Here is a 99,802-nt window from a genome sequence, read left to right as displayed (position 1 = left end):
TACATTCCGAACCCGGAAGCTAAGCCTCACAGCGCCGATGGTACTGCAGGGGGGACCCTGTGGGAGAGTAGGACGCCGCCGAACAAATTTTAGAGCTCCGGCTCTCGGGATTTTCCCGAGAGCCGGAGCTTTTTTGTTTTTTCCTGCGGATCCTCCGGAGAGCAATCTCCGTTGCTGCCTCCCCCTCTGCGCTGTGATGCCGAGGCTGCGGGTAAGGTCAGGGGGCATCGTTGGCTCGTTCCCCACAGGAGGCCCCCGGGTGGAGGTCCAGGAGACCCGCGTTCAGACGGACCGGGTCCTCACCATCCCGAACATCCTCAGCATGGCGCGCCTCGCCGGCGTACCCCTCTTCCTGTGGTTGATCCTCAGGCCGGAGTTCGGCGGTCCCAACAGCGACGGCTGGGCGTTGCTCGTCCTCATGCTGAGCGGTATCAGCGACTATCTGGACGGCAAGCTCGCCCGGCGCTGGAACCAGATCAGCAACCTCGGCCGACTGCTGGATCCCGCGGCCGACAGGCTCTACATTCTGTCGACACTCGTCGGACTCACCTGGCGCGAGATTCTTCCGATCTGGCTCACGGCGGCCCTTCTCGCGCGCGACCTGGTTCTGCTGGTGATGGTGTGGATCCTCCGGCGCCACGGCTATCCGCCCCCGCAGGTGAACTTCCTCGGGAAGGCGGCCACCTTCAACCTGATGTACGCCTTCCCGTTGCTGCTGCTCAGTGACGCGAGCGGTTGGATCGCGACACTCGGCGCTATTTTCGGATGGGCGTTCGCCGGGTGGGGTACAACCCTCTACTGGTGGGCAGGAGTCCTCTACGTGGTGCAGGTCCGCCGGTTGATCCGGGCGGACACCATGACCGATTGAGCTCGGCCCGATTGGGTGGCAGTGGTGCCCCGATGGCCCCCGCTCTAAATCTGCGGGACAATCAGGACGGGTGAAGTCGGCTGTACCGTCGTCTCTTCAAGGAGGACGCTTCCGACATGAAGGCCGTCGTGATGGCCGGAGGCGAAGGCACGCGCCTTCGCCCGATGACCTCGAGCATGCCCAAGCCGCTCCTGCCCGTGGCGAACCGCCCGATCATGGAGCACGTGCTCAGGCTGCTGAAAAGGCATGGGCTCAACGAAACCGTCGTCACTGTCCAATTCCTGGCCTCGCTGGTCAAGAACTACTTCGGTGACGGCGAAGAGCTCGGCATGGAGCTCACCTATGCCAATGAGGAGAAGCCACTCGGTACTGCCGGCAGCGTCAAGAACGCCGAGGAGGCGTTGAAGGACGACGCTTTCCTCGTCATCTCCGGTGATGCCCTTACCGACTTCGACCTCACCGAACTCATCAACTTCCACAAGGAAAAGGGTGCCCTCGTCACCGTTTGTCTGACGCGTGTTCCCAATCCTCTGGAATTCGGCATCACCATCGTCGACGAGGAAGGCAAGGTCGAACGCTTCCTGGAGAAGCCGACCTGGGGGCAGGTCTTCTCGGACACGGTGAACACGGGCATCTATGTCATGGAGCCCGAGGTCTTCGACTACGTCGAGGCAGATGTATCCGTCGACTGGTCCGGCGATGTCTTCCCCCAGCTGATGAAGGAAGGCAAGCCCGTCTACGGCTACATCGCCGAGGGCTACTGGGAGGACGTCGGTACCCACGAGAGCTATGTGAAGGCCCAGGCCGACGTCCTGGAGGGCAAGGTCGACGTCGAACTCGACGGGTTCGAGATCTCCCCGGGCGTATGGGTGGCCGAGGGCGCGGAGGTGCACCCCGACGCGGTGCTGCGCGGTCCGCTCTACATCGGTGACTACGCCAAGGTCGAGGCGAACGCCGAGATCAGAGAGCACACCGTCGTCGGCTCCAACGTCGTCGTCAAGAGCGGTGCCTTCCTGCACCGGGCCGTCGTGCACGACAACGTGTACATCGGGCAGCACAGCAATCTGCGCGGCTGTGTGGTCGGAAAGAACACCGACATCATGCGGGCCTCCCGCATCGAGGACGGCGCCGTGATCGGCGACGAGTGTCTCGTCGGTGAAGAATCGATCATTCAGGGCAACGTCCGCGTCTACCCGTTCAAGACCATCGAGGCCGGCGCCTTCGTCAACACCTCGGTGATCTGGGAGTCGCGCGGCCAGGCCCACCTGTTCGGCGCTCGTGGCGTCTCCGGGATCCTGAACGTCGAGATCACCCCGGAGCTTGCCGTGCGTCTGGCGGGTGCCTACGCGACGACCCTCAAGAAGGGCTCCACCGTCACCACGGCCCGCGACCACTCCCGAGGCGCTCGCGCGCTGAAGCGGGCGGTGATCTCGGCGTTGCAGGCCAGCGCCATCGACGTACGCGACCTGGAGAACGTACCGCTGCCCGTGGCCCGGCAGCAGACGGCCCGGGGCAGTGCCGGCGGGATCATGATCCGCACGACACCCGGGGTGCCCGACTCCGTCGACATCATGTTCTTCGACGGGCAGGGTGCCGACCTGTCGCAGGGCGGCCAGCGGAAGCTCGACCGGGTGTTCGCGCGGCAGGAGTACCGGCGCGCCTTCCCCGGTGAGATCGGGGACCTGCACTTCCCCGCCAGTGTCTTCGACTCGTACACGGGATCGCTGCTGCGCAACGTCGACACCACCGGGATCGCGGACTCCGGGCTGAAGGTGGTCGTCGACGCCTCCAACGGCAGTGCCGGACTGGTGCTGCCCAGTCTGCTGGGCAAGCTCGGTGTGGACTCCCTGACCATCAATCCCGGCCTCGACGAGTCCAGGCCCACCGAGACGGCGGAGACCCGGCGGGCCGGTCTGGTGCGGCTGGGCGAGATCGTCGCCTCCGCGCGGGCCGCGTTCGGCGTGCGCTTCGACCCGGTGGGCGAGCGGCTCTCGCTCGTCGACGAGAAGGGGCGGATCGTCGAGGACGACCGGGCCCTGCTCGTGATGCTCGACCTGGTGGCCGCGGAGCGGCGCAGCGGGCGGGTGGCGCTGCCGGTGACGACCACACGGATCGCCGAACAGGTGGCGGCGTACCACGGCACGCAGGTGGAGTGGACGGCCACGTCGCCGGACGACCTGACCAGGGTCGGCCGTGAGGAGTCGACGATCTTCGGCGGCGACGCGCGCGGCGGCTTCATCATTCCCGAGTTCAGCGGTGTCTTCGACGGCGCGGCAGCCTTCGTACGGCTCATCGGTCTGGTGGCGCGGACACAGCTCACGCTCAGCCAGATCGACGCCCGGATTCCGCGGGCACACGTGCTCAAGCGGGATCTCGCGACTCCGTGGGCGGTGAAGGGGCTGGTGATGCGCCGGGTCGTGGAGGAGGCGGGAGACCGCTTCGTGGACACGACGGACGGCGTCCGGGTCGTGGAGGCGGACGGGCGCTGGGTGATGGTGCTGCCGGATCCCGCCGAGGCCGTCACCCATCTGTGGGCGGAAGGGCCGGACGACGCCTCCGCCGAGGCACTGCTCGACGAGTGGGCGGCCGTCGTGGACAGCGCCGGCCGCTGAAACACTCTTCACCCGTACGTGTCGGACAAGTGCCCCCAAGGGGGCCTGTCCGGCACGTTGGTGGGGCCATTCGGTGGTAGTACCCGCGACGTGCGACGATGTGCGGCATGCCGCAGCAGCCCCCCGTTCGGAGCAGCGCTCCGCGCCCCTCGCGCCCGGACGCCTCCATGTCGCTGCTCAACAACGTCATGGACCACAGCCTTGATGAGGGGTACGCCGAAGCGGCGGCCCGCAGGCAGGCCGAGGGTGCCGGTGGTCTGCCGAAGACGCTCCGGTCCAAGCTGGGTCTCGCCGCGGGTCTGGTGCTCGCCGCGCTCGTGGTCACGGTGGGGGCGGCGAACGCCCGGATCGCGGCGCCCGTCGTGGCCAAGGAGCGCCAGGAGCTCATCGACCGCATCGAGCGCGAGACGAGGGCTGCGGACAAGCTGGAGAGCGGCGTCGACACCCTGCGCGCCGACGTGAGCGCACGCCAGCGCGCGGCGCTGAAGAAGGACGGCGACGAGCAGGCCGACCTCGTGAGCGTCCTGTCCGGTGCCACCGACGTGCACGGACCGGGTGTGAAGCTGGTCGTCGACGACGCCAAGGACGCGAGCGCGGGCGGCGACGGCACCAATCCGCGGGAGACCTCGGGATTCTCCGACACCGGACGGGTGCGGGACCGTGACATGCAGCGCGTGGTCAACGGCCTGTGGGAGTCGGGGGCCGAGGCCATCTCCATCAATGGACAGCGGCTGACCGCCCTGTCGGCCATCAGGGCCGCGGGTGACGCGATACTGGTCGACAACAAACCGCTGGTGCCGCCGTACACGGTGCTCGCGGTGGGGGACGGCCAAAGGCTCAGCACCAGGTTCCAGAACAGCGCCGACGGGCTGTATCTGCATGCCCTGCAGGAGAACTACGGCATCAGGACCGCCGTCTCCGTCGAGGAGGACGTCCGGTTGTCCGCCGCACCGAGTGTGATCGTACGTACAGCAGAGCCGAGCACAGAGAAGGGCACACCGTGATCGCCGTACTGGGCCTCGTCGTGGGAGTCGTGGCTGGACTGTTGGTCCGGCCCGAGGTTCCGGCGGTCGTCGAGCCTTACCTTCCGATCGCCGTCGTGGCGGCACTCGACGCCGTGTTCGGCGGTCTGCGCGCGATGCTCGACGGCATCTTCGACGACAAGGTCTTCGTGGTCTCGTTCCTGTCGAACGTGGTCGTCGCCGCGCTGATCGTTTTCCTGGGTGACAAGTTGGGCGTGGGCGCCCAGCTGTCCACGGGTGTCGTGGTCGTCCTCGGCATCCGGATCTTCTCCAACGCCGCGGCCATCCGTCGGCACGTGTTCCGGGCGTGAGGCCGATGAGCAACGAGAACGACGCCGAGGCCCCCGAGAGCCCGCTGCGCAGAGAGCTGCCGGAAGAGGTCCCCACGGCCGTGGAGGAGCCCGAGCCGCAGGTGGCCGAGGAGAGTGGCGTGCCGCCGCTGTCCGGCCGTCAGAGACTGGTCGACGGGCTGTGGCCGCCGCGGGTGTCGCGTGCCCAACTCATCGTCGCCCTGCTGCTGTTCGGCCTCGGGTTCGGCCTGGCCGTCCAGGTCGCGTCCAACAGCGACGGCGACAGCGCGCTGCGCGGGGCGCGTCAGGAAGATCTCGTGCGCATTCTCGATGAACTCGACAGCCGCACTCAGCGTCTTGAGGACGAGAAGCAGGGTCTCGAGGACCAGCGCACCGAGCTCGAGAACAGCTCGGACCAGGCCGAGGAGGCCCGCAAGCAGACGGTCGAGAGGGAGAGGCAACTCGGCATTCTGGCGGGCACCGTGGCCGCTCAGGGGCCCGGCATCACGTTGACGATCGACGACACGAAGGGGACGGTCAAGGCGGACATGCTGCTCGACGCCGTCCAGGAGCTGCGCGCCGCCGGTGCCGAGGCGATCCAGGTGAACGGCGTGCGCGTGGTCGCCAGTACGTATCTGTCCGACTCCGGAAGCGGAGTGAAGGTCGACGGGAACAAGATCACCCAGCCTTATCGTTTCAAGGTCATCGGCAAGCCGCAGGACCTGGAGCCGGCGCTGAACATTCCGGGAGGCGTGGTGCAGACACTGGAGAAGGAGCAGGCCACCGTCACGGTGGACCGTTCGACGAAGATCGTCGTAGATGCCTTGCGACCGGCGGAGCGGCCTGACTACGCTCGGTCGTCCTCCCGGTGAACGGCGGTCGGACGGCGGCCGTCGGGGGAGGACAGCAGGTTGCGGGGGGTCGGCGCACCGAATGGGTGGTGCGTGGTGGAAACTGTCTGGTGGATACGGACGTTGTGAGGATGTCCGGGTCGACCGGTGTGTTCAATCAGGGTTCGTCCTGCCCCACGGGCGGGTCTGTTTCGGTCAAGGGGAATCGCCCGTGAAGTTGTTTGCGAAGTTGTTCGGCAAGAGCACGCGAGAGGACAGCGGCGACAGCGCGGCTGCCCGTCATCGTGCACCGCGTCAAGGGGACGCGGAGGCCCAGGGCGGCGACCGCCCGCTGTTCCGGGACCAGGTCGCAGGTCCCGGTGGTCAGGGCGCGTCGTCTGTTGACCCTGGCCAGCCCGGCCGCATAGGTTTCGGAGAACCGTCAGCCTCAAGCGCGGGTGGAGGGTTCGCCTCCGATCCGTATGCGTCCCATGCCCCTGGTGGGCAGCCGCGGCAGGAGGATCCGTCCATGTCGGCCCAGGTGTGTACGAGGTGCGGGAACCGCAACGCGGAGAACAGCCGGTTCTGTTCCAACTGCGGTGCGCCGCTGCGGGGTGTACCGGAGCGTCCGTCGGAGACGACGTCCACGATCTCCATCTCCGGCATCGAGGCCTACGACGCCGAGGTGACGGGTCAGACGCCGTCGCCGATGCTCTCCCCGGAGGCGCAGGCGGCCGTCGACGCGCTGCCGGTCGGTTCCGCGCTCCTGGTGGTGCGCCGGGGCCCCAATTCGGGCAGCCGCTTCCTGCTGGACGGTGAGCTGACCACGGCCGGGCGTCACCCGCAGAGCGACATCTTCCTCGACGACGTGACGGTGTCGCGCCGGCACGTGGAGTTCCGTCGCGTCGAGGACGGTACGTTCACGGTCGCCGACGTCGGCAGCCTGAACGGCACGTACGTCAACCGGGAACGGATCGACCAGGTCCCTCTGTCGAACGGTGACGAGGTGCAGATCGGTAAGTACCGGCTGGTGTTCTACGCGAGCCAGCGGGGCATCTGACCCTCCCCCAACTCCGTCCGGGGGGACACCGAGGGATTGTCCATGCTTCAAACACCGAGCGGCGGTGCCGGCAGTGGTACCGCCGCCGCGGACAGTGGGCTGATGAGCATCGGCGCGGTGCTGAGTCTGCTGCGCGACGAGTTCCCCGAAGTCACCATCTCCAAGATCAGGTTTCTGGAGTCGGAGGGACTCGTCGAGCCCCGGCGGACCCCGTCGGGGTATCGCAAGTTCAGCGCGGACGATGTCGAGCGCCTCGGCCACGTCCTGAGGATGCAGCGGGACCACTACCTCCCGCTGAAGGTGATCCGTGAGCATCTGGACGCCATGGCGCGCGGTGAACAGGTGCGTCTGCCCTCCATGGCCCGCCAGCGCGACACGGGCGGGCAGGAACCCCTCGGAGAGCTCTACGGCGAGCCCGAGGGGCCCACGGTGGCCCGGGTGGGCCGCGAGGAGCTGCTGGCCGCCGCCGAGATCGGTGAGCAACAGCTCCAGGAGTGGGAGTCGTACGGACTGATCGGGCCCTTGCCCGACGGTGTCTACGACGCGGAGGCGGTGACCGTTGCCGCGCTCGTCGTCGAGCTGGGCCGCTTCGGGATCGAACCGCGCCATCTGCGGGCGATGAAGGCGGCGGCGGAGCGCGACGCGGGACTGGTGGACCAGGTGGTCGCCCCTCTGCGGCGTCACCGCAATCCACAGACACGGGCGCACGCCGAAGCCCGTACGAAGGAGCTCGCGGGCCTCACGGTGAAGCTGCACGCGGCGCTCGTGCAGACCGCGCTGGGTGTGCGTCTGCGCTGATCGGCGCCACCGGCGCAGGTCGTGGATCGGCCACCCGTTCTGTGCCCGACTACCCAAACGTCCCGGGCACGGCCTAGGGTTGCTGTGTGAACGAGCTCGATGTCGTAGGTGTCCGGGTCGAAATGCCCTCCAACCAACCGATCGTGCTTCTGCGTGAAGTGGGAGGCGACCGTTACCTCCCCATCTGGATCGGACCGGGGGAGGCGACGGCGATCGCCTTCGCCCAGCAGGGCATGGCTCCCGCCCGACCGCTGACCCACGACCTGTTCAAGGACGTGCTGGAGGCTGTCGGCCAGGAGCTCACCGAAGTGCGCATCACCGACCTGCGCGAGGGCGTCTTCTACGCCGAGCTCGTCTTCGCCAGCGGGGTCGAGGTCAGTGCCAGGCCGTCCGACGCCATAGCGCTCGCGCTGCGCACCGGAACGCCCATCTACGGCAGCGACGGGGTGCTCGACGACGCCGGGATCGCGATCCCGGACGAGCAGGAGGACGAGGTGGAGAAGTTCCGCGAGTTCCTCGACCAGATCTCGCCCGAGGACTTCGGCACCAACAGTCAGTGAGCCGGCCGGGTGGGCCTCTCCGGGGGCATTTGCCCGCGGCGAGTGTGGTGTGCCGCGGCCCGCGCCGAGAGCATTCGGCTAGCCTTTCCCCGCGGTAGGGCACGGGAAACCACTCTTAGGGTGATTATCACTCGGCGTGCCGAGTGTGGCGATCGTTGACGCGCCCCTGGTGACTGCCTACCGTCGAGAAGGCAGGTCAAGGACGGAGGTCGGCGTGAGAAGCAGCGGCGACGGTACGGCTGGGGGTGCTCCCGGACACGGTCCGGGAGGGAGCGGCCCGTACCCTCCCCCAAGCTCTCGGCTCGGCTCGAGCAGGGGGCGTCCCCATCACGGCAGCGCGGCCGATCACGTTCCGCTGCGGTCGGCAGCAGTGCCCGACGGGGGAGAGACGGCTCCCGAGGAGGTCGGTTACCGGGGGCCCACGGCGTGTGCCGCCGCGGGCATCACCTACCGGCAGCTCGACTACTGGGCGCGGACCGGACTGGTCGAGCCCAGCGTGCGTCCCGCCTACGGTTCGGGGACGCAGCGCCTCTACAGCTTCCGGGACGTAGTGGTCCTGAAGATCGTCAAGCGGTTCCTCGACACCGGGGTGTCGCTGCAGAACATCCGCACCACGGTCCAGCACCTCAGGGAGCGCGGTTTCCAGGACCTGGAGCGCATGACGCTCATGAGCGACGGCGCGACCGTCTACGAGTGCACCTCGCCGGACGAGGTCCACGCGCTGCTGCAGGGCGGCCAGGGCGTCTTCGGCATCGCCGTGGGCGTGGTGTGGCGGGACGTCGAGGGCGCCTTGTCCCAGCTGCACGGAGAGCGCGTGGACACCGGCGAAACGCTCCTCGCGCACAATCCCGCCGACGAACTGGCGCGCAGGCGCAACCGTGCGGTGTGAGCGGCGTGCGATGACGCGGTGCCCCGACGCGCCGGGGCACTGTCAGTGGCGTAGGGCAGCATCGGAGATGTGAGAACCGCGCCCACGATCCTGCATCTCGACATGGACGCCTTCTTCGCCTCGGCGGAGCAGGCGTCCAAGCCGAGTCTGCGCGGGAAGGCCGTCGTCGTGGGCGGCCTGGGGCCCCGTGGAGTCGTCGCCACCGCCTCGTACGAGGCGCGCGTCTTCGGGGTGAACTCCGCGATGCCCATGGCCCAGGCCCGCAGGCGCGCGCCGAACGCCGCCTATCTCGTGCCGCGCTTCGGGCTGTACCGAGCGGTCAGCGAGCAGGTGATGGGGCTGCTGCGGGCTCTGTCGCCGCTGGTGGAGCCGCTGAGCCTGGACGAGGCGTTCGTGGACCTGGAGGCGGGCGGGGCGGCGTGGGACGAGACGTCGGCGCGGCTGGCCGGTACCAGACTGCGCGCGGACATCCGGGCCCTCACGGGGCTCACGGGATCGGTGGGGCTGGCCGCCTCCAAGATGCTGGCGAAGATCGCCTCGGAGCAGGCCAAGCCCGACGGTCTCGTCCTGATCGACCCGGGCACCGAGCGCGCGCTGCTGGGGCCGATGCCGGTGCGGACCCTGCCGGGCGTGGGGCCGGCCACCGGTGACCATCTGCGCAGGGCCGGCATCACCACCGTGGAGGAGCTCGCCGAGGCGGGCGAGGACGAGCTCGTACGGCTGCTGGGGAAGGCGCACGGGCACGCGCTGTTCGCGATGGCGCTGGCCCACGACGAGCGGCCCGTGGTGGCCGAGCGGGAGACCAAGTCGGTGTCGGTCGAGGACACGTACGACGTGGACATCCACGACCGGGTCCGGGTGGGTCTTGAGGTGCAGCGGCTGGCGGACCGGTGTGTGCGGCGGCTGCGCGGGGCCGGGCTGTCGGGGCGGACCATAGTGCTGAAGGTCCGCCGGTACGACTTCTCGACGCTGACCCGGTCCGAGACGCTGCGGGGACCCACGGACGACCCCGGCGTCGTCCGGGAGGCCGCCGCCCGGTTGCTGGAGGGCGTGGACACGACCGGTGGCGTCCGGCTGTTGGGGGTCGGCGTCTCCGGGCTCGCCGACTACACGCAGGAGGACCTGTTCGCGCAGGCACAGGCCGCTGCCGCGGGGGAGGCGGTGGCCGAGGAGCACGTCGAGGACGAGCCGTCGGAGGTGGCCGCCGTCGCCGAGGGGGAGACGCGGGCGGAGCGGCGGTGGCCCTCCGGGCACGACGTGCGCCATGCCGAGTTCGGGCACGGCTGGGTGCAGGGGAGCGGGCTGGGGCGGGTCACGGTGCGGTTCGAGACGCCCTACTCCGGGCCGGGCCGGGTGCGGACCTTCCGGACGGACGATCCGCGGCTCGAACCGGCCGACCCGCTGCCTCTGGTGGAGCGAGGACCCGAGGACGGCGGCGGGCCGCCGGCCGGTCCCGGGGCATCGGGGGCGGGGGCGCAGGAACCCGGATTGTCCGCTCCGAACCCCGGGCCGCCCGTCCCGGAACCCGGGACACCCGTTCTGGAGCCAGGGGCGTCCGTCCCGGCCCTCTGGCGGCCTGCGCCGGAGCCCGGGACGCCCGCCCCGGAATCAGGCGCGCGGAGTCCGGCGGTGTCGGCTCGGGAAGCGGGGACGCGTGGTCCGCGGCCGCCCGGCCCGGCGGACGGGACCCGGAGCCCCCGGCAGCCGGTTCCGGAGGCCGGGACGCGGGGTTCCGGGCCCTCCGTCTCGGGTGCGGGGGCGCTGGGCCCTGGTTCGTAGGGCGGGGCGGGACGGTTCTGCGGGTCAGGGATCCTCCGAGCCCGCGAGGCGGCCGAAGTCACGGTCCGGCGGGGGAGGGGACGCGACGTCGAGGCCGTAGTGGTGGTAGAGCTGGAGTTCCTGTTCGGGGGAGAGGTGGCGCCCGACACCGAAGTCCGGGGCATCCTTGATCAGGGCCCGGTCGAAGGGGATGCGCAGGGTCCCCTCGACGATCTCGCTGGGCTCCAGGGGCACGAAGGCGTCCCTGCTGAACAGGCCCGTGCGTATGGCCGCCCACTCGGGGACCCCGGTCGCGTCGTCGAGGTAGACCTCGTCGATCGTGCCGATCTTGGTGCCGTTGCTGTCGAACGCCTTGCGGCCGATCAGGTTGCGCGGATCGATGTCGGTCTGCACGGTCCCTCCAGTGGTCGCAAACTCATCCGTAAGTACTACAAAAGAGCACATCTGTGAAGGCGGCCACTCGAGCTCACCTCCAGTCGCCGCTGGTACGCTGGCAAACGGCTGCTGATCCCGTGCGGGAGAGTCCTCCGGATTTCACCGGGGGCGCCGAAGGAGCAAATCCTCCCCGGAATCTCTCAGGCTCACGTACCGCACGGACGAGGTCACTCTGGAAAGCAGGGCGGGTGTCGATGGCCTCCGCTCTCACCGACGGTGAAAACCGGATCGTCCGATCGACCATCCGGTGAAGCTCTCAGGTTGAGATGACAGAGGGGGAGGCCGTCGGGGTACCCGTGCCGGGGTGCCCCTCGAAGGTCGCGTCAGACCAGGAGGCCTCCGCCATGACCGCCCCTCGCATTCCGCTCTCCGAGCTCGAACAGGGAATCCCCTTCGAGCAGCGCCACATCGGACCCGACTCCGAAGCACGGGCCAAGATGCTCGCGCAGGTCGGATACGCCTCGCTCGACGAGCTGACGGCCGCCGCGGTGCCGGACGTGATCAAGAACGTCGAGGCCCTGAAGCTGCCGGCCGCGCGCACCGAGGCCGAGGTACTGGCCGAGCTCCGCTCCCTCGCGGACCGCAACCAGGTGCTCGGCTCGATGATCGGCCTCGGCTACTACGGGACCTTCACGCCGCCGGTGATCCTGCGCAACGTCATGGAGAACCCGTCCTGGTACACCGCGTACACGCCGTACCAGCCGGAGATCTCGCAGGGTCGTCTCGAGGCGCTGCTGAACTTCCAGACCGTCGTCGCCGAGCTGTCCGGGCTGCCGACCTCCGGAGCCTCCCTCCTCGACGAGGGCACCGCCGCCGCCGAGGCCATGGCGCTGTCCCGCCGCATGGGCAAGAACAAGAAGGGCCTCTTCCTGGTCGACGCGGACGCGCTGCCGCAGACCATCGCCGTCATAGAGACGCGTGCCGAGCCGACCGGCGTCGAGATCGTCGTCGCCGACCTCTCCGAGGGCATCCCGGCCGACCTCGCCGGGCGCGAGATCAACGGCGTGCTGATCCAGTACCCGGGCGCCTCCGGTGCCGTACGCGACATCAAGCCGATCGTCGAGCAGGCGCACGAGCTGGGCGCGGTCGTCACCGTCGCCGCCGACCTGCTCGCCCTGACCCTGCTGACCTCGCCCGGCGAGCTCGGCGCGGACATCGCGGTCGGTACGACGCAGCGCTTCGGCGTGCCGATGGGCTTCGGCGGTCCGCACGCCGGTTACATGGCGGTCCGCGAGAAGTTCGCGCGCAGCCTCCCCGGCCGACTGGTCGGCGTGTCCGTGGACGCCGACGGGCACAAGGCGTACCGCCTCGCCCTGCAGACGCGTGAGCAGCACATCCGCCGGGAGAAGGCGACCAGCAACATCTGCACCGCCCAGGTGCTGCTCGCCGTCATGGCCGGCATGTACGCCGTCTACCACGGTCCCGACGGCCTGCGGATCATCGCCCGGCGTACCCACCGCTACGCCACGGTCCTGGCCGGCGGACTCACCGCCGGCGGCGTCGAGGTCGTGCACGGCGCGTACTTCGACACGCTCACCGTGCGGGTGCCCGGCCGTGCCGCCGAGATCGTGGCCGCCGCCCGCGACCACGGTGTCAACCTCCACCCCGTCGACGCCGACCACGTGTCGATCTCCTGCGACGAGACGACCACGCGCGAGCAGCTCGCCGCCGTGTGGACCGCGTTCGGTGTCGAGGGTGACGTCGAGGCGCTGGACGCGAGTGCCGAGGACACCCTGCCGGCCGCGCTGCTGCGCACCGACGCGTACCTCACGCACCCCGTGTTCCACGAGCACCGCTCCGAGACCGCGATGCTGCGCTACCTGCGCAAGCTCTCCGACCGCGACTACGCGCTCGACCGCGGCATGATCCCGCTGGGCTCCTGCACCATGAAGCTCAACGCGACCACGGAGATGGAGCCGGTCACCTGGCCCGAGTTCGGCCAGATGCACCCCTTCGCGCCCGCCGACCAGGCGCGGGGCTATCTGAAGCTCATCCACGAGCTGGAGGACCAGCTCGCCGAGGTCACCGGCTACGACAAGGTGTCGCTCCAGCCCAACGCCGGTTCGCAGGGCGAGCTGGCCGGTCTGCTGGCGGTCCGCGGCTACCACCGCGCCAACGGCGACGACCAGCGCACCGTCTGCCTCATCCCGTCCTCCGCGCACGGCACCAACGCCGCCAGCGCCGTGATGGCCGGCATGAAGGTCGTCGTCGTGAAGACGGCGGACGACGGCGAGATCGACGTCGTGGACCTGCGCGCCAAGATCGAGCAGTACCGCGACGAGCTGTCGGTGCTGATGATCACGTACCCCTCGACGCACGGTGTGTTCGAGGAGCACGTCGCCGACATCTGCGCCCAGGTGCACGAGGCCGGCGGCCAGGTCTACGTCGACGGCGCCAACCTCAACGCGCTGGTGGGCCTCGCCAAGCCGGGTCACTTCGGCGGCGACGTCTCGCACCTGAACCTGCACAAGACCTTCTGCATCCCGCACGGCGGCGGCGGCCCCGGCGTCGGCCCGGTCGCCGTGCGCGCGCACCTGGCGCCGTACCTGCCGAACCACCCGCTCCAGCCCGAGGCCGGTCCCGCGACCGGTGTCGGCCCGATCTCGGCCGCTCCCTGGGGCTCCGCGGGCATCCTGCCCATCTCCTGGTCGTACGTCCGGCTGATGGGCGGCGAGGGCCTCAAGCGCGCCACGCAGGTGGCCGTGCTCTCCGCCAACTACATCGCCAAGCGCCTTGAGCCGCACTACCCGGTGCTGTACACCGGCCCCGCCGGCCTGGTCGCGCACGAGTGCATCATCGACCTGCGCCCGCTCACCAAGGCGACCGGCGTGAGCGTCGACGACATCGCCAAGCGTCTGATCGACTACGGCTTCCACGCGCCGACGATGTCGTTCCCGGTGGCCGGCACGCTGATGATCGAGCCCACCGAGTCCGAGGACCTGGGCGAGCTCGACCGGTTCTGCGACGCGATGATCGCGATCCGGGCGGAGATCGAGAAGGTCGCCGACGGCGAGTGGCCGGTGGACGACAACCCGCTGCGCGGGGCGCCGCACACGGCCGCCGCGCTCGGCGGTGCCTGGGAGCACCCGTACAGCCGCGATGTGGCCGTCTTCCCGGCCGGTGTCTCGGCCGCCGACAAGTACTGGCCGCCGGTGCGCCGCATCGACCAGGCGTACGGCGACCGGAACCTCGTGTGCTCCTGCCCGCCGCTGGACGCCTACGAGGACTGATCGGCGCTCGGCACGCGGACGCGCACGAGGAGTGATCGTCCTCGGACATGCGTCGGGGCCGGTTCGGAGAGCACGTCTCCGGGCCGGCCCCTCGTGTGTCTGGGCGGCCTGTCGGGGCCGCCCGGGGTCGTGCGCGGCTCAGGCGGCCGTCATCACCTGCGTGCCGCCCAGCGGGCGGTGCGGGGCGATGATCTGGCCGTCCGGCAGGAGCTCACCGGTGTCCTCGAAGAGCAGAACGCCGTTGCACAGCAGGCTCCACCCCTGCTCCGGGTGATGCGCCACGAGGCGGGCGGACTCCCGGTCGGCTGATTCGGCTGAGGGACACAGTGGCTGGTGCTGGCACATGGATGGGATCTTTCGCTGGGTCGAGAGGTGAGTGGTCGCTGTGCTGTCTGTCTTGCGGCTCGAAGTACTCATTGCCGCCCCCCGTTGGTGTGTGGTCCGGAACCCAGTGTTGCCCCACGGGCGCCGATCCGCAGGGATTTGAGGGCACCGCTTCTCACAGGTTGATGACGCATCACCCGTGCGGAGGGTTCACCCCAACTGCGCTGTCCTTTCGGGTGGTTCGGGGTGGTCGGATCGGGCTAGTCAGATCGGTCGCGGAGCATGTTCTTCCTCGTACGAGCGGTCATCGGCCCTAACGAGCGAGACCCTCTCGGGGTTCGTGGCAGCGGTGTGCCCCGCGGCAGGTCTACCCGTGCGGGGCACGGCCGCGGGGCACGGACGCTCGGGGCGGGCCCCGTTCGGGGCCGGGGCTCAGGCGGGTGAGATGAGGAGCGGCGCGGGGGTGACCCGGTGGGTGAGGACCGGCAGGAGTTCGGTGACGAGGTAGGGCCGGTGCGCGGCGATGCCGGGCGGGGCGGGTGCGAGCGGGACCAGCAGGTCGGTGGCGGCCGGATGCCCGGTGGCGCCGTCGGCGGCGCAGTCGCCGTGCAGCCAGAGCGTCAGCATGTACAGCTCCGGAACGGACAACAGCCTTGCCTGGTAAGGCTGTTGCAGGGCCTCGGCCTGCCGCAGGGCGCGCTCGGTGGCGGTGACGTAGGGGCCTTCGAAGAAGTGCGAGAAGGCCCAGCCGTCCGGGGTCAGCATGGTGTCGGCGGCGGCCACCGCGCGGTCGCCGCTGCGGATGAGGAAGCGCCACCCGGCGAGCCGGGTGGCGGAGGCACCCGCGGGGGTGATGCGATCCAGGACGTGGACGGGCAGCGGGAGTTCGGGGGTGACGGGTCCCTGGGCCAGGCGCAGGGACGGGGTGCGGGCTTCGCGGACAGCGGTGGGGGAACCGAGTGCCGTGAGGACGGTGCGCAGGGCGGGCGCGGGAGCCAGGGGTACGTGCAGCGGCATGGTGGGTCGCCTCTCATTCGACAGGCACAGTGGCGCGAGGGCGGGGGCGGACGGCGCTGTCAGCTCTCGGGTCAGAGGTGGCGAGGGGTCTGGATCCGCCGACAGGATGTCGCCTGCCGCCGTGACGGCAGGACCTAGGACCGCGAGCGCCGACTCTCTGCCTCGGTAGTGGAGTTTATACGACACGTGTTCAGACGGTGTTTCGTCTAGTCGTGCCGAATTAGAGGAACAAGTCGATATCCGGTCGGCGAAATGCGGGATTCATCCCGGTTCTGCGCGATCGAATCGCGGTGACCTCGGAATACTTCGCCCGAGCGGTCGGCCGATTCTCGTCGGCGTTTTTCACGAGATCATCCCGGCCGACAAACTTGCTGAATGCTCCATGCCCCGTGAATGTGCCCGGGGCCGATGTCCACACTAGCGGTCGAAGAGCGCGCGCGGGGCGTTATGGATCGTGTTGCCTGGGCATCATCCCCCGTGACCCGGGACGCCAGGGCCGGAACGTCGGCCTGCCCATCCGAGGAGGGACGCTTCGATGGGGGAGAAGGTCGTGGCAGGGCCGTTCGGCCTGTCTGATCGGCAGCGGCACCGCGACAAGCTCCGACAGTGCCTGACGGGGCTGGAGCGACTGCTGGAGGAGAAGCGGTTCGACCGCCCGAAGAACCTGATGGGCCTGGAGATCGAATTGAATCTCGCGGGGCCCGACGGCATGCCCAGAATGATGAACGGGCAAGTACTCGAAAGGATTGCGAGCCGTGACTTCCAGACGGAACTGGCCATGTTCAACCTGGAAGTCAACATCGCCCCGCACCGATTGGGCGGCCGGGTATTCGACCGGCTGGCCGAGGAGATCCGTACCTCGCTCGCCTATGCCCACCGGAAAGCCAGCGAGGTCGACGCCGGAATCATCATGATCGGTATTCTGCCGACGCTCGGCCAGGACGATCTGGTGTCCTCCAACCTGTCGGAGGTCGACCGCTACACGCTGCTCAACGATCAGATCGTGGCCGCGCGCGGAGAGGACTTCGAACTCGACATCGACGGGGTGGAGCGCCTGGTCTGCAGGACGGCGTCCATCGTGCCCGAAGCCGCCTGCACCTCCGTGCAGTTGCACCTCCAGGTCACCCCGGGCATGTTCGCGGACGTGTGGAACGCGGCACAGGCCGTCGTGGCCCCGCAGATCGCGATCGGCGCCAACTCGCCCTTCCTGTTCGGGCGCGAGCTGTGGCGGGAGTCGAGGCCCCCGCTCTTCCTGCAGTCCACCGACACCCGGCCGCCGGAGCTGCAGGCCCAGGGGGTCCGGCCGCGCACCTGGTTCGGCGAACGGTGGGTCACCTCGGCGTACGACCTCTTCGAGGAGAACCTGAGGTTCTTCCCGCCGCTGCTGCCCATCTGCGACGAGGAGGACCCGCTCGCCGTCCTCGACGCCGGTGGCGTGCCCAGACTCGCCGAACTGGTGCTGCACAACGGCACGGTGTACCGCTGGAACCGGCCCGTGTACGGCATCGCCGACGGCGTCCCGCACCTGCGCGTCGAGAACCGGGTGCTGCCGGCGGGACCGACCGTCACCGACGTCATCGCCAACGCGGCCTTCTACTACGGCCTGGTCCGCGCGCTCGCCGAGGAGCAGCGTCCGGTGTGGACCCGGATGTCCTTCGAGGCGGCCGCCGCCAACTTCGACGCGGCCTGCCGGTACGGCATCGACGCGCGTCTCGAGTGGCCGCGGCGCGGCCGCTACGGCGGGACCGCCCAGGTGGACGCCGTGAACCTGGTGCGCGACGAGTTGCTGCCGCTGGCCGCCGCGGGCCTGGACGCCTGGGGCGTCGAGCCCGCCGACCGGGACCTCTACCTGGGCGTGATCGAGGACCGGTGCCGACTGCGCGTCAACGGCGCGACCTGGCAGGCGGCCACCTTCCACAGGGCCCTGGAGAAAGGACTCGGCCGCGAGGCCGCGCTGGCCGCGACGACACGGCGCTACGGCGAGCTGATGCACATCGGCGACCCCGTGCACACCTGGCCGGTCGGACTGCCGGAACCGGTCCCGCTGGGGTGACGCGGAGCGCGTACGGGCGGTCCGGGCGTACCGGAGGCGGGCGCGCGGTCGTCCGGGCCGCCCCCGCGCGGTCGTGGTCAGCCGGGGCTGCCCGCTCCGGCCGCCGTGATCGCCTTGAGCATCGCCGCGTGGATCTGTGAGGGCTCGTTGACCCGCTGGCCGGAACCGCCGGTCGCCCTGGCGATCTGGTCGACCTCCCGCCGGTCGCTGTCGGGGCCCACGGCGATGGCGATCAGCGGTACCGGGCGCTCCGGGTCGGCCAGCTTCTGCAGCTCGGCGACGAGAGCGGACCGGGAGATGCTGCCGGGGTCACGGTTGACCCCGTCCGTGAGGACGACCAGCGCGTTGAACCGGCCCTTCGCGTAGGAGGCGACCGCCTCCTTGTACGCGGCGAGCGTGGTGTCGTACAGACCGGTCTCTCCGTGCGGCTCCGGCTTCAGGGCCTTGAAGGCGGCGGTCAGCTTCGCGCGCTGGCCGCCCTTCTTCCTCCCGTCCCCGAGCCGCCCGGTCGGCACGAGGACGCGGTAGTCCTTGTCGCCGTCGAGCTTCGTGGAGAACTTCCACAGCCCGATCTCGTCCTCGGCGGTGAAGGTGGCGAGCGCCTGCAGCAGGGACTCCTTGGTGACGTCCATACGGGACCGGCCGTCGTCCGGCAGCGTCACGCCCATGGAGGAGGAGGCGTCGACGACCGTGGTGATCCGGGCGCTCTCCACGGTGATCGTCCACATGCCGAGGGCCTCCTGGACCGTGCCCTTCGACACGGAGTCGGTCAGGACGCTCGTGTACGGCTGCGGGGACCGTCCGCCGGCCTCTGCCACGAGCGTGGCCGACGGGCTCTCCGCGTCCGTGCGGAACCCGAAGATCCGAAGGAACTGCTGGGGTGCCGGCTCTCCGAGCAGGGTCATGAACCGCAGGGCCGCACGGCCCTCGTCGGTGCTCAGCCGCGGCTCGTCGACCAGCGTGTACGGGTAGTCGAGCAGCGGCGAGCCGTCCTCGGGATAGAAGAGGTCGAGGTCCTGACCGCTGTCCTGGGCCCTGTTGTGCGCGAACGCCGCCTGCTCGGAGAGGATCAGCGCCTGGTTGCGGCCGGCGTCGGTCCGCCCGGTGCCCGAGCCCTCGCGGGGCAGGGTGCCGAAGAGCTCGGTGCCGCTGTCGGACGTGCGGTGGGAGAGGGTCTCGGCCATGGCCGCCGCCCGGACGTCACCGTCCTTCACGGCGGAGGCGGCCGCGCCGATCCTGGCCAGCGCCAGCAGTCCCGTCGAGCTGCGGGCCGGATCGACCGCGCCCAGCCCGAGCTTCTTGGCCCGCATCGTGTCCCCGGCCAGCTCGGTCCAGGTGTACGTCTTCGAGGGCCAGCCCAGTTTCCTGGCGGCCGACGGGACGACGGCGACACCGACGGGGGAAGAGGCGACGTTGCCGAGGCTGGTGACCTGTGTGGCGGCACTGGTGTCGGCGACCCGCTCCACCCAGGCGTCGGAGTCCGGAACCCACACCTGCGCCCCCGGTTTCCTGCCCGCCTTGAGTGCGGCGGCCACCTCGTACGACTCGCGCGCGATCACGCCGACGTCGAGACAGCGGCCGTCGGAGGCGACGTTCTTCTCGCGGGCGTCACGGGCGACGGCCCGGAGCGCGGGCGCGATGTCCGGCGAGGCGGCCACCTCGATGTGCACGACGTCGTCGCAGGAGCTCTCGAAGGAGAACAGGCCCCCGCGGACCGCGGCGACCGTGCCTCCGACGAGGGTGAGGACGAGTGCCGTCGCGAGGGCGGTGTTGCGGCGGCGTGCGCGGATCCGGGGGTCGGCGGAGCCCGCCCGTCGCGTGTCGGGCAAGCTGTGACGTCCCATGACGGTGAGGTCCTCCAGGGTGAGCCTGATCGGTGGGACAGCCGTAGAACAGGAGAAGGGGGACGTTCGCCCCGTACGGTGCCCGCCCCCGACGGCCTGTCGCGCACGATCTTCGTAACTTCTTTCGAGACCCTAGCGGGGCGGGGACGGGGACGCGGCGGGAATACCCAACTGGAGGCGGGAGTGCAGGTGGAGGCGGGATCGGTGGCCGGTTCTTTTCCGGGGGAGAGGCCGACCCCACGGATTCTCCGGGACGAGACACTGCTCGTCCTGGCGCTGTCGCTCGGCGCGAGCGGGGTGTCCGCGCTGATCAGTTTCGTCGGGTCGGTCACGAAACCCGGCGGGCTCAAGGACCAGGCGGCCACCCTCAACGCCTCGGCGGCGCCGGGCCGTCCCTGGCTCGACCTGGCCTGGCAGCTCTTCGGCATCGCGTCCGCCCTGGTGCCGGTCGCGCTCGTCGCGCACCTGCTGATGCGTGAGGGCCAGGGGATGCGCGTGATCGGTTTCGACCGTACGCGTCCCTGGCCTGACCTCGGGCGCGGTGCCCTGGTCGCGGCGGTGATCGGCAGCACGGGGATCGCGTTCTACCTGGCGGCACGCGCCTTCGGCGCCAACCTCACGGTGGTGCCCGAGGCGTTGCCCGACGTCTGGTGGAAGTTCCCGGTGCTGATCCTCTCGGCCGTGCAGAACGCCGTGCTGGAGGAGGTCATCGTCGTCGGGTATCTGCTGCGCAGACTCGGGCAGTTGGGCTGGACACCGGGGACGGCGCTGATGGCGAGCGCGGTGCTGCGCGGCTCCTACCACCTCTACCAGGGCATCGGCGGATTCATCGGCAACATGGTGATGGGCGTGGTCTTCGTCTACCTGTACCGGCGTTGGGGCCGGGTCGGGCCGCTCGTGGCCGCGCACTCGCTGCTCGACATCGGCGCCTTCGTGGGGTACGCGCTGTTCGCCGAGAAGCTGGGCTTCCCGATGGCATGAGGGGTGGTCGCGGAGGCTGAGCGACGGCAGGCGAAAGGGGCGTACGAGATGGTCGTACGCCCCTTTCCCGTGCCGCCGCGCGCGTGCGGGGCGCGCCGCGCCGGACCCGGTGGGTGCGCTACACGAGCAGGTCGCCCTCGATGACCGTCACCGCGTGGCCCGAGAGCAGGGTGCGGTCGCCGCGCACCTCTGTGCGGACCAGGCCGGAGCGCGGGGAAGCCTGCAGGCCAGTGAGGGCGGGACGGCCCAGGCGCTTCGACCAGAAGGGGGCCAGGGCCGTGTGGGCGCTGCCGGTGACCGGGTCCTCGTCGATGCCGACGTTCGGGAAGAAGCAGCGCGAGACGAAGTCGTAGCCCCGCGAGGGGTCTTCGGCGCGGGCGGTCGCGATGATGCCGCGCTCGGAGTGGCGGGCGAGAGCCCTGTGATCCGGGGTGAGGGCGCGGACCGTCTTCTCGTCGGCGACTTCGACCAGCAGGTCACCGGTGTTCGGGCCGGTGTCGAGGGCGCTGAGCGGCTCGGCGCCCAGTGCCGCGGCGACACCGTCGGGGATCTCCACCGGGGTGAGGGGCGCGGTCGGGAAGTCGAGGGTGATGGAGCCGTCGGCCTCGGGGGTGGCGGTGAGGACACCGCTGCGCGTGGCGAAGCGCACCGGGCCCTGATGGGCGCCGGTGGTGGCGAGGACGTGCGCCGTCGCGAGGGTCGCGTGTCCGCACAGGGCGACCTCGGTGGCGGGGGTGAACCAGCGCAGCGCCCAGTCGGCCTCGCCCCCCTCCGGAAGACGGTGGGCGAACGCCGTCTCCGCGTGGTTGACCTCCGTGGCCACGTTCTGGAGCCAGGCGTCGCCGGGGAAGGAGTCGAGGAGCAGGACCCCTGCCGGGTTGCCGGCGAAAGGGCGGTCGGTGAAGGCGTCGACGATACGAATGCGCATGCCGCCGACGTTAACGGCCCCGGCCGGCCGCAGGCCAAGGCCAATCCGATGGGTCTGGCCCCTTGCCGGTGCGGGCCACCCCTTCGGCCGAGGGTTGTCACGCGAACTGTTCCGATATATCGTTGACGCATCGCGACCGATCAACGATGGAATGGAGTGATGGTGATGCGTTCCCGTGGAGAAGACTTCGGACACGAGCACGGACACGGACGTGGACACCGCGGCGGACCCGGACCTCGGGGTCGGGGCGGCTTCGAGGGGCTGCGGGGGGCTTTCGGGCCCTTCGGGCCGGGTGGTCCCGGCTTCGGCGGACCCGGCGGACCCGGCTTCGGCGGTCCGGGCTTCGGTCCGGGCCCCTGGGGCGGGCGCGGCGGCCGGGGCGGGTCCCGGGGAAGGGCGCGGCGCGGCGACGTGCGCGCGTCGATCCTCGCCCTGCTCAGGGACCGGCCCATGCACGGTTACGAGATGATCCAGGAGATCGCCGAGCGTAGCGGCGGGGCGTGGAAGCCCAGCCCGGGTTCGGTGTACCCGACCCTTCAGATGCTGGAGGACGAGGGCCTGATCGCCAGTGAGGCCGAGGGCGGCAAGAAGCTGTTCTCGCTCACCGAGTCCGGCCGCACCGCGGCCGAGGAGGGTCCCGACGCGCCGTGGGAAGAGGCCGGGCGAGGGGTCGACTGGGAGACGCTGCACGAGATCCGGCAGGCCGGCTTCGGCCTCATGGAGGCCTTCGGCCAGGTTTGGAAGACCGGCAGCAAGGGCCAGCGCGACAAGGCGCTGGCGGTCGTCAACGAAGCCCGCAAGAAGCTGTACCTGATCCTCGCCGAAGAGGACTGACGGCGTGCTGTGGTACCTGCCGGCGCCCCGGGGAAGTGTTTCCGCGGGGCGCCTGTCCGTCTACGGAGCGCCGGGCGCCGCTTCGCGCGTCGAGCGGACGCGCGGGACTCAGGCCACCAGTCCGGCCAGTTTGCGCAGTGACTCGTCGAGGGCGGCGGTCGCCGAGTCCTTGAGCTTGCCGGCCATCAGCGAGACGGCCGCGCCCGTGAACTCCCCCTCGATCCGCACCGAGGTGGCGTCGCCGTCGGGGGTGAGCGTGTAGCGCGTGGAGACCATCACCGACATCGGGCCCTTGCCGCGGATGGCCAGGGTACGGCCGGGGTCCAGTTCCTCGATGGTCCAGGTGACCTCGGCCGGGAAGCCCATGAGCTTCATGTTCTCCGCGAAGGTGCCGCCCACTTCGAGCCTTTCCGGGCCGCCCTGCGGGAAGTTGGTGTGCGTCGCGTTCCACTCGCCGTAGGCGGACCAGTCCGTCAGCCGGTCCCAGAGCTTCTCGGCGGGCGCCTCGATCCGTGCTTCCGCGCTGACTTCGGCCATGCGACCACCCCTTCGTGTCGGGCGCTGCGCCCGGCGCAGCTACGGTGTCGCGGAACGTAGCTCCAGGCCCTGGAACATTCAATACTGATGAACCGTCAGGAATTGTGGAGGGGGCGACCGGTCCCGCACCGCGGCGGACGCGCGGGGAGCGCGGAACGGGTGGGGCAAGGCGGCGCGCGCTTCGGAGGGAGAACGGCGCGAAGTCATCCGTGAGGAGGAGGATCCGCCCCCGCGCGCCCACCCTGTGTCGGACCCGAAGATGGTGCCTGCCGCGGATGCCCCGGAGCCGCGTGGCTGATGGAGTGGAGGCTGTGCCGCCCCGTATTCCCCAGCAGTCCGCCGCCGCGAGCGGACCGAAGCGCGCCGGCGCCGAGGCCGGACTCGGCGCGGAACTGGCCCCGGTGGTCTCCGGCGCGCGCAGGAGAGCGCTGCGGGACGGGGACCGGCAGGTCGACACGGCTCATCTGCTGCACTCCCTGCTGGAGTCCGATCCCGAGGTGCGCGCCGCCTTCGGGGACGGGCCGCAGCTCGCCCGGCTGCTCGGCTACCTCGTGCAGCGCAGCATCGGATACGGGCTCCGCTGGCAGGGCTCCGTCGAGGACCGGGGCGCCGGACCGGTGGCGGCCGGGCGGAGCTGGTCCCCGCCGGCGGCGGACGCCATGGGGGAGGCGTACGAGCGTGCGGTGCTGCGCGGCGACGAGCGCGCCCGGGGCCTCGATCTGCTCGCGGCGCTCGTCGCCGACCCCCGGTCGCGGGCCGTCGAGGTCCTCGTGCGGGCCGGTGTCGACCTCCCGCGGCTGCGGGAGCGCGTCGGGAGCGGCCCCGGGGAGCGCGTCGGCCGGGGGGACACGGGCTGACCGGGGTCCGCGAGCACCGTGCGGGAGCCCGGTCCGGAGTCCAGTCACCGAGACAGGTGTCTTCGGGGGTGACGGTCATGTCGTCGCCTGTCATCATGTGCCGGTGCACACGTCTCGGAGCAGTCAGGACAACCACGGGAGAGGCCTCGGTCTGGGCCTGGCGCTCGTGTCGGCCGTCGCCTTCGGCGGATCGGGTGTCGCGGCCAAGCCGCTGATCGAGGCAGGACTCGACCCCCTCCACGTGGTGTGGCTGCGGGTCGCCGGTGCCGCCCTCGTCATGCTGCCGCTCGCCGTGCGCCACCGGGCGCTGGTCAGGCGGCGCCCCGCACTGCTCGCCGGATTCGGGCTCCTCGGCGTGGCCGGTGTCCAGGCCTGCTACTTCGCCGCGATATCCCGTGTCCCCGTCGGCGTCGCCCTCCTCGTGGAGTACCTGGCCCCCGCGCTGGTCCTCGGCTGGGTGCGCTTCGTGCAGCGCCGGCCCGTCACCCGGGCCGCCGCCCTCGGGGTCGTCCTCGCGGTCGGCGGACTCGCCTGCGTGGTGGAAGTGTGGTCGGGGCTCGGCTTCGACGCCGTCGGACTGCTCCTCGCGCTGGGCGCCGCCTGCTGCCAGGTCGGCTACTTCGTCCTGTCCGACCAGGGCAGCGACGCGGGCGACGAGGCACCCGACCCGCTGGGCGTGATCGCGTACGGGCTCCTCGTCGGCACCCTCGTGCTGACCGCGGTCGCGCGCCCCTGGACCATGCGCTGGTCCGTTCTCGGGCACGGCGCGGACATGAACGGGACGTCCGTACCCGCCGTGCTGCTCCTCGGCTGGATCGTCCTCGTCGCCACCGTCGCCGCCTACGCCACCGGGGTCCTCTCCGTGCGCAGGCTCTCCCCGCAGGTCGCGGGCGTGGTGGCGTGTCTCGAAGCGGTGATCGCGACGGTCCTGGCGTGGGTGCTGCTGGGCGAACACCTCTCGGCGCCCCAGATCGCCGGCGGCGCGGTGGTCCTGCTGGGCGCCTTCATCGCGCAGTCGTCCGCCCCGGCGAAACCCCCGCGGGAGCCGGTCGCGAGCGGGACGAACGACGCCGGAAGAGAGTTGTCGGCCCACGGAACGGCGGTCTAAGGTGCGGATCATGCCTGCGACGCTCGTTCTTCCGCCTCCGGCCGCCTGAGGCGGGCGTACCGGAACACCGCCCGGCTCCGTGCCGGGCGGAACGGCGCTGCCCGCAGAAGAAGTCCGAGGACCTTCCGCACGCCCCCGCCCCCGTGGCACGGGCTGCGACGCGGTCCCTTCCCGAACTTCTGCGGATCTGCGGAGAGAACACGTGTCGAACAACGCTGTCGGCCTGCCCGTCGGGCGAGGCCTGCTCTATCTGATCGTCGCCGGTGTCGCCTGGGGCACCGCGGGCGCCGCCGCGTCCCTGGTCTACCGGGCCAGTGACATGGGGCCGGTCGCCCTCTCCTTCTGGCGCTGCGCGGGCGGCCTCGCCCTGCTGCTCGCCGCGCGCCCGCGCCGTGGCCCGCGCCCCGGCCGGCGCTTCGGCTCCGGCCGGGGCGGGGACGGCGGCCGCAGGGACGACGGGGGCGGGGAGCGCCCCGTGGTGCGGGAGCCCCTCGGCCGCACGGCGCTGCGGATCGGTCTGATCGGCCTCGGGCTGGCCCTCTTCCAGACCGCCTACTTCGCCGCCGTCGAGGCGACCGGTCTCGCGGTCGCGACCGTCGTCACCCTGGGGGCGGGGCCCGTCCTCATCGCGGTCGGCGCCCGGCTGAGCATGGGCGAGCGGCTCGGCCTGGGCGGGGGTGCCGCCGTCGTCGGGGCGCTGACCGGACTCGGCGTGCTGGTTCTGGGCGGCGGGGACGCCACCGTGCGGCCCTGGGGCGTCCTGCTCGCGGTGCTCTCCGCGGCCGGCTACTCCGCGATGACGCTGCTCACCCGGTGGTGGGGGCGCGACGGCCGCGTCGACGGGGCGAGCACGACGGTGTGGGCGTTCGCCGTCACCACCGTGTGCCTGCTGCCGCTCGGGCTCGCCGAGGGGCTGGTCCCGCACACCGGCCGGCCCGTCCATCTGCTGACGCTGCTGGTGTTCATCGCGGCCGTCCCCACGGCACTCGCCTACGCGCTCTTCTTCGCCGGTGCCGCGGTCGTCCGCTCCGCCACCGTGTCCGTGGTCATGCTCCTGGAGCCGGTCTGCGCCGCCGTGCTGGCCGTCGGCCTGCTCGGCGAGCGGCTCACCGCGGCGACACTCGTCGGCACCCTGCTGATGCTCGGCTCGGTCGCCGGACTCGCGGTGGCGGAGGCGCGCGCGGCGGGAGCCGAACGGGTCGCGGCACCCGAGGAGCCCCTCCTCGTGTGACGCTCCACGGGCTCAGGGCTCAGGGCTCAGGGCTCAGGGGTGAGGCCGGGGCCGGTACCGGTTCCAGTGGGGCCGGTACCGGCCCCGGCCCGGTCCGAGAGGGTGGGCCGGGGGCCGGCTCAGTCCCCGTGGTGACCGGCCCCGGCGCTCACAGGGCCTTCAGGTAGCCGGGCAGTTCGACGCCCGGCGCCAGGTCGTCGGCCGGGACCGGGGTGCCGTGTCCCCGGGTCAGCGGGACCACGCCGGTCCAGTGGGGGAGGGAGAGGTCCTCGGGCTCGTCGTTCGGGCCGCCGGTGCGCAGCTTGGCGGAGACCTCGTCGAGGTCCAGGCTGATCACGGCCGTGGCGGCGAGTTCCTTGGCGTTGGCGGGGCGGGAGTCGGCGGAGCGGCCGGGAACGACCTGGTCGACCAGCGCGTCCAGCGCGATGCGCCGCTCCTCGGGGTCCGTCACCTGGTGGGCGGTGCCGTGCACGACCACGGAGCGGTAGTTGATCGAGTGGTGGAACGCCGAGCGGGCCAGCACCAGTCCGTCGACATGGGTCACGGTCAGGCAGACGGCCAGCCCGGGATCGGCCTGGCCGGCCATCCGCAGCGGCCGCGAACCCGTCGACCCGTGTACGTAGAGCCGCTCGCCGACCCGCGCGTACAGCGTGGGCAGGACGACCGGAGCGCCGTCGCGGACGAACCCGAGATGGCAGAGATACCCCTCGTCGAGTATCGCGTGCACCTGTTCCCGGTCGTACGCGGCGCGCTCCTTGGAACGGGTGGGGACAGTGCGGTCGGTCGGGGTGTAGGCGGCGGGCGCCGTCGCCCTCGGCCGGGTGCTCGTCTCCGACATTGCCATCTCCATTGCACTAGTGCATAATTTCTTTTGTGCTAGGAGAGTATCGGATCGAAGGGCGTCGCGCAGCCGAGATCGCCGCCGACGTCGAACGGGCCGTCGGGACGGGAGAGCTGGAACCGGGTCAGCTCCTGCCGTCCATGCGGGAGCTGGCGGAGGAACTCGGGGTCAACCCGAACACGGTCGCGGCGGCCTATCGCACGCTGCGCGAGCGCGGGGTCATCGAGACCGCCGGCCGTCGCGGCAGCCGGGTGCGGCCGAAGCCGGCCACCACGGGGCGGGAGCAGCTGCGCGTCGACGTGCCCGAGGGCGTACGGGACCTGAGCGAGGGCAATCCCGATCCGGTCCTGCTGCCGAAGCTCGCCGAGGCCTTCGCGGCGGCGGCCCGGCAGTCGGACCGGCATCCCGTGCAGTACGGGCAGGACGCCGTCGAGCCGGAGCTGGAGCGGCTGGCCCGCGCCGCTCTCGACGCGGACGGAGTGCCCGAGGGGCCCGTCGTCGTCACGTCCGGATCGCTCGACGCGATCGAGCGCGTCCTGACGGCCCACCTCAGGCCCGGTGACACCGTGGCCGTCGAGGACCCCGGCTGGGGCAGTCTGCTCGACCTCCTTCCGGCGCTGGGGCTGCGTACGGCAGGGGTCGGTGTCGACGACGAGGGCCCGCTTCCCGCCGACGTACGGGGGGCGCTGGAGGCCGGGGCACGGGCCCTGATCGTCACCGACCGGGCGCAGAACCCCACCGGTGCCGCGGTCACCGCCGCCCGTGCGCGTGTTCTGCGCTCCGTGCTGCGCGAGCACCCGCGGACCCTGCTCGTCGAGGACGACCACGGCCACCGGATCGTCGACCTGCCCCTGCATCCCCTCGCCGGAGTCACGCACCACTGGGCTTTCGTGCGTTCCGTCGCCAAGGCGTACGGGCCCGATCTCCGGCTCGCCGTGCTCACCGGAGACCCTGCCACCGCCGACCGTGTGCACGGGCGGCAGCGGCTCGGCCCCGGCTGGGTGAGCCGTCTGCTGCAGAAGGCGGTGGTCCACCTGTGGACCTACGGCGCGGTCGACGCGGCTGCCGTGGCGGCGGAGTACGGGGCGCGCCGCGACATGCTGATCGACGCCCTGCGGGAACGCGGGGTCGAAGCGCGCGGGCGCAGTGGGATGAACGTCTGGATCCCCGTCCCGGACGAGACCGGCGCGGTCTCCCGGCTGCTGCACAGCGGCTGGGCCGTCGCGCCCGGCGCCCGCTTCAGGATGACCTCGCCGCAGGGGATCCGGATCACCGTCTCGACGCTTCGGCCCGAGGACGCGGGCCCGCTCGCGGACGCCGTCGCGTCCGCCGTGGGACCGGCCCCCGCGCGCCGTTACGTCTGATGCCCGCCCACGTCTGGTGCCCGCCCGCCCGCGCCGTCACGTCCGATCCGGGCCGCGAGCCCGTGGGTGCGGGCGTCAGCGGCGGGGCTTCGCCTGGGTGAGGGCCGCGCCCGCGAGGACGATCACCGCGCCGACCGGCGTCGACCAGGCCAGCGACTCGCCGAGGATCGCGACGCCGGCGGCGGTGGCGATGACCGGGATGAAGTACGTGACCATCTGGGCCGTCGTCGGGCCGACCTCGGCGACGATCCCGTACTGCAGGAGCATGGCCAGGCCGGTGCCGAGTGCGCCCAGGGCCGCGATCGCGAGCAGCGGCACCCACGCGACACGGCTCGGGAACGTGGTGAACAGCGGGGTGACGAGAGCCAGCTGGGCGGTGGCCAGGAGCAGCTGGGCGCCGGTCATCGACAGGTGGGAGTGCCCTGTGCCCGCGAGGGTCCGGCGCACGTATATCCAGCCGACCGGATAGCTCAGCGACGCCAGCAGGGCCATCGCCGTGCCCCTGGCGTCCAGGCCGTGGAAGCCCTGCCAGACACCGAGGACCGTCAGGACGCCGAGGAAGCCGATGCCGAGACCGGCCACCCTGCGCCGGGTCGGCCGGTCCTCCGAGAGGGCGACCAGGGACAGGGCCATGCCCCACAGGGGCGACGTCGCGTTGCAGATGCCGGCGAGCGTGGACGGGATCGTCAGCTCGGAGTAGGCGAAGAGGGAGAACGGCAGCGCGTTCAGCAGGAAGGCCGCGACCGCGAGGTGCCCCCACGTCCGCGCTCCGTGCGGCAGCCGCTCCCGCTTCACCGCCATCGCCGCCACGAGCACCACGCTTCCGAACAGCAGCCGGCCGAAGGTGACCTGGAACGGCGCGTAGCCGTCCGTGCCGACCTTGATGAACAGGAAGCTGAAACCCCAGATCAGTGCCAGGACGCCGAAGCGGATCCGCCAATCCAGGGCGGCGCGGCGGCGGGGTGCGACGCCGTTCGGCGTGACGGGACGGGAGGAGGCGACGGTGCTCATGGGGTCCAGGATGGGGCAGGGCGATCTCGTAGCACAAGCGAGAATATTCGAGCGGTATCTCGTAGCATTGCTTACATGTTGAATCTGGAGCGGCTGCGCACCCTCGACGCCCTCGCCCGGCACGGCTCGGTGAGCGCTGCGGCCGAGGGACTGCACGTGACCACCTCGGCGGTCTCCCAGCAGATGTCGAAGCTGGAGCGCGAGGTGGGACAGCAACTGCTCGCCAAGAACGGCCGGGGGGTGCGGCTGACCGACGCCGGGCGGCTCCTCGCCGAGCACGCGGCGCGCATCCTGTCGCAGGTCGAGCTCGCGGAGTCCGACCTGGAGGCCCAGCGCGGTCAGGTGGCCGGTGAGCTGCGGCTCTCCGCGTTCCCGACGGCCGCGCGCGGGCTGTTCCCGGCGGCGCTCGCGGAGCTGCGTGCCGAGCATCTCGGGCTGCGGGTGCGCTCCAGCGAGCTGGAGCCGGAGGCCGGGGTCGCGGGCGTGGTGCGCGGGGACCTGGACCTCGCGGTCGTGCTTGACTGGTACAACAAGCCGATGCCGCTGCCCGACGGACTGGTGAAGGCGTCGATCCTCGACGACCCCGCCGATGTGGCGATGCCGGCCGGCCACCGGCTCGCGGGCCGGGTCGAGGTGGACCTCGGGGACTTCGCCGACGACGAGTGGATCACCTGGGGCGAGGGCGAGTTCTGTCACGAATGGCTGATGTTCACGCTGCGCTCCCAGGGCGTCGAGCCGCGCGTCGGGCACCGTGCCGGGGAGACGCACACCCAGCTCGGGCTCGTCGCCGCGGGGCTCGGCGTGTGCGTGGCCCCGCTCCTCGGGCGTCACCCCATGCCCGGGGGAGTCGTCACGGTGCCGGTCCGGCAGCGTGTGCGCCGCCACGTCTACGTCGTGTGGCGGGCCGACGCCGACCGCCGGCCCTCGATCAGGGCGGCGGTGGACGCCTTGCGCAGGGCCGGTGCGGCCGTCGAGTAGCGGGAGACGAGGGGCGGTCCGGGGCCGGAGGCGCCGGCGGAACGGTCCGGCGCCCGCCGGGCCGGCCGAGTGCCCCCGCGCCGCCTGCCGCCTCCGCGGTTCCGCCTGCCGTGTCCGCGCCGGCGCCGCTCGCGCAGGCGGAGCGGTTCGGTGCCGGTCGGACGGGCGGTGCGGGGCGGGTCACATCGGGGGGAGCTTGCGGAAGTCCCACGAGGCGATCGCCGTCGGCGTCAGCCGCATCCAGGCGTGCCGGCCGTCGTGCGGCATCTCCTCCAGGCCGAAGTTCTTGCGGGCGAACAGGATCTCCGGGACGTCGAGTTCGGCGCACAGTTCCCCGGTGCGCGGGAACTCGCCGACGAACTCCACCGTGCCGGACAGCTCGACGCCCCGCAGCTCCCCGTACTCCTCGCCGGAGTCGATCACCACCGCGACCCGCGGATCGTTCCGCAGCTGCACCCAGCGCTTGCTGCGCACCACCGAGTACAGCCACAGCGAGGTGCCGTCCCAGGCGAACCAGAGGGCACTCACGTGGGGGACTCCGCCCTTCGACACGGAGGCGACGCGGCAGGTGCGCTGGGTGGTCAGGAACTCGTCCAGTTCGCCGGGGGTCATCATGATCTTCCGGCCTCTGCGCTGAGTGGCGGTCATACTGTTTCCTCGTGTTCTGTGTGTGGGCCGGTCCGTGTGCCGGCCAGGTCCTGCCGGTCCCGCTCCGTGTGCCGGCTCTGCCCGCCGAAGCTTCCGGTAAAGCTTTCTGACGTTCCGTCAGGAAATCATGAGCCGTCTTCCGTCCTCGCGCAATGGCCGTTACGCTCCGCCGTCCCGACCCGCGACGACAAGGAGAGCCATGCCGTCGTCCGAGCACCTCAGCGAACTCCTCGACCCCGCCGGCACGGTACTGCTCACCGTGGAGTGCCAGCAGGGCGTCGTGGGCCCGGACAGCGCGCTGCCCGAACTAGCCCGGGAAGCGCGCTCGTCCGGAGCCCTCGACCGGATCGCCCGGTTGGTGGGCGCCGCGCACGAGAGCGGGGTGCAGGTGATCCACGCGGTCGCCGAACGCCGCCCGGACGGCCGCGGCGCCAATCGCAACGCCCGGCTGTTCCGGGCGGCCGAGCGACTGCCCGTCCAGCAGCTGGCCGGAACGGCGGCGGTGCGGATCGCGCCGCCCATCGAGGTCGCGGAGGAGGACTTCGTCGTACGGCGGCTGCACGGTCTGTCGCCCGTCTCGGGCACCGACGTCGACCCGCTGCTGCGCAACCTCGGCTGCCGCACCCTCGTGGTGACGGGGGTCTCGGCCAACATCGCCGTCCCCAACGCCGTGTTCGACGCCGTGAACCGCGGCTACACCGTCGTCGTCCCCGCGGACGCCGTCGCGGGAGTGCCCTCCGAGTACACCCCTGCCATGGTCCGGAACACGCTCGCGCTGGTCGCCACCGTCACGACCACCGACGACGTGCTCACCTGCTTCAAGAGACAACGGAGCTGACACCGCCGCCGCCGCGGCGGGCCGGAGTCCGGATCCGGCGGTCAGGCGAGCTTGATGGAGTCGCCCTCGACGGCGATGTTCGCGGCGGCCAGCCCGGTCGTCGCGGGCCCCTTCTTCACGCTGCCGTCGGTGGCGGAGAACTCGCTGTTGTGACAGGGGCAGGTGATGACGCCGTTCGCGATGCCCTTGACCGCGCAGCCCTGGTGGGTGCACTTCGAGGAGAAGGCCTTGAAGGTGCCCGCCGTCGGCTGGGTCACCACGACCCCCTTGTCGGCGAAGACCTTGCCGCCGCCCTCGGGGATGTCGCCGGTCTTGGCGAGTTCCGTGCCGGCCGCGTTCCCGGCCGCGCCGTTGCCGGAGCCCACGGTGTCGGAGGCGTCGTCCTCCGCGCCGCACGCGGTCAGCGCGGCGGCGATCCCCGCCGCGCCGACCGCCGCCACGACGGTGCGCCGGGACGGTGTCTGTGCGGAGTGGAGCGATTCGCTGGTCATGCTGGCCTTCCCTTCAGCGGACATGATCTGGATCTGTCCAGGGGTACGGTCCGCCCGTGCGCCCTGTTCAGGCGATGGCGACTTCTTGACCTGATCCACAGCGCACCGACAGCCGGGCGCGCGGGGCGGCGGTCCGCCCGGCACCCGGACACCGGCACCGCTCCCGTCCCCGCCACCGGGTCGCGTCCCCCGCGCGGGACCGCCCCAGTAACCTGGGGCGATGCTCAAGGAAGTGAACGCCTCCCGCTACATCACGCCGTTGCGCGAGGGCGGCTCGCTGCCGGGACTCGTCGAGGCCGACGACCTCGGCACGTACGTCATGAAGTTCACCGGCGCCGGACAGGGACGCAAGACGCTCGTCGCGGAGGTCGTCTGCGGTGAACTCGCCCGCCGGCTCGGCCTGCGGGTGCCCGGCCTGGTGACGATCGGCCTCGACCCGGTCCTCGGGCTCGGTGAACCGGACCAGGAGGTCCAGGACCTGCTGAAGTCGAGCGGCGGCCCCAACCTCGGGATGGACTTCCTCCCCCGCGCCGTCGGATTCGACCCCCTCGCCTTCGAGGTGAGCGCGGAGGAGGCGGGCCGGATCGTCTGGTTCGACGCCCTCGTCAACAACGTGGACCGCTCCTGGCGCAACCCCAACCTGCTGATGTGGCACGGCGAACTGTGGCTCATCGACCACGGCGCCACGATGATCTGGCACCACAACTGGCCCGGCGCCGAGACCTCCGCCGCCAAGCCGTACGACGTCTCCGACCACGCGCTCGCCCCCTTCCACCCCGACATCGCCTCGGCCGCCGCGGAACTGGCCCCGCTGGTCACCGAGGACCTGCTCGCCGAGGTCACGGCCGAGATCCCCGAGGCCTGGCTGGCCGGCGAGCCGGGCTTCGACACGGTGGACGAGCTGCGGCGCGCCTACGCACGGCCGCTGCTGGCGCGCGCCGCCGTCATCCACGAGCGGATCAAGGGCCTCGACGGCACCGAGGGGGGCAAGTGAACGAGCGGGACGTCTTCGAGTACGCGCTGCTGCGTGTCGTGCCGCGGGTCGAACGCGGCGAGTGCTTCAACGCGGGCGTGCTGGTGTACTGCCGCGCCCACTCCTTCGTCGCGGCCCGTACCCATCTGGACGAGAGCAAGCTGCTCGCGCTCGACCCCGACGCGGACGTGCAGGGCGTACGGGCCGCGCTGCGCGCCGTCGAAGGCGTCTGCGCCGGAGGGGAAGCCGCCGGTCAGGCGGCACACGACGACGCCGGACGGCGTTTTCGCTGGCTGATCGCGCCGCGCTCGACGGTGGTCCAGCCGGGCCCCGTGCACACCGGCCTGACCGCCGATCCCGGGGCCGAGACCGAGCGGTTGCTCCAGCTCCTGGTCAGGTAATGGATCACATGCGCGCGGTGCGCCGTTGACACCGCGTGCCAGGGCTTCTAGCGTCACGTCTGCTGAAGGTACTAAGCGGTCGCTCACCTGACGGGCGTACCGTGTGAGCCGCGGGTCCCCCGGACCCCGAGGACTCCGCAAGGTTGTCGAGACAGCTTGGCCGGGCTTGGGCCGGCTTTTCCAAGGGCGAGGAGAACCAGCAATGTCCACCACTGAGCAGCGCGTCGCCGTAGTCACCGGTGCCGCGCGCGGCATCGGCGCCGCGACCGCCGTACGACTGGCCGCGGAGGGCCGCGCCGTCGCGGTGATCGACCTCGACGAGGCCGCGTGCAAGGACACCGTCGAGAAGATCACCGCCGCGGGCGGCAAGGCCCTCGCGGTCGGCTGCGACGTCTCCGACGAGGCCCAGGTGGAGGCCGCCGTCGCGCGGATCGCCGAGGAGCTCGGCGCGCCGACCGTCCTGGTGAACAACGCGGGTGTCCTGCGTGACAACCTGCTGTTCAAGATGAGCGCGTCCGACTGGGACACCGTCATGAACGTGCACCTGCGCGGCGCCTTCCTGATGGCGAAGGCCGTCCAGAAGTACATGGTCGAGGCCAAGTTCGGCCGCATCGTCAACCTGTCGTCGTCGTCGGCGCTGGGCAACCGCGGCCAGGCCAACTACTCCACCGCCAAGGCCGGTCTCCAGGGCTTCACCAAGACCCTGGCCATCGAGCTCGGCAAGTTCGGCGTGACCGCGAACGCCGTGGCGCCCGGCTTCATCGTCACCGACATGACCGCCGCGACCGCCGCCCGCGTCGGGATGGACTTCGACGACTTCCAGGCCGCCGCCGCCACCCAGATCCCCGTGCAGCGCGTCGGCAACCCCGACGACATCGCCAACGCCATCGCCTTCTTCACCGGCGAGGCCGCCGGATTCGTCTCGGGCCAGGTGCTGTACGTGGCCGGCGGACCGCTCAACTAGACGCAGGGGAAACGCACATGACCACGCTCCCCGAACTCTCGGGCAACGTCGCGCTCATCACGGGCGCCAGCCGCGGCATCGGCTACGGCGTCGCGGAGGCCCTGATCGCCCGCGGCGACCGGGTCTGCATCACGGGCCGCAACGAGGACGCACTCAAGGAGGCCGTCGAGACGCTCGGCTCCGACCGCGTCATCGCCGTGGCCGGCAAGGCGCACGACGAGGCCCACCAGGCCGTCGCCGTCGAGCGCACCATGGAGGCGTTCGGCCGCGTCGACTTCCTGGTCAACAACGCCGGCACGAACCCCGTGTTCGGGCCGATCGCCGAACTGGACCTCAACGTGGCGCGGAAGGTCTTCGAGACCAACGTCGTCTCCGCGCTCGGCTTCGCCCAGCAGACCTGGAAGGCCTGGCAGGGCGAGAACGGCGGCGCGATCGTCAACATCGCCTCGGTGGCCGGCCTCGCGCCCTCGCCGTTCATCGGCGCGTACGGCATCAGCAAGGCCGCGATGATCAACCTGACCGTGCAGCTCGCGCACGAGTTCGCGCCCAAGGTCCGGGTCAACGCCATCGCGCCCGCCGTGGTGAAGACGAAGTTTGCGGCCGCACTGTACGAGGGCCGCGAGGCGGAGGCCGCCGCGGCCTATCCCCTCGGCCGACTCGGCGTGCCCTCCGACATCGGCGGGGCGGCCGCCTTCCTCACCTCGCAGCAGTCGGACTGGGTCACCGGCCAGACGCTCGTGGTCGACGGCGGGATGTTCCTCAACGCCGGGGTCGAGTGACACGAGGGCCGGTCGGACGTTCCCCGCGCGGGCGCCGTCCGACCGGCCCTTCGCCGGAAGCCGGCGATCCCTCTGCCCGCCCCGGGCGGTACGGAGTTCGGCGTCCGGAACGCCCCCGCCTCCACAGCATGCTGACAACGTAGTCACATACGCGCTGATCAAGTGCCCTGCCGGAAAACACCCTTTTCCGGCAGGGCGCTGCGGTATGGTCTGCCGACCCTTGGTACGGCAGATCGAGGAGCGTGCGCGTGTTCAACCGGAACCGGTACCTGCGACAGCTGGCGGCGGTCGCGTCCATAACCCTGGTGGCCGGGTGCGGTGCTCTCACGCCGGGCTCGCCGGCCGACGAGGGGCCGATCGTCGTGGGGACCACCAGTGCCCCCAGCACCCTGGACCCGGCGGCCTCCTGGGACGGATCGTGGGAGCTGTTCCGCAACGTTTTCCAGACGCTGCTGAGCTATCCGACCGGCTCGGCCGTCCCGCGGCCCGACGCCGCCGAGAAGTGCGGGTTCACGAACGGAACCAACACCGCCTACCGCTGCGAACTGCGCCCGGGCATGAAGTTCTCCGACGGCGACCCCCTCGACGCGTCGGCCGTCAAGCACTCCATCGACCGCATCAGGAAGATCGGTGTACAAGGCGGCCCCGCAGGTCTGCTCGGCAGTCTCGAACGCGTCCAGGTGCAGGGCGCGCGTGACGTCGTCTTCCACCTCAACAAGCCGGACGCCACCTTTCCCCTGGTGCTGGCCACGCCGGCGATGTCGATCGTCGACCCCGACGACTACCCCGCCGGCGCCCTGCGCGAGGACGGCAAGGTCTCCGGCTCCGGGCCCTACAGACTGCGCTCCTACACGGAGGGCGAGCAGGCCGAACTCGTCAGGAACGACCACTACGAGGGCTTCGCCAAGCGCAGGAACAGCGCGGTGACCATCCGTTACTTCCAGGGCTCGGCCCAGCTGTCCAGGGCCCTGAAGGACAAGAAGATCGACGTCACCTACCGCGGCCTCGCCGCCTCGGATGTCGTCGCCCTCCGGAGCCGGGGGGACCAGAAGGACATCCAGCTCATCGACGGCACGGGCACCGAGATCAGCTACCTGGTCTTCAACCCCGAGGACCCGTGGGCCGGGAAGCTCGCCGTCCGCCGCGCGGTCGCCCAGATCGTCGACAGACCCGCCATCGCCCACACGGTCTACAAGGGCACCGTCGACCCGCTCTACTCGATGGTCCCCGCGGGACTGGCCGGGCACACCACCGGCTACTTCGACGAGTACGGCGGCCCCGACCCGTCCAGGGCCCGCAAGATCCTGCGCGACGCGGACATCGACGAACGCGTCCCGCTCACCCTCTGGTACACGACCGACCGCTACGGCTCCGGGACCGCCCCGGAGTTCCGCGAGCTCAAGCGCCAGCTCGACCGCTCCGGCCTGTTCACCGTCACGCTCAGGAGCCGTCCCTGGAAGACGTACGAAGAGGGCTACCGCAACGGCGAGTACCCGGTGTTCGGCCGTGGCTGGTTCCCCGACTTCCCCGACGCCGACAACTTCATCGCCCCCTTCGTGGGGGAGGAGAACGCCCTGGGGACGCCCTATCCGGTCCCGCGGATCACCGACGTCCTGCTGCCCGAGTCGCGTGGCGTGCGCGATCGCGGGGCGGTGACCAAGCAGTTCGAGGAGGCCCAGCGGATCCTCGTCGACGACGCCCGGCTGCTGCCCCTGTGGCAGGGCAGGCAGTACGTGGCCGCGAACGAGGAGATCTCGGGCGGGGAACGGGCCCTGGACCCCTCGACCATCATGATGATGTGGGAGCTGGGCCGAAAAACCAGCTGGTAGCAGGCCCTATGGGCCGGACCCGGGACCGATTGTCAGTGGGCGACGGTAGGTTCTGTGTCCGGAAGCCATCGCACATCGAAGGAAGTTGACGTGACCGATATCGCCATGTTGCCCGAGTCCTGGCGCGGAGTCCTGGGCGAGGAGCTTCAGCAGCCCTACTTCAAGGAACTCACCGAGTTCGTCGAGGCGGAGCGTGCGAAGGGTCCCGTCTACCCGCCCCGGGAGGAGGTCTTCGCCGCCCTCGACGCGACCCCGTACGAGCGGGTGAAGGTGCTGATCCTCGGCCAGGACCCGTACCACGGCGAGGGTCAGGGGCACGGCCTGTGCTTCTCGGTCCGTCCCGGGGTCAAGACCCCGCCGTCGCTGCGGAACATCTACAAGGAGATGAAGGAGGAGCTGGACACCCCGGTCCCGGACAACGGCTATCTGATGCCGTGGGCCGAGCAGGGCGTCCTGCTGCTCAACGCGGTGCTGACCGTCCGCTCCGGCGAGGCGAACTCGCACAAGGGGAAGGGCTGGGAGAAGTTCACCGACGCGGTCATCCGCGCGGTCGCCGACCGCCCCGACCCGGCCGTCTTCGTCCTGTGGGGGAACTACGCGCAGAAGAAGCTCCCGCTGATCGACGAGGAGCGGCACGTGGTGGTGAAGGGGGCGCACCCGTCACCGCTGTCGGCGAAGAAGTTCTTCGGCTCGCGTCCCTTCACCCAGATCAACGAGGCCGTGGCCGCCCAGGGCCATGAGCCGATCGACTGGCGCATCCCCGACATCGGCTGACCGTCGGTCGCTGGGCGGGTCCGTCACCGGCCTGGCCCAGCGGCGTACGGGGGCGCCTGAGCGCGATTGTCACCACCTCCGGTTAGCTTCGTGGGGACAGTGACGATCCTGGAGGGCGCGGTGGCGGAGCAACAGGGGCAGGCGGCGCCGGACGCCATGATGACCCGGATCGGACAGGCCGTCATGCTGCACCACGCCGGGGACCGCGAGGAGGCCCGGGGCCGCTTCCTGGACCTGTGGGGGGAGATCGGGGACGGCGGCGACGCACTGCACCGCTGCACGCTGGCGCACTACATGGCCGACACCCAGGACGACCCCGCCGACGAGCTCGCCTGGGACCTGCGCGCTCTGGCGGCGGCAGAGGAACTGGGCGACGGCCGTGTCACCGAGCCCCGCCAGTCGCTCGCCGTGCGCGCGTTCTACCCCTCGCTGCATCTGAACCTCGCCGCCGACTACGCGAAACTCGGCCGCTCGGAGGCCGCCCGCACTCATCTGCGCCGTGCCCGCGGTGCCGCGGGCGCCCTCGCGGACGACCGGTACGGGGACGGCGTCCGCGCGGCGATCGGGCGCCTGGAGCTGAGGCTCCAGGACACCGGCGCCCCGGCGGAGGCCGGCGGGCCGGACCGCTTCGACGGACCCGGGGGCGAAACCCTGGGACCGCCGAGACAGCGTCCCTGAACAGCGCCTCCCGCCGGGCACCGCCGAGGCGGGCCCTGCCCCGGGGCGCCGTCAGTTCCCGTACGTCTTCGCGCAGAGGACCGATTCCGGGCTGTTCGCGTTCCAGTTCCCGTACTTCCTGCCGAGCGCGCACAAATCCGGATGCTTCGGTACGGCGGGGATCCCGGGCGGGACGGCCGTACGGCGTCCGGGGCGCTGTGGCTCGGGACGCGGGGCCGGCCGGGCGTGCCGCGGAGGGGCCGGGGGCGCCGCGACCCGCGGTGGGGGAGTCACCCGGTGCCGGGCCTCCGCCTCCGTCTCCGCCTCGGGCGAGGGCTTGCGGGAAGGGCTGACGCGTTCCAGCGCCTCATGCGCCGGTACCTGCGCGGTCCGGGGTTCCCCCTTGCCGTCCGGATGCGGCGCGCTACGGCCGGCCGGTGCGGCGGGAGAGCCGGTGGCGGGCGGTCGCTGGACGGTCACACAGCCGGAGAGGGCGGTGACCGCCATGGCGACCAGGAGTGTCGCGGTCGTCGTCGTTCGATGCACCCGCGCAACTCTGCTGGTTCCGGACCGCTTCCAGGGAGCGGAGAGGCGCAGGATGCCCCGCACGGGTGATCCTTCCGCTCCTCCGGCGGGTACGGGCGTAGGAGAGCTGACACGCGAACGGGGCACTCCGCCCGGAAACCGGCCCGGCCGGACTCGCCGTATGCTTCCGACGGAACCGCGTCGGCGACTGAAGGAGACTCCTGTGAAGGTCGGCTGCATCGGACTGGGCGACATCGCGCAGAAGGCGTACCTGCCGGTGCTCGGCGTGCAGCCCGGGATCGAACTGCATCTGCAGACGCGGACGCCCGCCACGCTCGACCGCGTCGCCGACAGCCTCCACCTGCCGCGGGACCGGCGCCACGGCGACCTGGAGGCCCTGCTCGCCCAGGACCTCGACGCGGCCTTCGTGCACGCGCCCACGGTCGCCCACCCCGAGATCGTCACCCGGCTGCTGGAGGCGGGCGTACCGACGTACGTCGACAAGCCGCTGGCGTACGAGCTGGGCGACTCGGAGCGGCTGGTGCGGCTCGCGGAGGAGCGGAACGTCAGCCTCGCGGTCGGGTTCAACCGGCGTCACGCACCCGCGTACGCGCAGTGCGCCGAACACCCCCGCGAGCTGATCCTGATGCAGAAGAACCGCACGGGGCTGCCCGAGGAGCCGCGCACCATGGTCCTCGACGACTTCATCCACGTCGTCGACACCCTGCGCTTCCTGGTGCCGGGGCCGGTCGACGACGTGACGGTGCGGGCCCGTACCGAGGACGGGCTGCTGCACCACGTCGTGCTCCAGCTCGCCGGGGACGGATTCACGGCGCTCGGTGTGATGAACCGGCTGAGCGGTTCGAGCGAGGAGGTCCTCGAGGTCTCGGGCCAGGACACCAAGCGGCAGGTGGTCAATCTCGCCGAGGTGATCGACCACAAGGGCCAGCCGACCGTGCGCCGGCGCGGTGACTGGGTGCCGGTGGCCCGGCAGCGCGGCATCGAGCAGGTGGTCCTCGCCTTCCTCGACGCCGTGCGCACGGGAAAGGTGCTCAGCGCCCGGGACGCGCTGGCGACCCACGAGTTGTGCGAGCGGGTGGTCCAAGCGGTTCGGGAGCGGGCCGCCGCGGTCTGAAGGCGCGCGCGCCTTCCGTCACGCACAGCGCCGCCATCACCAGCAGCGCGCCGTGCACCGGCCAGTCGCCGAAGCGGACGTACGGGGTCACCCCCCGGGCCAGCGGCACGTCGTAGAGCATCGTGCCGCTCGTGTCCGTGCCGAGCCGGGAGCCGACGCGCCCGCCGTCCGGGCCGTAGACGGCGGAGACGCCGGTGAGCGTCGCGTGCACCATGGTCCGGCCGGTCTCGGCGGCGCGCAGCGCGGCGAGCGAGGCGTGCTGCTCCGGGGCCCAGCTCCGCTGGAACGAGGACGTCGAGGACTGGGCCACCAGCACCTCGGCGCCGTCCTGGGCGAGATGGCGGCCCATGTCGGGGAACGCCGTCTCGAAGCAGACCATGGGGCCGACGCGCAGCCCGTGCCCGACGTTCATCACCACCTGTTCGGTACCCCGCATGCGGTCCTCGCCCGCGGCCTTGCCGACGGAGGTGGCCCAGCCGAGCAGGGAGCGCGCGGGCACGTACTCGCCGAACGGGACCAGCCGCATCTTGTCGTAGCGGTCGCCGGTGGGACCGTGCGGTCCCACCAGGACCGAGCTCTTGTAGATGCCCGGCCGGTCGGAGCGGCGCGCGTCGACGTTCACCAGGATGTCGGCGCCGACCTCGCGGGACAGCGTCGCGACGCGGACCGCCATGTCGGGCCGGTCGGCCAGGTCGAAGCCGAGACTGCTCTCGCCCCAGACGACCAGGTCGGCGCCCCGGCCCACGAGTTCACGGGTCAGCGCCTCCTCGCGTGCGAAGCGTCTGTCGCCGCTCGTGCTCCCGTCCACGACTCCGGGCTGCACGACGGCGATCCGCACCCGGCCGTCGGCGTCCGGGCGCGGCGACCACATCCAGGCCGCCGAGGTCGCGGCGGCGGTCGCGACCAGTCCGGCCACCGCGGGCACACGGGACTCACGCACGGAGACCAGCACGGCGACCGCGACGTTGACCGCCACCACCAGGAAGCTGAGCAGCCACACCCCGCCGACCGAGGCCAGCCGCAGTGCGGGTTCCACCTGCCACTGACTCGATCCGAGCAGACCCCAGGGGCCGCCCAGGCCCTGCCAGGAGCGGACGAGCTCGACCATGAGCCATCCCGACGGCAGGACGAGGAGAGCGGCGCCGACCCGGCCGGGTGAGGGCAGCCCGGCCAGGAACCGCCGGACGAGCAGGCCCCACGGCACCCACAGCGCGCCGAGCAGCGCGGCTATGACCACGGTGAAGACGTGCAGGCTCGGCAGCAGCCAGTGGTGCACGGCCAGCATGAAGCCGAAGCCGCCGAACCAGCCGTCGTACGCGGCTCGCCCGCCCGTGGGGGCCGAGCGCGCCAGGAGGATCCAGGGAACCAGTGCCACGTACGCGAACCACCACCACGACGGGGCGGGGAACGCGAACACCGGCAGCGCGCCGGCGAGCACGGCGAGGATCCCGCGCCGCCAGGGAGAGGCCAGCCATGGGTCGAACGCACGGTCGGGCCTGTTCATTCTTCGCCTCCCTGCCCCGAGGTCTCTCCAGTGTGCGCGTCGGCGACGATCTACGACAGGGGGCGTGGTGATCGGGAGGGGGCGCGCCGAAGGACAGGCGCTCCGGGCGCACGGCGCCGACGGATCCCCGGATCGCGGAGGCCGGGCGGATCCCCGGGGCGGGGTCCCGGGCGCGCTCCCGGGATCGCGGAGGCAGGGCAGGCCGGCCCCGGGGCCGGGGCGGTGGTGACGGAAGGCGTGGGCGGGGACCGGCGTCGGGGGATCAGGTCGCGGCGGGTGCGTGCCGGGGCCGCGGCGCGCGGCGCCATTTCTCCTGGACGACCACCTGGCGCAGCCGCCAGCCGTCGCCGGTGCGCAGCAGCCCGAAGGCGTACCGGCCGCCGCACACGAGGTCGGGCGCGGTGGAGTCGCCGTCCTGCCCGGTGAAGCGCATCGGATTGACGTAGTCGGCCCGCACCTCGGCCGTGTCGCCGGTGTCCTGCTCCAGGATGCCGAACCGCACCCGCCGGTTGACGATCAGGTGCTGGCGCATCGCGAACAGGTCGAGGCTCTGCGCGAGCCACGCGGCGACCTCGACGGCGTCGCCCTCGATGCCTCCGGCCGAGCGGTAGTCGGCGCGGCCCTTCGGCGCGAACAGCCCTCGGTATCCCTCCCAGTCGCCGTCGTCCACGGCCACCGCGTACGCGGTGACGATCTCGTCCACGGAGAACCGGTCCAGCACGGTCGCGAGCTCCACACGCTGCGTCATCGGCTCAGTGTTGGCCACTCGGCCTGTCACGCCAAGGGGCTGGGCACGGATATTCGGTGTCCGGGACCGAGGGAGGTGCTACGCGGCCTCGATGATCTCGCCGCGTATCGCCTCGGCCCACTTCACGATCAACAGCTCGTACTCCGCCCGCTCCTGCGCGGACAGGGAGCCGCCCGTCCGCGTCCACAGGGCGCGGATCTGTTCGTTCAACGCGGCGGCAGAGCGCACGGAACCAGGCGGAGTGACTTCGGGGGACATGCGGACCAGCCTAGGCGCAAGGACTGACACTGCGCTACCGGGCGGCTACTCAAGTCGTATGCGGTGCGTCACGACGGGTCCGGTGGGCGCCCCGTCGATCGTCGAATTCCCTTTCCCGCAGCGTGAGTTGTGCTGCGGGAAAGGTGGTGCGGCGGATCCGTGGCGCGGGCCGTGCCGGGGGAACGGGTCACGGGTCCAGTCCTTCGAGCCGCCCCCCGCCGACCGCTTCCGTCCGTTCGGCCCAGACCCGCGCCGCGAGCGCCTCGGCCTCGTCCTGAGGGATTCCGGCCCTCACCAGGATGACCCCGCGGCTGCCATCCGGGAACTTCACACTGCGCGCTTCCGTGCCCAACCTGCCCAGCGCGGGATCTTTTGGCATGTTCCACCTCCAGTCGGAGAGACCACGCTAAAACGCCGCAACCCGAACCGCAGAAGCGGTAGGCCAGACGGCCTACCGCTTCGGGTCGGAACTTGCCGGGTGCTCGGCTCAGCCGGCGGACTCGGCCGCGTGGGGGCTCAGGACGTCGGTGCCGACCAGGGCGATGATGACGATCCCGAGGGCGATCCGGTACCAGACGAACGGCATGAAGCTCTTGTGGGAGATGAACTTCATGAACCACGCGATGACGGCGTATCCGACCGCGAAGGCGATGATCGTCGCGAAGACGGTGGGTCCCCAGGAGACGTGGCCCTCCTCGGCCGCGTCCTTGAGTTCGAAGGTGCCGGAGGCGAGGACGGCGGGCATGGCGAGGAGGAAGGAGTAGCGCGCCGCCGCCGCGCGGCTGTAGCCCATGAACAGGCCGCCGCTGATGGTCGCGCCGGAGCGGGAGACGCCGGGGATCAGGGCCATCGCCTGGCATATGCCGAACAGGAGCCCGTCCCTGGTGTTCAGGTCCTCGAGCACCTTGCGCTGCTTGGCCACCCGGTGCCTGCCGCCCGCTTCGTCGCGAGCCGCGAGCCGGTCGGCGACACCCAGGACGATGCCCATCACGATCAGCATCGTGGCGGTGACCCGCAGGTCGCGGAACGGCCCCTCGATCTGGTCCTTGAGCGTGACGCCGAGCACCCCGATCGGGATCGATCCGACGATCACCAGCCACCCCATCCGGGCGTCGTGGTTGCTGCGCATCGCCTTGTTGGTGAGCGAGCGGAACCACGCCGACAGGATGTTGCCCACGTCCTTGCGGAAGTAGATCAGCACCGCGGCCTCCGTGCCGAGCTGCGTGATCGCGGTGAACGCGGCGCCGGGATCGTCCCAGCCCGCGAAGGCGGCGGTCAGCCGCAGATGCGCGCTGGAGGAGACGGGAAGGAATTCGGTCAGCCCCTGGACGAGCCCGAGGACGAGAGATTGAAACCAAGACATGAAGTTATGTGGTCCAAGTGCTGATCGCGGAACGGGAGATGGGCACGCCTGATCGCGGTGTGCGGCGATCGTGGACGCTGAGGGAAGCGTAACTGTCGCACAGGACGGCCCGGTCACGGGGGTTTCGGGGAGGTATTCGTTGCCTCGAAGGCCCTCTGACCAGGGGATTAAGGGACGGGTTGTCCAGGTTTAGTGCCTTGTAATGACGTCACCCGGGTCGTCGGTGCGGACGCCCCGTGTCCGTGCGCGCGACGCGGCGGTCGTCCGGCGGCCGGTCCCGTCACCGTCCGGCCCGGTGCCTGGAGGTGCCGGTCGCCCCAGGGCATCGGCATCAGCAGGGCGGGTCCCGGTTCGAGGCCCGCCCGCGCGGGCCGGTACTCGCAGCGCCCGGGGCGCCGCGCTCATGTGGTCCCGTGCGGGTCTCGACGGCCGCTCAGCTGGTGGCGCTTGCACCAGGCCACCACCGTTCCTGCCAGGGCGGGGACCGTGATCAGGGCCATCGCGATCAGGAACGCGGGGGAGGTCGGCGAGGACGCGCGGGCACCGGCGACGGCGTACGCGGCGGTGTTCGGGATCGACCCGAGCGCCGTCGCGGCCAGGAAGGGCAGCCAGCCCATGCGGGACACGGCCGCGCAGTAGTTCGCCGCCCAGAACGGCACACCGGGGAACAGCCGGGCCACCATCATCGAGCGGAAGCCGTGCCGGCTGAGCTGGCCGTCCGCCGCCCTCAGCCAGCGGGCCCGCAGCAGCGGCCGCAGCGCGTCCTGCCCGAGGGCCCGGCCGAGCCCGAACGCGGCACCCGCGCCGAGCACCGTGCCCGCCAGCGCGGCCGCCAGGCCCAGCTGGGAGCCGAACACGGCGCCGGCCGCCAGGTTGAGCAGCGGGCGGGGCACGAAGGCCACCGTGGACAGCCCGTACGCCACGGCGAACACGACGGCCGCCGCGCCGCCGCCGAGCTGGGGCGGCCAGCCGCCGGCGAGGAGCCGCTGCGGATCGAGGACGAGCACGCTCGACGCCGCGGCCGCGAGCAGCGCGACCAGCAGGGCGAGCCGCGACCACGGCGAGAGCAGCGCTCTCAGGAGGCGCGCGGCCGGATCGGTGCGTACGGCGGTCGGGACCGCGGGTGCGGCGACGGCGGTCTCCGGGCCGACGACCAGGTCGGTGGCGACGGTGAGCTCCGTGGCGGCGGCCTGGGGAGTGGCCGTGGCGGTGCCCCCAGAGCGGGTGGTGGCATCGAGCATCCGGTGACACTAACCGACGGACGTGTGTGATCGCCGTATGGTTCGTCTCATGGGCGTCACAGCTTCCGGAACGTCGGGCGCGCGGTTCGAGGTGCCGGGCAGCACGCTCGCGGACACCCTCCTGGAGCGGCTGACCACCGTTTATCCGGCGGGGGCCGACCCCGGCCGGGCCGCGTCGATGCGCGCGTACATGAAGGACGTGGCCCTCTTCCTCGGGCTGACGACCCCCGAGCGCCGCGCCCTGTCCCGCACCGTGCTCCTGGACACCGCCCGGCCCGACGAGAAGGACTGCACGGCGCTCGCCCTGCGCTGCTGGCGGCTTCCGGAACGCGAGTACCAGTACTTCGCCGTCGACTACCTGCGCCGCCATGTGACGCGTCTGTCGTCCGGCTTCCTGCCGGTGGCCCGGCACCTCGTCTCCACGGTCCCCTGGTGGGACACCGTCGACCTGCTCGCCGCGCACGTGGTGGGGGGCCTGGTGGCCGCCGACCCGCGCCTGCGCGCCGACATGGACGCCTGGATCGAGGACGAGGACCTGTGGGTCGCCCGTACGGCGCTGCTCCACCAGCTCCGGTACAAGGAGGCCACCGACACCGGGCGCCTCTTCGCGTACTGCCTCCGGCAGTCGGGCCACCCCGACTTCTTCGTCCGCAAGGCCATCGGATGGTGTCTGCGCGAATACGCCAAGACCGACCCCGGCGCCGTACGGGACTTCGTCGCCGCAGAGCGGGCGGGGCTCTCGCCGCTGTCCGTGCGTGAGGCGCTCAAGAACATCGGTCCCTGAGACCGCGGACATCCCCCGTGCCACACCGGCCCCAGGGGCACCGAAAATCGTTCGACGCGGGCGGACCCGTCGGAGATGATCTCCTCATGTTCCGGTACGCCTTCCTCCTCGCGGCATCCGCAGTCGCGGATGCGCCGAAGGCTGCCGTCCGGATCATCACGGCAGCCGTAGACGGCGCCCGAAGCTGACCCTTCCCGGATCGTCCGGCGGACCCCGCAGGGGGAGGGTCGGTAACTCCTGGGGGTCCCCGTCCCGGCCGGTACGCGCCGGGACCATCACTCAGCTCCGCTGACACCGAAGAGGCTTCGAGGAACTGTCATGCCCAAGACGGCTTACGTGCGCACCAAACCGCACCTGAACATCGGCACCATGGGTCACGTCGACCACGGCAAGACCACCCTGACCGCCGCCATCACGAAGGTCCTCGCCGAACGCGGCTCCGGCACCTTCGTCCCGTTCGACCGCATCGACCGCGCGCCCGAGGAGGCCGCGCGCGGCATCACCATCAACATCGCGCACGTCGAGTACGAGACCGACACCCGGCACTACGCGCACGTGGACATGCCGGGCCACGCCGACTACGTCAAGAACATGGTCACCGGCGCGGCCCAGCTCGACGGGGCGATCCTCGTCGTGTCCGCGCTCGACGGGATCATGCCGCAGACCGCCGAGCACGTGCTGCTCGCCCGGCAGGTGGGCGTCGACCACATCGTCGTCGCCCTCAACAAGGCCGACGCGGGCGACGAGGAGCTCGCGGACCTGGTCGAGCTGGAGGTCCGCGAACTGCTCTCCGCCCAGGGGTACGGGGGCGACTCCGTACCCGTCGTACGGGTGTCCGGCCTCAAGGCTCTTGAGGGGGACCCCCGGTGGACGGCCGCGATCGACGCGCTGCTCGACGCCGTGGACACCTACGTGCCGATGCCCGAGCGCTACCTCGACGCGCCGTTCCTGATGCCGGTCGAGAACGTCCTCACCATCACCGGACGCGGAACGGTCGTCACCGGTGCCGTGGAGCGCGGCACGGTCCGCGTCGGCGACCGGGTCGAGGTGCTCGGCGCGGGGGTCGACACGGTGGTCACCGGCCTGGAGACCTTCGGCAAGCCCATGGAGGAGGCACAGGCCGGCGACAACGTGGCGCTGCTGCTGCGCGGGGTGCCCCGCGACGCGGTCCGCCGCGGGCACGTCGTCGCCGCGCCCGGCAGCGTCGTACCCAGCAGTCGTTTCACGGCGCGGGTGTACGTCCTGTCGACGCGCGAGGGCGGACGCACGACGGCGGTCTCGACCGGGTACCGGCCGCAGTTCTACATCCGCACCGCGGACGTGGTCGGCGACGTCGACCTCGGCGAGACGGGCGTCGCCCGGCCCGGCGACACCGTCGTCATGACCGTGGAGCTCGGCCGCGAGGTGCCGCTGGAGCCCGGCCTCGGCTTCGCGATCCGCGAGGGCGGCCGCACGGTCGGCGCCGGAACCGTGACGTCGGTGGGCTGACGTCCGGCGCGAGCACGTCGACGTCGGCCGGCCGGCGTCCGGTCGTGACGAAGGAGCGGGGCCCGCAGTGGTGCGGCGGGCCCCGCTCCGGGTGCCGCCGTTCGCCGTGGCCGGCCCCGTTCGGGCCATCGGGGGTACCGCACAATGGACCCGTGGACGAGCCGATACCCGTGACGCGGGCCGTGGATCACGGGACCGCCAAGCTGATGCCCGACGTCGACCGCGAGCGGGCCTGGCTGCTGACCGTGGACGGCGCACCCCAGTCGTACGTCGACCTGGACGAGCCGACGCACCTGGAGTTCGAGTACACCCGGCGCCTCGGGCACGTGCTGGACACGGTGGCGCAGCCGGGGCGCGCCCTGGACGTGCTGCACCTCGGCGGCGGGGCGCTCACCCTGCCCCGCTACGTCGCCGCCACCCGGCCCGGTTCGCGCCAGGACGTGATCGAGGCGGACAAGGGCCTGCTGGAAATGATCGAGGAGTGTCTGCCGGTGCCGGGCGGTGCGGGCATCGAGCTGCACCGTGCCGACGCCCGCGCCTGGATCGAGACCGCCGCCCCCGACTCCGCGGACGTCCTGATCGCGGACGTCTTCGGCGGCTCACGCGTACCGGCGCACCTGACCTCCACCGCCTATGCGAGTGCCGCCGAGCGGGTGCTGCGCCCCGGCGGTGTGTACCTCGCCAACCTCGCGGACGCGGCGCCCTTCGCCTTCCTGCGCTCCCAGCTCGCCACGTTCAGCACCGTGTTCGAGGAGGTGGCCCTCATCGCGGAACCCGGTGTGCTGCGCGGCCGGCGCTTCGGCAACGCCGTGCTCGTGGCCTGTCACCACCCGCTCGACACGGCGGCCCTGTCCCGTCGTACCGCCGCCGACGCCTTTCCGGCCCGTGTCGAACACGGTCCCGCGCTGCGGGACTTCATCGGCGGGGCCGCTCCGGTGCGCGACGAGGACGCGGTTCCCTCACCCGAGCCGCCCGGCGGGTCCTTCGGCATCGGCTGACACGTGTTCCGCGGCGGGAGCGCCCTGCGCCACCGGCCGGGACCGCCGCGTCAGGTTCCGTACGTCCGGGACGCACAGCACCGCCGCCGTGACCACCACGACGAGCGTCGCGCAGCCCCACAGCGCGGGCGTCCGGCCGAACGCCTGCTCCGCGGGGCCCGCCAGCGCCGTGGCCAGCGGGACCATCGCGATCGAGCCGAACCAGTCGTACGCCGACACCCGGGAGAGCTTGTCCTCGGGTATCTCCTGGTGGAGCGCCGTCATCCACGACACGCCGAACACCTCGATCGCCAGACCGCTGACGAACATCACGGCGTACAGAGGTACCACCGGCAGCGGGATCGCGAGCGCGGCGGAGGGCGCCGCGAGCGGGAAGACGCACAGGGTGCCCGCGAGCAGCAGGCGACGGGGCTTCCAGCGGGTCATGAGCAGCGCGCCGCCCACGGTCCCGGCGCCGAACGCGCCGAGCGCCAGGCCCCACGGGCCCGCCCCGCCGAGACTGTCCCGGGCGACCAGCGGACCGTAGACCGCGTCCGCGGCGGAGACGACCGCGACCACCACGGAGAACTGCGCGACGATCGTCCACAGCCAGGGCCGTCCGACGAATTCGTGCCAGCCGTCGCGCAGGTCGGCGAGCAGGCCGCCGCCCTGCTCCCGCGGCGGTATGTGGCTCACGTCGAGGAAGGAACGCAGCGCGCCGGCGACCGCGAAGGCCACCGCGTCCACGGCGAGCACCCAGCCCGGTCCGATGACCGCCACCAGCGCGCCGCCCAGGGCCGCGCCGCCGAGTCCCGCGCCCTGCATCGCCATCCGGAACATCGCGAACGCGCGGCTCGCCTGCTCACCGCGGACGGAGGACATCAGCATGCCCTCGGCGGCCGGGTTGAAGAACGCCTGCCCGGTGCCGCCGAGCGCCGACAGCAGCATCATCTGCCACAGCCGGGCCTCACCGGAGAGGACCAGGAAGGCGAAGACCGCCTGCGACACACAGTTGAGGGCGTTGGCCGCGACCATCACCCGGTGCCGGGGCAGCCGGTCCGCGACCGCTCCGCCGATCAGCAGGAACAGCACCAGCGGCAGGGTCCGCGCGGCGGCCACCAGACCCACGTCGCCGCCGTCGCCGCCCGCCTCGAGCACCGCGAACGCCGCGGCGATCAGCGCGCCCTGGCCGCCCAGGTTGGTGATGACCGCGGCGGCGGTCAGAAGGGTGTAGTTCCGGCCCGCCCAGGCGGGGCGGCGGGAGGGTCGGGCGAGGCCGGGGGCTGAGGTCACCGGGAGACTATCGCCGCCCGGCGCCCCACTTGCCAAACCCGGTGCGAACATCGTTACGAGCGCTCACCCGCCCCGGCGCCGGCCGCACACACCCGCACGCTCGCGCCCCGGCCGGGGCGGCCCGGTGTCCGGTGCCGCGGGGGCTCAGGACGCCGTGGGGTCGCCGTGCAGCCGTACGGTGCTCAGGATCTTCTGCACGGTCTCGTCCGGGATCTCCTCCGAGACGCCCTTGGCGCCGTAGAGCGTCCAGGACACGAAGTCGCCGGCCGAGTTCTTGAAGGCGAAGGTGGTCGCCTTGCCGTCGGAGTCGCACTTGGTCTTCTTGGTGACGCCCGAGGAGTACGTCGTCGCGACGCTGCCCTTGATGCCGGAAGCCGTGGTGTACGCCTTGGGCTTGCCGATCTTCAGCAGCTTCTTCGAGGCTTCCTTCTGGGCGGTGTAACCGCCGAAGACCCACCACGCGGAGTCGTTGCGCGCCACGTCGTCGGTGTTCTTGGCGCCGCTCTGGCCCTTGGTGCCCGCGGCGGCGAGCGAGGTGTCCTCGGTGCGGCCGTCCTTGTCCGCGTCGGACGTGCACCACTTCTCCTTGAGGAACGCGGGCGCGGACATGCCGATCAGCAGGGAGCCGTCGCCCTTCTTGTCGTCCTCGAAGCCTATGAAGGTGCCGGAACTGCTGACGTTCCAGTCCGATGGCACGTCGAAGGCGGTGCCCCACTTCGGGTTCACCACGACCTTCCAGCCGTCGATCGTCGCCTTCTCGCCGTCGCCGCCGCGCGGGTTGGCCTCGCTCGGGCTCGCCGACGTGGAGGCCGACGCCTTCGGTGACTTGGACGTGTCGCCGCCGGCCTTGTCGTCCGTGTCGCCCTTGCCCAGGACGAGGAACCCGGTGACCCCGGCCGCGATCACGACGGCCGTGGCCGCGACGATCGCGGTGATCTTCGTCTTGTTGCCGCCACCGCCGTTGCCGCCGGGCACCTGCGGGGTGCCGAGGGGATCCGACGGCGCTCCCCACTGCTGTCCGTACGGGCCGGGCTGCGGATACCCCGTCTGCTGGTATCCGGGCTGCTGGTACGGATTCGGCTGCTGGTAACCCGGCTGCTGGTACGGGTTCTGGTCCTGCGGATTCTGCTCGCCCCCGGGCGGCTGCTGTCCTGGCCACATGGCTGGTAACGATAGAGGGGCCGCCGACCCGGGTGCCACGGCGGTCCCCGAAACGGCCGCGCGGCCAGGCCCCTTGTCCTGCCGAATCAGGTCACTTGTCCCATTGCTCCCGGCCCGGAACCGCCTCGGCGCCGGTACCCCGGCCGCCGGTTCGGTGTCGTGCGGCAGGGCTGGCCAAGGAATGCTACTCATGGGTAACCTCGCGGTATGAGCGCAGACCAGATGACGATCGGCGAGATGCTCGCCGCGACCGTGCCGATGGCCCGGACCCTGAACCTCGAGTTCGTGGAGACCACTCCGGAGAAGGCCGTCGTGGCGCTCCCGGACCAGGGCGACTTCCACAACCACGTCGGCGGACCGCACGCCGGAGCCATGTTCACACTGGGAGAGTCGGCGAGCGGGGCCATCGTGCTCGCCGCCTTCGGGGACCAGCTCTCCCGCGCCGTGCCGCTCGCGGTCAGCGCCGAGATCGCGTACAAGAAGCTCGCGATGGGCCCCGTCACGGCCACCGCCACGCTCGGGCGGCCCGCCGCCGACGTCGTCGCCGAGCTCGACGCCGGCCAGCGCCCCGAGTTCCCCGTCGCCATCGCGATCCAGCGCGGTGACGGCGCGGTGACCGGGGAGATGACGGTCGTCTGGACCCTCCGCCCGAACGGCTGAGACGGCTGCGTCCGCGAGCGCCCCGACCGGGAGGGGAACCGGTCGGGGCCCGGGGCGTGACCGGGGGTACGGACCTGCCGGGTCCCGGGGCGTGACCGGGGGCGCGGGTCTGCCGGCCCCGGAGCGGCGCGCGTTCGTTCAGGCGCGGGGCACTCGTATGCTCACCGTCTGGGTGACCCGGGTGCAGAGCCGCCGTCGGTCGTCCTCGATGTCGCATTCCACCACCGCCGTGTCGCGCCCCACCCGCAGTACACGGGCCTTCGCGTGCGCGGCTCCCTCCCGCACGGGACGCAGGAAATGCGTGGTGGACGTGGTGGTGGCGGGAACCGAGCCCGCGGGGCCGTTCAGTGCGGCGCACACCGCCGAGGCCACATCGGCCAGGCCCATCAGTGCGCCCCCGTGCAACCCGCCCCCCACGGTGGACAGTTCGGGTACGAAGTCGAGTTCGGCGTCCACGCCCTCGGCGGACAGGGCGGTGAAGCGGACGCCCAGGGTCCTGGCGTAGGGGGCCATGGCGTAGATGTCGTCGGCGGTGACGGTCACATCGGCTCCTTGTGGGGGGACGCGAGACGCAAGTCGGTGATCCTTTCTATCAACTTCCTTGTATTCAGGGGTCGTTCCAGTCATAAGGAGTGCCGGGCGATCCGTTCGCCCGCCGTGACGCCGGAGCACCTGTTCCCTTCCGGCCGTCCGTGCCCGACCCTGGCCTCGGGCGGTGCGCGCGCACCGCCCGAGGCCAGGACCGGGCGACGCGCCGGGGACCGGGACCGAGGAGTGCGGACGTGGGTGTACGCGGGCGGGGCACCGTTCTGGTGACCGGTGGCAGCGGGTTCGTCGGAAGCCATCTGGTGCGGCGGCTCCTGGAACGGGGCCACCGGGTCCGCACCACCGTACGGACGACCGCGAACACGGCCAAGGTGTCACCGCTCCGGGAGATGCAGGAGACGTTCCCCGGCAGGCTGGAGCTGTTCGAGGCGGATCTGCTGGCCGAGGGGTCCTTCGACGCCGCGACGAACGGCTGCGGCGTGGTCTTCCACGTGGCGTCGCCGTTCCTGATGCCGGAGAAGATCAAGGACGGCCGCCGCGACATGGTCGACCCGGCGCTGCTCGGCACGCGCAACGTGCTGGCCGCGGTGGAACGGACGCCCACCGTCGAGAAGTTCGTCCTCACCTCCACCGTCGGCGCGATCTTCGGCGACTACGCCGACGTCCGGAGCATGGACGGCGGTGTCCTGTCGGAGAAGTACTTCAACACCACCAGCACGGTCGAGAACAACCCGTACCACTACGCGAAGACGCTCGCGGAACGCGAGGCGTGGGCGGCGGAGGCGGCCCAGGACCGCTGGCGCATGGTCTCCGTCAACCCGGGTCTGGTCCTCGGCCCGTCGCTCACCCCCGCGTCGGAATCCGGCAGCCTGTTCCTCCTGGACGAACTGTTCAGGGGCTGCTTCTTCTACGGCGCCCCCGACTTCAGTTTCACCACGGCGGACGTCCGCGAGGTCGCGGACGCGCACATCGCGGCGGCGGAACACGAGGGGGCCGAGGGCCGTTACATCGTCGCGGCCGAGACGATGACGTCCTTCCACGACATGGCGCGCGTCGTCCGCGGCCGGTACCCCCGCTCCCTCCGGCTGCCCCGCACCGCCCTCCCGCACTGGCCGGTGCGCATCCTCGGCCCGGCGTTCGGACTGACCCAGGACTACATCCGCAGACACCTCGGCATCCGGTTCCGCGTGGACAACACCCGGAGCGTGCGGGAACTGGGCATCACCTACCGCCCGGTCGAGGAGACCCTGCTCGACCACTACGAGAGCTGGCGGCGCCAAACGTGACGAGCCTCACGTCTCCGGACCGCTGTCCAGGACGACCAGGTAGGCTTCCCGGCGGGCGCTCCGGGGGCAGCGCACCTCGGTGATCATGCGAAACGCGGTCGCCCGGGTCACGTACACCGAAACGGGAGGAACCGGCGTTGCACGTCCAGGAATGGCTCGAGACGGTTCCGGCGGTCAGTGTCTACGCGCTCGTGGGCCTGGTCATCGGTCTGGAGAGCCTGGGCATCCCGCTGCCCGGGGAGATCGTCCTGGTCTCCGCGGCGCTGCTCTCCTCACAGCACGACGGCATCAACCCCGTCATCCTCGGCGTCTGCGCCAGTGTCGGGGCGATCATCGGCGACTCCATCGGCTACGCCATCGGCCGCAAGGGCGGACGCCCGCTGCTCGCCTGGCTCGGCGCGAAGTTCCCCAGGCACTTCGGTGAGGCCCATATCGCCACGGCCGAGCGTTCCTTCCAGAAGTGGGGCATGTGGGCCGTCTTCTTCGGCCGCTTCGTCGCCCTGCTGCGCATCTTCGCGGGCCCGCTCGCCGGTGTGCTGCGGATGCCGTACTGGAAGTTCCTGATCGCCAACGTCCTCGGCGGCATCCTCTGGGCCGGCGGCACCACCGCCGTCATCTACTACGTGGGTGTCGTCGCCGAGTCCTGGCTGAAGCGCTTCTCGTACCTCGGCCTGGTCGCCGCGGTGCTCGTCGGTCTCGCCTCGATGCTGATCGTCCGCCGCAAGGCCAAGAAGGCCGCGGCGGAGCACGTCACGACGGAGGCGGAGCCCGTCCCCGTCGCCGAGTAGCGCGGCCTGCCGCAGGGCCCCGCGGTCCGGCCGTCCGGAGCCGCGGGGCAAGGCAGCCCGGGGCCGCGGGGCGTGGCCGACCGGGGCGCGGGTCTACTCGTGGATCCCGCGGTGCGCCTTGGCCAGCTCCACGTAGAAGACGCCGTTGAGCGAGAGACCCTCGCGTTCCTCGTCGGTCAGCGGACGCTTGACCTTCGCGGGGACACCCGCGACGAGCGAGCCCGGCGGGACCCGCATCCCCTGCGGTACCAGCGCCTGCGCGGCCACCAGCGAGCCGGCCCCGATCACGGCGCCGTTGAGCACGGTGGCCCCCATGCCGATCAGACAGTCGTCCTCCACGGTGGCGCCGTGCAGCACGGCGTTGTGGCCGACCGAGACCCGCTCACCGACCGTGATGGGGAAACCGGGGTCCACGTGCAGACTGCAGTTGTCCTGCACGTTGCTGCCGGCGCCGATGACGATGGGGCCGCAGTCGGCGCGCAGCACCGCGCCGTACCAGACGCTCGCCCCCGCCCCCAGCGTGACGTCCCCGATGACCACGGAGGTCGGGGAGACGAACGCCTCCGGGTCCACCTGCGGATCCTTGCCGCCGATCCCCTTGATCAGCGCCTGATGCGTCGTCACCGTGTCACCGTCTCGTCGTCTCGTGGTCCGGCCCTCTGAGTACACCGGCACCGTATGCCATCACCCCCGCACACCTCCGGTGGGGCGAAGATCACAGGCGTCCGGCCGGGTCGGCGCGGTCCGCGCTGAGTACCGTGAGCGGGTGCTCAGGAGCAAGAACACGTTCTCATCATGGCGGCGACGCCTCGCGCAGCGCGCCGTCCACGCGGTCTGGGCCTGGATGCGGCGCGCGGGCACCGTCTCGGCCGAGCGGCCCGGCCGCTTCCGCTTCGGCGCCATGGGGGAGAACACCAGACTGGCCTTCCCGCTGGGCACGGTCTTCGGCGAGCCCTGGATCCACCTCGGCTCGTACTGCATCATCGCCGAGCAGGTCACGCTGACCGCGGGCCTGATGCCCGACCTGGACCTCGGTCCCGACCCGATCCTGCGCATCGGCGACGGCGTGGTGCTCGGCCGCGGCAGCCACGTCATCGCCGACACGACGGTCACGATCGGCAACGACTGCTACTTCGGGCCGTACGTGTACGTCACGTCCACGAACCACTCGTACGACGATCCGCACGAGCCCATCGGCAAGCAGTGGCCGCGGATGGAGCCCGTGGAGATCGGGCCCGGCTGCTGGATCGGGACCAACGCCGTGATCCTTCCCGGCGCGCGGATCGGCCGGAACGTCGTGGTCGCCGCGGGCGCGGTGGTCCGGGGAACGGTGCCGGACCACTCCGTCGTCGCCGGGGCCCCCGCGAAGGTCGTCCGCCGCTGGGACCCGGTGTCCGGATGGCAGCCGCCGCTGCGCACACCGCCGCCGGTGCCGATTCCCGACGGGGTGACCTCCGAGCAGCTGCACGCGCTCGCGGAACTGGACGAGGAGACCGTCGCACGGCTCGCGGAGCTGGACCTCGACCCGCGCGACGCGGCCGAGGACGTGCACGCGCAGTCCGGGGACGTCCGCGCCGAGTCCTGACCCGGGCGTCACGGCCGGAGCGCGGTCCCGGCGGCGGGATCCGGCGCTCAGCCGGTCGCCAGCAGCACCGTGCCGACCAGCGCCAGTGCCGCCCCGGTGGCCTGCACCCCGCGCAGCCGTTCCCTGAGGACGCCGCGCGCGGCCAGGGCCGTGACCACCGGGTAGAGCGAGGCGAGGACGGCGGCGACGGTGACCGGGCCGTGCTGCGCGGCGATCGAGTACGTGCCGTTGGCCGCGACGTCGGCCAGGCCCACGAAGGCGAGCGCGGGCAGACAGGCCCAGGGGAAGCCGCCCCCGGGAAGGGCCCGGGCGCCGCGCCGGACGGAGACGGCCAGGGCCGCGCCGCCGGTGACGACATTGGTCACGCGCTGCACGAACAGCGCCAGGAAGAGCCCCGTGACCGACGACGACGCCTCCGCGATCAGCACGAACACCGTGCCGAAACCGGCGGCCGCGATCAGGGTCAGGAGGATCGCCTGCCGCTGCACGGGCGCTCCCCGGAACTGGGGCCCGCCCGCGAGGACGACGCCCGCCACGGCGACCGCGATGCCCGCGATCTGCACGGATCCCGGACGCTCCCCGAGGAACAGACCGACGCCGATGGGGACGGCCACGGCCAGCGAGCCGAGCGGCGAGACCACGCCCATCGGCCCGAGCGCGAGCGCCTTGTAGAAGGAGAGCAGCGCGACCGGGCCCACCAGGCCGGCGGCGACCGCGAACCACAGCTCCGGTCCCGCCGCGCTCCAGGCGCCGGTGGCCAGCACGATCGCGCCGAGGACCGCCGCGGCGATCGACTGGGAGGCGACGACCACCGTGAGGGCGGGCGTGCGCCGGGTCAGCAGACCTCCGCCGAAGTCGGCCAGGCCCCACAGGAGGCTGGTGGCCAGGGCGAAGAGTGCTGTCACGGGAGCCTCGCAGTACAGTTCGGTGAACGATCAGGTGCACCACACGATAGTTCACCCGATTGAACTCTGTCATTCAAAATATTGGACGGAACGTGTCGGATCTCGAGCTGCTGACTCAATCCCTGGCGCGCAACGTGAAGCGCTGGCGCACCGAGCGCGGCTTCACCCTGGAGGCGCTCGCCGCCCGCGCCGGAGTCAGCCGCGGCATGCTCATCCAGATCGAGCAGGCCAGGACCAATCCCAGCCTGGGGACCGTCGTCAAGATCGGTGACGCGCTCGGCGTCAGCATCACCACCCTGCTCGACTACGAGCAGGGGCCCAGGGTCCGGGTCGTCCCCGCCGACCAGGCCGTACGGCTGTGGCACACCGACGCGGGCAGCTACAACCGGCTGCTGGCCGGCGCCGAGGCGCCCGGCCCGCTGGAGATGTGGGACTGGCGGCTCATGCCGGGCGAGGGCAGCCCCTCCGACCCGCACCCCGCCGGCACCGTCGAACTCGTGCACGTCCTCTCGGGCGAACTGACCCTCACCGTCGACGGGGTCGAGCACCTGGTCCCCGAGGGGGCGAGCGCGTCGTTCGAGGCCGACACCTCCCACACGTACGTCAACAAGGGCGGGGTCCCGGTCGAGATGGTCATGGCCGTGTCGGTCCCGCTCGCGCACTGAGGCCCGCCGGGCGTCGGCGGGACTGTTAGCGTGCCGTCATGCGCGCACCCGTCGGACACTTCGACCACGCCTTCCCGGCCCCCGACCGCCTCGACGAACTCGTCGGCCCCGTCGCCGACGCGGTGCGCGGGTGGCGCGGCGGCACCCCCGCCGAGCGGATCGTCTACGTCGAGACGAACCCCGAGTGGGCCGACACCGCCGTCTTCGTCGAGCACTACGGCGAGGAACTGCTCGACACGTCCGCCAACTGCGTGGTCGTCGCGGGCAGGCGGGGCGGCGAGACCACGCTCGCCGCGTGTGTCGTCCTGTCCGCGACCCGCGCCGACGTCAACGGCGTCGTACGGCGTCAACTGGGCGCCCGGAAGGCGTCGTTCGCCCCGATGGACGTCGCGACCGGCGAGACCGGCATGGAGTACGGCGGCATCACCCCCCTCGGACTGCCGGGCGACTGGCCGCTGTTGGTCGACTCGGCCGTCGTCGAGCTGCCGTACGTGCTCGTGGGCAGTGGCCGTCGGCGCGGCAAACTCCTGGTGCCGGGCGAGGCGTTCGCGGAACTGCCGAACGCGGTGGTGCTGGAGGGCCTGGGCGTCACCGGCTGACGCGCCTTCGCCCGTGGGGCCTTCTCCTCACCGGCGGTCGGCGCCGACGGGCCGTCGGCGGCGGGTTCCGTCCGCCGGCGGGGCGGTCCCGGCCCGCACGGGACCCCGCCGGGCGTCGCCGTCCGGTCACGCGGTGGCGTGGTGCGCCAGCGTCCGGTGCGGATCCGGCTCGCCGGGCGCCGGGGCCGGATCGGCGTGGACCAGGGCGGCGGTCAGCCTCGGGACGGCGTGCAGCAGGGCGTGTTCGGCGTTCACGGCGATGTCGTGGGCGTGACGCACGGTCGCCTCGCCGTCCACCACGACCGCCACCTCGGCGCGCAGCCTGTGCCCGATCCAGCGCAGCCGCAGTTCACCCACGTCGCGCACACCCTCGACCTGCCGCAGCGCCTGCTCGGCGCGGTCCACCAGCTCCGGCTCCACGGCGTCCAGCACGCGCCGGAAGACCTCCCCGGCGGCATCGCGCAGCACCAGCAGGATCGCGGCGGTGATCGCCAGCCCCACCAGCGGGTCGGCGAGCCGCCACCCGAGGGCCGCGCCGCCCGCGCCCGCCAGCACGGCGAGCGAGGTGAATCCGTCGGTACGGGCGTGGAGACCGTCCGCGACCAGGGCGGCCGAGCCGATCTCCCGCCCGACGCGGACCCGGTAACGGGCGACCCACTCGTTTCCCGCGAAGCCGATGAGCGCCGCCAGCGCGACCGCCGGGACGTGCCGCACGGGCTGAGGGTCGAGCAGCCGGCCGACCGCCGCCCAGGCCGTGAAGGCGGCGGAGGCCGCGATCGTCAGCACGATCACGATGCCCGCCAGGTCCTCCGCCCTGCCGTAGCCGTAGGTGAAACGCCGTGTCGCCGCCCGGCGGCCCAGGGTGAAGGCGACCGCGAGCGGCAGGGCGGTCAGCGCGTCGGCCGCGTTGTGCACGGTGTCGCCGAGCAGCGCGACCGATGCCGACAGCGCGACGACGGCCGCCTGCGCCAGGGCGGTCGTGCCGAGGACGGCCAGCGAGACCCACAGCGCCCGCATGCCCCGGGCCGACGCCTCCAGCGCGGAGTCGAGCTTGTCGGCCGTCTCGTGGGAGTGCGGGGTGAGGAGGTGGCGCAGCCGGCTCCGGCGGCCGTGCGGGTGATCGTGGCCCCCCGGACGTCTTCGGACGCGAGGGTGCGGCCGACCGGGGGAACGGTGGTCGGCGTGGTCCGGGCCGGGACCGTCCCCGTCGCCGTGGGCGTGCCCGTTCCCGTCCGTACGCGGGTGGCCGTGCTCGTGCTCGTGCCGGTGGTCGTTCACGTGCGTTCCCTTTCGTGCCCCGGAGCCGGGTGCGCGTCCGAGCCCGTGCCGGGCGACGGGGTCAGCGCGTGAGCGTGCCGTCCCACGTCGGCGTGCCGCGGCTCCCGGCGGTGTGGCCGCCTCCGGGCGCGGTGTCGTCCTCGCCCTCCTCCAGCAGGTTCGCGGCCGCGCCCACGATGCTCGGGTCGGGGCTGCCGACGACCTCCTCGTCCTTGTCGGCGTAGGCGAAGCGGGCCAGGACGCTGCGCATGGCCTCGACGCGGGCCCGCTTCTTGTCGTTGCTCTTGACCACGGTCCAGGGCGCCTGCGCGGTGTCCGTCTCACGGAACATCGCGACCTTGGCCGCCGTGTAGTCGTCCCAGCGGTCCAGCGAGGCCAGGTCCATGGGGCTCAGTTTCCACTGCCGCACCGGGTCGACCTGGCGGATCGTGAAGCGGGTGCGCTGCTCGCTCTGCGAGACCGAGAACCAGAACTTGACCAGGTCCACGCCGTCGTCGACGAGCATCCGCTCGAAGGCGGGCGCCTGCCGCATGAAGCGCCGGTACTCGTCGTCGGTGCAGAAGCCCATCACCCGCTCCACGCCCGCCCGGTTGTACCAGGACCGGTCGAACATCACGATCTCGCCCGCGGTCGGCAGGTGCTCCACGTACCGCTGGAAGTACCACTGCCGGCGCTCCCGCTCGTTCGGCTTCTCCAGCGCCACCACACGGGCCCCGCGCGGGTTGAGGTGCTCGGTGAACCGCTTGATCGTGCCGCCCTTGCCCGCCGCGTCGCGCCCCTCGAAGACGATGACGAGCCGCCGGCCGGTCGCCTTGATCCAGCTCTGCAGCTTCAGGAGCTCGATCTGCTGGAGCCGCTTGTGCCACTCGTACTCCCTGCGCTCCATGCGCCGCTCGTACGGGTAGTTCTCCCGCCAGGTGTCCACCGGGCTGCCGTCCGGCCGGATCAGTACGGGGTCGTCGTGGTCGGTGTAGTCCACCCTCATCCCTGCCAGCAGTTCCCTCATCCGGCCCTCCTCCGCCCGTGCTCCGATTGTCCGCCGATCACCCGGTTCCCGCCGTTTCGGCGTGCGGTCGGCGGCCGTGCCGGAGATCGTCCCGGTGGTCCGGAGCCGGGGCCGGGAGGATGACGACGGTCACCGGGAACGTGGTGCGGTCCGTCCCCCGATGGAAGCGGCCGGAGGAGTACGGAGGGAGAACCGGAGGCGGAGGCGACGCGAGCCGGAGTCGAGGTGCGCGCACGCCCGCGCCACCGCGGTCCGCGTGGCGCAAGTGCTCTGACGGGCTGTCGGCCGGTGTCCCGTAGGTGCTCAGTCCCGTCTCAGGTCGACCCATTCCGCGGTCTCACCGGGGAGGACGTAGCGCTCGGTCTCCGTGAAACCGTGCCGCCGGGCGAAGCGCAGTCCGTCCTCGTTGGCCGCGAGGACCACGGTCTCGATCGCCCGGGCCCCCATCGAGCGGGCCTGCTCCAGGCCGCGCGTGTACAGCTCCTCGCCGAAACCCCGCCCCCGGTGCTCGGCCAGCACGCGCGCGATCACGGTCGCCGTCGCGTCGTCGCCGGCGGGCGGACGCACGGTCGTGCAGCCCACGAGGACGTCGCCGAGGTAGGCGACCTCCAGGCGGTATCGCCGGACGCGCTCGCGCACCTCGTCGAGCGACATCGCGGCGGGCGGGACGATCACGTTGTGGACGTGCTGCCAGTCCGCGAGGCGGCTCTCGTCGTCCGGTGCTTCGATACGAAGGATGGGCATCGGAGCAGGAAACCGGGGCGGGCCGCATCGTGTCAACGGACTTTGCCCGGGCCCCCGCAGGGCCCGACCTGCGGGTCCGGCAGGCCCTGGTCCGCGAAGTCGCGTCGTCCGCCCGCCGGGCAGGCGGGACTTCACGGGCACGCCCTGGTCTCAGCCCAGTCGGGGGATCTCGATGGCCGGGCAGACGTCCATCACCATGTCGAGCCCGGCGGCGCGCGTCCGCTCGTACGCGGCCTCGTCGATCACGTCGAGCTGGAACCAGACCGCCTTGGCGCCGATGGCGACGGCCTCGTCCGCGACCGGCCCCGCGAGGTGGCTGTTCACGAAGACGTCGACGACGTCGACCTCGAAGGGGATGTCCGCGAGCGAGGCGTACCCCTTCTGCCCGTGGACGGTCTCGGCCTTCGGGTGCACCGGCACGATCCGCTTGCCGTGGCGCTGGAGGAGGTGGGCGATGCCGTGGGCCGGGCGGTGCCGGTTCGTCGAGAGCCCGACGATCGCCCAGGTGTCGCCCCGTTCGGTCAGGATCCTGCGGATCGTCTCTGAGTCCCCGTACACGCTCGGCCTCCAGGTGAATCGGTCAGTGTCCGCCGTTCTCCTCAACGGTGAGCGGGGCGCGAAGATTCCGCCCGCCGTGCGTCCGCAGATGGTCGAGAAGCAGACGGTTCAGTGTCCCGGGTGCCACTTCCGGGATCCAGTGGCCGAGGCCCGGCAGGACCTCGAACCGGTACGGCCCGTCGACCCGGCGTCCGGTCTCCCGCGCGGGCCCCGGGCCGAACGCGGTGTCCTCCGTGCCCCATACGTACAGCGCGGGCACCTCGACGGTGCCGATCTCACCGTCGGGGCGGCCGGACCGGTACCGGTTCAGGGCCTCGGTGAGGCGCCCGGCCGGGTCAGGTGCCGGACGTGGGCGTCGGAACTGGCCGACGGGACCCTCCCCGCGTGGAGCGCGCGGAGCAGCGAGGCGCCGTCGGCCGGCATGCGCTCCTCGGTCGCGGGCGTCTCGCGCCAGTCGATCATGTACTGGGACCGTGCGCGCTGGTCGTCGTCGGAGCGCGGGGCCTCGGCGAGAGCGCCGGGGTGCGGGGTGGAGACGACCGTCAGGGTGCGTACGCGGCCGGGACGGCCGGAGGCGTCCACCACGCCACCGCGCCGCCCCGGTCGTGACCGACCAGGTCGAACACCGGCCACCCCAGCTCCTCGGTGGTCGCGACGACGTCCGCGACCAGGAGAGCGGTCCGGTAGTCCTCGGCCCGCCCCGGGCGGACGCCCGGGGAGTAGCCGCGCCGGCCGGGCGCCACGACGCGGTGGCCCTCGGCGGCCGGCGCCGCGATCTGCCGCCGCCACGCCAGTCCCGTCTGCGGGGGAAACCGTGCAGCAGCAGTACCGGGCGGCCCCCGGGCGGACCCGACGCGAGGGCGTCGAACACGCTGGCGGCGGTGGGGACGCTCAGCCCGTCCACGATCCACTCCTTCGGACCGACCGGTCGGTGACCTTTTCGTCGGCGGAAGCGGATCGTCAAGGCCGCGCCCGGGTCCGCGTGACCTGCGCACGGCCCCGCACGCCGAACCCGAACGGGCCGTAAGAAAAGCGCTGTTCACGGTCGTCACCGTCCCGTCCCCGGCCACCGGGGCCCGCGTCCGGCGGTGGCCGGAGCGCCGGACGCGGGCGCGTGTCCGGAACGGCCCCCACCTCCCCGGGCCCGCCCGTACGTCCGCCTAGGCTCACCCCGTGCTCCGTATCCTCGACGCCCGCACGGGCGAACCCGTCGACACAGCCCTCGCCGACCGCGGTCTGGTCCGCGTCCACGCACACCCGCCCGGGTCCGACATCACGGGCCTGCGCGTGCTCCTGGTCGCCGACGTCCTGGTGCGGGCCCTGGAGATCGGCGGCAACCCCGTCTGGGCGACGCTGACTTCGGCGCCGGACCCGGTGGAGGGCCGGGACGGCGCGGACCCCGGTGGCCAGGACCCCTCGTGGGGCGCTGCGGGACTCCGGGCGCGCGCCGCCGGACTCGGGATCCGGCCGTTCGAGGACCACCCGGACACCGGACAGGGGCCGGCGGCGAGACGGACCGTCGACGTCGTGGTCCAGGGGGCCGGGGCGACGCGGGGGCCGCGCGTCGAGGTGGCGGCGGTCGACACCGGTGGCGGTCCCGCCCCCGATCCCGGGGATCCGACCGTGCTGCGGCTGGCGCTGCTCGCGCGGCGACGGGATCTGCCGCTGAGCCTCGACGCCGGGGCGCTCGCGGAGGCGGAGGGCACGCTCACCCGCTGGCGCGCCGCCGTCGCGGGATGGGCGACGCGGCCCTCCAAGCCGATTCCCGAGGACGTGCGCCTGCGGTTGCGCGCCGCCTGGGAGGACGACCTGGACGTGCTCGCCGTGCTGGACGTCCTGCGGTCGGTGGAGACCTCCGGCATCCCGGAGGGCGCCCGCTTCGAGACGTACGCCCACGCCGACCGGCTGCTCGGCCTCGAACTCACCCGCGAGATCGGGGCGTCGCTGTGACCGCGCGCGCCGTCGGCGGGCCGAGGCGGAGACTGGTCGTCCTCCGGCACGCCAAGTCCGCCTGGCCCGACGGGGTTCCCGACCACGAGCGGCCGCTCGCGCTGCGCGGCCGTCGTGACGCCCCCGCCGCCGGACGCGCCCTGGCGGAGGCCGACCTGCTGCCCGACCTCGCGCTGTGCTCGACCGCCGTACGCGCCCGGGAGACCTGGGAACTGGCGGCACGCGAGTGGGGCACTCCGCCGCCCCTGCTGCTCGACGGACGGCTGTACGCGGCGGACGCGCCGGAGCTGCTGGAGGCGATCGGCGAAGTCCCGGAGCGCGTGAGGACCTTGCTGGTGGTCGGACACAACCCGGGGCTGGAGGAACTGGTCCTCGAACTGGCCGGGGACGGTTTCGACGGCACGCTGGACCAGGTCCGGACGAAGTTCCCGACCTCGGCCGTCGCGGTCCTGGTGTGGCACGGCAGTTCCTGGCACGAACTCGGCCCCGGCGAAGCGCTGTTGACGGACGTCGTCGTGCCGAGGGGCAAGAGGGAGTGAAACGCGGCCGGAGCGCGGCCGGGTGGCGCGTCCGCGGGGCCCGGACGCCGTTCCGGCCCCGTCCCGTCGGCCGTGTCCGGGAGCGGCGCGTGAGCACGGGGGCGCGCGCCACCCTCGTACGCCGGTACCGGTCCCGGCCCGTCGGCCCTGCGCAGGAGTGTGTGGGCGGGTGCGGTGAGTGAGCGTGCCGTCCGGGTCGCCGGGCGCGCGTGCGGCACGTGCCCGCCGTCCCGCGCGGGAGCGCCCGCGCGCGTCGGTGGTGCCCGCGCGCAGCGCATACGCTGGCGTGATGCAGGACGAGTACCGCACAGTGGCCCGCGCGGGCGTGCACGAGACCGAGATCAACCGCTCCCGATTCCTGTGCGCCCTCGCCCCGGCCGCCACCGAGCGGGAGGCCCAGGACTTCGTCGCCGCGGTGCGGAAGGAGCACGCGGACGCCACCCACAACTGCTTCGCGTACGTCATCGGGGCCGACGGCGCCGTGCAGAAGGCGAGCGACGACGGCGAACCGGGCGGCACCGCGGGCGTCCCCATGCTCCAGATGCTGCTGCGCCGCGACATGCGGTACGTCGTCGCCGTCGTCACCCGCTACTACGGCGGGGTCAAGCTGGGCGCCGGCGGACTGATCAGGGCGTACGGCGGCTCGGTGGGCGAGGCGCTGGACGCGCTGGGCACGATCACCCGCCGCCGGTTCCGGCTGGCCACGGTGACCGTCGACCACCAGCGGGCCGGCAAGGTGCAGAACGACCTGCGGTCCACCGGCCGGGAGGTGCGTGACGTGCGTTACGGCGAGGCCGTCACCATCGAGATCGGACTGCCGGACGCCGATGTGGAGTCCTTCCGGGCCTGGCTGGCCGACGTGACCGCGGGAACGGCCGGTTTCGAACTGGGCGGGGAGGCCTACGGGGACGCGTGACGATCCGGACGATCCGGGATCGACCGGCGAATTCGGCGAATGTCACAGTGGGCCGATACGGGAGTAACCGCCCGTGATGTCAGACCCGGCCGTTACTCTTCGGGGATCATGAGGCTCCTGCACACTTCCGACTGGCATCTGGGCCGGGCGTTCCACCGCGTGAACATGCTCGACGCCCAGTCGCGATTCATCGGCCATCTCGTCACGACCGCGCGCGAGCGCGAGGTCGACGCGGTGGTCGTCTCGGGAGACGTGTACGACCGTGCCGTGCCGCCGCTGGCCGCGGTCCGGCTCTTCGACGACGCCCTGCACCGCCTGGCCGACCTCGGCGTGCCCACCGTGATGATCTCCGGGAACCACGACTCGGCGCGCCGGCTCGGCGTCGGCGCCGGACTCATCGGGCGCGCGGGCGTCCACCTGCGCACCGACCCCGCCGGGTGCGGCACGCCGGTGGTGCTGGCCGGCCCCCACGGCGACGTCGCCTTCTACGGCCTGCCCTACCTCGAACCCGCCCTGGTGAAGGACGAGTTCGGGGTGGAGAGGGCGGGCCACGAGACCGTGCTGGCCGCCGCCATGGACCGCGTGCGCGCCGACCTCGCCACCCGTCCGCCCGGCACCCGCTCCGTCGTCCTCGCCCACGCCTTCGTCACCGGCGGCGAGGTCAGCGACAGCGAGCGGGACATCACCGTCGGCGGCGTCGCCTCCGTGCCCGCCGGGGTCTTCGACGGGGTCGACTACACCGCGCTCGGCCATCTGCACGGCAGCCAGACCATCACCGAGCGCGTGCGCTACTCGGGTTCCCCGCTGCCGTACTCGTTCTCGGAGGCCGACCACCGCAAGAGCATGTGGCTCGTGGACCTCGGCCCCGACGGCTCCCTGGCCGCGGAGCGGATCGACTGCCCGGTGCCCCGCCCGCTCGCCCGCCTCCGCGGACGCCTGGAGGACCTGCTCGCCGATCCGGCCCTGGAGCGTCACACGGACGCCTGGGTCGAGGCGACCCTCACCGACCCGGTGCGGCCCGCCGACCCCATGGCACGGCTGGCCGAGCGCTTCCCGCACGCGCTCAGCCTCGTCTTCGACCCCGAACGCTCCCCGCAGGCCCCGGGCGTCTCGTACGCCCGCCGGATCGCGGGCCGCAGCGAGGAGCAGATCGCCGAGGACTTCGTCGCCCACGTGCGCGGCGTGGGTCCCGACGACCTGGAACGAGCCGTCCTCCGGGACGCCTTCGACGCCGTCCGGGCCGACGAGACCGCGCGGGAGACCGCCCGGTGACCCCACGTCCGCCGCACACCCACGGGGCCACCCGCCCGGAGACCGAGGGAAACCGATGAGGCTGCACCGCCTGGACATCACCGCCTTCGGCCCGTTCGGCGGTGCCCAGCGGGTCGACTTCGACGAGCTGTCCGCCGCCGGGCTCTTCCTGCTCCACGGACCGACCGGAGCGGGCAAGACCTCCGTCCTCGACGCCGTCTGCTACGCGCTGTACGGAGCGGTTCCCGGAGCCCGGCAGAGCGGTCAGGGCCTCGGTCTGCGCAGCGACCACGCGGCGCCCGGCGACCGCACCGAGATCCGCCTCGAACTCAGCGTCGCCGGACGCAGGCTGGAGGTCACCCGGCAGCCGCCCTGGGAGCGCCCCAAGCTGCGTGGCAAGGGCATGACGACCGAGAAGGCCCAGAGCTGGCTGCGCGAGTACGACTCCACGGCCGGCTCCTGGAAGGACCTCAGCCGCTCCCACCAGGAGATCGGCGAGGAGATCACCCAGCTCCTCGGCATGAGCCGCGAGCAGTTCTGCCAGGTCGTGCTGCTGCCCCAGGGCGACTTCGCGCGCTTCCTGCGGGCCGACGCCGAGGCCCGCGGGAAACTGCTCGGCAGACTCTTCGACACCCACCGCTTCGGCGAGGTCGAGAAGCGCCTCGCCGAGCGCCGCCGCGCCGCCGAGGCCGAAGTGCGGTCCGCCGACACCGCGTTGCTGGCCGACGCGCACCGGATGCAGCAGGCGGCAGGGCGCCTCGCCGAGGAGCCGCTGCCCGACCTCGCGCCCGGCGATCCGGGCCTCGCCGAGTCGGTGCTCGGCTGGGCCGCGGTGGCCCGCGGCACGGCCCGCGAGGCGCTGGCCGTCGCCCGGTGCGCCCGCGGGGCCGCGGAATCGGCGCAGGCCGCCGCCGACCGGGAGCTCGACGACGTACGCGAAGTGGACCGGCTGCAGCGCCGGTTCACCGAGGCGCAGGAGCGGGCCGCACGCCTGGAACAGCGTGCCGACGCCCACCACGAAGCCCGGACGCGCATGGAACGGGCGCGCAAGGCCGAGGCCGTGGCGCCCGCGCTCGAACTGCGCGACGCCGCCGAAGCGGAGCACCGGCGCGTGGCCGCCGAGGAGACCCGTGCGCGGGCCGCTCTCCCCGAGACCTTCGCCGGTGCCGGAGCGCCCGGTCTCGCGGCCGCCGCGCGCAAGGCCGCCGAGGAGCTGGGCGGCCTCGAGTCGGCCCGCCGTGCCGAACGCCGCCTCGGCGAACTCGACGCGGAACGCGCCTCCCTGGACCGCCAGGAGCGCGCCGACGACGACGTCCTCCAGGACGCCGAGAGCTGGCTCGCCGACTGGGAGGAGACCCGCGCGGCCGTCGAGGCACGGGTCGACACCGCGCAGGAGGCCGTGGCGCGCGCCGAGCAGCTCGCCCTCCTGCGCGAACCGGCCGTCAAGCGGCTCGCCGCCGCCCGGCTGCGCGACGAGCTGGCCCGGGACACCGAGACCGCCCACGCCCGGAGCCTGGCCGCCCGCGAGCGGGCCACGCAGGCGCACGCCCACTGGCTCGACCTCAAGGAGCAGCGTCTCCAGGGCATCGCCGCCGAACTCGCCGCCGGCCTGGTGGACGGCGAGTCCTGCGCCGTGTGCGGTGCCACCGAACACCCGGCGCCCGCCCGGAAGGTCGCCGGTCACGTCGACCGCGAGACGGAGGAGCGGGCCCTCGCCGCCCACCGGAGCGCCGACGAGGGGCGCGCCGAGGCCGAGCGCCGGCTCGGCGTCGTCCGCGAGGCGCTGGCCGCCGCGACCGCCGAGTCGGGCGACACCCCGACCCCGCAACTCGCGGAACGGGCGGAGGAGTTGGAGCGGCTGCACACGGAGGCCCGAACCGTCGCCTCCGGGCTGCACGCCGCGCGCGAGGCCCGCGAGCAGGCCGAGCGGGAACACGAGCGGCGGCTGACCGCCCGGCAGGAGGCCGCCCGGCGCGTCGCCGCACGGGCCTCGCACCGGGATTCCCTCGACCGCGAGAAGGCTTCGCTGGAAGGGGAGTTGGAGCAGGCGCGGGGTGCCGCGGGGAGTGTGACCGAGCGGGCCACGCAGCTGGAGCGGCAGGTCGCGCTGCTCACCGAGGCCGCGGACGGCGCCCGGGCGGCGGAGGACGTCGCCCGGCGCCTCAAGGACGCCGACGCGCGTCTCGCCGACGCGGCCTTCCGCGCCGGTTTCGAGACCCCCGAGGCCGCGGCCGCCGCGATCCTCGACGACGTGGCCCACCGTGATCTCCAACGGAGGCTCGACGCCTGGCAGTCGGAGGAGTCCTCGGTGCGCGCCGTGCTCGCCGAGGCGGACACCGCGGCCGCGGCGCGACGGCCCGCCGTCGACCTGCGGGCCACCGAGCTGGCCGCGGAGTCGGCCGCCCGGCGGCTGCGGGAGACCGCGTCGGCGCAGGACGCGGCGGCACGGCGCTGCGCCGAACTGGACGCGCTCTCCACCCGCGCGAGCGCGGGGGCCCGCCGGCTCGCCCCGCTGCGCGAGGAGTACGAGCGCGTCGCCCGCCTCGCCGGTCTGGCGGCCGGCACCTCGGCGGACAACGAACGCAGGATGCGCCTCGAGGCGTACGTCCTCGCCGCCCGTCTGGAGCAGGTCGCCGCCGCCGCGACGGTCCGCCTCCAGCGGATGTCCTCGGGGCGCTACACCCTGGTGCACTCGGACGACCGGGCCGGCCGCGGACGCAGCGGGCTCGGACTGCACGTCGTGGACGCCTGGACCGGACGGGAGCGCGACACGGCGACGCTGTCCGGCGGTGAGACCTTCTTCGCCTCCCTCGCCCTCGCCCTCGGTCTCGCCGACGTGGTCACCGACGAGGCGGGCGGGGTGCGGCTGGACACGCTCTTCATCGACGAGGGCTTCGGAAGCCTCGACGACCAGACCCTCGACGAGGTGCTGGACGTGCTCGACTCGCTGCGCGAACGCGACCGCAGCGTCGGCATCGTCAGCCACGTCGGGGACCTGCGCCGCCGCATCCACGCCCAGCTGGAGGTCGTGAAGGGGAGAACGGGATCGGTCGTACGGCAGCGCGGCGCCTGACCGTCGCCGGCGGCGGGGCGCCCGGCGGTCCGGGCGGCCCGCCGTCCGGACGGTCTCAGCGGCCCAGTGGCCGGCGCGGCAGGGGCGAGGAGTAGACGACGCTCGTCGTCACCGAACCGAGCGTGCCGATCTTGCCCGACACCGTCTCCAGATGCCCCATCGACCGGGCCGCGACCTTGATGACGAAGCAGTCGTCGCCCGTGACGTGGTGTGCCTCCAGGATCTCGGGCGTGACCTCGACGAGGTCGTGGAACGGCTTGTAGTTGCCGTTGGGATACCTGAGCCGGACGAACGCCAGGATCGGCAGACCCAGGCTCTCGGGGTCGACCACGGCCGTGTACCCCTGGATGACCCCCGCCGCCTCCAGGCGGCGCACCCGCTCGGTGACCGCGCTCGCGGACATGGAGACGGCCCGGGCCAGCTCGGCGAAGCCGGCCCGGCCCTCGCGCTGGAGGACGTCGAGGATGCGCCAGTCGGTGGCGTCCGGGGAATACGCGGTCATCCGCGATGAATACCAGGGGAATCCCCGGCCGATCAACTGCACTGCCGGGGATCACCACTTCAGGACGCGGGCCGGCCCCCGTAGATTTCTGGTCGGGAGGTCCCGCGGGACACGGTGCGCAGGAAGCACCTGGATGGCGAGGACGGCATCCGTCCGGCGGGGCCACGGACCGAGAAAGGCCGATCATGACTGCGACTGCCGAGGGCACCACGAACGCCACGGTGACCGGTTCCACGCCGACGACGAACGCCGTCCTGCGGGTGCCGCCGGCCTCCCCGGCCGCGGCCGCCGCCTACTTCGGTGCGAGCCTCGCGTTCCACGCGGACGTGTCCGACGTGGCGGCCGCCCTCGCGGCCGGCGGCGACCCCGGGTTCGTCGTCCTCGACTCCCGCTCCACCGCGTCGTGGGACCAGGGCCACGTCCCCGGCGCCGTCCACCTGCCCACCGCGCTCATCCCCGAGCAGGCCGAGCGGCTTCTGGACAAGTCGGTTCCGGTCGTCACCTACTGCTGGGGACCCGGGTGCAACGGCGCGACCCGCGCGGCCCTCGCCCTCGCCGAACTCGGCTTCCACGTGAAGGAGATGCTCGGCGGCTTCGAGTACTGGGCGCGCGAGGGCTTCGAGTTCGAGACCTGGCAGGGCCTCGAGCGCCGCGCCGAGGACCCGTTGACGGCGCCCGTCGACGCGGAGGACTGCGGCTGCTGACCCCGGGAGGGGGACCGGGCCGACGGCCTCGGTCCGGGCGGAGGGGGACCGGGCCGGTCCCCCGCGTTCCCGCAGGTGTCCGGAATCCGTTTCCCGGATCCGTCCGCCCTACGGTGGCGGACGCGTGCCGTGTAGCTTCTGCGCATGCCAAGATACGCGGACCCCGGTGCGGTCCAGTGGGTGGAGTCGGGCGGCGGACCGCTCATAGCGATTCCGGAGACGGTGCTCCCGTTCTGGTCGGGGGCCGACGGCGACGACATGTCCTGCGACTACGACCGGGCCTGTGACGTCGACGGGCTCATCGGCCTCCTGCCCGTGGGCGACACCCGGGCCCTGGTCCTCGGCGACGACCCCGCCTCGACCGCCTACCTCCCCGAGCACGGTGCCTTCGTACGCTGGTGCGCCGCCGATTCCGAGGACGAACTGCTCGCCGTCGTCCCGGCGGCGCTGTCGGCGGCCCGCTGGCAGCAGGAGACGGAGTGGACGGTGCCCGGCCCCGTCGTCCTCTTCGACGCCGCCTGGCCCGGCACCGCCTCCGAGAGCACGGACCACCTGAGGGTGGTGCTCGAACCGGGCCGGTACGGGGTCCGCGCGGCCCGCGTCGAACCGGGACCCGAGACATGGGTCGGACTCGTGCAACTGCGTCGGCTGACGCCCTGACGCCCTGACGCCCTGACGCCCTGAGGCACCGGCACCTCGACGTGTGCCTCGGTGGCGTCCCGGCAGGGGAATGCCGCCGGGGCCCCGGTGACCCGCGCGGCGGCCGGGATCCGGCCGCCGCGCACGGCCCGTCAGAGCCGGGAGAGCTCGTCCACCAGGTCGTCCAGGCCCAGGGAGCCCTGGGACAGGGCGGCCATGTGCCAGGCCTTGGCGTCGAAGGCGGCACCGTGACGCTTCTTCGCGTTCTCGCGGCCGAGCAGCCAGGCGCGCTCGCCCAGCTTGTAGCCGATGGCCTGGCCGGGCATCGTGAGATAGCGGATCAGCTCGCTCTCCACGAAGTCGGCCGGCCGGCTGCTGTGCGCGCCGAAGAACTCCTGCGCCAGCTCCGGAGTCCACCGCTCGCCCGGGTGGAACGGGGAGTCGGCGGGGATCTCCAGTTCCAGGTGCATGCCGATGTCGACGATGACCCGGGCGGCGCGCATCATCTGCGCGTCCAGGTAGCCGAGCCGCTGCTCCGCGTCCGTGAGGAAACCGAGCTCGTCCATCAGCCGCTCCGCGTACAGCGCCCAGCCCTCGCAGTTGGCGCTGACCTGGCCGACGGTGGCCTGGTAGCGGGACAGGTCGTCGACGACGTACGTCCACTGCGCGAGCTGGAGGTGATGGCCGGGCACCCCCTCGTGGTACCAGGTCGAGACGAGGTCGTAGACGGGGAAGCGGGTCTGGCCCATCGTGGGAATCCAGGTGCGGCCCGGCCGTGAGAAGTCCTGCGACGGGGCCGTGTAGTAGGGGGCCGCCGCACTGCCGGGCGGCGCGATGCGGGACTCCACCCTCCGTACCGGCTCGGCGAGTTCGAAGTGCGTGCCGTCCAGGGCCGTGATCGCCTCGTCCATCAGCCCCTGGAGCCACTGCTGGACCTCGTCGACGCCCTCGATGTGCCGGCCGTGCTCGTCGAGGTGCGCGAGGACCACCCAGGGGGTCGCCGCGCCGGGCAGGATCTTCTCGGCCTCGGCCCGCATCTCGGCCAGGAGACGGTGGTACTCGGCCCAGCCGTACGCGTACGCCTCGTCGAGGTCGAGATCCGTACCGTTGAAGTAGCGCGCGAGACGCGCGTACCGCTCCTGGCCCACGGTGTCCGGCGCGCCCTCGATCGTGGGCGCGTACACATCACGCATCCAGTCCCGCAGGGCGATCACCGCCTCCGTCGCGGTACGCGCCGCCGCGTCCAGCTCCTCGCGCGCGGAGCCGGGGCCGGCCGAGACGAAGTCCTCGAACCAGCCGAGACCCCGACCGTCCGTGTCCGACCACTCCGTGAGCTGTTCGATGAACGTCGCGGTCGGACGCGGCCCCGCGTACAGCTTGCGGTCGAGGCCCAGCGCGAGGGACTCCCGGTACCCGGCGAGCGAGGCCGGTACCGCGCGCAGCCGCTCGGCGACCGTGGCCCAGTCCTCGTCGGTCTCCGTCGGCGTCAGGGTGAAGACCTGCCGGACCGAGTGCACCGGTGTGTGCAGGTTGCCGACCGTCCGCAGGCCCTCGCCGGCCTCGTGGACCGCGAGCGCGGCGGTGAGCCGCTCGCGCAGCAGCCGGGCGCAGCGGCGTTCGATGTCACGTTCCGCGCCCGGTCGGCGCTCCGCCTCGTCCAGCCGCGCGAGGGTCGCCCGCGCCAGTCCGGCGACGGCCTCCTGGCCGGCGGGCGAGTTGTCGGGGAGCCTGCCGTGGCTCTCCTTCACACCGAGGTAGGTACCGAGAACCGGGTCGAGGGCGATGAGCTCGTCGACGTACGCGTCGGCGACCTCACGGGGCAGCGGGTTCTTCGTCTCTGACATGCGCACATCCTCATACGCGCACGGGGGCCGCGTCAGTACGCCCACCCCCCTTTTCACCGCGTCAGCCGGATTTGGCCGGAGACTACGGGCCCGGCGCGGCGGGCGGCAGCAGGGGGCCGCAGTCCCACTGCTGGAATATCAGCCGGGTCTCGACCCGTGCCACTTCCCGCTGCGAGGTGAACTCGTCGAGCACCAGCCGCTGCAGATCCGCCATGTCCGCGACCGCGACATGCACGAGGTAGTCGTCGGGGCCGGTCAGGTGGAAGACGGTCCGCGACTCCGGCAGGAGCCGGATCCGGTCGACGAAGGGCCCCACCAGCTCCCTGCGGTGCGGCCGGACCTGTACGGACAGCAGCGCCTCCAGACCCCGCCCGAGCTTCGCCGGGTCCAGCCGCAGCTGATGGCCGAGAATCACTCCCGCCCGGCGCAGCCGGGTCACCCGGTCGAGGCAGGTCGACGGCGCGACGCCGACCTGGGCCGCGAGATCGCGGTAGGTCGTCCGTGCGTCGTTCTGCAACAGCCGCAGCAGATGAAGATCCACCGGATCGAGTACGACAGAATCGGCCATGGCGCGAACGTAACACGGGATGCGGCGCCGAAGCCCCGCCCGGTGTTCAGGCTTCGCCGCATGGACTCCGTTGTGTACGACACGCAGGGCGCGCGCGGCGCGCAGGACGACCTCGGCGGAAACGGCCGGGTCACCGCGGCTCCGGCCAGGGCACTGGCCACGGAGGCCGTGCACGCCGGCCGGGAGGACCTGGCCGCTCTCGGGCTGCACGCGGCACCGATCGACCTGTCCACCACCTACCCCTCGTACGACAGCCGCGGCGAGGCCGCCCGCATCGACGCCTTCGCGGCCGACGGCGCCGAACCCGAGGGCCCGCCCGTCTACGCCCGCCTCGGCAACCCCACCGTCGCCCGCTTCGAGACCGCCCTCGCGCGTCTGGAGGGCACCGAGAGCGCGGTCGCCTTCGCGAGCGGCATGGCCGCGCTGAGCGCCGTCCTCCTCGTGCGCAACGCGATGGGCCTGCGCCACGTCGTCGCCGTCCGTCCGCTGTACGGGTGCAGCGACCACCTCCTGACCGCCGGGCTGCTCGGCACCGAGGTCACCTGGGTCGACCCGGCCGGGATCGCCGACGCGCTGCGGCCCGACACGGGGCTCGTGATGGTCGAGTCCCCGGCCAACCCGACGCTCGCCGAACTGGACCTCCGGGCCGTGGCGCACGCCTGCGGGTCCGTCCCGCTCCTCGCCGACAACACCTTCGCCACCCCCGTGCTGCAGCGCCCCGTCGAACACGGCGCGCGGCTGGTCCTGCACAGCGCCACCAAGTACCTGGGCGGTCACGGTGACGTGATGGCCGGAGTGGTCGCCTGCGACGAGGAGTTCGCCCGCAAGCTGCGCCAGGTGCGGTTCGCGACGGGTGGTGTCCTGCATCCGCTGGCCGGCTATCTGCTGCTGCGCGGGCTGTCGACCCTGCCCGTCCGGGTCCGGGCCGCCTCCTCGAACGCCGCGGAACTCGCCCGCCGGCTCGCCGGTGATCCGCGCGTCGCCCGCGTCCACTACCCGCGCATCGGCGGTGCCATGGTCGCCTTCGAGGTGCACGGCGACCCGCACGACGTCATCGCCGGGGTCCGGCTGATCACCCCCGCCGTGAGCCTCGGCAGCGTCGACAGCCTCATCCAGCACCCGGCCTCCATAAGCCACCGCATCGTCCCCACGGCGGACCGCCACGACGCGGGCGTCAGCGACCGCCTGCTGCGGATGTCGGTGGGTCTGGAGGACGTGGACGACCTGTGGTCCGACCTGGACGCGGCGCTGGGGTTCCGCGGCGGGGAGTGAGGGACCGGGGGAGGGGACGAAGAGGGCGCCCCCGGCACTCGGTGATGCCGGTGGCGCCCCACGCCCGCCGCGCGGCCCGGACGACAGGACCCGGTGCCGCGGCGGACGACGTCCACCCCGTCGCGGTGCCCGGCCCTTGCCGGGTCCCGGTCCTTGCCGGGTCCCGGTCCTAGGCAGACACCGGGTCTTGACGGGCCCGGCCACTGGCGAGCCCCGGCCCTGAGGCGGGCCCGGTGCTCGGCGGGCGGACGCTGCCTGCCGCGGTGCCAGAGCCGTTTGGATCAGGTGGCGCCGAGAGGCGGTGCCGTGTCGGCTGCCCCGTGTCCCGCCGCATGATCCAGACGACAGACCCTAGTTCCGGCCCGTCCCGTGTCCCGGTGCCGTCCCCTGCGCCGCCCCGTGCCGGGCGTGGCCGTGGTGCCGGGCGTGCGGTGCCTGCGGCGTCACCTGTGCCGTGTCCAGGCGGGCGGTGATGACCAGCGTGCCCTCCTCGATCTGGTAGTCGAGCGGGAGGCCGAGGCCGCGCATGGCGGCGACCATGCCGGTGTTCGAAGCCTGCGTGACCGCGTACACGCTCTCGCAGCCGGCCTCGACGGCCATCGCCACCAGACGGCCGAGCAGTTCGTTGCCGATGCCGCGCCGCTGCCAGTCGTCCTCGACGAGCAGCGCGACCTCCGTCTCGTCGCCGTCCCACAGGAGGTGGCCGAGCCCGACGATCCTGCCGGACGCGGTCCGGACGGCGAGCGTGCGCCCGAAACGGGGGCTGAGCAGGTGGTTGAGGTACCGGTCCGCGTCTCCGACGGGGCCGTGGTACCGCATGCTCAGCGTGCGCGGCGAGCAGCGCTCGTGCATCGCCTTGGCGGCCTCGACGTCGGAGACGTCGGCGCGCTGCACGGTGATCGCGTTGCCCTCGGGCAGCGTCAGCATGTCCTGCCCGCGCGGAACGCGGGGCCCGAGCCGCGCGTCCAGTTCGACCAGCGCCCGCGCCCGGGCGAACTCGGTCGGGGTGAACGGCAGATACGGCCGCTCCACCGTGATCACTCCGCCTTCCGGCGCGCGCAGCCGCATCACCGTGTCCTCGAGCGCCCCCTCCACGGGAGCCCCCTCCGTCGCCCGGCCGGAGACGGGGGAGGTGGCGGGCAGCGAACGGATCGTGCACCGGCCGAGCAACTGCCGCAGCGCGAGAGGAAGTTCGGAGGCGTCGAGGGCGGTACGGGTGGCCAGGCCGAGCACCCGCGTCGGAGCGTCCACCAGATCATGGGCGTCGGCCCGCTCGATCCAGGTCGCGCTGCCGCCGGCCCGCGCCACGCTACGGGTGATCTCGGTGGCGGGCAGATCGGCGGGCGCGCGCAGCAGGAACTCGTCGACCGTTCCGTCCGCCAGCGGGTGCGTCTGGAGGCTCAGGATGTCGACCTGACGCTGTGCGAGCGCGGTGCAGAGCGCCGCGAGCGAACCCGGCGCGTCCTCGACCGTCGTGCGCATCCGCAGCAGCACGGTCGCCTCCTCGCCGGGCAGCGGCGCGGAGGCCGCCGTGCCCTTTCCGGAAAGCGCGCCCGTTCGCCCCTCCGAGGGCGGCCGGGCGTCGGTATCGCTCGTCGGCGGCGCGTGGCCGTGGCGCCGTGCCCACCATGTGTGGAATCCGGCCGTGGCGGCCAGGAGCGCGGCCGAGATCACCAGCAGCGCGGGACCGTCGGGCCCGTGCCCGATCAGATTGGCCACACCGTCCGCGACCGCCACGGCCGTGAACAGCGCGGCGAGTTCGACGACGTCCCGTCGCCAGTGGTGGACGGGCCGTCCGTGCTTCGCACGCGTCACATCAGACATGTCTGGAGTCATACATTCACTGTGAAGGCATGGTGTTGCGTGATCACGAACGGCTTGTGACTGATCGGTTAAGTGTCGTTCTGCCTGTTTTGTAGTTCTTTTTACGGGACTTTTGCCTCGAACGCAGGGCCTGGCTGCCCACCTGGTCACGACCGCCAGACCCTTGACCGCTTCATGTCACCCCTGTGGCGTCAGCGCGGTCCGCAGCCGCCGGGCCTGGGTCACCACCTTGGACGAGCCCTGCCGCTCGGCGATTTCGGCGAGATGCGCGAGATCCCCGCGGGCCCCGGACCGCTCGGCGCAGTCGGCGGCGACGGCCAGCAGCTCACCGAGTCCGTGCACCGTGCCGCCGCCCGGCTCGGCGGCGAGGCCGGCCAGCAGGGCCGGCAACAGGCCGCGCAGCACCGACCGGACCGTGGCGTACGCGCCCGTGGCCGCCGCCGTGCGTATCGACTCGGCCAGCCGGGACTTCTTCAGCGCGCCCCTGAGCACCAGTTCCGCGAGGTCCGCGCCGAGCCGCCCGGCGTCGAGCTGTCCCCGGGCCGCGAGGACCAGCAGGGCGTCCACGGTGGCGAGCCGGTCCTCGGGATGCCGGGCCCCGAGTCCGTACGCCACGCACAGGTGCAGCGCTTCGCCCGCCGTGCCGTCGGCCTCGGCGAGCAGCGGCAGCACCGCGGCGTCCATGTGGTCGTCCTGCACCGCGGCCGTGCCGATGTCGAGCAGCAGCCGAGCCGCCACCAGTTCCCGGCGTTCCGGCACGACGGCCGGCCAGTGCCGCCGGTCCGTGACACCCCAGTGCCGGCAGTACCAGTGGTCCTTGAGCACCGTGAGAGGACGTCCCAGAAGCCGGAACTCCTTGGGGAACAGGCCCTGTATCTCTTCGAGTTCGCCCAGTTCCAGAAGGACGCGGGCACCCGAGGTCCGCCGGCGGATCGCCGGGAGCTGCGACCCCTCGGCGGTGAGCCACTGGGCCAGCCGGTACCCCTCCGGGCTGCCGAGCGCGCGGGCCCGCGCCGCGGCCGCGGCCGCCGTCGCACGGTCGTCGCGCCGCACGCGCAGAAGTGCCTGCGCGAAGTCGGCCGACCCCGGCCGGGCGTCGAGCCGCCGGTACTCGGTGAGGCGTTCCACCAGGTCGTCCGGCTCCAGCAGCCCGGTGTCCCAGGTGGGAGTGGCCAGCAGGAACGGCATCGGATCGGTGCGAAGACGGTAAGCCGCCTCCCACAGGCGCGAGTCGAAGGCGCGGGACAGTGCGCTGTGGTGGCAGTTCCCGCTCGTCGGTCCCTGCTGCACCGCCGCGTGGAGCGTGTTCATGCTGACCCCCTCGAACAGGGAGGCCAGGACGACTTCGAGACCCTGCGCCGATTCGCGGAAGCTCCGGTCCACGACCGGGTAGCTCGGATCACGGTCCTTCCACCAGCAGCGGGCGACCACCGGGCGGAGCGCCTCCACCAGGGCGTCCCGGTCACGGTGGACATGGCGGACCAGGCCGTCCAGAGCGCGCTCGAACGCGGCGACTCCACCACCGGAGGCCAGTATCGCGCCGACCTCCTCGGCCAGTTCGGCCACCGACTCCGGTGCCGCCGCCAGCCGTGTCCGTTCCGGAAGGGGCGGCAGCACCTCCTCCTGCACCGCCGGGGCGGAGTCCGTGCCCTCGACGCCGAGGGCGCGCCGCGCCCGGAGCCGCAGTCCGGGGCTCAAGTCGGCGGCGAGCTCGCCGAGTCGTTCCCGCACGCCGTTCGCACCGTTCACGTCGTCCGCACCGTTCGCGTCGGGCAGAGCGGTGACATGGCGTTCCACCAGCTTCAGCGCACGCTCCTGCGTCTCCGTGTCCTCGTGCCCGAAGGCTTCCGCCACCGCGGGCAGCAGCACGTCCGCCGTGGACGGATCACGCCTGAGGACCTTCCCCAGCAGGACGAGCTGGGCGCGGACCAGTTTCTTCTCCGTACGGAAGAGCACGCCCGAGGACATCTCGGCGAGCTGCCGGGACGTCAGCTCACCGTCCAGCGCGAGGGAGGCGAGCGCCGACTGCGCGTGCTGGGCGACGGCCGGCACGGCCTGGCAGGCGAGCGCCGTCCAGTCGGCGGAGCGTTCGCGTTCCTCCTCGCGCGTCAGGGCCAGGGACGTCAGCAGACGCAGGAACACCCGCTGGTCGGTCGGGGCGCCACCGCGCAGGAGCCGCGCGACACAGGCGTCCACCAGGACCTTGCGGTCGAGGGTGCCCTCCTCGGCCAGCTCGGCGAGGGCGTGGTACCAGCTGCCCGGTCCGTCGCCGAACAGCCAGGCGATATCGCTCGTGATCTCCAGCGACTCGAAGAGCGCGGTGATCATCACGGGCAGGTGCGGGTCCTGGCGCATTCGCTGCGCCACGGTGTCTCCGCTGCGCCATGAGGCGCCGATGTGCATGAACCAGCCCCGTACATAGGCGTCGGTCGTCGGAACCTCGCAGCCGGACAGTCCCACCAGCCCGGTCAGCAGGGCGAACGGGACCTGGGAGGTCGCCGGCCGGGCGGCGAGCCGGTGTGTCAGATCGGCGAGCCAGCCGGACTCGCGGTCGCCCAGGACGTGGAGCAGGACACCGGGGGAAGCCTGGGACCAGCGCATGTCGGCGCCGGCGATCCAGGTCGCCGCACCGGCGGCGCCCGTGTGACACGCGGCGCCCGCCGCGTGCAGCGCGGGACCGGCCACGCGGGCCTCCGCGTTCCACGGAGCGGACCGCAGTTCCTTGCGCAGCTCCTTCAACGCGGGCAGACAGGAACGGCGTTCGCCGTCGGTCATCCCGTCCAGGAGACCCGCGGCCTCGACCGTCCGCCCCGCCCGTACCGCTTTCAGCAGTGCCTCGCCGCTCATCGTCCATCGCCCCCGTCGCACGGAACTTCCAGGAATTCATCACGTCGTGCCGTGGCCGGACCGGGGCTCGGCGCCGGACCGTCCCCCTGGGCGGCCCGAGCGCCCCGCCGCACCATCCGCACCGCGAGCGCGTGCTTGCACGGCCCGCGGCCGCCCCGGTACTTCGCCCACCACAGGCAGGAACAGCTGAGCGTTCCCGCGTCGTCGCGGACCCGGTGCACATGTCCGTCGTCCGCGGTCACCGTGCCCATGGCTCCGTCCAGGGCGACCGCGCCCGCCAGGACCAGGGCGCGGGCCGACCGCAGGCGCGGGTTGTGCCGCTCGGCCCGCCCCGCGTCGTACGGCAGCTCCCGGTGGAAGTAAGCGGCCTCCGCGGTGTCGTAGCCCACGCGGCCCGATGTGCCCAGCCGGACCAGGGCGGCTCTCACCCGCTCGGCCGGCAGGCCGGAGGCGGCGGCCAGGTCGCCCACGTCGACGCGCGGCTCCCACGCCAGCAGCACCGCGATCAACTCGGCGTCCTCGGCGGCCTCGTCGGTGGCGAGGGCGTCCAGCACCCCGCCTTCTCCGGAGAAACCCCGGGAGGCGTCCGGCGACAGCGTGAGCGTCAGCCGCATTCCGGGCAGGACGGCCTCCCATGCGCCGGCCAGGGGGGCGTCTCCGGTGACGGGCGGGCCGTACACGCGCAGGGCCGTCGCATGGCGCAGCACCCGCTGGAGCGCGATCAGCCGGTCGGGTCCGGGCAGGCACACGGCTCCCGGCACCGGCCGGGTCGTCGGACGCAGTCCCCGGCCCGACGGCACCACCCACTGGGCACCGCCCGGCCTGCCGCGCACCGTGCCGCGCGGGAGCGAGCGCAGGAACCGCACGGCCTCGGCCGCGGGCAGCTCGGCCCGCAGATCGAAGCCGGCCGCCATCACCTGGGCCTCGGCGAATCCCCGCAGCCAGCGGTCGGGCAGCGGCACCTTCTTCTCCACCACCGGTCCGTCGAGCGTGGTCACGGCCATCTCGTCGGGGCCGACCCGCAGATGGAGCGGATCGTCCGTGCCGATGCGGGAAAGGGCCTCGCGCAGGGGGTTGTTGACGTCGACGTTCGTCGTCCCGTGTCCTGTCTCGCCGCCGTCGAGGCCCGGTGCCAGCACGTCCAGACGCGCGTACACCCCGCCGCAGCCGGAGAAGGACTCGAACCGGAGCCGGTCGCCGTTGCCCGTGACCACCGGGTCGAGGGACGCCCGCAGCTGAGGCTGGTTGTAGCGCGCCGCGGCGACGTCGGCCACCGCCAGCAGTCCGGCGGCGGCCACCTGGGGCGACGTCAGGAAGCCCGCGAAGAAGCGCGGATGGTCCTCGATCCCGGTGGGCGTCGAGCCCCGCGAGGTCTCGAGCCCCAGGCGCCGCCCACCGGGCGCGGACTCCAGAACGGAGGGTCGGGTGTAGGCCACGGCCTGCAAAGATCGCGTCATGGAAAAACCGTAGAGGCGACCACTGACAATCACTCCCGCCGACGCCTTCGGGTCCTCTCGGCCGCCTATGGTGTGGGCATGCCATCGTCGGGAATCGCTCCGGAGGACCGTCGCGGGGGTACGGGGGCGAGCGGCCCGGTGCCTGAACGAGTGGATCGGATCATCAGGGCGCTGTCGTGGTGGTGGGCGTCCGTGCCCCTCCTCCTGTTCGCTCCGGCGATCGCGTACGCGATGGGGACGCCGGACTTACGAGGAGAGATCGGCTGGGTGTTCAGCCTGACGGCGCTGTTCATCGCCGTGGTCGCGCCGGTGGCGGGATTGGTGGTGGCTCAGGTCGGCGACCGGCGAGAGGCACGCCTGCGATTCGTGATCATGACCGCGTTGTCCAGTGTGCCGGTTCTCCTCCTGCTGTCCGCAGTGCTGTTCCCCGAGTGTCCGGACGGATACCACTGCTGAGGGCTGTCTTGCGGCTGCCGGTGAACAACCTGTGTGCCGGGCGGCTTTGGCCGTGGGGGTGCCGTGCCGGACGCCCGGCACGGCGGGGCGGTGTTCTCACTGGCCTACGAGCCCCGGCTGGAGCACCTGGCTGGACCACGCCGAGAGCGTGGTCCCGGGACCGGTGAGCCCGGTGGACTCGCGCGGCGCGCCGGGCCGCGCCGCCCCGGAGGTACCGCCCCGGGCCCGGGCACGGGACGTCTCAGGGCGCCGAGGACCCGTCGAGCGGGCCCCGGCCGCACGTGGCCTCCGCCATCAGCCGCACACCGTCCCGTATCCGCGCGGGCGGCAGATGGGCGTACCCCAGCACGAGCCGTACGCCGTCCACGGCCGTCGCTCCGTAGTGCGTGGCCGGCCGGACCACGACCCCCGCCGCCGCGGCCCGCGCGAGGAAGTGCTCCTGGGGCCCGTACCGGCCGGGCAGCGCGGCGACCACGTGCAGACCGGCCGCGATGCCGGAGACCTCCGTACCCGGAAAGTGCTCCTCCAGGGCCGCGACCAGGACGTCACGCCGTTCCCGGTAGGCGCGCTGGCAGCGGCGCAGCTGCCGGTCGTAGTCGCCGCGTCCGACGAAGCGGGCCAGGAGGGCCTGGTCGAGGACGGGGTTGCCGAGGTCCATGGTGCGTTTGCGTTCGACGACCTCTTCGAAGCGGGACGCCGGGACGAGGAGCCAGCCGAGCCGGAGCCCCGGAGCGAGCGATTTGCTGACCGAGCCCGTGTACGCGACGTGTTCGGGGTCGAGCCCCTGGAGGGCACCCACCGGGGCGCGGTCGTAGCGGAAGTCGCCGTCGTAGTCGTCCTCGATCACCAGCCCGTCCACGGACCTGGCCCAGTCGAGGAGTTCGGCGCGGCGCCGTGCCGAGTACGCGATGCCCGTGGGGAACTGGTGGGCGGGCGTCGTCACCACGGCCCGTACACCGGAGGCCTCGAGCGGGGCGATCGCGAGGCCCTCGTCGTCGAGCGGCAGCGGTACGGTGCCGACTCCGGCCGCGGCGAACAGCGAGCCGTGTTCCGGGCTCCCCGGACGTTCGACGCCCACGCCGGGTGTCCCGCGCGCGTGGAGCACGGATCCGAGCAGGGTCATCGCCTGGGCGACCCCGGAGACCACGATCACGCGTTCCGGGTCCGCGACCACGCCCCGGCGGCGCACGAGGAGTCCGGCCAGGGCGGTCCGCAGTTCCGGCAGACCGCGCGGATCCGGGTAGCCCAGTGCCCTGTGGGGGAGTTCGGCCAGCACCCCACGGTGCGCCGCCGCCCACGCGGAGCGCGGGAAGAGGGACAGGTCGGGGGTTCCCGCGACGAAGTCGGCCCGCACCCCCGCCGCCCGCGGGGCGCGGTCACGCGCGCGCGTGCCGGCCGCCCGGACCGCGCCGCCGACCCAGGTACCCGCCCCGCGGTCACTGCGCAGGTACCCCTCCGCCGTCAGCTGCTCGTACGCCTCGGTGACCAGCCCCCGCGAAACGCCGAGATCACCGGCCAGCTCACGGCTCGACGGCAGCCGGGTGCCGGGAGCGAGCCGTCCGGAACGGACCGCCTCGCGCAGCGCGGCCTGCAGGGTGCGTCCACGCGCGCGGGGCCGCGCCGACGCGGCGGGCAGGAGCAGTTCCCAGGCGGCCGTCCACGAAGGCGCCGGTCCCGCCGGATCCGGACGCCGCGGCCCGTCGTGATTGGTCCCCGATGACGTCATGGAAGTGGACCTTAAACCGGGCCACGTCCGTTCGTAGCGTCGTGGTCATGAACGCCATCACCATCAGGGGCGCGCTGCCGGCCGCCCTCGCCTGTGTCCTCGTCGGAGGTTCCTTCACCGCCAACAGCGTCCTGGGCCACTATCCGTACGCGGGCGGCCAGTTCCTGCGGTACGGCCTCGCCTGCCTTCTTCTGCTGCCCCTCGTCGGCCGGGGCGGAGCCGCCCCGCTGCGGCTGCTCACGGCCCGCCAGTGGGGACGCCTCGCGCTGGTCGCGGCCGTCGGCATGGTCGGGTTCAACCTCGCGGTGCTCGCCGCCGAGCGCACGGCCGAACCGGCGGTCCCCGGCGTCCTCGTGGGCTGCGCCCCGGTCGTCGTCGCGGTGCTCGTGCCGCTCCGGGAGGGCCGCCGGCCGCAGCGCCGGGTCCTGTACGGGGCGTCGCTGGTCGCGTTCGGCGCCTTCGCCGTCCAGGGGTGGGGCCGTACGGACGCGGCCGGGATCGCGTACTCCCTGGGCGCGCTGGCCGGGGAGGTCGGCTTCGCCGTACTGGCCGTACCCGTTCTGCGTCCGCTCGGGCCGCGGCTGCTGTCGGCCGCCGTGTGCGCGGTCGCCGCGGCCGAGTCGGCGGCGGCCGGGGTGATCGCCGACCGTGGAGCGTGGCTGCGGGTGCCGGACGTCACCGAGGCGACCGCCCTGCTGTGGCAGGCGGCGGTCGTCACGGTGATCGGCTTCGTCTGCTGGTACGTGGGCGTGCAGCGCATCGGGGCCGAGCGCGCCACGCTCTTCTCCGGCCTCATCCCGGTCTCCGCCGCCTGCACCGCGCCGCTCGTCGGCACGGGCGCGTACGGGATCGCCCAGGCCGTGGGGAGCGCCCTCGTGTGCGCCGGTGTCGCCCTCGGCTCAGCGGCTGCCGTCGAGGATGACGCGGGCGACGAGCGCCGGGTCGTCGTTCATCGGGACGTGGCCGCAGCCGGGCAGCTTCACGAGCCGCGCCCGCGGAATGATCTGCTTCGCCCGGACGCCCTGGCGGCGGATCAGCAGCCGGTCGCGGGTGCCCCAGGCCACGGTGACGGGGAGCGTCGGGATGTCGTCCGTGAACTGGACGTTCGTACCCGCCCGGAGGGTCTCGTCGAATCCCTCGGCGTGGGCCAGCGCGAGGGTCTCGGCGACGACCGCGTCGGGTGAACGGCGTCCGGGCCGGGCGTAGATGCTGCTGGTCAGCACCGTCCGTCCGGCCGTGGACCGGGAGAGCCGCTCGATGAGGGGGAGGGGCATGCGGCGGGCCGTCTGCCGCATGGCGATCAGCAGGCCGAAGGCGTAACGCCGTTCCACCGGCGACCAGAAACCGGCGGGCGAGAGCGCGGTGACGGACCGTACGAGCTTCTCACGCCCCAGTTCCAGGGCCAGCAGCCCGCCGAGCGAGTTGCCGGCGACGTGCGGCCGCTCGATCTCCAGCGCCTCGCACAGTGCGCCGAGCAGCGGCACCACCGTCGGCAGGTCGTGGACGAGCCCGGCGGGCAGTGCCGGGGACGCGCCGAAGCCGGGGAGGTCGACGGCGATGACGTCGCGCTCGGCGGCGAGGATGGGGATGACCGGGTCCCACGCCTGACGGTGGTGCCCGATGCCGTGCAGCAGGAGCAGCGGCTCGCCGGTGCCCACGCGCGCGTAGGACACGGTGACCGCCTTCGGGCCGCGCGGTGAGGGGAGGCTGACGGTGACCGTGTCGGACATGGGACTGCTCCTCGTCTGAACGCCGTGACGAACCATTTTGTAGACAGCTTGTCAGCAACTGCTACCGACGGGTAGCCCCGAGCCGTCACGAACCGTACACCGGCCATCGGCCGTCAGGCACCACCCGGCCCGGGCGGCGCGGCCGGGCGGCGTGAGGTGCCACCGGGCACGGACCCCGGTGTCCGGCGGGACGCCCGGTGCCTCGCGCCGCCCGAACCGGACCCGGGGTCCCCCGAGTCCGCGCTAACGCGCCCCGCGCACCTCCACGTTGAAGTCCGCGTGCCCGATGTTCTGCATGAGCTTGACCCACAGCGGCAGGTACATCTCCACCGCCCGCGCGGTCCGGATGCCCCCGAGGTCGAACACGCGGTGCGCGGGCCAGCCGAACTCGCCCAGCAGCGCGGTCACCTGCTCCTTGGCGTCCTCGTCGTCACCGGAGACGAAGATCTGGTGCTCGCCCGGCACCCTGGAAGGGTCCACCATCACCTGGCAGTTGACGGTGTTGAGGCTCTTCACCACACGGGCCCCCGGGAACTCCCGCTGGATCTGCTCGCCCACGCTGTCCGACTCGACCGGAGACAGCCGCAGTTCGCCGTCCTCGACCGCCAGGGGATTGGAGACGTCCAACAGCACCTTGCCGTCCAGGTGTTCCTCCCCGGCCGACCGCAGCACGGTGAGCGCGACCCGCCCGCCCACCGCGTTCACGACCACCTCGCCGAACGCCGCGGCCTCCGCGAAGGTGCCGTGCCGGCCCGTGGGACCCGCGCCCTCGGCCCATTCGACGGCCGCCGCGTTGTCCTTGGTGCGCGAGCCCAAGGAGACCTCGTGGCCCAGTTCGACCAGCTTGCCGGCAAGGGCGCGCCCCACGTCGCCCGTGCCCAGTACCCCGTACCGCATCGTCGTTCCTCCCGTTGTCGGGACCGTCGGCCACCGGCGGCCCGCGGCCATTGTGCTCGCGGGACGACGGTTTCGCCTGGACACCGGGGAACGTGTCGGGTGGGATGGTGCGGTGGCAGTCGACACGGTGACCGACGTCTTCGAAGAGCACCGCCCCGTACTGATGGGCGTGGCGTACCGCATGCTCGCGCGGGTGGCCGACGCGGAGGACGTGGTCCAGGAGGCCTGGCTGCGCTGGTCCGCCGAGGACCGGTCGGACGTGCGCGAACCGCGCGGGTACCTGGTCCGCGTCACGACCCGGCTCGCCCTCGACCGGCTGCGCCAGGTCAGGTCGCGCCGCGAGGCCTACGTCGGACCGTGGCTCCCGGAGCCGTACGTCACCGACTTCGGTGACACCGTGCCCGACAGCGCCGAACGGGCGGTCCTCGCGGACTCCGTCTCCCTCGCCGTCCTCGTCGTCCTGGAGTCCCTGTCACCGCTGGAGCGCGCGGTGTTCGTCCTGCGGGAGGCGTTCGGCTATCCGTACGCCGAGATCGCCACCGTCCTCGACCGGGGTGAACCGGCGGTGCGCCAGCTCGCCGGGCGGGCGCGCAGGCACGTGGAGGAACGGCGGCCGCGTTACGACGTCGACCCGGCCGAACGCCGTGACCTCACCGAACGTTTCCTCGCCGCGGCGGGCGACGGCGATCTGGAGGGACTCGTGTCCCTGCTGGCACCGGAGGCGCGGCTCATCGGTGACAGCGGAGGACTCGCCCGGGCGCCCCGGCGGGTCCTCGGCGGCGCCGAGAAGGTCGGACGCTTCGTCATCGGCGTCACCAAGAAGGGGCTCACCGGGCTGTCGTTGCGCTTCCTGGAGGTCAACGGCGGTCCCGCGGTGCTCATGCTGTCCGGGGGCGAGCCCGACAGCGTCGTCCAGCTGGACGTCGCGGACGGCCGTGTCCAGTGCGTCTACATCGTGCGCAACCCGGAGAAACTGGTGTCGGTCCCCGCCGGCTAGGACCTGTCCCGGTGCCGCGGCTTCGGCCCCCGGTGACCGTCTTCGTCCGAGGTGCCCGCAGGATGCCGAAAGCCCCCGTCTTCGTACGGGGGCTTTCGGCGTTGTGTCACGAACGTCGCCCCGTGAGAACACCCCGTGAACGCTCCACGGCGGGGCGCCCGTGCGATCCGTAAGCGTTCGAGGATTGGTCTTGACCAAGGGTGGGGGCGGTCCTATGGTCGCAGGGATAGTGCAGGAACCTTTAATAAACAAGGGCGTTAAAACGCGCCGGGCCACGGCGATTGCGGAGGACAGGGTGGGGACCACGCAGTTGGAATCGGTGCCGGAACCGAAGTACTGGCACCTCAGGACCGTGCTCAGTGAAGCGCTGGACTCCGAGTTCGCCGTGGGGGAGATCCTGCCCAACGAGCGCGACCTCGCGGCCCGCTTCGGTGTCGCCCGCGCGACCCTGCGCCAGGCGCTCGAACAGCTCGAACTGGAAGGCCGTCTGCAGCGCCGTCGCGGGGTTGGCACCACGGTCGCGCCGCCGCGCGTGGGCGTGGCCGTCGGAACCGAGCAGCACGTGTGGCCGGGGGCGGCCAACGACGCCTGGCAGGCCGCGGACTGCACCGTGGCGGCGGCGCCCGCGGCGGTGGCCGGCGTCCTGGAGACCGGCGAGCCGGTGCACACCGTGCGCCGTTCCCTGGTGACCCACGGTCAGCCCGCCGCCGCCGAGCTCCTGTACGTTCCGGCGTCCTCGGTGCCGGACCTGTCGGCGATCGACGCGCCCTCGGGCGCCGCACGCGCGCGTGCCGTGCTGCGGGAGCTCCAGCGCCTGGAGCTCGAAGGCCAGGACCGTGCCGTGGAGCTGGGCTCGGCCCGCGCGGACGACGCCAAGGAACTCGACCGCCTTCCCGGGGCGCCGGTTCTCGTCGTCACGACCCGCTTCTTCGCCGGGGGGCGTACCGCGGCGGTGTCCGTGGCCACGTACCGGGCGGACACCTGCCGGCTCACGTTCGGTGACTCCGGGGGCGTGGAGATACACCACGACCCGGAGCGCCGCGCCAGCTGAGCCGTCGTCCGGCCCGGACCGCCGCGTCCTTCGCGCCGCGTCCCCGACCACACCCGTAGCGCGCCGGAACCGCTCCGGCGCGCTACGGGGGCTGGACCGGAGTCGGAGCGGGACCTGAGCAGGCGCGGAGCCCCGGAGCGGGGCCGGTGCGGGCGGCGGCGCGCCGCCCGCGCCTCAGCGGCGCCCGGTCACGGTCCCCTCCACCGCGAACAACTGCTCCTCCACATGGTCGAGGGCCAGCCGCAGCGCACCGGTCGCCACGGCCGCCTCCCCCAGCATCGAGAGGGCCACCTCGGGCGGGCGCAGGCAGTAGCGCGCCAACTCCCTTCGCAGCGGCTCCAGCACGCCGTCCAGACCGGCCGCCCAGCCGCCGATGACGACCAGTTCGGGGTCGAGGGCGAGGACCAGGGCCGCCACGTCGTGCACCAGCCGCTGGATGAAGCGGTCCATCGCCGCGCGCGCCCGCCGGTCGCCTTCCTTGGCCAGCGCGAACACCTTGGCCACCGCCTGCTCGTCGAGCGGGTGCAATGGTTCGTCCGTCGTCGAGAGCAGCGTCTCGGGGGTGACGTCACGGCCCAGCAGATGCAGTGCGCCGATCTCACCGGCGGCTCCGCCGAACCCCCGGTGCAGCCGCCCGCCGATCATCGCGCCGGCGCCCGGGCTCAGCCCCGCCAGGACGAACACGACGTCGTCGGAGTCGGTCGCCGCCCCCTTCCAGTGCTCCGCGACCGCCGCCGCGTTGGCGTCGTTCTCCACGAGCACCGGGCATTTGAAGGAACGGCTCAGCCGTTCGCCGAGCGGCAGCCCCGTCCACTCCGGCAGCGCCGTGCCGAGGCGCACGGTGCCGTCCGCCTCCACGATGCCGGGGCTTCCCACGCCCACCGCGCGCAGGGAGCTGCGGGCGACACCCGCCCTGCGCAGCAGTTCGGCGACCGCGACCCGCAGCCGTTCCAGCCGCTCGTCGGCGGACGCCGTTTCGTCCACGTCCTTGGCCATCGCGCCCATCACGCGCCCGTCCAGGTCCGCGAGCAGGGCCGCGACACGGTGCGGGCCGATCTCGAGCCCCAGCAGGTGCCCCGCCTCCGCCCGGAACCGGAACCTGCGCGCCGGGCGCCCCTGGCGCCGCGCGGCGCCCTCCTCGGCCGCCTTCTCGACGACGAGCCCGTTCTCGATCAGTCCCTCGACGACCCCCTCGACGGTCGGCCGTGACAGTCCGGTCACCCGGGTGATCTCGGTGAGGGTCGCGCAGTCCGTGGCACGCAAGGCGTGCAGGACCACCGCGGAATTGATCCGTCGCAGCAGAGAGGGATCCCCGCCGGTCAACCGCCCCAACGTCCGTCCTCCCAGCTCGTACGCGTGTTGGCCGGATCGTACTCGTCGTGGGGGACCCCGGCGAGGGCCGGGGACCCTTTCCGTCCGCGAGCCGCCGTCAGCCCGGCGCCACGAACCCCGACTCGTAGGCCGCGATGACCGCTTGAGTACGGTCCCGGGCCCCCAGCTTCGCCAGTACGGAACTGACGTGCGACTTGACCGTCTCCGTGCCGACGACCAGCCGAGCGGCGATCTCGGCGTTGGACATCCCCCGGGCCATCAGCCGCAGCACGTCCGCCTCGCGCTCGGTCAGCGCGGCCCGCTCCATGACCGCCCGCGCCGCCGGAACGGCCCCGTCCTTCCCGTGGTCGGCCGCCAACCGCCGTACGGAGGCGGGGAAGAGCAGGGACTCGCCCTCGGCCACCAGCCGCACCGCGTGCACGATCTCGGCCGGCCGCGCCCGCTTCAGGAGGAATCCGTCGGCCCCCGCGCGCAGCGCCTCGTAGACGTACTCGTCGTTCTCGAACGTCGTCACCACGAGGATCTTGGGCGGGTCGGCGACCGTCCGCAGCAGCGCGCGGGTGGCCTCGATGCCGTCCATCAGGGGCATGCGGACGTCCATGGCCACCACGTCCGGCCGCAGCCGCCGGACCAGCGGGATCACGGCGGCGCCGTCGGCGGCCTCACCGACGACCTCGATGTCGGGCTGCGCCTCAAGGACGGCGCGCAGCCCCGCGCGTACGAGGGGCTCGTCGTCGACGAGCAGAACGGTGACCGGCATCCGGCCAGCGTAGATCAGCGCAACGGCAGCTCCGCGTGCACCTGCCAGTCGCCTTCGTGCGGGCCCGTCCGGGCGCTGCCGCCCAGCAGTGCGGCCCGCTCCCGTATGCCGCGCAGGCCGCTGCCCCGTCCGGATCCGGACCTGCCGTCCGGCAGCGGATTGCGGACCTCCAGGGAGAGAGTGCCGTCCCGGACCTCGATGCGGACCCGTACCGGAACGCTCCCGGCGTGCCGGAGCACATTGGTGAGCGCCTCCTGGAGGATGCGGTAGCCCTCCCTGGAGACCGGACCGGCCACCGTCTCCACCGGACCCGACACCTCGGCGTCCACCTTCGCCCCCGAGGCCCGCGCCGACTCCAGCAGCCGGTCGGCGTCGGTCAGCGTGGGGCGCCCGCTCACGGGGCGTTCCGTCTCGCGCAGCACACCCAGTACCCGCTCCAGGTCCTCCAGGGCCGCCCGTCCGGTCTCCTCGACGGCGGCCAGGGCGCGGGCGGCGAACTCCGGGTCGCCGGCCGCGCGCGCGGCACCGGCCTGCACCACCGCGACGGTGAGCGCGTGGCCGATGGAGTCGTGGAGCTCACGGGCGATGCGGTTGCGCTCCAGGAGTTGTTCGGTGCGCTCCTCCAGCGCGGCGAGCCGCTCTGCGGGGGAGGGGCCGAGGAGCCGCCGCGCGAGTGCCGTGGTCAGCTCGCCGAAGCCGACCACGAGGCCGTACAGGGCGAGCAGGGGCAGCGGGACGAGCAGCGCGCAGCTCCAGTGCGGGTCCAGGAGCCTCGCCAGGGGGTCGCCCCCCGGCCGGTGGCCGAAGGCCGCCATGGCGAGGTCGACGCTGAACACGGGCAGCCAGACGGTGGCCATGGACGCCACCACGCCCAGCAGCAGGCGCGCCTCCAGCCAGAGCACCGTCCGCCACCGGTCCCGCCAGCCGGCCGAAGGGGCGACCGAGAACCCCGTGTCCTCGCCGTCCCGCTCGCCCGGCGCCAGCATGAACCGCGCCTGCACCCCCTCGCCCCGCCGCACGGCCGGGATCAGCCCGAGCGGAACCACCAGCACGGCGGGCACCCACGGCTTCGACGAGTCGATGAACAGCCACACGCTGACGAGCAGCATCGGCACCCACAGGTGCAGCAGGCGTGTGTACGTCGTCCCGCACAGCAGCGGGCGCAGAAACCGGGCCATCGCGCCATCGTGCCAGTGGGCACCGGCAGCGGGCCTCCCCCGGGCGGGGGAGACGATCACCACCCGCGGGGGAGGCGGACACCGGTCGCCGACGGCCAGGCTGTGCCCATGACCAGCATCGACGTCCAAGACCTGACCAAGGAGTACGGCAGCAGGCGCGCCGTGGACCACCTGACCTTCAGCGTCCTCCCGGGCCGCGTCACCGGGTTCCTCGGCCCCAACGGCGCCGGGAAGTCCACCACCATGCGGCTCGTGCTGGGCCTGGACCGGCCCACCTCCGGCACCGCCACCGTCGGTGGCCGCGCCTACGCCGCCCTCGACGAACCGCTCCGAGAGGTGGGCGCACTCCTCGACGCGGGAGCCGCGCACGGCTCGCGGACCGCCCGGAACCACCTGAGGGCGCTCGCCGCCACCAACCGCATCCCCGAACGCCGGGTGGACGAGGTGCTGGAGGAGACGGGCCTCGCCCCGGTGGCCCGGCACCGGGTGAAGACGTACTCCCTGGGCATGCGCCAGCGCCTGGGCATCGCGGCCGCGCTCCTCGGCGACCCGCCCGTGGTGCTCCTCGACGAACCGTCGAACGGACTGGACCCCGAGGGGATCGTCTGGATCCGGGAGCTGCTGCGCCGGCTGGCCCGTGAGGGGCGCACCGTCCTCGTCTCCAGCCACCTCATGAACGAGACCGCCTCCTTCGCCGACCAGCTCGTCGTCCTCGGCCGCGGCAGGCTCCTGGCCGACATGCCGATGCGCGGGTTCATCGACGCACGCGTACGGCCCCGCGTCCGGGTGCGCGGCACGGACAGCCGCGCGCTCGGGGGCCTGCTCGCGGAACACGGCATCGAGGCCGTCGAGGGCGAGGAGGGCCGCTGGACCGCCTGGGACGCACGACCGGAGGACGTCGGCCGCCTCGCTTCGGCCGCCGGCCTCACCGTTCTCGAACTCGCCGCGGAGGAAGGCACGTTGGAGCAGGCGTATCTGGACCTGACCGCCACCGAGACCGAGTTCGCCGCCGTCCCCGCTCAGCCCCAGGAGGTGTGACCATGTCCTTCGCACCCGCACTCCGCGCGGAACTGATCAAGATCCGGACCCTGCGCCCGCTCCTGTGGGGCCTGCTCGCCGTCCTCGCGGCCACGGTGGCGTTCTCGGCACTCGCCGGGCTCGACGACTCCGACGCCCCGGAGTCCGACCCGCTCTTCTCGGCGTTCTTCGGTGTCGGCTTCGGTCAGATCGCGGCCGTCACCTTCGGGGCCCAGGCGGTCTCGGCCGAGTACCAGGGCGGCGCGCTGCGCGTCTCGCTGGCGGCGGTTCCCGGCCGGGGGCGCTGGTTCCTGGCCAAGGCGGTGGCGATCGGCGCCCCGGCCCTGGGCATCGGCCTGGTCACCGGCGTGAGCAGCCTGGCCGTGGGGACGTCCGTGCTCGGTTCCCGGGCGGACGCCCTGACCTGGCAGGAGGAACTGCGGGGTGTGGTCGGCTGCGCGGTCTACCTGTCCTTGATGGCCCTCTTCGCGGCGGGGCTGGCGGCCGTCCTGCGCAGTGGGGTCGCCACACTGAGCATCCTGATCCCGTTCCTGCTGATCGTGTCCTTCGTCGTCGGGAACGCGTCCGGGAGCGTGGCGGACTTCCTGCCGGACAAGGCGGGTCAGACGGTCCTGCACGAGACGTGGGACGGTCCCCTGGGACCCTGGAGCGGGCTCGCCGTGACCGCCCTGTGGGCCGCCGCGGCACTGGGCGCGGGCGCGTGGTGCGTCCGGCGCAGGGACGCGTGAGCGCACCGGCTTCCCGACGTCCCACCCGTTGTACGCCGCACCCGTCGCCGGTGATCGATCCGCCGTGATCCGGTGGTCGCGGGGACCGGCCCGTCCGGGACCCGGTCAGGGGGCGAGGCGGTCGCACACCTCGGTGACCAGGCCGTCGGCTTCGTCGAGCGCGGCGGCCAGCGTCCCCGGAGAGGTCCCGAGCGCGGAGAACAGCCGGTGTGCCCGTGCGGCGAAATCCGCCGGGGCGGCGGCGAGTTCTCCCGCGGACCGGACCGCGCCCTTCTCGTTGAGCACCCAGCGCCGGGCATGGGCGTGGAGGGCGTGCGTGAGGAGTCCGACCGCGCGGAAGAGGCATCCGGAGACGTGGAAGACGTCACCGCGCGCGGCACCCTTGCGGGCGCAGGCCAGGATGAACGGCGCCTCCCACCGAGCGTTGTCCATGAGCGCCTCGCGCAGCGGCTCGGGGTAGCGGCGCGTCCGCTCCCGCAGGTCCCGGAGCTCGCCGCCGGGGTCGGCGAGGACCTGTCCGACGGCCACCTCACCGGCGTAGGCGTGGGAGTACACGCCCAGGGGATGGCCGGGCTGGACGCCGATCTCGAAGCGCCCGGCGAGGCACTCCCGCCATACGCGGTGCACCCGGTCCAGGTCGCGGTAGATCCAGTCGACGCGGTGGCCGTCGACGGTCAGCCAGCCGCCACCGTCCACCCACGGTCCCCAGCCGCCCGGCTCGGTCACCTCCACCGGGCCGCCGGTCAGCCGGTCCGCGAGCAGACGCAGGGCGGCGGTGTCCAGGGGCGGCCGGTAGTACAGGCCCAGATCGAAGTCGGAATCGGGACCGTGCGTGCCGGTCGCCCGGCTGCCCCCCAGGCACACACCGACGACGCCGTCCACCTCGGTCAGCCGGTCCGCGATCTCCCCCAGACGGTCCATGCCCCGGATTCTGCCGGAGGGGTTCTCCCGCCGCGACCGGATTCCGCACGGTTCCGCGCCGCCGGAGAACGCCGGAGGCCGCCCGCGATGACGGCACGAGCCGGTCGCGGGCGGCCTCCGGGGCCGCTCGGGCAAGGGGGGTACCTCCCTGCTCGAACGGAGCCGAGAGCTCGGGGGAGGGTCAGAGGATCGCGCCGGGCGTGTAGCCCGCGGCCTCCGGGTGCTGCTTCACGATCTCCTCGACACGGCCGACGACGACGGCCACCTGGTCGGCGGCGGCTCCCGTGAAGGACAGCTTGTCGGCCATCAGCTCGTCGAGCTGCGCGCGGTCCAGCGGGATGCGCTCGTCGGCGGCGAGCTTGTCGAGCAGCTCGTTGCGCTCGGCGCCCTGCTCGCGCATGGCGAGGGCGGAGGCGACGGCGTTCTCCTTGATCGCCTCGTGGGCGACCTCACGGCCGACACCGGCGCGCACCGCGCCCATCAGGACCTTGGTCGTCGCGAGGAACGGCAGGTAGCGGTCCAGCTCGCGGGCGACGACGGCCGGGAAGGCGCCGAACTCGTCGAGGACGGTCAGGAAGGTCTCCAGCAGACCGTCGAGCGCGAAGAACGCGTCCGGCAGCGCGACCCGGCGCACCACCGAGCACGACACGTCGCCCTCGTTCCACTGGTCGCCGGCCAGCTCGCCGGTCATCGACGCGTAGCCGCGCAGGATGACCATCAGGCCGTTGACGCGCTCGCAGGAGCGGGTGTTCATCTTGTGCGGCATCGCGGAGGAGCCGACCTGGCCGGGCTTGAAGCCCTCGGTGACCAGCTCGTGCCCGGCCATCAGGCGGATGGTCTTGGCGGTCGAGGACGGGGCGGCCGCGAGCTGCACCAGCGCGGTCACCACGTCGTAGTCCAGCGAGCGCGGGTAGACCTGGCCGACGGAGGTGAAGGCCTGCGAGAAGCCGAGGTGCACGGCGATCCGCTGCTCCAGGTCCGCGAGCTTGGCCGCGTCGCCGCCCAGCAGGTCGAGCATGTCCTGGGCCGTGCCGACCGGGCCCTTGATGCCGCGCAGCGGGTAGCGGCCGAGCAGCTCCTCGAGACGGCCGTACGCGACGAGCATCTCGTCGGTGGCGGTCGCGAAGCGCTTGCCGAGGGTGGTGGCCTGCGCGGCCACGTTGTGCGAGCGGCCGGCCATGACCAGCTCGGCGTACTCGCCGGAGAGTTTGGCCAGCCGGGCGAGGACCGCCACCGTACGGTCGCGCACCAGCTCCAGGGAGAGCCTGATCTGAAGCTGCTCGACGTTCTCGGTGAGGTCGCGGGACGTCATGCCCTTGTGGACGTGCTCGTGGCCGGCGAGGTCGTTGAACTCCTCGATCCGCGCCTTCACGTCGTGCCGGGTGACCTTCTCGCGCTCGGCGATGGAGGCGAGGTCGACCTGGTCGAGGACGCGCTCGTAATCGGCGACGGCGGCGTCCGGCACCTCGATCCCGAGGTCCTTCTGGGCCCGCAGCACGGCGAGCCAGAGCTGACGCTCCAGCTTGACCTTCTGCTCGGGGGACCAGAGCGTGGCGAGCTCGGCGGAGGCGTAGCGTCCGGCGAGAACGTTGGGGATACGGGGCTTTGCAGGCGCGGCAGTCACGTGTATGGAGCATACCGGCTGTCCGGCGCGGCTCCTGTTATGTCCGCCGCGTCCCGGATGCGCAGGTCGTGGCGGAGCGGCACCCCCCGGCGGACCGGGGCGTGCGTGAGGGGCGCGGGGACGGGACGGAGGTGTCGCGCTCGGCGCGCACCGCGGACCGCGTCGTCGCTCCTGCCTCCGCCGGTCACCCCGGCGGATTCGTGCTCAACTCCTTTGAACGGAGGGGAGTCGCGCAACGTACTGGTGGGTGGACGGATGGCTGGGTGGAAGTCTGGTGGAACGTTTTCGCAGGGCCGTGATCAAGAACCCGAACGCGGGGGACGGCTTCCGTAGCCCGCCTGCGCGTGCGGATCGGGATGGGCCTGCTCGCTGCCGACAACAGCGCGCAGACCCCCGTAGGTCTTCGAGGTGAACCGGTCGTGGGCGAAGGTGAGCTCTGCCGTGATCAGTTGGTTGCGCTCGTCGTTGACTTCCTCGATCTCCTGCATGAGCTGGGAGTTCTTGGCGCGCAGCGCCGTGTTCGCGTTGCGCGCCTCGTCGAGGGCTCTGGCATGACTGCCTAGTCTGATGGCTGTGACGGTGGCCCTTCGGGCCATGGCCTTCTCTCGCCTGGACAGGTCCAGCTCGCGTTTCTGCATGTCCAGCTCGAGACGTTGTCGATGCTCCGCCAGGACGCTGAGATCGTGTCGTGTGCGGGTGTCGACCTGCGTCACCGTGCGGCGGAGCAGGGCCGCAAGTGCCCCGGCCACGCCCATGGTTAACAGGCCGATCCCGACTGCCGCCAACTCCCATGCATGGTGCCAGACGCCCACGCCCACGAATGTCCAGCCGGCTGTGCAGCTGGCGGCGGACGCGGATGCCAGTCTGTACGCCACGTTTCGTTACCCCCTTGCAGTGGCCCCCCGGCTCTCGTCGGCGTCGAGATCCTTTTGAAGCTCGATAGCTTGGACGATGTTCCCGCTGAGCATTGTGCGGATCCTGAGGTCAGTGATTCCCCATGCGTCCATTGCCTCCTCCGGGGTGAGTGTTACTGAGGCTACCCTCCGTGTCGCAGGCTGAGGCCCGTGTTCCGGCGGAAGCATGCCGCTGTTCACCAACATCTCTCGCTGGTCGAGACCGAGTACTGACGCCCATGTGGTCAGTTGCGAGGGAAGAGGGAGGGTTTTTCCTTCCAGTGTTCTGCTGATCGTCGTCAGGCTCACTCCAATCGAGGTGGCCAGCTGGGCCCGGCCACCGGCTCGTGGGCGTACGTCGTACCCGGCCGCTGTCGCGGCGTCCGTGAGGTACTCGCCCACCCTCCTTGCGAGAGCTTGTCGCTCACCGCGGGACTCGTGGGGGGACTCTTCCATGCTCCGCATGTTTCGGAGAGTAGCGCGCGTGTATGCAACTTGCACGCGACTTGCATGCGTGCATCTTCGCAGGTCAATAGGCATTTAAGAGTCATGCCAGGCCAAGGGGGACTGCTCGCACTCCAGTTCCCCGCAAAAAGTCTGGCGTTCGTCCGGGCGAAGCAACTTGCGCACGTGTACGCAAGTTGCATATGTTGCATGACTGTGAGTTAGTCGCACGTATGCAAGTCCCTTTGAGGGGACCCTATTTGCACCGCCTCGGCATCGGCTCGACCAGGCTCCGGAGCTGCGAGGCAACCGCGGGGGACGCCTCGAAATTTTCGGACGCGACGGCCCGGCCGTCCGGTGCCCGAGCCCGGCCGCGGCCGGATCGGACCGTCGCGGCACTTGCCCACCACAGTTCATCCACTCATGAACGGAGTAGGCCTTGATCGCCGAGGCTAACGCCGCCACACCGCGGTTCGACACCAGGGAACCGGCCCTTATCGCCCGTGCGCTCGCGGGTGACCGGGACGCGTTCGGGGAGCTCTACGCTCTGCACCACCCCGCGGTACTGGCTTACGTACAGCGCCGTGTACGCAATCGGCAGGTCGCCGAGGACATCACCGGCGAGACCTTCCTCAACGCCTGGATGAAGCGCGGGACCTTCACCTACCGCGGCATCGGCTTCGTCGGGTGGCTGATCGCCATCGCCCGGAACAAGGTCATCGACCATTGCAAGAGTGCCCAGCGCCGTGAGTTCGTCGTCGAGGACATGCTCGGCTTCGACGAGGACCTGACGGCCAGTACCGAGGACACCGTACTGGTCAGTCTGGACGAGGAGTTGCTGCGCCGGGCGCTGGAGCAGCTGCGGCCGCCGCAGCGCGAAGTCCTCACGCGCCGGTTCCTGATGGAGTTCTCGGTGCTGGAGACCGCGCGTCAGATGTCACGGTCCGAAGGCGCTGTGAAAACCCTGCAGTTCAGGGCTCTGGCCAAGCTGCGCAGTGAGTACCTGGGGGTGGCGGCATGACCACCGTGCCCGAGATCCGTTCGGTTGTCGAAGCCAACCTTGCCGAGCAACTCGGCGCTTTCGCCCGGGAGTTCGTCGCGGACCTGGAGGCGCAGGGGCGTCTGGTGGAGGCGGGCGGGGCGGGCGTTCTCGAGCGGCTGCGGGCACAGGTCGAGGCCGCGCGGAACCACCCGGAGGCGTACCACGCGGCCGTCGACACGATCGTCGAGGACTGCGGTTATCCGAGCGAGGTCGCGATGCGGATCGCCACCGCGCTGAACCGCAAGGGGCTGATCCCCGGCGACGACGCCGAGCCCCGGCGCGACCGTGCGCCGGCGTCCGCGCGGGAACAGGGGGAGCGGGCTTCCGGTTCCGAGGCTCCCGGTTCCGAGGCTTCCGAGCCGCGGCACGAGCGCGTTCCGGCGTCCGTACCGGACCGGGGGGAGCGGGCTCCCGGTGCCGGGGGTGCCGAACCCCGGCACGACCGCGTGCCCGCGCCCGGGCCCCACGGTGAGGAGCCCGCCCGCGGAGGTGAGGAGCCCGGCCCCCGGCGCGATCACGCTCCCGCGTCCGTGCCGGACCTCACGGGGCCGGTTCCCGGCGGCGGCGATCCCGAGCCGCGGCACGACCGGGCTTCCGCCTCCCCCTCGTCGTTCCTGCCGCCCGCGCGCGGCGCGATCGTCCTGCACCTCGCCGACCGCACCCCCGGACGGGTCGCGGCGGACCGCGGGGCGGCCCCGGTGCCGCAGCGTGTCGACGGCGAGGTTCCGCGCGTGCGGCCCGCTGCCGCGCGGTCGCGCCCGGTCGGCTGGGGCAGCGCGTCCGCGCGCGCGGTCTCCGTGGCCGCGAGCCTCCAGTCCGACCACCTCGCGCGACTGGAGGCCATGCAGATCACGGCCGACGGCGAGCGGGTGACGGTGGCCATCAAGGCCACCTGCCTGGAGGACTGGGAGTACTGGCTCGACGCGATCGGGGCTCCCCGCAACGTCAGGACCAGGACGGCCGGGCACGCCCAGGTGGCCGCGGGAACCCTCGACGGGGTCGCCGTCCACCTCACCGCGCACGGTGTCCCCGAACTCCTCCAGGAGGCGAGCGACGAGGCCACCGATCCGTTCTTCCTCTGGGGCCGGATCTACGACCTCGGGATGGGGCAGGTCGACCGCGCCGACCGGATCTGGCTGGCTCTCGGCCGGCGCCAGGACGAGCGCGGGATGCCCCTGCTGGTCCTGCGCGGCGCGGACGGTCCCCCCTATCCGCTGGCCTCGATCGTCATGGCGCACGGCCCGCTGACGGCGACCCCCCTGCCCTCGGGAGGGATCGCCCCGGACAGCGCGTGACCACGGCCGGGACGCCGGTCCGACTGGCTGTTTCTCACTCGTGGTGCCCCGCGCCTCTGCATGAGGCGAACCAGGGCGACGCGTCCACGAACGCTCACGACCCGTGTACTGAACCTGGCGCAGAGCGACCCCGTTCCGCAGTAGGTGCGGCCGTTCGACATGGCTGGTTTCCCACCCTGCCGGCAGTCCGTCGCACGGGTGCCGATGGGGCACATCGGCCCTGATCGGTCCACCGGTGGCGTGTCGGTGCCAAAAGGTACGCACGTGTCTTTCCCCCGGCCACGCCCATGGACAAGTGCCGACAAGTTCCTCGGGCGGTGCTCAGGGGCGTACTTCTCAGGCCCACGCATGAGTGCTTTGATGTTGATTCCAGCGGGAACTCCCGGCTGGCCTGTTACTTGCCATCCCCATCCAGGGTGGCGAGACGGCTCCTCTCCATGCTCCGCAAAGCTGGAGGGGCCGTCGGCGGGGGCCCGCGGGCGCGGCGGGGCCGGCCCGGGTTACGGGGGACCCGGGGGCGGCTGAAAGGGCCATCCGGTGACCCCCGCCCCCCCGCTGCCGCCCGGGGGCGC

General features: G+C 72.3%; 97 protein-coding genes, 1 rRNA gene, 1 pseudogene and 1 riboswitch. Of the genes and pseudogenes, 54 read left to right on the top strand and 45 right to left on the bottom strand.

What is annotated here, in order from left to right; translation table 11 throughout:
* From rrf to ACFW6B_RS10925, 11 genes are all read left to right on the top strand, one after another.
* Nucleotides 1-84 (top strand): 5S ribosomal RNA (rrf, locus tag ACFW6B_RS10975); the annotation flags it as partial.
* A 175-nt stretch (nucleotides 85-259) separates the two neighbouring features.
* On the top strand, nucleotides 260-868 hold the full coding sequence (locus ACFW6B_RS10970) for a CDP-alcohol phosphatidyltransferase family protein (protein ID WP_386594333.1): 609 nt from the start codon (nucleotides 260-262) through the stop codon (nucleotides 866-868).
* Between the two features lie 116 nt (nucleotides 869-984).
* Nucleotides 985-3,480: a sugar phosphate nucleotidyltransferase gene (locus ACFW6B_RS10965; protein WP_386594330.1), complete on the top strand. Its 2,496-nt coding sequence runs from the start codon at nucleotides 985-987 to the stop codon at nucleotides 3,478-3,480.
* A 98-nt stretch (nucleotides 3,481-3,578) separates the two neighbouring features.
* Complete coding sequence (locus ACFW6B_RS10960; protein WP_386594328.1) at nucleotides 3,579-4,484, top strand: DUF881 domain-containing protein; 906 nt, start codon at nucleotides 3,579-3,581, stop codon at nucleotides 4,482-4,484.
* Nucleotides 4,481-4,813 (top strand): small basic family protein, encoded by a 333-nt coding sequence (locus tag ACFW6B_RS10955; protein ID WP_003988855.1) that lies wholly within the window; start codon nucleotides 4,481-4,483, stop codon nucleotides 4,811-4,813. Before ACFW6B_RS10960 ends, ACFW6B_RS10955 begins: the two co-directional genes overlap by 4 nt.
* A 5-nt stretch (nucleotides 4,814-4,818) precedes the next feature.
* Entirely contained in the window at nucleotides 4,819-5,664 is an 846-nt protein-coding gene (locus tag ACFW6B_RS10950) for a DUF881 domain-containing protein (protein WP_386594326.1), read from the top strand.
* 61 nt (nucleotides 5,665-5,725) lie between these two features.
* Nucleotides 5,726-6,682 carry an FHA domain-containing protein gene (locus ACFW6B_RS10945; RefSeq protein WP_386594324.1) on the top strand — a complete coding sequence of 319 codons (957 nt, stop codon included), beginning with the start codon at nucleotides 5,726-5,728 and terminating at the stop codon, nucleotides 6,680-6,682.
* A gap of 42 nt (nucleotides 6,683-6,724) precedes the next feature.
* A complete protein-coding gene (locus tag ACFW6B_RS10940) occupies nucleotides 6,725-7,480 on the top strand; it encodes a MerR family transcriptional regulator (protein WP_386594322.1) in 756 nt (251 codons plus the stop codon).
* 86 nt (nucleotides 7,481-7,566) lie between these two features.
* A complete protein-coding gene (locus ACFW6B_RS10935; RefSeq protein ID WP_006123076.1) occupies nucleotides 7,567-8,040 on the top strand; it encodes a bifunctional nuclease family protein in 474 nt (157 codons plus the stop codon).
* 214 nt (nucleotides 8,041-8,254) lie between these two features.
* On the top strand, nucleotides 8,255-8,929 hold the full coding sequence (locus tag ACFW6B_RS10930; protein ID WP_386594319.1) for a MerR family transcriptional regulator: 675 nt from the start codon (nucleotides 8,255-8,257) through the stop codon (nucleotides 8,927-8,929).
* Nucleotides 8,930-8,998: 69 nt separating this feature from the next.
* Nucleotides 8,999-10,708, top strand: a complete 1,710-nt coding sequence (locus tag ACFW6B_RS10925) for a DNA polymerase IV (protein ID WP_386594317.1) — start codon at nucleotides 8,999-9,001, stop codon at nucleotides 10,706-10,708.
* 24 nt (nucleotides 10,709-10,732) lie between these two features.
* Here the strand turns inward: ACFW6B_RS10925 and ACFW6B_RS10920 are convergent, their stop codons facing one another.
* Nucleotides 10,733-11,101 carry a PRC-barrel domain-containing protein gene (locus ACFW6B_RS10920; protein WP_386594315.1) on the bottom strand — a complete coding sequence of 123 codons (369 nt, stop codon included), beginning with the start codon at nucleotides 11,099-11,101 and terminating at the stop codon, nucleotides 10,733-10,735.
* Between the two features lie 112 nt (nucleotides 11,102-11,213).
* Nucleotides 11,214-11,309, top strand: a riboswitch (glycine riboswitch).
* A 178-nt stretch (nucleotides 11,310-11,487) separates the two neighbouring features.
* Here ACFW6B_RS10920 and gcvP point away from each other — a divergent pair.
* The gene (gcvP, locus tag ACFW6B_RS10915; protein ID WP_386594313.1) at nucleotides 11,488-14,373 is read left to right on the top strand and encodes an aminomethyl-transferring glycine dehydrogenase; all 2,886 of its coding nucleotides are present in this window, start codon (nucleotides 11,488-11,490) and stop codon (nucleotides 14,371-14,373) included.
* Nucleotides 14,374-14,511: 138 nt separating this feature from the next.
* On the opposite strand, the gene ACFW6B_RS10910 is transcribed toward gcvP, so the two are convergent.
* Nucleotides 14,512-14,718, bottom strand: a complete 207-nt coding sequence (locus ACFW6B_RS10910) for a DUF5999 family protein (RefSeq protein ID WP_386594311.1) — start codon at nucleotides 14,716-14,718, stop codon at nucleotides 14,512-14,514.
* 411 nt (nucleotides 14,719-15,129) lie between these two features.
* Complete coding sequence (locus ACFW6B_RS10905; protein ID WP_386594309.1) at nucleotides 15,130-15,714, bottom strand: hypothetical protein; 585 nt, start codon at nucleotides 15,712-15,714, stop codon at nucleotides 15,130-15,132.
* A gap of 535 nt (nucleotides 15,715-16,249) precedes the next feature.
* Between ACFW6B_RS10905 and ACFW6B_RS10900 the strand changes: the two genes are divergently transcribed.
* On the top strand, nucleotides 16,250-17,767 hold the full coding sequence (locus ACFW6B_RS10900) for a glutamate--cysteine ligase (protein WP_386594307.1): 1,518 nt from the start codon (nucleotides 16,250-16,252) through the stop codon (nucleotides 17,765-17,767).
* 77 nt (nucleotides 17,768-17,844) lie between these two features.
* Here ACFW6B_RS10900 and ACFW6B_RS10895 read toward each other — a convergent pair whose 3' ends face one another.
* Entirely contained in the window at nucleotides 17,845-19,611 is a 1,767-nt protein-coding gene (locus ACFW6B_RS10895; RefSeq protein ID WP_386594305.1) for a substrate-binding domain-containing protein, read from the bottom strand.
* 183 nt (nucleotides 19,612-19,794) lie between these two features.
* Here ACFW6B_RS10895 and ACFW6B_RS10890 point away from each other — a divergent pair, with 183 nt between their 5' ends.
* Complete coding sequence (locus ACFW6B_RS10890) at nucleotides 19,795-20,592, top strand: CPBP family intramembrane glutamic endopeptidase (RefSeq protein WP_386594303.1); 798 nt, start codon at nucleotides 19,795-19,797, stop codon at nucleotides 20,590-20,592.
* A gap of 118 nt (nucleotides 20,593-20,710) precedes the next feature.
* On the opposite strand, the gene ACFW6B_RS10885 is transcribed toward ACFW6B_RS10890, so the two are convergent.
* Entirely contained in the window at nucleotides 20,711-21,520 is an 810-nt protein-coding gene (locus ACFW6B_RS10885; protein WP_386594301.1) for a PhzF family phenazine biosynthesis protein, read from the bottom strand.
* 165 nt (nucleotides 21,521-21,685) lie between these two features.
* On the opposite strand from ACFW6B_RS10885, the gene ACFW6B_RS10880 reads away from it, so the two are divergent.
* On the top strand, nucleotides 21,686-22,354 hold the full coding sequence (locus ACFW6B_RS10880; RefSeq protein ID WP_386594299.1) for a PadR family transcriptional regulator: 669 nt from the start codon (nucleotides 21,686-21,688) through the stop codon (nucleotides 22,352-22,354).
* Nucleotides 22,355-22,462: 108 nt separating this feature from the next.
* Here the strand turns inward: ACFW6B_RS10880 and ACFW6B_RS10875 are convergent, their stop codons facing one another.
* Nucleotides 22,463-22,891: an SRPBCC family protein gene (locus ACFW6B_RS10875; RefSeq protein WP_386594297.1), complete on the bottom strand. Its 429-nt coding sequence runs from the start codon at nucleotides 22,889-22,891 to the stop codon at nucleotides 22,463-22,465.
* Between the two features lie 311 nt (nucleotides 22,892-23,202).
* Here ACFW6B_RS10875 and ACFW6B_RS10870 point away from each other — a divergent pair, with 311 nt between their 5' ends.
* From ACFW6B_RS10870 to ACFW6B_RS10860, 3 genes are all read left to right on the top strand, one after another.
* Nucleotides 23,203-23,748, top strand: a complete 546-nt coding sequence (locus ACFW6B_RS10870) for a Clp protease N-terminal domain-containing protein (RefSeq protein ID WP_386594295.1) — start codon at nucleotides 23,203-23,205, stop codon at nucleotides 23,746-23,748.
* Between the two features lie 97 nt (nucleotides 23,749-23,845).
* Nucleotides 23,846-24,856: a DMT family transporter gene (locus ACFW6B_RS10865; protein ID WP_386594292.1), complete on the top strand. Its 1,011-nt coding sequence runs from the start codon at nucleotides 23,846-23,848 to the stop codon at nucleotides 24,854-24,856.
* Nucleotides 24,857-25,058: 202 nt separating this feature from the next.
* Nucleotides 25,059-26,087: a DMT family transporter gene (locus ACFW6B_RS10860; protein WP_386594290.1), complete on the top strand. Its 1,029-nt coding sequence runs from the start codon at nucleotides 25,059-25,061 to the stop codon at nucleotides 26,085-26,087.
* Nucleotides 26,088-26,235: 148 nt separating this feature from the next.
* On the opposite strand, the gene ACFW6B_RS10855 is transcribed toward ACFW6B_RS10860, so the two are convergent.
* Nucleotides 26,236-26,937: a pyridoxamine 5'-phosphate oxidase family protein gene (locus ACFW6B_RS10855; RefSeq protein ID WP_386594288.1), complete on the bottom strand. Its 702-nt coding sequence runs from the start codon at nucleotides 26,935-26,937 to the stop codon at nucleotides 26,236-26,238.
* A gap of 23 nt (nucleotides 26,938-26,960) precedes the next feature.
* Here ACFW6B_RS10855 and ACFW6B_RS10850 point away from each other — a divergent pair, with 23 nt between their 5' ends.
* On the top strand, nucleotides 26,961-28,292 hold the full coding sequence (locus ACFW6B_RS10850) for an aminotransferase class I/II-fold pyridoxal phosphate-dependent enzyme (protein WP_386594286.1): 1,332 nt from the start codon (nucleotides 26,961-26,963) through the stop codon (nucleotides 28,290-28,292).
* A 75-nt stretch (nucleotides 28,293-28,367) separates the two neighbouring features.
* Here the strand turns inward: ACFW6B_RS10850 and ACFW6B_RS10845 are convergent, their stop codons facing one another.
* Nucleotides 28,368-29,303, bottom strand: coding sequence for a DMT family transporter (locus tag ACFW6B_RS10845; protein WP_386594284.1), 936 nt, complete (start codon nucleotides 29,301-29,303; stop codon nucleotides 28,368-28,370).
* 75 nt (nucleotides 29,304-29,378) lie between these two features.
* Between ACFW6B_RS10845 and ACFW6B_RS10840 the strand changes: the two genes are divergently transcribed.
* Nucleotides 29,379-30,281: a LysR family transcriptional regulator gene (locus tag ACFW6B_RS10840; protein ID WP_386594282.1), complete on the top strand. Its 903-nt coding sequence runs from the start codon at nucleotides 29,379-29,381 to the stop codon at nucleotides 30,279-30,281.
* Nucleotides 30,282-30,461: 180 nt separating this feature from the next.
* On the opposite strand, the gene ACFW6B_RS10835 is transcribed toward ACFW6B_RS10840, so the two are convergent.
* Entirely contained in the window at nucleotides 30,462-30,929 is a 468-nt protein-coding gene (locus tag ACFW6B_RS10835; RefSeq protein ID WP_386594280.1) for a pyridoxamine 5'-phosphate oxidase family protein, read from the bottom strand.
* 199 nt (nucleotides 30,930-31,128) lie between these two features.
* Between ACFW6B_RS10835 and ACFW6B_RS10830 the strand changes: the two genes are divergently transcribed.
* Nucleotides 31,129-31,767: a cysteine hydrolase family protein gene (locus ACFW6B_RS10830; protein ID WP_386594278.1), complete on the top strand. Its 639-nt coding sequence runs from the start codon at nucleotides 31,129-31,131 to the stop codon at nucleotides 31,765-31,767.
* A gap of 41 nt (nucleotides 31,768-31,808) precedes the next feature.
* On the opposite strand, the gene ACFW6B_RS10825 is transcribed toward ACFW6B_RS10830, so the two are convergent.
* Entirely contained in the window at nucleotides 31,809-32,258 is a 450-nt protein-coding gene (locus tag ACFW6B_RS10825) for a Rieske (2Fe-2S) protein (protein ID WP_386594276.1), read from the bottom strand.
* A 220-nt stretch (nucleotides 32,259-32,478) separates the two neighbouring features.
* Between ACFW6B_RS10825 and ACFW6B_RS10820 the strand changes: the two genes are divergently transcribed.
* The 7 genes from ACFW6B_RS10820 to ACFW6B_RS10790 all read left to right on the top strand — a co-directional run bounded on the left by ACFW6B_RS10820 (nucleotide 32,479) and on the right by ACFW6B_RS10790 (nucleotide 38,656).
* On the top strand, nucleotides 32,479-33,252 hold the full coding sequence (locus tag ACFW6B_RS10820; RefSeq protein ID WP_386594274.1) for a HipA family kinase: 774 nt from the start codon (nucleotides 32,479-32,481) through the stop codon (nucleotides 33,250-33,252).
* On the top strand, nucleotides 33,249-33,632 hold the full coding sequence (locus tag ACFW6B_RS10815) for a DUF3037 domain-containing protein (RefSeq protein WP_386594272.1): 384 nt from the start codon (nucleotides 33,249-33,251) through the stop codon (nucleotides 33,630-33,632). The genes ACFW6B_RS10820 and ACFW6B_RS10815 overlap by 4 nt, the downstream gene beginning before the upstream one ends.
* A gap of 202 nt (nucleotides 33,633-33,834) precedes the next feature.
* Entirely contained in the window at nucleotides 33,835-34,596 is a 762-nt protein-coding gene (gene fabG / locus ACFW6B_RS10810; RefSeq protein WP_386594270.1) for a 3-oxoacyl-ACP reductase FabG, read from the top strand.
* Between the two features lie 17 nt (nucleotides 34,597-34,613).
* Nucleotides 34,614-35,375 (top strand): SDR family oxidoreductase, encoded by a 762-nt coding sequence (locus ACFW6B_RS10805; protein ID WP_386594268.1) that lies wholly within the window; start codon nucleotides 34,614-34,616, stop codon nucleotides 35,373-35,375.
* A gap of 248 nt (nucleotides 35,376-35,623) precedes the next feature.
* A complete protein-coding gene (locus ACFW6B_RS10800; protein ID WP_386594267.1) occupies nucleotides 35,624-37,204 on the top strand; it encodes an ABC transporter substrate-binding protein in 1,581 nt (526 codons plus the stop codon).
* A 90-nt stretch (nucleotides 37,205-37,294) separates the two neighbouring features.
* A complete protein-coding gene (locus ACFW6B_RS10795; RefSeq protein WP_386594264.1) occupies nucleotides 37,295-37,978 on the top strand; it encodes a uracil-DNA glycosylase in 684 nt (227 codons plus the stop codon).
* Nucleotides 37,979-38,098: 120 nt separating this feature from the next.
* A complete protein-coding gene (locus ACFW6B_RS10790) occupies nucleotides 38,099-38,656 on the top strand; it encodes a hypothetical protein (protein WP_386594343.1) in 558 nt (185 codons plus the stop codon).
* A gap of 51 nt (nucleotides 38,657-38,707) precedes the next feature.
* On the opposite strand, the gene ACFW6B_RS10785 is transcribed toward ACFW6B_RS10790, so the two are convergent.
* Nucleotides 38,708-39,181 carry a hypothetical protein gene (locus ACFW6B_RS10785; protein WP_386594262.1) on the bottom strand — a complete coding sequence of 158 codons (474 nt, stop codon included), beginning with the start codon at nucleotides 39,179-39,181 and terminating at the stop codon, nucleotides 38,708-38,710.
* Between the two features lie 202 nt (nucleotides 39,182-39,383).
* Between ACFW6B_RS10785 and ACFW6B_RS10780 the strand changes: the two genes are divergently transcribed.
* Nucleotides 39,384-40,295, top strand: coding sequence for a Gfo/Idh/MocA family protein (locus ACFW6B_RS10780; protein ID WP_386594260.1), 912 nt, complete (start codon nucleotides 39,384-39,386; stop codon nucleotides 40,293-40,295).
* Here ACFW6B_RS10780 and lnt read toward each other — a convergent pair.
* The 6 genes from lnt to ACFW6B_RS10750 all read right to left on the bottom strand — a co-directional run bounded on the left by lnt (nucleotide 40,213) and on the right by ACFW6B_RS10750 (nucleotide 45,409).
* Nucleotides 40,213-41,799, bottom strand: coding sequence for an apolipoprotein N-acyltransferase (gene lnt, locus ACFW6B_RS10775; protein ID WP_386594258.1), 1,587 nt, complete (start codon nucleotides 41,797-41,799; stop codon nucleotides 40,213-40,215). The two genes, ACFW6B_RS10780 and lnt, sit on opposite strands and share 83 nt — an antisense overlap.
* A 262-nt stretch (nucleotides 41,800-42,061) precedes the next feature.
* On the bottom strand, nucleotides 42,062-42,547 hold the full coding sequence (locus ACFW6B_RS10770) for a nuclear transport factor 2 family protein (protein WP_386594256.1): 486 nt from the start codon (nucleotides 42,545-42,547) through the stop codon (nucleotides 42,062-42,064).
* Nucleotides 42,548-42,625: 78 nt separating this feature from the next.
* The gene (locus ACFW6B_RS10765; RefSeq protein WP_078943018.1) at nucleotides 42,626-42,805 is read right to left on the bottom strand and encodes a hypothetical protein; all 180 of its coding nucleotides are present in this window, start codon (nucleotides 42,803-42,805) and stop codon (nucleotides 42,626-42,628) included.
* Nucleotides 42,806-42,992: 187 nt separating this feature from the next.
* Nucleotides 42,993-43,184, bottom strand: a complete 192-nt coding sequence (locus ACFW6B_RS10760) for a hypothetical protein (RefSeq protein WP_386594252.1) — start codon at nucleotides 43,182-43,184, stop codon at nucleotides 42,993-42,995.
* Between the two features lie 108 nt (nucleotides 43,185-43,292).
* The gene (locus ACFW6B_RS10755) at nucleotides 43,293-44,168 is read right to left on the bottom strand and encodes an undecaprenyl-diphosphate phosphatase (RefSeq protein ID WP_386594251.1); all 876 of its coding nucleotides are present in this window, start codon (nucleotides 44,166-44,168) and stop codon (nucleotides 43,293-43,295) included.
* A 401-nt stretch (nucleotides 44,169-44,569) separates the two neighbouring features.
* Complete coding sequence (locus ACFW6B_RS10750; protein ID WP_386594249.1) at nucleotides 44,570-45,409, bottom strand: TVP38/TMEM64 family protein; 840 nt, start codon at nucleotides 45,407-45,409, stop codon at nucleotides 44,570-44,572.
* A gap of 49 nt (nucleotides 45,410-45,458) precedes the next feature.
* On the opposite strand from ACFW6B_RS10750, the gene ACFW6B_RS10745 reads away from it, so the two are divergent.
* From ACFW6B_RS10745 to ACFW6B_RS10735, 3 genes are all read left to right on the top strand, one after another.
* Nucleotides 45,459-46,193 (top strand): DNA alkylation repair protein, encoded by a 735-nt coding sequence (locus ACFW6B_RS10745; protein WP_386594247.1) that lies wholly within the window; start codon nucleotides 45,459-45,461, stop codon nucleotides 46,191-46,193.
* A gap of 318 nt (nucleotides 46,194-46,511) precedes the next feature.
* On the top strand, nucleotides 46,512-47,681 hold the full coding sequence (gene tuf, locus ACFW6B_RS10740) for an elongation factor Tu (RefSeq protein ID WP_386594246.1): 1,170 nt from the start codon (nucleotides 46,512-46,514) through the stop codon (nucleotides 47,679-47,681).
* 152 nt (nucleotides 47,682-47,833) lie between these two features.
* On the top strand, nucleotides 47,834-48,679 hold the full coding sequence (locus tag ACFW6B_RS10735; protein WP_386594244.1) for a spermidine synthase: 846 nt from the start codon (nucleotides 47,834-47,836) through the stop codon (nucleotides 48,677-48,679).
* Here ACFW6B_RS10735 and ACFW6B_RS10730 read toward each other — a convergent pair.
* Both ACFW6B_RS10730 and ACFW6B_RS10725 read right to left on the bottom strand, forming a co-directional pair.
* On the bottom strand, nucleotides 48,641-49,951 hold the full coding sequence (locus tag ACFW6B_RS10730; protein ID WP_386594242.1) for an MFS transporter: 1,311 nt from the start codon (nucleotides 49,949-49,951) through the stop codon (nucleotides 48,641-48,643). The genes ACFW6B_RS10735 and ACFW6B_RS10730 overlap by 39 nt on opposite strands.
* Before the next feature lie 144 nt (nucleotides 49,952-50,095).
* Complete coding sequence (locus ACFW6B_RS10725; RefSeq protein WP_386594240.1) at nucleotides 50,096-51,112, bottom strand: hypothetical protein; 1,017 nt, start codon at nucleotides 51,110-51,112, stop codon at nucleotides 50,096-50,098.
* A gap of 222 nt (nucleotides 51,113-51,334) precedes the next feature.
* On the opposite strand from ACFW6B_RS10725, the gene ACFW6B_RS10720 reads away from it, so the two are divergent.
* Nucleotides 51,335-51,772 (top strand): DUF4442 domain-containing protein, encoded by a 438-nt coding sequence (locus ACFW6B_RS10720; protein ID WP_351866101.1) that lies wholly within the window; start codon nucleotides 51,335-51,337, stop codon nucleotides 51,770-51,772.
* Nucleotides 51,773-51,910: 138 nt separating this feature from the next.
* Here the strand turns inward: ACFW6B_RS10720 and ACFW6B_RS10715 are convergent, their stop codons facing one another.
* Nucleotides 51,911-52,315: a PaaI family thioesterase gene (locus ACFW6B_RS10715; protein WP_386594239.1), complete on the bottom strand. Its 405-nt coding sequence runs from the start codon at nucleotides 52,313-52,315 to the stop codon at nucleotides 51,911-51,913.
* 239 nt (nucleotides 52,316-52,554) lie between these two features.
* Here ACFW6B_RS10715 and ACFW6B_RS10710 point away from each other — a divergent pair, with 239 nt between their 5' ends.
* Both ACFW6B_RS10710 and ACFW6B_RS10705 read left to right on the top strand, forming a co-directional pair.
* Nucleotides 52,555-53,604 carry an NAD-dependent epimerase/dehydratase family protein gene (locus tag ACFW6B_RS10710; RefSeq protein WP_386594237.1) on the top strand — a complete coding sequence of 350 codons (1,050 nt, stop codon included), beginning with the start codon at nucleotides 52,555-52,557 and terminating at the stop codon, nucleotides 53,602-53,604.
* Nucleotides 53,605-53,741: 137 nt separating this feature from the next.
* Nucleotides 53,742-54,392 carry a DedA family protein gene (locus ACFW6B_RS10705; RefSeq protein WP_386594235.1) on the top strand — a complete coding sequence of 217 codons (651 nt, stop codon included), beginning with the start codon at nucleotides 53,742-53,744 and terminating at the stop codon, nucleotides 54,390-54,392.
* 93 nt (nucleotides 54,393-54,485) lie between these two features.
* Here the strand turns inward: ACFW6B_RS10705 and ACFW6B_RS10700 are convergent, their stop codons facing one another.
* Nucleotides 54,486-55,016, bottom strand: coding sequence for a gamma carbonic anhydrase family protein (locus tag ACFW6B_RS10700; RefSeq protein ID WP_386594234.1), 531 nt, complete (start codon nucleotides 55,014-55,016; stop codon nucleotides 54,486-54,488).
* 142 nt (nucleotides 55,017-55,158) lie between these two features.
* On the opposite strand from ACFW6B_RS10700, the gene ACFW6B_RS10695 reads away from it, so the two are divergent.
* Complete coding sequence (locus ACFW6B_RS10695; RefSeq protein ID WP_386594232.1) at nucleotides 55,159-55,977, top strand: acyltransferase; 819 nt, start codon at nucleotides 55,159-55,161, stop codon at nucleotides 55,975-55,977.
* Between the two features lie 47 nt (nucleotides 55,978-56,024).
* Here the strand turns inward: ACFW6B_RS10695 and ACFW6B_RS10690 are convergent, their stop codons facing one another.
* Nucleotides 56,025-56,882: an EamA family transporter gene (locus tag ACFW6B_RS10690; protein WP_386594230.1), complete on the bottom strand. Its 858-nt coding sequence runs from the start codon at nucleotides 56,880-56,882 to the stop codon at nucleotides 56,025-56,027.
* Between the two features lie 92 nt (nucleotides 56,883-56,974).
* Between ACFW6B_RS10690 and ACFW6B_RS10685 the strand changes: the two genes are divergently transcribed.
* Together ACFW6B_RS10685 and ACFW6B_RS10680 are read left to right on the top strand one after the other, a co-directional pair.
* A complete protein-coding gene (locus ACFW6B_RS10685; protein WP_386594228.1) occupies nucleotides 56,975-57,547 on the top strand; it encodes a helix-turn-helix domain-containing protein in 573 nt (190 codons plus the stop codon).
* Between the two features lie 38 nt (nucleotides 57,548-57,585).
* Nucleotides 57,586-58,146, top strand: coding sequence for a YbaK/EbsC family protein (locus ACFW6B_RS10680; protein WP_386594226.1), 561 nt, complete (start codon nucleotides 57,586-57,588; stop codon nucleotides 58,144-58,146).
* Between the two features lie 126 nt (nucleotides 58,147-58,272).
* Here the strand turns inward: ACFW6B_RS10680 and ACFW6B_RS10675 are convergent, their stop codons facing one another.
* The 7 genes from ACFW6B_RS10675 to ACFW6B_RS10645 form a co-directional block, all read right to left on the bottom strand.
* Complete coding sequence (locus ACFW6B_RS10675) at nucleotides 58,273-59,424, bottom strand: cation diffusion facilitator family transporter (protein ID WP_386594224.1); 1,152 nt, start codon at nucleotides 59,422-59,424, stop codon at nucleotides 58,273-58,275.
* A gap of 61 nt (nucleotides 59,425-59,485) precedes the next feature.
* Nucleotides 59,486-60,430, bottom strand: a complete 945-nt coding sequence (gene ppk2 / locus ACFW6B_RS10670) for a polyphosphate kinase 2 (RefSeq protein WP_386594222.1) — start codon at nucleotides 60,428-60,430, stop codon at nucleotides 59,486-59,488.
* A 303-nt stretch (nucleotides 60,431-60,733) separates the two neighbouring features.
* Nucleotides 60,734-61,174, bottom strand: a complete 441-nt coding sequence (locus tag ACFW6B_RS10665) for a GNAT family N-acetyltransferase (protein ID WP_386594220.1) — start codon at nucleotides 61,172-61,174, stop codon at nucleotides 60,734-60,736.
* A 150-nt stretch (nucleotides 61,175-61,324) separates the two neighbouring features.
* Complete coding sequence (locus ACFW6B_RS10660; RefSeq protein ID WP_386594218.1) at nucleotides 61,325-61,732, bottom strand: CoA-binding protein; 408 nt, start codon at nucleotides 61,730-61,732, stop codon at nucleotides 61,325-61,327.
* 22 nt (nucleotides 61,733-61,754) lie between these two features.
* The gene (locus tag ACFW6B_RS10655) at nucleotides 61,755-61,991 is read right to left on the bottom strand and encodes an alpha/beta fold hydrolase (RefSeq protein ID WP_386594216.1); all 237 of its coding nucleotides are present in this window, start codon (nucleotides 61,989-61,991) and stop codon (nucleotides 61,755-61,757) included.
* 47 nt (nucleotides 61,992-62,038) lie between these two features.
* Nucleotides 62,039-62,317, bottom strand: a complete 279-nt coding sequence (locus ACFW6B_RS10650) for a hypothetical protein (protein ID WP_386594214.1) — start codon at nucleotides 62,315-62,317, stop codon at nucleotides 62,039-62,041.
* Nucleotides 62,275-62,475, bottom strand: a complete 201-nt coding sequence (locus ACFW6B_RS10645; RefSeq protein ID WP_386594212.1) for an alpha/beta fold hydrolase — start codon at nucleotides 62,473-62,475, stop codon at nucleotides 62,275-62,277. Before ACFW6B_RS10645 ends, ACFW6B_RS10650 begins: the two co-directional genes overlap by 43 nt.
* 430 nt (nucleotides 62,476-62,905) lie before the next feature.
* On the opposite strand from ACFW6B_RS10645, the gene ACFW6B_RS10640 reads away from it, so the two are divergent.
* The 5 genes from ACFW6B_RS10640 (at nucleotide 62,906) to ACFW6B_RS10620 (ending at nucleotide 69,461) form a co-directional block, all read left to right on the top strand.
* Nucleotides 62,906-63,682: a hypothetical protein gene (locus ACFW6B_RS10640; RefSeq protein ID WP_386594210.1), complete on the top strand. Its 777-nt coding sequence runs from the start codon at nucleotides 62,906-62,908 to the stop codon at nucleotides 63,680-63,682.
* Nucleotides 63,679-64,221: a SixA phosphatase family protein gene (locus ACFW6B_RS10635; protein ID WP_386594208.1), complete on the top strand. Its 543-nt coding sequence runs from the start codon at nucleotides 63,679-63,681 to the stop codon at nucleotides 64,219-64,221. The genes ACFW6B_RS10640 and ACFW6B_RS10635 overlap by 4 nt, the downstream gene beginning before the upstream one ends.
* 289 nt (nucleotides 64,222-64,510) lie before the next feature.
* Nucleotides 64,511-65,137: a YigZ family protein gene (locus ACFW6B_RS10630; RefSeq protein WP_386594206.1), complete on the top strand. Its 627-nt coding sequence runs from the start codon at nucleotides 64,511-64,513 to the stop codon at nucleotides 65,135-65,137.
* 108 nt (nucleotides 65,138-65,245) lie between these two features.
* Complete coding sequence (locus ACFW6B_RS10625) at nucleotides 65,246-66,409, top strand: exonuclease SbcCD subunit D (RefSeq protein WP_386594203.1); 1,164 nt, start codon at nucleotides 65,246-65,248, stop codon at nucleotides 66,407-66,409.
* Between the two features lie 55 nt (nucleotides 66,410-66,464).
* Entirely contained in the window at nucleotides 66,465-69,461 is a 2,997-nt protein-coding gene (locus ACFW6B_RS10620; RefSeq protein WP_386594202.1) for an AAA family ATPase, read from the top strand.
* Between the two features lie 55 nt (nucleotides 69,462-69,516).
* Here the strand turns inward: ACFW6B_RS10620 and ACFW6B_RS10615 are convergent, their stop codons facing one another.
* Complete coding sequence (locus ACFW6B_RS10615; protein ID WP_386594200.1) at nucleotides 69,517-69,963, bottom strand: Lrp/AsnC family transcriptional regulator; 447 nt, start codon at nucleotides 69,961-69,963, stop codon at nucleotides 69,517-69,519.
* 185 nt (nucleotides 69,964-70,148) lie between these two features.
* Here ACFW6B_RS10615 and ACFW6B_RS10610 point away from each other — a divergent pair, with 185 nt between their 5' ends.
* Both ACFW6B_RS10610 and ACFW6B_RS10605 read left to right on the top strand, forming a co-directional pair.
* The gene (locus ACFW6B_RS10610; protein ID WP_386594197.1) at nucleotides 70,149-70,667 is read left to right on the top strand and encodes a rhodanese-like domain-containing protein; all 519 of its coding nucleotides are present in this window, start codon (nucleotides 70,149-70,151) and stop codon (nucleotides 70,665-70,667) included.
* Between the two features lie 144 nt (nucleotides 70,668-70,811).
* Complete coding sequence (locus tag ACFW6B_RS10605; protein ID WP_386594196.1) at nucleotides 70,812-71,327, top strand: immunity 21 family protein; 516 nt, start codon at nucleotides 70,812-70,814, stop codon at nucleotides 71,325-71,327.
* Nucleotides 71,328-71,458: 131 nt separating this feature from the next.
* Here the strand turns inward: ACFW6B_RS10605 and ACFW6B_RS10600 are convergent, their stop codons facing one another.
* A complete protein-coding gene (locus ACFW6B_RS10600; RefSeq protein WP_386594194.1) occupies nucleotides 71,459-73,150 on the bottom strand; it encodes a DUF885 domain-containing protein in 1,692 nt (563 codons plus the stop codon).
* 82 nt (nucleotides 73,151-73,232) lie between these two features.
* Nucleotides 73,233-73,718, bottom strand: coding sequence for an Lrp/AsnC family transcriptional regulator (locus ACFW6B_RS10595; protein WP_386594191.1), 486 nt, complete (start codon nucleotides 73,716-73,718; stop codon nucleotides 73,233-73,235).
* Nucleotides 73,719-73,778: 60 nt separating this feature from the next.
* On the opposite strand from ACFW6B_RS10595, the gene ACFW6B_RS10590 reads away from it, so the two are divergent.
* The gene (locus ACFW6B_RS10590) at nucleotides 73,779-74,990 is read left to right on the top strand and encodes a trans-sulfuration enzyme family protein (protein WP_386594189.1); all 1,212 of its coding nucleotides are present in this window, start codon (nucleotides 73,779-73,781) and stop codon (nucleotides 74,988-74,990) included.
* Nucleotides 74,991-75,341: 351 nt separating this feature from the next.
* Here ACFW6B_RS10590 and ACFW6B_RS10585 read toward each other — a convergent pair whose 3' ends face one another.
* From ACFW6B_RS10585 to ACFW6B_RS10575, 3 genes are all read right to left on the bottom strand, one after another.
* The gene (locus ACFW6B_RS10585) at nucleotides 75,342-76,826 is read right to left on the bottom strand and encodes a GNAT family N-acetyltransferase (RefSeq protein ID WP_386594187.1); all 1,485 of its coding nucleotides are present in this window, start codon (nucleotides 76,824-76,826) and stop codon (nucleotides 75,342-75,344) included.
* A gap of 165 nt (nucleotides 76,827-76,991) precedes the next feature.
* Complete coding sequence (locus tag ACFW6B_RS10580; protein WP_386594184.1) at nucleotides 76,992-79,661, bottom strand: DUF6493 family protein; 2,670 nt, start codon at nucleotides 79,659-79,661, stop codon at nucleotides 76,992-76,994.
* The gene (locus ACFW6B_RS10575) at nucleotides 79,658-81,118 is read right to left on the bottom strand and encodes an SWIM zinc finger family protein (RefSeq protein ID WP_386594183.1); all 1,461 of its coding nucleotides are present in this window, start codon (nucleotides 81,116-81,118) and stop codon (nucleotides 79,658-79,660) included. Before ACFW6B_RS10575 ends, ACFW6B_RS10580 begins: the two co-directional genes overlap by 4 nt.
* A 150-nt stretch (nucleotides 81,119-81,268) precedes the next feature.
* Between ACFW6B_RS10575 and ACFW6B_RS10570 the strand changes: the two genes are divergently transcribed.
* Nucleotides 81,269-81,574, top strand: coding sequence for a hypothetical protein (locus ACFW6B_RS10570; RefSeq protein ID WP_386594181.1), 306 nt, complete (start codon nucleotides 81,269-81,271; stop codon nucleotides 81,572-81,574).
* 241 nt (nucleotides 81,575-81,815) lie between these two features.
* On the opposite strand, the gene ACFW6B_RS10565 is transcribed toward ACFW6B_RS10570, so the two are convergent.
* Nucleotides 81,816-83,300 (bottom strand): PLP-dependent aminotransferase family protein, encoded by a 1,485-nt coding sequence (locus ACFW6B_RS10565; protein WP_386594179.1) that lies wholly within the window; start codon nucleotides 83,298-83,300, stop codon nucleotides 81,816-81,818.
* Here ACFW6B_RS10565 and ACFW6B_RS10560 point away from each other — a divergent pair.
* A pseudogene (locus ACFW6B_RS10560) lies at nucleotides 83,291-84,184 on the top strand (EamA family transporter); the annotation flags it as partial. The gene ACFW6B_RS10565 and the pseudogene ACFW6B_RS10560 sit on opposite strands and share 10 nt — an antisense overlap.
* A 15-nt stretch (nucleotides 84,185-84,199) precedes the next feature.
* On the opposite strand, the gene ACFW6B_RS10555 reads toward ACFW6B_RS10560, so the two are convergent.
* Both ACFW6B_RS10555 and ACFW6B_RS10550 read right to left on the bottom strand, forming a co-directional pair.
* Entirely contained in the window at nucleotides 84,200-85,030 is an 831-nt protein-coding gene (locus ACFW6B_RS10555) for an alpha/beta fold hydrolase (RefSeq protein WP_386594177.1), read from the bottom strand.
* 243 nt (nucleotides 85,031-85,273) lie between these two features.
* Nucleotides 85,274-85,927, bottom strand: a complete 654-nt coding sequence (locus ACFW6B_RS10550; RefSeq protein ID WP_386594175.1) for an NADPH-dependent F420 reductase — start codon at nucleotides 85,925-85,927, stop codon at nucleotides 85,274-85,276.
* Between the two features lie 112 nt (nucleotides 85,928-86,039).
* Between ACFW6B_RS10550 and ACFW6B_RS10545 the strand changes: the two genes are divergently transcribed.
* Together ACFW6B_RS10545 and ACFW6B_RS10540 are read left to right on the top strand one after the other, a co-directional pair.
* Nucleotides 86,040-86,924: an RNA polymerase sigma-70 factor gene (locus ACFW6B_RS10545; RefSeq protein ID WP_386594174.1), complete on the top strand. Its 885-nt coding sequence runs from the start codon at nucleotides 86,040-86,042 to the stop codon at nucleotides 86,922-86,924.
* 295 nt (nucleotides 86,925-87,219) lie between these two features.
* Nucleotides 87,220-87,975, top strand: coding sequence for a GntR family transcriptional regulator (locus tag ACFW6B_RS10540; RefSeq protein ID WP_386594172.1), 756 nt, complete (start codon nucleotides 87,220-87,222; stop codon nucleotides 87,973-87,975).
* Nucleotides 87,976-88,149: 174 nt separating this feature from the next.
* Here the strand turns inward: ACFW6B_RS10540 and ACFW6B_RS10535 are convergent, their stop codons facing one another.
* The 3 genes from ACFW6B_RS10535 to ACFW6B_RS10525 all read right to left on the bottom strand — a co-directional run bounded on the left by ACFW6B_RS10535 (nucleotide 88,150) and on the right by ACFW6B_RS10525 (nucleotide 91,245).
* Nucleotides 88,150-89,307 (bottom strand): ROK family transcriptional regulator, encoded by a 1,158-nt coding sequence (locus ACFW6B_RS10535; RefSeq protein ID WP_386594170.1) that lies wholly within the window; start codon nucleotides 89,305-89,307, stop codon nucleotides 88,150-88,152.
* 97 nt (nucleotides 89,308-89,404) lie between these two features.
* Nucleotides 89,405-90,067, bottom strand: a complete 663-nt coding sequence (locus ACFW6B_RS10530) for a response regulator (RefSeq protein ID WP_386594168.1) — start codon at nucleotides 90,065-90,067, stop codon at nucleotides 89,405-89,407.
* A 14-nt stretch (nucleotides 90,068-90,081) separates the two neighbouring features.
* A complete protein-coding gene (locus tag ACFW6B_RS10525) occupies nucleotides 90,082-91,245 on the bottom strand; it encodes a sensor histidine kinase (protein WP_386594166.1) in 1,164 nt (387 codons plus the stop codon).
* Nucleotides 91,246-91,353: 108 nt separating this feature from the next.
* Between ACFW6B_RS10525 and ACFW6B_RS10520 the strand changes: the two genes are divergently transcribed.
* The gene (locus ACFW6B_RS10520) at nucleotides 91,354-92,283 is read left to right on the top strand and encodes an ATP-binding cassette domain-containing protein (RefSeq protein ID WP_386594164.1); all 930 of its coding nucleotides are present in this window, start codon (nucleotides 91,354-91,356) and stop codon (nucleotides 92,281-92,283) included.
* Between the two features lie 2 nt (nucleotides 92,284-92,285).
* A complete protein-coding gene (locus ACFW6B_RS10515; RefSeq protein ID WP_386594161.1) occupies nucleotides 92,286-93,011 on the top strand; it encodes an ABC transporter permease subunit in 726 nt (241 codons plus the stop codon).
* 105 nt (nucleotides 93,012-93,116) lie between these two features.
* On the opposite strand, the gene ACFW6B_RS10510 is transcribed toward ACFW6B_RS10515, so the two are convergent.
* The 4 genes from ACFW6B_RS10510 to ACFW6B_RS10495 form a co-directional block, all read right to left on the bottom strand.
* Nucleotides 93,117-93,932, bottom strand: coding sequence for a nucleotidyltransferase domain-containing protein (locus ACFW6B_RS10510; RefSeq protein ID WP_386594159.1), 816 nt, complete (start codon nucleotides 93,930-93,932; stop codon nucleotides 93,117-93,119).
* Nucleotides 93,933-94,113: 181 nt separating this feature from the next.
* A complete protein-coding gene (purB, locus tag ACFW6B_RS10505) occupies nucleotides 94,114-95,556 on the bottom strand; it encodes an adenylosuccinate lyase (RefSeq protein WP_386594157.1) in 1,443 nt (480 codons plus the stop codon).
* 299 nt (nucleotides 95,557-95,855) lie between these two features.
* Complete coding sequence (locus ACFW6B_RS10500; RefSeq protein WP_386594155.1) at nucleotides 95,856-96,305, bottom strand: hypothetical protein; 450 nt, start codon at nucleotides 96,303-96,305, stop codon at nucleotides 95,856-95,858.
* Nucleotides 96,306-96,437: 132 nt separating this feature from the next.
* Nucleotides 96,438-96,905 (bottom strand): transcriptional regulator, encoded by a 468-nt coding sequence (locus ACFW6B_RS10495; protein WP_386594153.1) that lies wholly within the window; start codon nucleotides 96,903-96,905, stop codon nucleotides 96,438-96,440.
* Between the two features lie 427 nt (nucleotides 96,906-97,332).
* On the opposite strand from ACFW6B_RS10495, the gene ACFW6B_RS10490 reads away from it, so the two are divergent.
* Nucleotides 97,333-97,914: an RNA polymerase sigma factor gene (locus ACFW6B_RS10490; RefSeq protein ID WP_386594151.1), complete on the top strand. Its 582-nt coding sequence runs from the start codon at nucleotides 97,333-97,335 to the stop codon at nucleotides 97,912-97,914.
* Nucleotides 97,911-99,230 (top strand): BN159_2729 family protein, encoded by a 1,320-nt coding sequence (locus ACFW6B_RS10485; RefSeq protein WP_386594148.1) that lies wholly within the window; start codon nucleotides 97,911-97,913, stop codon nucleotides 99,228-99,230. The genes ACFW6B_RS10490 and ACFW6B_RS10485 overlap by 4 nt, the downstream gene beginning before the upstream one ends.
* The last annotated feature ends 572 nt before the right edge of the window (nucleotides 99,231-99,802 follow it).

The sequence above is a fragment of the Streptomyces sp. NPDC058751 genome (genome assembly GCF_042746485.1).
GTDB lineage: Bacteria > Actinomycetota > Actinomycetes > Streptomycetales > Streptomycetaceae > Streptomyces.
This window is presented reverse-complemented; position numbering and strand designations above follow the sequence as displayed.

Bases quoted from the DNA above. Each gene is read 5' to 3' on its own strand.
- ACFW6B_RS10965 (WP_386594330.1), top strand. From the start codon at position 985: ATGAAGGCCGTCGTGATGGCCGGAGGCGAAGGCACGCGCCTTCGCCCG.
- ACFW6B_RS10960 (WP_386594328.1), top strand. From the start codon at position 3,579: ATGTGCGGCATGCCGCAGCAGCCCCCCGTTCGGAGCAGCGCTCCGCGC.
- ACFW6B_RS10950 (WP_386594326.1), top strand. From the start codon at position 4,819: ATGAGCAACGAGAACGACGCCGAGGCCCCCGAGAGCCCGCTGCGCAGA.
- ACFW6B_RS10945 (WP_386594324.1), top strand. From the start codon at position 5,726: ATGGGTGGTGCGTGGTGGAAACTGTCTGGTGGATACGGACGTTGTGAG.
- ACFW6B_RS10940 (WP_386594322.1), top strand. From the start codon at position 6,725: ATGCTTCAAACACCGAGCGGCGGTGCCGGCAGTGGTACCGCCGCCGCG.
- gcvP (WP_386594313.1), top strand. From the start codon at position 11,488: ATGACCGCCCCTCGCATTCCGCTCTCCGAGCTCGAACAGGGAATCCCC.
- ACFW6B_RS10910 (WP_386594311.1), bottom strand. From the start codon at position 14,718: ATGTGCCAGCACCAGCCACTGTGTCCCTCAGCCGAATCAGCCGACCGG.
- ACFW6B_RS10905 (WP_386594309.1), bottom strand. From the start codon at position 15,714: ATGCCGCTGCACGTACCCCTGGCTCCCGCGCCCGCCCTGCGCACCGTC.
- ACFW6B_RS10900 (WP_386594307.1), top strand. From the start codon at position 16,250: ATGGGGGAGAAGGTCGTGGCAGGGCCGTTCGGCCTGTCTGATCGGCAG.
- ACFW6B_RS10895 (WP_386594305.1), bottom strand. From the start codon at position 19,611: ATGGGACGTCACAGCTTGCCCGACACGCGACGGGCGGGCTCCGCCGAC.
- ACFW6B_RS10885 (WP_386594301.1), bottom strand. From the start codon at position 21,520: ATGCGCATTCGTATCGTCGACGCCTTCACCGACCGCCCTTTCGCCGGC.
- ACFW6B_RS10880 (WP_386594299.1), top strand. From the start codon at position 21,686: ATGCGTTCCCGTGGAGAAGACTTCGGACACGAGCACGGACACGGACGT.
- ACFW6B_RS10875 (WP_386594297.1), bottom strand. From the start codon at position 22,891: ATGGCCGAAGTCAGCGCGGAAGCACGGATCGAGGCGCCCGCCGAGAAG.
- ACFW6B_RS10855 (WP_386594288.1), bottom strand. From the start codon at position 26,937: ATGGAGATGGCAATGTCGGAGACGAGCACCCGGCCGAGGGCGACGGCG.
- ACFW6B_RS10845 (WP_386594284.1), bottom strand. From the start codon at position 29,303: ATGAGCACCGTCGCCTCCTCCCGTCCCGTCACGCCGAACGGCGTCGCA.
- ACFW6B_RS10840 (WP_386594282.1), top strand. From the start codon at position 29,379: ATGTTGAATCTGGAGCGGCTGCGCACCCTCGACGCCCTCGCCCGGCAC.
- ACFW6B_RS10835 (WP_386594280.1), bottom strand. From the start codon at position 30,929: ATGACCGCCACTCAGCGCAGAGGCCGGAAGATCATGATGACCCCCGGC.
- ACFW6B_RS10830 (WP_386594278.1), top strand. From the start codon at position 31,129: ATGCCGTCGTCCGAGCACCTCAGCGAACTCCTCGACCCCGCCGGCACG.
- ACFW6B_RS10825 (WP_386594276.1), bottom strand. From the start codon at position 32,258: ATGACCAGCGAATCGCTCCACTCCGCACAGACACCGTCCCGGCGCACC.
- ACFW6B_RS10820 (WP_386594274.1), top strand. From the start codon at position 32,479: ATGCTCAAGGAAGTGAACGCCTCCCGCTACATCACGCCGTTGCGCGAG.
- fabG (WP_386594270.1), top strand. From the start codon at position 33,835: ATGTCCACCACTGAGCAGCGCGTCGCCGTAGTCACCGGTGCCGCGCGC.
- ACFW6B_RS10805 (WP_386594268.1), top strand. From the start codon at position 34,614: ATGACCACGCTCCCCGAACTCTCGGGCAACGTCGCGCTCATCACGGGC.
- lnt (WP_386594258.1), bottom strand. From the start codon at position 41,799: ATGAACAGGCCCGACCGTGCGTTCGACCCATGGCTGGCCTCTCCCTGG.
- ACFW6B_RS10770 (WP_386594256.1), bottom strand. From the start codon at position 42,547: ATGACGCAGCGTGTGGAGCTCGCGACCGTGCTGGACCGGTTCTCCGTG.
- ACFW6B_RS10765 (WP_078943018.1), bottom strand. From the start codon at position 42,805: ATGTCCCCCGAAGTCACTCCGCCTGGTTCCGTGCGCTCTGCCGCCGCG.
- ACFW6B_RS10760 (WP_386594252.1), bottom strand. From the start codon at position 43,184: ATGCCAAAAGATCCCGCGCTGGGCAGGTTGGGCACGGAAGCGCGCAGT.
- ACFW6B_RS10755 (WP_386594251.1), bottom strand. From the start codon at position 44,168: ATGTCTTGGTTTCAATCTCTCGTCCTCGGGCTCGTCCAGGGGCTGACC.
- ACFW6B_RS10750 (WP_386594249.1), bottom strand. From the start codon at position 45,409: ATGCTCGATGCCACCACCCGCTCTGGGGGCACCGCCACGGCCACTCCC.
- ACFW6B_RS10745 (WP_386594247.1), top strand. From the start codon at position 45,459: ATGGGCGTCACAGCTTCCGGAACGTCGGGCGCGCGGTTCGAGGTGCCG.
- tuf (WP_386594246.1), top strand. From the start codon at position 46,512: ATGCCCAAGACGGCTTACGTGCGCACCAAACCGCACCTGAACATCGGC.
- ACFW6B_RS10725 (WP_386594240.1), bottom strand. From the start codon at position 51,112: ATGTGGCCAGGACAGCAGCCGCCCGGGGGCGAGCAGAATCCGCAGGAC.
- ACFW6B_RS10720 (WP_351866101.1), top strand. From the start codon at position 51,335: ATGACGATCGGCGAGATGCTCGCCGCGACCGTGCCGATGGCCCGGACC.
- ACFW6B_RS10680 (WP_386594226.1), top strand. From the start codon at position 57,586: ATGCGCGCACCCGTCGGACACTTCGACCACGCCTTCCCGGCCCCCGAC.
- ppk2 (WP_386594222.1), bottom strand. From the start codon at position 60,430: ATGAGGGAACTGCTGGCAGGGATGAGGGTGGACTACACCGACCACGAC.
- ACFW6B_RS10665 (WP_386594220.1), bottom strand. From the start codon at position 61,174: ATGCCCATCCTTCGTATCGAAGCACCGGACGACGAGAGCCGCCTCGCG.
- ACFW6B_RS10630 (WP_386594206.1), top strand. From the start codon at position 64,511: ATGCAGGACGAGTACCGCACAGTGGCCCGCGCGGGCGTGCACGAGACC.
- ACFW6B_RS10625 (WP_386594203.1), top strand. From the start codon at position 65,246: ATGAGGCTCCTGCACACTTCCGACTGGCATCTGGGCCGGGCGTTCCAC.
- ACFW6B_RS10620 (WP_386594202.1), top strand. From the start codon at position 66,465: ATGAGGCTGCACCGCCTGGACATCACCGCCTTCGGCCCGTTCGGCGGT.
- ACFW6B_RS10615 (WP_386594200.1), bottom strand. From the start codon at position 69,963: ATGACCGCGTATTCCCCGGACGCCACCGACTGGCGCATCCTCGACGTC.
- ACFW6B_RS10610 (WP_386594197.1), top strand. From the start codon at position 70,149: ATGACTGCGACTGCCGAGGGCACCACGAACGCCACGGTGACCGGTTCC.
- ACFW6B_RS10605 (WP_386594196.1), top strand. From the start codon at position 70,812: ATGCCAAGATACGCGGACCCCGGTGCGGTCCAGTGGGTGGAGTCGGGC.
- ACFW6B_RS10600 (WP_386594194.1), bottom strand. From the start codon at position 73,150: ATGTCAGAGACGAAGAACCCGCTGCCCCGTGAGGTCGCCGACGCGTAC.
- ACFW6B_RS10595 (WP_386594191.1), bottom strand. From the start codon at position 73,718: ATGGCCGATTCTGTCGTACTCGATCCGGTGGATCTTCATCTGCTGCGG.
- ACFW6B_RS10590 (WP_386594189.1), top strand. From the start codon at position 73,779: ATGGACTCCGTTGTGTACGACACGCAGGGCGCGCGCGGCGCGCAGGAC.
- ACFW6B_RS10585 (WP_386594187.1), bottom strand. From the start codon at position 76,826: ATGACTCCAGACATGTCTGATGTGACGCGTGCGAAGCACGGACGGCCC.
- ACFW6B_RS10580 (WP_386594184.1), bottom strand. From the start codon at position 79,661: ATGAGCGGCGAGGCACTGCTGAAAGCGGTACGGGCGGGGCGGACGGTC.
- ACFW6B_RS10575 (WP_386594183.1), bottom strand. From the start codon at position 81,118: ATGACGCGATCTTTGCAGGCCGTGGCCTACACCCGACCCTCCGTTCTG.
- ACFW6B_RS10565 (WP_386594179.1), bottom strand. From the start codon at position 83,300: ATGACGTCATCGGGGACCAATCACGACGGGCCGCGGCGTCCGGATCCG.
- ACFW6B_RS10555 (WP_386594177.1), bottom strand. From the start codon at position 85,030: ATGTCCGACACGGTCACCGTCAGCCTCCCCTCACCGCGCGGCCCGAAG.
- ACFW6B_RS10550 (WP_386594175.1), bottom strand. From the start codon at position 85,927: ATGCGGTACGGGGTACTGGGCACGGGCGACGTGGGGCGCGCCCTTGCC.
- ACFW6B_RS10530 (WP_386594168.1), bottom strand. From the start codon at position 90,067: ATGCCGGTCACCGTTCTGCTCGTCGACGACGAGCCCCTCGTACGCGCG.
- ACFW6B_RS10525 (WP_386594166.1), bottom strand. From the start codon at position 91,245: ATGGCCCGGTTTCTGCGCCCGCTGCTGTGCGGGACGACGTACACACGC.
- ACFW6B_RS10520 (WP_386594164.1), top strand. From the start codon at position 91,354: ATGACCAGCATCGACGTCCAAGACCTGACCAAGGAGTACGGCAGCAGG.
- ACFW6B_RS10515 (WP_386594161.1), top strand. From the start codon at position 92,286: ATGTCCTTCGCACCCGCACTCCGCGCGGAACTGATCAAGATCCGGACC.
- ACFW6B_RS10510 (WP_386594159.1), bottom strand. From the start codon at position 93,932: ATGGACCGTCTGGGGGAGATCGCGGACCGGCTGACCGAGGTGGACGGC.
- ACFW6B_RS10495 (WP_386594153.1), bottom strand. From the start codon at position 96,905: ATGGAAGAGTCCCCCCACGAGTCCCGCGGTGAGCGACAAGCTCTCGCA.
- ACFW6B_RS10485 (WP_386594148.1), top strand. From the start codon at position 97,911: ATGACCACCGTGCCCGAGATCCGTTCGGTTGTCGAAGCCAACCTTGCC.